The 113711-nt window shown below is 67.1% G+C and carries 105 protein-coding genes, 1 tRNA gene and 2 other RNA genes (1 of these 108 running past the window's edge); 70 read left to right on the top strand and 38 right to left on the bottom strand.

Translation table 11 applies throughout. From position 1 onward, the window contains the following. On the bottom strand, positions 1-475 hold the start of the coding sequence (locus F620_RS0107405; protein ID WP_019570048.1) for an HD-GYP domain-containing protein. The gene continues 800 nt to the left of window position 1, outside the view; 475 of the gene's 1275 nt are visible here — the first part of the coding sequence; its start codon is at positions 473-475; its stop codon lies off the left edge, out of view. Positions 476-497: 22 nt separating this feature from the next. Then, a complete protein-coding gene (locus F620_RS0107400) occupies positions 498-1226 on the bottom strand; it encodes an HAD family hydrolase (protein ID WP_019570047.1) in 729 nt (242 codons plus the stop codon). Between the two features lie 62 nt (positions 1227-1288). On the opposite strand from F620_RS0107400, the gene F620_RS0107395 reads away from it, so the two are divergent. After that, positions 1289-1804, top strand: coding sequence for a cytochrome c (locus F620_RS0107395; RefSeq protein ID WP_019022146.1), 516 nt, complete (start codon positions 1289-1291; stop codon positions 1802-1804). A 135-nt stretch (positions 1805-1939) separates the two neighbouring features. Here F620_RS0107395 and F620_RS0107390 read toward each other — a convergent pair whose 3' ends face one another. The 6 genes from F620_RS0107390 to F620_RS0107365 are packed head-to-tail and all read right to left on the bottom strand — an operon-like array spanning position 1940 to position 7105. Then, a complete protein-coding gene (locus F620_RS0107390) occupies positions 1940-2731 on the bottom strand; it encodes a secretin N-terminal domain-containing protein (RefSeq protein WP_019570046.1) in 792 nt (263 codons plus the stop codon). Further along, positions 2718-3191, bottom strand: coding sequence for a hypothetical protein (locus F620_RS0107385; RefSeq protein ID WP_019570045.1), 474 nt, complete (start codon positions 3189-3191; stop codon positions 2718-2720). The genes F620_RS0107390 and F620_RS0107385 overlap by 14 nt, the downstream gene beginning before the upstream one ends. Positions 3192-3218: 27 nt before the next feature. Further along, positions 3219-3671: a GNAT family N-acetyltransferase gene (locus F620_RS0107380; RefSeq protein WP_018945899.1), complete on the bottom strand. Its 453-nt coding sequence runs from the start codon at positions 3669-3671 to the stop codon at positions 3219-3221. Between the two features lie 58 nt (positions 3672-3729). Then, positions 3730-4986, bottom strand: coding sequence for a cyclopropane-fatty-acyl-phospholipid synthase family protein (locus tag F620_RS0107375; RefSeq protein WP_019570044.1), 1257 nt, complete (start codon positions 4984-4986; stop codon positions 3730-3732). Beyond that, positions 4986-5753, bottom strand: coding sequence for a DUF1365 domain-containing protein (locus F620_RS0107370; protein ID WP_019570043.1), 768 nt, complete (start codon positions 5751-5753; stop codon positions 4986-4988). Before F620_RS0107370 ends, F620_RS0107375 begins: the two co-directional genes overlap by 1 nt. Then, positions 5753-7105 carry an NAD(P)/FAD-dependent oxidoreductase gene (locus tag F620_RS0107365; protein ID WP_019570042.1) on the bottom strand — a complete coding sequence of 451 codons (1353 nt, stop codon included), beginning with the start codon at positions 7103-7105 and terminating at the stop codon, positions 5753-5755. The genes F620_RS0107370 and F620_RS0107365 overlap by 1 nt, the downstream gene beginning before the upstream one ends. Positions 7106-7190: 85 nt before the next feature. On the opposite strand from F620_RS0107365, the gene F620_RS0107360 reads away from it, so the two are divergent. After that, positions 7191-7946, top strand: a complete 756-nt coding sequence (locus tag F620_RS0107360; RefSeq protein WP_019570041.1) for a DUF3429 domain-containing protein — start codon at positions 7191-7193, stop codon at positions 7944-7946. A 30-nt stretch (positions 7947-7976) separates the two neighbouring features. Next, entirely contained in the window at positions 7977-8600 is a 624-nt protein-coding gene (gene folE / locus F620_RS0107355; protein ID WP_018869560.1) for a GTP cyclohydrolase I FolE, read from the top strand. 18 nt (positions 8601-8618) lie between these two features. Here folE and phoU read toward each other — a convergent pair whose 3' ends face one another. The 5 genes from phoU to F620_RS0107330 all read right to left on the bottom strand — a co-directional run bounded on the left by phoU (position 8619) and on the right by F620_RS0107330 (position 15335). Continuing rightward, positions 8619-9341: a phosphate signaling complex protein PhoU gene (gene phoU, locus F620_RS0107350; protein WP_019022135.1), complete on the bottom strand. Its 723-nt coding sequence runs from the start codon at positions 9339-9341 to the stop codon at positions 8619-8621. Positions 9342-9354: 13 nt separating this feature from the next. After that, entirely contained in the window at positions 9355-10182 is an 828-nt protein-coding gene (gene pstB / locus F620_RS0107345) for a phosphate ABC transporter ATP-binding protein PstB (protein ID WP_018869558.1), read from the bottom strand. Between the two features lie 43 nt (positions 10183-10225). After that, positions 10226-11893, bottom strand: coding sequence for a phosphate ABC transporter permease PstA (gene pstA / locus F620_RS0107340; RefSeq protein ID WP_019570040.1), 1668 nt, complete (start codon positions 11891-11893; stop codon positions 10226-10228). Positions 11894-11902: 9 nt separating this feature from the next. Then, entirely contained in the window at positions 11903-14173 is a 2271-nt protein-coding gene (locus F620_RS0107335) for an ABC transporter permease subunit (protein ID WP_018869556.1), read from the bottom strand. A 193-nt stretch (positions 14174-14366) separates the two neighbouring features. Beyond that, complete coding sequence (locus F620_RS0107330) at positions 14367-15335, bottom strand: PstS family phosphate ABC transporter substrate-binding protein (RefSeq protein WP_019570039.1); 969 nt, start codon at positions 15333-15335, stop codon at positions 14367-14369. A gap of 158 nt (positions 15336-15493) precedes the next feature. Here F620_RS0107330 and F620_RS0107325 point away from each other — a divergent pair, with 158 nt between their 5' ends. Further along, positions 15494-16120, top strand: a complete 627-nt coding sequence (locus F620_RS0107325) for a YIP1 family protein (RefSeq protein ID WP_018869554.1) — start codon at positions 15494-15496, stop codon at positions 16118-16120. Positions 16121-16122: 2 nt separating this feature from the next. Here F620_RS0107325 and phoR read toward each other — a convergent pair whose 3' ends face one another. From phoR to F620_RS0107290, 7 genes are all read right to left on the bottom strand, one after another. Then, positions 16123-17436, bottom strand: a complete 1314-nt coding sequence (gene phoR, locus F620_RS0107320; protein WP_019570038.1) for a phosphate regulon sensor histidine kinase PhoR — start codon at positions 17434-17436, stop codon at positions 16123-16125. 13 nt (positions 17437-17449) lie between these two features. Further along, on the bottom strand, positions 17450-18139 hold the full coding sequence (gene phoB, locus F620_RS0107315) for a phosphate regulon transcriptional regulator PhoB (protein ID WP_018869552.1): 690 nt from the start codon (positions 18137-18139) through the stop codon (positions 17450-17452). 92 nt (positions 18140-18231) lie between these two features. Further along, on the bottom strand, positions 18232-19563 hold the full coding sequence (locus F620_RS0107310) for a DUF3422 family protein (protein WP_019570037.1): 1332 nt from the start codon (positions 19561-19563) through the stop codon (positions 18232-18234). 50 nt (positions 19564-19613) lie between these two features. Then, positions 19614-20486 carry a squalene synthase HpnC gene (hpnC, locus tag F620_RS0107305; RefSeq protein ID WP_019570036.1) on the bottom strand — a complete coding sequence of 291 codons (873 nt, stop codon included), beginning with the start codon at positions 20484-20486 and terminating at the stop codon, positions 19614-19616. A 131-nt stretch (positions 20487-20617) separates the two neighbouring features. Continuing rightward, entirely contained in the window at positions 20618-21295 is a 678-nt protein-coding gene (gene gph, locus F620_RS0107300) for a phosphoglycolate phosphatase (RefSeq protein ID WP_019570035.1), read from the bottom strand. Then, positions 21292-21996 carry a bifunctional 2-polyprenyl-6-hydroxyphenol methylase/3-demethylubiquinol 3-O-methyltransferase UbiG gene (gene ubiG, locus F620_RS0107295; RefSeq protein ID WP_019570034.1) on the bottom strand — a complete coding sequence of 235 codons (705 nt, stop codon included), beginning with the start codon at positions 21994-21996 and terminating at the stop codon, positions 21292-21294. The genes gph and ubiG overlap by 4 nt, the downstream gene beginning before the upstream one ends. A gap of 7 nt (positions 21997-22003) precedes the next feature. Continuing rightward, positions 22004-23341, bottom strand: a complete 1338-nt coding sequence (locus F620_RS0107290) for a TRZ/ATZ family hydrolase (protein WP_019570033.1) — start codon at positions 23339-23341, stop codon at positions 22004-22006. Positions 23342-23523: 182 nt separating this feature from the next. Between F620_RS0107290 and F620_RS0107285 the strand changes: the two genes are divergently transcribed. The 7 genes from F620_RS0107285 (at position 23524) to F620_RS0107255 (ending at position 31019) form a co-directional block, all read left to right on the top strand. Then, on the top strand, positions 23524-25239 hold the full coding sequence (locus tag F620_RS0107285; RefSeq protein WP_019570032.1) for a bifunctional sulfate adenylyltransferase/adenylylsulfate kinase: 1716 nt from the start codon (positions 23524-23526) through the stop codon (positions 25237-25239). Further along, positions 25239-26198 (top strand): glycosyltransferase family 2 protein, encoded by a 960-nt coding sequence (locus F620_RS0107280; protein WP_019570031.1) that lies wholly within the window; start codon positions 25239-25241, stop codon positions 26196-26198. Before F620_RS0107285 ends, F620_RS0107280 begins: the two co-directional genes overlap by 1 nt. Before the next feature lie 101 nt (positions 26199-26299). Next, complete coding sequence (locus tag F620_RS0107275) at positions 26300-27268, top strand: glycosyltransferase family 4 protein (RefSeq protein WP_231373879.1); 969 nt, start codon at positions 26300-26302, stop codon at positions 27266-27268. Between the two features lie 96 nt (positions 27269-27364). After that, on the top strand, positions 27365-28492 hold the full coding sequence (locus F620_RS0107270) for a glycosyltransferase family 4 protein (protein ID WP_019570029.1): 1128 nt from the start codon (positions 27365-27367) through the stop codon (positions 28490-28492). Positions 28493-28506: 14 nt separating this feature from the next. Next, complete coding sequence (locus tag F620_RS0107265) at positions 28507-29145, top strand: hypothetical protein (protein ID WP_019570028.1); 639 nt, start codon at positions 28507-28509, stop codon at positions 29143-29145. Continuing rightward, positions 29145-29780: a sugar transferase gene (locus F620_RS0107260; RefSeq protein WP_019570027.1), complete on the top strand. Its 636-nt coding sequence runs from the start codon at positions 29145-29147 to the stop codon at positions 29778-29780. The genes F620_RS0107265 and F620_RS0107260 overlap by 1 nt, the downstream gene beginning before the upstream one ends. A gap of 69 nt (positions 29781-29849) precedes the next feature. Then, entirely contained in the window at positions 29850-31019 is a 1170-nt protein-coding gene (locus tag F620_RS0107255; protein WP_019570026.1) for a DegT/DnrJ/EryC1/StrS aminotransferase family protein, read from the top strand. 116 nt (positions 31020-31135) lie between these two features. On the opposite strand, the gene F620_RS0107250 is transcribed toward F620_RS0107255, so the two are convergent. The 3 genes from F620_RS0107250 to F620_RS0107245 all read right to left on the bottom strand — a co-directional run bounded on the left by F620_RS0107250 (position 31136) and on the right by F620_RS0107245 (position 33474). After that, on the bottom strand, positions 31136-33052 hold the full coding sequence (locus tag F620_RS0107250) for a nucleoside-diphosphate sugar epimerase/dehydratase (RefSeq protein WP_019570025.1): 1917 nt from the start codon (positions 33050-33052) through the stop codon (positions 31136-31138). Between the two features lie 144 nt (positions 33053-33196). Then, positions 33197-33343, bottom strand: a non-coding RNA gene (locus F620_RS14800) — RtT sRNA. Positions 33344-33383: 40 nt separating this feature from the next. Continuing rightward, a tRNA-Ser gene (locus tag F620_RS0107245) sits at positions 33384-33474 on the bottom strand. Between the two features lie 437 nt (positions 33475-33911). Between F620_RS0107245 and soxB the strand changes: the two genes are divergently transcribed. Beyond that, entirely contained in the window at positions 33912-35645 is a 1734-nt protein-coding gene (gene soxB, locus F620_RS0107240; protein ID WP_019570024.1) for a thiosulfohydrolase SoxB, read from the top strand. 261 nt (positions 35646-35906) lie between these two features. Then, positions 35907-36980: a 23S rRNA (cytidine(2498)-2'-O)-methyltransferase RlmM gene (gene rlmM, locus F620_RS0107235; protein WP_019570023.1), complete on the top strand. Its 1074-nt coding sequence runs from the start codon at positions 35907-35909 to the stop codon at positions 36978-36980. Between the two features lie 8 nt (positions 36981-36988). Here rlmM and F620_RS0107230 read toward each other — a convergent pair whose 3' ends face one another. Both F620_RS0107230 and ssrA read right to left on the bottom strand, forming a co-directional pair. Next, positions 36989-37408: a secondary thiamine-phosphate synthase enzyme YjbQ gene (locus tag F620_RS0107230; RefSeq protein WP_019570022.1), complete on the bottom strand. Its 420-nt coding sequence runs from the start codon at positions 37406-37408 to the stop codon at positions 36989-36991. Between the two features lie 47 nt (positions 37409-37455). Next, positions 37456-37817: a transfer-messenger RNA gene (ssrA, locus tag F620_RS14795) on the bottom strand. A gap of 131 nt (positions 37818-37948) precedes the next feature. Between ssrA and purL the strand changes: the two genes are divergently transcribed. From purL to F620_RS0107060, 34 genes are all read left to right on the top strand, one after another. Then, a complete protein-coding gene (purL, locus tag F620_RS0107225) occupies positions 37949-41821 on the top strand; it encodes a phosphoribosylformylglycinamidine synthase (protein WP_026331345.1) in 3873 nt (1290 codons plus the stop codon). 24 nt (positions 41822-41845) lie between these two features. After that, positions 41846-42385 (top strand): PilZ domain-containing protein, encoded by a 540-nt coding sequence (locus tag F620_RS0107220; protein ID WP_019570020.1) that lies wholly within the window; start codon positions 41846-41848, stop codon positions 42383-42385. Positions 42386-42451: 66 nt separating this feature from the next. Beyond that, positions 42452-43852: a sigma-54-dependent Fis family transcriptional regulator gene (locus tag F620_RS0107215; protein WP_019022117.1), complete on the top strand. Its 1401-nt coding sequence runs from the start codon at positions 42452-42454 to the stop codon at positions 43850-43852. Between the two features lie 144 nt (positions 43853-43996). Beyond that, positions 43997-45370 (top strand): sigma-54-dependent Fis family transcriptional regulator, encoded by a 1374-nt coding sequence (locus F620_RS0107210; RefSeq protein WP_019570019.1) that lies wholly within the window; start codon positions 43997-43999, stop codon positions 45368-45370. A gap of 80 nt (positions 45371-45450) precedes the next feature. Continuing rightward, a complete protein-coding gene (gene fliE / locus F620_RS0107205) occupies positions 45451-45780 on the top strand; it encodes a flagellar hook-basal body complex protein FliE (protein ID WP_018869492.1) in 330 nt (109 codons plus the stop codon). Between the two features lie 29 nt (positions 45781-45809). Continuing rightward, positions 45810-47504, top strand: coding sequence for a flagellar basal-body MS-ring/collar protein FliF (gene fliF, locus F620_RS0107200; protein WP_019570018.1), 1695 nt, complete (start codon positions 45810-45812; stop codon positions 47502-47504). Then, positions 47494-48507, top strand: a complete 1014-nt coding sequence (gene fliG / locus F620_RS0107195) for a flagellar motor switch protein FliG (RefSeq protein WP_019022113.1) — start codon at positions 47494-47496, stop codon at positions 48505-48507. Before fliF ends, fliG begins: the two co-directional genes overlap by 11 nt. Then, complete coding sequence (locus F620_RS0107190; RefSeq protein ID WP_019570017.1) at positions 48504-49268, top strand: FliH/SctL family protein; 765 nt, start codon at positions 48504-48506, stop codon at positions 49266-49268. The genes fliG and F620_RS0107190 overlap by 4 nt, the downstream gene beginning before the upstream one ends. Beyond that, entirely contained in the window at positions 49265-50644 is a 1380-nt protein-coding gene (fliI, locus tag F620_RS0107185; protein ID WP_019570016.1) for a flagellar protein export ATPase FliI, read from the top strand. The genes F620_RS0107190 and fliI overlap by 4 nt, the downstream gene beginning before the upstream one ends. Next, complete coding sequence (gene fliJ / locus F620_RS0107180) at positions 50641-51102, top strand: flagellar export protein FliJ (RefSeq protein ID WP_019570015.1); 462 nt, start codon at positions 50641-50643, stop codon at positions 51100-51102. The genes fliI and fliJ overlap by 4 nt, the downstream gene beginning before the upstream one ends. A 67-nt stretch (positions 51103-51169) precedes the next feature. Further along, entirely contained in the window at positions 51170-52255 is a 1086-nt protein-coding gene (locus F620_RS0107175) for a flagellar hook-length control protein FliK (RefSeq protein WP_019570014.1), read from the top strand. Positions 52256-52465: 210 nt separating this feature from the next. Next, positions 52466-52945, top strand: a complete 480-nt coding sequence (fliL, locus tag F620_RS0107170) for a flagellar basal body-associated protein FliL (protein WP_019570013.1) — start codon at positions 52466-52468, stop codon at positions 52943-52945. 10 nt (positions 52946-52955) lie between these two features. Then, entirely contained in the window at positions 52956-53933 is a 978-nt protein-coding gene (gene fliM / locus F620_RS0107165) for a flagellar motor switch protein FliM (RefSeq protein WP_019570012.1), read from the top strand. A gap of 16 nt (positions 53934-53949) precedes the next feature. Then, positions 53950-54543 (top strand): flagellar motor switch protein FliN, encoded by a 594-nt coding sequence (gene fliN, locus F620_RS0107160; protein WP_019570011.1) that lies wholly within the window; start codon positions 53950-53952, stop codon positions 54541-54543. Positions 54544-54545: 2 nt separating this feature from the next. Further along, entirely contained in the window at positions 54546-54980 is a 435-nt protein-coding gene (fliO, locus tag F620_RS0107155; protein WP_019570010.1) for a flagellar biosynthetic protein FliO, read from the top strand. Continuing rightward, positions 54977-55732 (top strand): flagellar type III secretion system pore protein FliP, encoded by a 756-nt coding sequence (fliP, locus tag F620_RS0107150; RefSeq protein ID WP_051081238.1) that lies wholly within the window; start codon positions 54977-54979, stop codon positions 55730-55732. Before fliO ends, fliP begins: the two co-directional genes overlap by 4 nt. A 9-nt stretch (positions 55733-55741) precedes the next feature. After that, positions 55742-56011 (top strand): flagellar biosynthesis protein FliQ, encoded by a 270-nt coding sequence (gene fliQ, locus F620_RS0107145; RefSeq protein WP_018869480.1) that lies wholly within the window; start codon positions 55742-55744, stop codon positions 56009-56011. Between the two features lie 29 nt (positions 56012-56040). Continuing rightward, positions 56041-56793, top strand: a complete 753-nt coding sequence (gene fliR / locus F620_RS0107140; protein ID WP_038081646.1) for a flagellar biosynthetic protein FliR — start codon at positions 56041-56043, stop codon at positions 56791-56793. A gap of 1 nt (position 56794) precedes the next feature. Next, positions 56795-57955 (top strand): flagellar biosynthesis protein FlhB, encoded by a 1161-nt coding sequence (gene flhB, locus F620_RS0107135; RefSeq protein WP_019570007.1) that lies wholly within the window; start codon positions 56795-56797, stop codon positions 57953-57955. Beyond that, entirely contained in the window at positions 57952-60051 is a 2100-nt protein-coding gene (gene flhA / locus F620_RS0107130) for a flagellar biosynthesis protein FlhA (RefSeq protein WP_019570006.1), read from the top strand. Before flhB ends, flhA begins: the two co-directional genes overlap by 4 nt. Positions 60052-60106: 55 nt before the next feature. Beyond that, complete coding sequence (gene flhF, locus F620_RS0107125; protein WP_081621747.1) at positions 60107-61513, top strand: flagellar biosynthesis protein FlhF; 1407 nt, start codon at positions 60107-60109, stop codon at positions 61511-61513. Next, the gene (locus tag F620_RS0107120; protein ID WP_019570004.1) at positions 61497-62321 is read left to right on the top strand and encodes a MinD/ParA family protein; all 825 of its coding nucleotides are present in this window, start codon (positions 61497-61499) and stop codon (positions 62319-62321) included. The genes flhF and F620_RS0107120 overlap by 17 nt, the downstream gene beginning before the upstream one ends. Then, the gene (locus F620_RS0107115; RefSeq protein WP_018945948.1) at positions 62318-63079 is read left to right on the top strand and encodes an RNA polymerase sigma factor FliA; all 762 of its coding nucleotides are present in this window, start codon (positions 62318-62320) and stop codon (positions 63077-63079) included. Before F620_RS0107120 ends, F620_RS0107115 begins: the two co-directional genes overlap by 4 nt. 39 nt (positions 63080-63118) lie before the next feature. Continuing rightward, the gene (locus tag F620_RS0107110; protein ID WP_018945949.1) at positions 63119-63499 is read left to right on the top strand and encodes a chemotaxis response regulator CheY; all 381 of its coding nucleotides are present in this window, start codon (positions 63119-63121) and stop codon (positions 63497-63499) included. A gap of 35 nt (positions 63500-63534) precedes the next feature. Continuing rightward, complete coding sequence (locus F620_RS0107105) at positions 63535-64317, top strand: protein phosphatase CheZ (protein ID WP_019570003.1); 783 nt, start codon at positions 63535-63537, stop codon at positions 64315-64317. A gap of 72 nt (positions 64318-64389) precedes the next feature. Continuing rightward, positions 64390-66648, top strand: a complete 2259-nt coding sequence (locus F620_RS0107100; protein ID WP_019570002.1) for a chemotaxis protein CheA — start codon at positions 64390-64392, stop codon at positions 66646-66648. Between the two features lie 2 nt (positions 66649-66650). Then, entirely contained in the window at positions 66651-67763 is a 1113-nt protein-coding gene (locus tag F620_RS0107095; protein WP_018869470.1) for a chemotaxis response regulator protein-glutamate methylesterase, read from the top strand. 1 nt (position 67764) lies between these two features. Next, positions 67765-68508: a flagellar motor protein gene (locus F620_RS0107090; protein WP_019570001.1), complete on the top strand. Its 744-nt coding sequence runs from the start codon at positions 67765-67767 to the stop codon at positions 68506-68508. A 7-nt stretch (positions 68509-68515) separates the two neighbouring features. Continuing rightward, positions 68516-69391, top strand: coding sequence for a flagellar motor protein MotD (gene motD / locus F620_RS0107085; protein WP_019022101.1), 876 nt, complete (start codon positions 68516-68518; stop codon positions 69389-69391). 17 nt (positions 69392-69408) lie between these two features. After that, positions 69409-70212: a ParA family protein gene (locus tag F620_RS0107080; RefSeq protein ID WP_018869467.1), complete on the top strand. Its 804-nt coding sequence runs from the start codon at positions 69409-69411 to the stop codon at positions 70210-70212. Then, complete coding sequence (locus F620_RS0107075; RefSeq protein WP_019570000.1) at positions 70209-70955, top strand: chemotaxis protein CheW; 747 nt, start codon at positions 70209-70211, stop codon at positions 70953-70955. The genes F620_RS0107080 and F620_RS0107075 overlap by 4 nt, the downstream gene beginning before the upstream one ends. A gap of 138 nt (positions 70956-71093) precedes the next feature. Further along, positions 71094-71552 (top strand): chemotaxis protein CheW, encoded by a 459-nt coding sequence (locus tag F620_RS0107070; RefSeq protein WP_018869465.1) that lies wholly within the window; start codon positions 71094-71096, stop codon positions 71550-71552. Positions 71553-71625: 73 nt separating this feature from the next. Beyond that, positions 71626-71853, top strand: coding sequence for a hypothetical protein (locus F620_RS0107065; protein WP_018869464.1), 228 nt, complete (start codon positions 71626-71628; stop codon positions 71851-71853). An 83-nt stretch (positions 71854-71936) separates the two neighbouring features. Then, positions 71937-72359: a DUF2802 domain-containing protein gene (locus F620_RS0107060; protein WP_018869463.1), complete on the top strand. Its 423-nt coding sequence runs from the start codon at positions 71937-71939 to the stop codon at positions 72357-72359. Between the two features lie 23 nt (positions 72360-72382). On the opposite strand, the gene F620_RS0107055 is transcribed toward F620_RS0107060, so the two are convergent. Both F620_RS0107055 and F620_RS0107050 read right to left on the bottom strand, forming a co-directional pair. Further along, positions 72383-72700 carry an EscU/YscU/HrcU family type III secretion system export apparatus switch protein gene (locus tag F620_RS0107055; protein WP_026300852.1) on the bottom strand — a complete coding sequence of 106 codons (318 nt, stop codon included), beginning with the start codon at positions 72698-72700 and terminating at the stop codon, positions 72383-72385. Further along, positions 72697-73890, bottom strand: coding sequence for a flagellar hook-length control protein FliK (locus tag F620_RS0107050; RefSeq protein WP_019569999.1), 1194 nt, complete (start codon positions 73888-73890; stop codon positions 72697-72699). The genes F620_RS0107055 and F620_RS0107050 overlap by 4 nt, the downstream gene beginning before the upstream one ends. A gap of 155 nt (positions 73891-74045) precedes the next feature. Between F620_RS0107050 and F620_RS0107045 the strand changes: the two genes are divergently transcribed. Further along, complete coding sequence (locus F620_RS0107045; RefSeq protein WP_019569998.1) at positions 74046-74552, top strand: low molecular weight protein-tyrosine-phosphatase; 507 nt, start codon at positions 74046-74048, stop codon at positions 74550-74552. A 59-nt stretch (positions 74553-74611) separates the two neighbouring features. On the opposite strand, the gene F620_RS0107040 is transcribed toward F620_RS0107045, so the two are convergent. Continuing rightward, positions 74612-77641 (bottom strand): Rne/Rng family ribonuclease, encoded by a 3030-nt coding sequence (locus tag F620_RS0107040; protein ID WP_019569997.1) that lies wholly within the window; start codon positions 77639-77641, stop codon positions 74612-74614. A gap of 478 nt (positions 77642-78119) precedes the next feature. Between F620_RS0107040 and F620_RS0107035 the strand changes: the two genes are divergently transcribed. Genes F620_RS0107035 through F620_RS0107025 form a run of 3 tightly spaced genes read left to right on the top strand, consistent with a single transcriptional unit; the run spans position 78120 to position 80793 of the window. Then, positions 78120-79103: an RluA family pseudouridine synthase gene (locus tag F620_RS0107035; RefSeq protein ID WP_019569996.1), complete on the top strand. Its 984-nt coding sequence runs from the start codon at positions 78120-78122 to the stop codon at positions 79101-79103. Beyond that, complete coding sequence (locus F620_RS0107030; protein ID WP_019022094.1) at positions 79100-79804, top strand: HAD family hydrolase; 705 nt, start codon at positions 79100-79102, stop codon at positions 79802-79804. The genes F620_RS0107035 and F620_RS0107030 overlap by 4 nt, the downstream gene beginning before the upstream one ends. Before the next feature lie 29 nt (positions 79805-79833). Then, a complete protein-coding gene (locus tag F620_RS0107025) occupies positions 79834-80793 on the top strand; it encodes a S49 family peptidase (RefSeq protein WP_019569995.1) in 960 nt (319 codons plus the stop codon). A gap of 68 nt (positions 80794-80861) precedes the next feature. Here the strand turns inward: F620_RS0107025 and F620_RS0107020 are convergent, their stop codons facing one another. The 5 genes from F620_RS0107020 to F620_RS0107000 are packed head-to-tail and all read right to left on the bottom strand — an operon-like array spanning position 80862 to position 87365. Further along, positions 80862-81557: a CsiV family protein gene (locus F620_RS0107020; RefSeq protein WP_019569994.1), complete on the bottom strand. Its 696-nt coding sequence runs from the start codon at positions 81555-81557 to the stop codon at positions 80862-80864. Next, positions 81558-85028, bottom strand: coding sequence for a transcription-repair coupling factor (gene mfd, locus F620_RS0107015; protein WP_019569993.1), 3471 nt, complete (start codon positions 85026-85028; stop codon positions 81558-81560). It abuts the gene before it with no gap. Between the two features lie 51 nt (positions 85029-85079). Next, on the bottom strand, positions 85080-86000 hold the full coding sequence (locus F620_RS0107010; RefSeq protein ID WP_019569992.1) for a carbon-nitrogen hydrolase: 921 nt from the start codon (positions 85998-86000) through the stop codon (positions 85080-85082). Next, positions 85997-87076 (bottom strand): agmatine/peptidylarginine deiminase, encoded by a 1080-nt coding sequence (locus F620_RS0107005; RefSeq protein WP_019569991.1) that lies wholly within the window; start codon positions 87074-87076, stop codon positions 85997-85999. Before F620_RS0107005 ends, F620_RS0107010 begins: the two co-directional genes overlap by 4 nt. A 7-nt stretch (positions 87077-87083) precedes the next feature. Next, complete coding sequence (locus F620_RS0107000; RefSeq protein WP_019569990.1) at positions 87084-87365, bottom strand: hypothetical protein; 282 nt, start codon at positions 87363-87365, stop codon at positions 87084-87086. Between the two features lie 243 nt (positions 87366-87608). On the opposite strand from F620_RS0107000, the gene F620_RS0106995 reads away from it, so the two are divergent. After that, positions 87609-88859 carry a lipoprotein-releasing ABC transporter permease subunit gene (locus F620_RS0106995; RefSeq protein ID WP_019022089.1) on the top strand — a complete coding sequence of 417 codons (1251 nt, stop codon included), beginning with the start codon at positions 87609-87611 and terminating at the stop codon, positions 88857-88859. After that, complete coding sequence (locus F620_RS0106990; RefSeq protein ID WP_019022088.1) at positions 88852-89553, top strand: ABC transporter ATP-binding protein; 702 nt, start codon at positions 88852-88854, stop codon at positions 89551-89553. Before F620_RS0106995 ends, F620_RS0106990 begins: the two co-directional genes overlap by 8 nt. Before the next feature lie 18 nt (positions 89554-89571). Here F620_RS0106990 and F620_RS0106985 read toward each other — a convergent pair whose 3' ends face one another. Continuing rightward, the gene (locus F620_RS0106985; RefSeq protein ID WP_018869448.1) at positions 89572-90249 is read right to left on the bottom strand and encodes a DUF2062 domain-containing protein; all 678 of its coding nucleotides are present in this window, start codon (positions 90247-90249) and stop codon (positions 89572-89574) included. 95 nt (positions 90250-90344) lie between these two features. Between F620_RS0106985 and F620_RS0106980 the strand changes: the two genes are divergently transcribed. The 17 genes from F620_RS0106980 to galU all read left to right on the top strand — a co-directional run bounded on the left by F620_RS0106980 (position 90345) and on the right by galU (position 109870). Beyond that, positions 90345-92603, top strand: a complete 2259-nt coding sequence (locus tag F620_RS0106980; RefSeq protein ID WP_019569989.1) for a ComEC/Rec2 family competence protein — start codon at positions 90345-90347, stop codon at positions 92601-92603. Positions 92604-92915: 312 nt separating this feature from the next. Further along, a complete protein-coding gene (mtnA, locus tag F620_RS0106975) occupies positions 92916-94004 on the top strand; it encodes an S-methyl-5-thioribose-1-phosphate isomerase (RefSeq protein ID WP_019569988.1) in 1089 nt (362 codons plus the stop codon). Positions 94005-94081: 77 nt separating this feature from the next. After that, positions 94082-96730 (top strand): DNA gyrase subunit A, encoded by a 2649-nt coding sequence (gene gyrA / locus F620_RS0106970; protein WP_019569987.1) that lies wholly within the window; start codon positions 94082-94084, stop codon positions 96728-96730. Beyond that, positions 96727-97809 carry a 3-phosphoserine/phosphohydroxythreonine transaminase gene (gene serC / locus F620_RS0106965; RefSeq protein ID WP_019569986.1) on the top strand — a complete coding sequence of 361 codons (1083 nt, stop codon included), beginning with the start codon at positions 96727-96729 and terminating at the stop codon, positions 97807-97809. The genes gyrA and serC overlap by 4 nt, the downstream gene beginning before the upstream one ends. Positions 97810-97822: 13 nt before the next feature. After that, positions 97823-98986 (top strand): phosphoglycerate dehydrogenase, encoded by a 1164-nt coding sequence (locus tag F620_RS0106960; RefSeq protein WP_018869443.1) that lies wholly within the window; start codon positions 97823-97825, stop codon positions 98984-98986. 3 nt (positions 98987-98989) lie between these two features. After that, positions 98990-100075 carry a prephenate dehydratase gene (pheA, locus tag F620_RS0106955; protein ID WP_019569985.1) on the top strand — a complete coding sequence of 362 codons (1086 nt, stop codon included), beginning with the start codon at positions 98990-98992 and terminating at the stop codon, positions 100073-100075. A 9-nt stretch (positions 100076-100084) separates the two neighbouring features. Continuing rightward, on the top strand, positions 100085-101236 hold the full coding sequence (hisC, locus tag F620_RS0106950) for a histidinol-phosphate transaminase (RefSeq protein ID WP_026331344.1): 1152 nt from the start codon (positions 100085-100087) through the stop codon (positions 101234-101236). After that, positions 101233-102114: a prephenate dehydrogenase/arogenate dehydrogenase family protein gene (locus F620_RS0106945; RefSeq protein WP_019022080.1), complete on the top strand. Its 882-nt coding sequence runs from the start codon at positions 101233-101235 to the stop codon at positions 102112-102114. The genes hisC and F620_RS0106945 overlap by 4 nt, the downstream gene beginning before the upstream one ends. Before the next feature lie 4 nt (positions 102115-102118). Next, on the top strand, positions 102119-103423 hold the full coding sequence (gene aroA / locus F620_RS0106940) for a 3-phosphoshikimate 1-carboxyvinyltransferase (protein WP_019569983.1): 1305 nt from the start codon (positions 102119-102121) through the stop codon (positions 103421-103423). Beyond that, positions 103420-104145 carry a (d)CMP kinase gene (cmk, locus tag F620_RS0106935; RefSeq protein ID WP_019022078.1) on the top strand — a complete coding sequence of 242 codons (726 nt, stop codon included), beginning with the start codon at positions 103420-103422 and terminating at the stop codon, positions 104143-104145. The genes aroA and cmk overlap by 4 nt, the downstream gene beginning before the upstream one ends. A 55-nt stretch (positions 104146-104200) precedes the next feature. After that, positions 104201-105871 (top strand): 30S ribosomal protein S1, encoded by a 1671-nt coding sequence (gene rpsA / locus F620_RS0106930; protein ID WP_018935518.1) that lies wholly within the window; start codon positions 104201-104203, stop codon positions 105869-105871. 85 nt (positions 105872-105956) lie between these two features. Continuing rightward, complete coding sequence (locus tag F620_RS0106925) at positions 105957-106253, top strand: integration host factor subunit beta (RefSeq protein ID WP_019022077.1); 297 nt, start codon at positions 105957-105959, stop codon at positions 106251-106253. Between the two features lie 13 nt (positions 106254-106266). Next, complete coding sequence (locus tag F620_RS0106920; protein ID WP_019569982.1) at positions 106267-106584, top strand: lipopolysaccharide assembly protein LapA domain-containing protein; 318 nt, start codon at positions 106267-106269, stop codon at positions 106582-106584. Between the two features lie 6 nt (positions 106585-106590). Then, positions 106591-107817 (top strand): tetratricopeptide repeat protein, encoded by a 1227-nt coding sequence (locus F620_RS0106915; RefSeq protein ID WP_019569981.1) that lies wholly within the window; start codon positions 106591-106593, stop codon positions 107815-107817. Next, positions 107818-108558, top strand: coding sequence for an orotidine-5'-phosphate decarboxylase (gene pyrF, locus F620_RS0106910; protein ID WP_019569980.1), 741 nt, complete (start codon positions 107818-107820; stop codon positions 108556-108558). Positions 108559-108680: 122 nt separating this feature from the next. Further along, a complete protein-coding gene (locus F620_RS0106905) occupies positions 108681-108923 on the top strand; it encodes a helix-hairpin-helix domain-containing protein (protein ID WP_051075378.1) in 243 nt (80 codons plus the stop codon). A 59-nt stretch (positions 108924-108982) separates the two neighbouring features. Further along, entirely contained in the window at positions 108983-109870 is an 888-nt protein-coding gene (galU, locus tag F620_RS0106900; RefSeq protein ID WP_019569979.1) for a UTP--glucose-1-phosphate uridylyltransferase GalU, read from the top strand. Positions 109871-109888: 18 nt separating this feature from the next. On the opposite strand, the gene F620_RS0106895 is transcribed toward galU, so the two are convergent. From F620_RS0106895 to F620_RS0106880, 4 genes are all read right to left on the bottom strand, one after another. Beyond that, positions 109889-110575, bottom strand: a complete 687-nt coding sequence (locus tag F620_RS0106895; protein ID WP_019569978.1) for a rhomboid family intramembrane serine protease — start codon at positions 110573-110575, stop codon at positions 109889-109891. 22 nt (positions 110576-110597) lie between these two features. Then, entirely contained in the window at positions 110598-112283 is a 1686-nt protein-coding gene (ilvD, locus tag F620_RS0106890) for a dihydroxy-acid dehydratase (protein WP_019569977.1), read from the bottom strand. 7 nt (positions 112284-112290) lie between these two features. Next, positions 112291-112611, bottom strand: coding sequence for a heat shock protein HspQ (hspQ, locus tag F620_RS0106885; RefSeq protein ID WP_018869428.1), 321 nt, complete (start codon positions 112609-112611; stop codon positions 112291-112293). Between the two features lie 73 nt (positions 112612-112684). Then, a complete protein-coding gene (locus F620_RS0106880) occupies positions 112685-113365 on the bottom strand; it encodes a class II aldolase/adducin family protein (RefSeq protein ID WP_026331343.1) in 681 nt (226 codons plus the stop codon). Positions 113366-113711 lie beyond the last annotated feature (346 nt).

The raw sequence follows: 113711 nt of genomic DNA, 5'->3' as shown, positions 1-113711 counted from the left end.
CCATTCCCAGCAGCGTGGCGCCCAGCGACACCTGGATGGCGTGTTCGAACGCCTCCGGCATGCGTTCCTGCAGAATGGACAGTTTGCCTGCCAGCGCCGGGTCCAGGGCCAGGGAGGAGGGCACCGCGACGGCTTCGCGGGGCCGCGAGGCCACGGCCATCAGGGCGCGGGTCAACGGGTCTTCTTCCGCGATACGTTCGCACGTGGCGCGCAGGGCCGCCCGGTCCACCGGTTCGGCGACGTCGATGCTGGCGTCCAGCGGGCGCAGCAGTTTGTGTGTGGTGAGGCGCTCGAACAGCCGCCGGTCCAGAGGCTGGCCGGCCTCGATGAGCTTCTGGCCGTGAGCGTTGTAGATGGCCTCGCTGGTACGCATGTCGCGCACTTCGCCGGCTTCGGTCACGTGGGTGACGAAATGGGCGGTGTCGGGCGGGCCGCCGTGTTCCTCCGTGCCGGCATGTTCGGGGCGCTGTGGCATGGGGGCCGATTCTAACAACAAGTCAGTCGTGCAAGCCGAGTATGCGCGGGAGCTGCCCGAGACGGCCCAGACGCGGCGGGGCGGGAACCGGGTGTTCCCAGGGCAGCGCGTCGGGGTTGTACCAGGCGGCGTTGAGACCCGCATCCAGCGCCCCGAGGATGTCCGCCACGGGGTCGTCGCCGACATGGAGGATGGCCGGTGCCGGTACGCCGGCACGCCGGCGCGCCTGTTCGAAGATTCGCGGATGGGGTTTGGCGGCGCCCGCTTCGGCTGCGGGAACGGCGAAATCGAAATAACGGCCCAGAGGCGTGCGGAACACGTCGGCGTTGCCGTTGCTGATGGCGCCGAGGGTGAATCGGCCATGCAGGCGGGCGAGCACCGCATCGGCCTCCGGGAACGGGGTCACCTCGTTGCGGGCATGCCAGAAGACCGCGAAGCCTTCCTCCTCGAGGGTGTCCGGACAGACCTGGCAGCGTTGTGCAAGACCGCGCAGCCATCGCTTGCGCAGGCGGGTCAGGTCGTGGCGTTCTTCCTCGGGTGCGGCACGCATGAAGCCCGCGCGGTCGGCCACCAGCTCTTCGGGTCCGAAGCGGGCGCAGACTGCGGGCGCGCGTTCGCGCAGCCAGGCGTAGAAACGGTCTTCGGCATGACGGATGACCGGCATCACCGGCCAGAGGGTGTCGTCCAGATCGAACGTGATGCATTCGATCGAATGATCGGGTGCCGCGGCGGGTCGAGATTTCGATTTCATCGAACGTTATTGTCGGAGTTTTGCGTCGAGCGTCGCTTTTCCGAACCTCAAGCAGGTGTAGAATGAAGGGGAATTTCAATCGTGCAGCTTTCATTCTGCCCGAAAAGGAGAATCACAACATGAAGAAGCTCTTTCTGCGCAGTCTTCCCGTGGCCCTGCTGGGTGCGATGATGATGACCGGTACCGCTCAGGCCGTCGATCCCGAGGACGCGATCGAGTATCGCCAGGGCGTGTTCAAGGCCTTCAGCTGGAATTTCGGCCCGATGGCGGGCATGGCCCAGGGCGAGATCCCGTTCAACGAGGAGATGTTCCTGGAGCGTGCCGATCAGCTGGCGCGCCTGGCCGACATGCCGTGGCAGGGCTTTACCGAGGGCTCCGATCTCGGTGAAACCGATGCCATGATGGAGGTCTGGGAAGATCAGGAGACCTGGGAACAGAAGATCGCGGACTTCGAAGAAGAGGTTTCGCGCATGACGGCCCTGATCGATGAAGGGGCCGATGAAATGCAGCTGCGCCGTCAGGCCGGCGAGATCGGCCAGTCCTGCAAGGCCTGCCACGACAGCTTCCGCGCTGACTGATCGGCAGGCGGGGCCACCCGGCGGTATACGCCGCCGGGTCGGCCCGTGCCGAACGGAGACATACCGGGGCCGGTCGCTGCAGCGGCGGGCCTTTCTGGTTGCGGGCCGCGCACCGTGCCCGGGCCGGGCACGACTTCAGCGTAACCCGGGGGCCGTGGCGTCCTCCGCCGGGTCTACCCGGATCTCCAGCGATACGTCATCCCGGGCGCGGGTGGTGCGGCGGCGAACGGGCGGGTGAACGTCGCGGGCGTCGCTTTCCAGCCGCGAACGGATGCCGGCAAAATCGTGCCAGCTCCCGGGCTCCAGGGTGATCTCCGTTGCGACCCGTTCGTGCTCGGCGCCGCGCTGCAGGGGCGTCTGATGGAGATGGGTGATCGCCACGCGCACGCGGCCATCGGGTTGCATGCGGGGTTCCACGGCGAAGCCGCGCGCCGTGTCGCGATAGATGGGGTCGATGGCCACGCCGGCACGGCCGGCAAACAGGCGGTAACCGGCGGGCAGCGTCTCCCCGACCATCAGAACGGCGCGCCCTCCGTCGCGCAGCCGCAGGAACTGCTCGCGGTCCTCGTCTCGCCGGGTGGTAAAGCGCCGGATACGGCCGGCGGTTTCGTCGTCGTGGTCGCGGCGGCGGCGCACGCGCAGGATCAGATCGGGGGACGCCCGGTCGAGCTCCGCCACCATCTGGCGGATCTCCTCGATCTCGTGCGCCGGCGCGCGCACCAGAAGGCGGAAGCCATCCGGCTGCAGGGTGGCGCCGGGGAACAGTTCGCGCAGGTCGTGCACCACGGCTTTGGCCCGGCGATTCTGCAAGTCGATGACCGTGACACGGTCGGCCGCGTCGCGAGCCGTGGAACGGAGAGGCAGGGCGAGGAGGCAGGCGGCCGCGCTCGCCCGCAGGAACCGTCGGCGTCGGTCAGAGATGGACACGTCGCAGTTCGTCCGAATCCCGGCCGGCTTCCCAGCTCGCTTCGAATTCCTCGGCGCGGCGCCGGGTCCGGCCTCGATGATCGGTTTCACCCCGCAGGATGCGCTGGCTGCCCGAACGCGTGAACTGCATCCAGCCGGACTGATCGGCGATGACCGTCATCACCAGCGGTGCGTTTTCGTCGGGTTCCAGCACCCGCACGGAGACCGCGGTGGTCAGGCGCTTGAGCGTGCCGACCAGTTCGGGCAGACGGTCCTTCAGTGCCAGGTCGTCGTCCACCAGCAGGCGAATGTCGGTGGAGCGGTGGCGCTGGGCCATGCGCGCGAGGGTGCCGGGGAGGTCGTCGTCCGCGACTTCTTCCAGCAGCGGTACCGGAGCGTGGATCCACAGGACCCGCCCGGCGTTTTCGCTCATCTCCCGCAGCATTTCGCGGGCCTGCTCGCGCGGGTCTTCCGTGTTCATGCCTTCTCCTTTGTCATCCGGCCCGCCTCATCCGGCGCGGGCCATGGAATTCCGGATGCGCCGCAGCATGCGCCGGTGGGGGATGCCGGCATCCTCGAACGTGTCACTGATGATAAAGAAATCGTGACGGGCATAGAATCCCAGGCGAGTCGCCTGGGCGTTCAGCCAGACCTCCCGCCAGCCGTGGCGGATCGCTGCACTCAGGGCGCACTCGAGCAGATGCGATCCGATGCCGTGACCGCGCCAGGGCTGGCGCACGGCCATGCGTCCGATCTGGCCGCTCGGCAGCAGGCGCAGGGTGCCGATGGGTTCGCCTCCCGGCTCCTCCGCCAGCCAGTGCAGGGCCCCGGCGTCGAGGCCGTCGAATTCAAGGTCTTCGGGCACCTGCTGCTCCTCCACGAAGACTTCGCGGCGGATCAGGGACAGTGCCTTCCGGTCGGCAGGCCAGCTGGCCTCCCGAAAGTTGATGCGCTGGGACATAACCACCTCCTCCTCGTGGCCGGTTACCCAAAGGCCACGCCGGACAGACGAGTCTAGTTCAGACTCGCGGTTCCTGCCCGTGAGGCAGTCCGCGTTCCGGGCGTTCCATGACGGTCTGCATCAGGTCGACCCGAGCGGAACTGAAACCGATTTCGCAGTACGCCAGGTAGTAACGCCACATGCGCAGAAACGCCGGTGAATAACCGAGCGCCTCGATCGCCCCCCGGGTGCGCATGACCTCGCGGTACCAGTGCACCAGGGTGCGGGCGTAGTCGGCACCGAAGAACGCACGCTCGGTGACCTGCAGGCCGGCCGCGGCCGCCGCGTCGCCGAAGCGCGCCGGGGTCGGGAGCATGCCGCCGGGAAACACGTACAGCTGGATGAAGTCCGCGTTGTGGCGGTAATAGTCGAACGCGGCTTCCTCGATGGTAATGACCTGAACCGCGGCTCGCCCGCCGGGCCGCAGGCAGCGGTGCACCTGCTCGAACCAGGTGGACCACCAGCGTTCGCCGACGGCCTCGAACATCTCGATGGACACGACGTGGTCGAAGGTCTCGTTCAGTTCGCGGTAGTCCTGCAGACGCAGGTCGACCCGGTCCGCCAGACCCGCCTGCCGGATTCGCTCGCGGGCGTACTCCAGCTGCTCGTCGGACAGGGTGACGCCGGTCACCCGGTAGCCGCGCCGGGCCGCGAACTCCGCAAAGCCGCCCCAGCCACAGCCGATCTCGAGGATGTGGGCGCCGGGTTCCGGAGCCAGGCGCGTCAGCAGACGTTCGTATTTCTGCTCCTGGGCGCGCTCCAGGGATTCGTCGCCGCGACAGAACAGCGCGGCGGAGTAGCCCATGCCGCGATCCAGCCACAGGCGGTAGAAGTCGTTGCCGAGATCGTAATGGAAACGGATATTGGCGCGGCTGCCCCGGCGCGAGTTGCGCCGCAGCCAGTGGCGCAGGGCATCCACTCCGCGTTGCCAGGCGGGGCGCTGGTAGACGCGGCCGAGCCGGTGCTCGTTCTCCATCGCCAGACGCAGCAGGGCATGCAGATCGGGCGTGGTCCATTCGCCGTTGATGAACCCCTCGGCGAAGCCGATGTCGCCGTGGCGGGCCAGTCGCACAAGCGTGGCCCACGGCCGCCGCAGGTGCCAGACCGCCTCGCTGCCCGGGCCCTGCCCGGCGATCTCGCGGCGTTCGCCATGCGGACCGATCAGGGTCAGGTGACCGTGGTCCAGTCCATGGATACGCCGCGCCAGCAGGTCCAGGGCCCGGCCCGCCGCGGACCGGGACATGGCCGGAAGCCGTTCGCTGCGTTGCAGTTCCATCAGCTCATCTCCTTTTCGGGCGGGTCGGGGCGCGGGTGGTAGCGCCCGCCGCGCCACCAGATCTTCAGGGCCTGCCAGTGGATCAGGAACAGGACCTGGAGGGTCATCCAGGGCATGCGGGCCCACTGGCGCAGCAGGGCCGCGTCGGTCATCGGCCGGACATGGCCGTGCTGGGTGGCGACCAGCAGCAGCCGGTCGTCCTGGTACTCGCGGATCGCCACGCGCATCGAGCTGCCTTCGCGCAGTTCGGGCGCGGTCACGGCGAACGCGTAGCGTGCGTCCATATCGATGAACGGCGAGACGTGAAACACCTTATCCTTCTCCGCGCGCAGCATGCCCCCCGCGCTGTCTCCGGCCGGCAGCAGATAATGGTGATGCTGGCCGAAGGTGTTGCGGACTTCCAGCAAAACGGCCTGCAGATGCCCGTCGATTTGATGGCAGTACCAGATGCTCAGGGGGTTGAAGGCATGGCCGAGGACCCGGGGCGTGGCCTGCAGAAGAATCGCGCCGCCATCAGGTTCCAGTCCGCCCTCGCGCAGCCGGGCCTCGACCCACGGCCGCCAGGGCGTGCCGTCGCGGCGGCCGTGGTCACGGGTGTGCAGGCTGAACAGGTTGAAGCGATCCAGCGAGAACCAGCGGCGGTTGCGCGCCAGATCCTCGACGCGGTCGATGTCGAACAGCGCGCTCACCAGCCGGTAGCGAAAACGATAGTCCGGCCCGTGCAGGCGACGGTGCATGACATGGCCGGGAAGCAGGGCGGCATCCATCAGGTTTGTCCCGTCACGGTGCGGACGGAGGTTCCCGCGGGTTGCCCGGTGTCCGCCCGGGGAGCAGCCAGGGGTTCGGAACCCGCCGTCCAGGGCATTTCCAGTCCCAGTGCGCGCCCCACGCTCCGTGCCGAACGCAGGCCATCCTCGTGAAAGCCGTCGCCCATCCACGCCCCGGCGAAATACAGGCCGTCCTCGCCCTGGTGTTCGGCCAGTGCGGCACGCGCCCGTTCGGCCGGTGCGTCCATCACCGGGTGTTCCCACAGGAACTCGCCCAGGGTCAGCGAAGGATGCGGGTCGTGCAGGGGGTTGAGGCTCACGATGTAGTTCTCGCGACGCTGCAGCCGGTGCAGGGCGTTCATCCAGTAGGATACGGAGACGCCGCGTTCGCCGGTTGCGCGTGCGCGAGAGAGGTAGTTCCACGAAGACCAGACGCGCCGGGAGCGCGGCATCAGCCGGGTGTCGGTATGCAGCAGCGCGCGGTTTTCCTGAAACTGGCAGGCGGCCAGGCGGGCGCGGGTGGCCGCGGGGCCGCCGTCCAGCAGCCGGCGGGCATCGCCCGCGTGGCAGGCGAACACCACGCGGTCGAACTCCTCGGGTTCGCCGGATCCGTGCACCCGCCACTGCGAGGCGCGGGCCTCCACGGCGGATACCGCGCCGTGCGACACCGAGCCGGGGGCCAGACGCTGCGCCAGACGCCGGACGTAGCTGCGCGAACCGCCGACCACCGTGCGCCACTGCGGGCGATCGCGCAGATCCAGCAGACCATGATTGAGGAAGAAGCGCAGGAAGCTGGCCGCCGGGAATTCGCGGATGCGCGCCGGCGGACACGACCAGATGGCCGCGCCCATCGGCAGCAGATAGTCTTCGGTGAAGCCGCGCCCCAGGCGATGACGGGCCAGGAACTCGCCCAGCGTGCCCTCCAGCATCTCCTGCCGCGCATTGAGTTCGTGGCCCAGGCGGTTGAAGCGCAGGATATCGGCGACCATGCGCAGGAACCGCGGACGCAACAGATTGGTGCGCTGGGCGAACAGGGTGTTCAGGTCGTTGCCGGCATATTCCAGCCCGGCGGGTTGTTGTGAACAGGCAAAGCTCATGTCCGTGGGACGGGTCTCGACGGCCAGCTCCGCGAACATGCGGGTGAGCAGGGGATAGTTGCGTTGGTTATAGACCACGAACCCGGTGTCGATGGCGGTCGGCCCCTCGGGGTCGGCCACATCCACGGTGTGCGCATGGCCCCCGAGCTGCGGCGCCTGTTCGAACAGCCGTACGTCGTGGCGCTGCTGCAGGATCCAGGCCGAGGCGAGTCCGGCGATACCGCCACCAATGACGGCGATGCGCTGTCTTTGCATGTCCGGGCTCTCCAGCGGCCGGGGTCGATATCTATCTTATACAATACCTGTACAATGGCTGTAAATGATGCCGAAGGAGACGAGCATGGCGGAGACCAACCCCGACTGGCCCGAACCGGTGCGCCGCGCACTCGACGAATACCCGATCGTACTGGTGACCTCCGGTCTCAGCGACACCCGCGAAGCGGAAGCCCTGCTGGACCAGCAGCGGCCCGGCGAGTGGACCCGCCTGGAATGGGGCATGGGGTCGGCCGGGAACCGCGCGGCGTTCCACCAGTTGCAGCAGGCCACCGGCATGCGCATGCTGCCCCTGGTGGTCACGCGGGAAGGCGCCCTGGGCGGGGTGCCCGAACTGCGCGCCTGGCTGGGCGAAGCCACGCCGGACACGCCGCGGACCGACGCGCGGGACCCGGTCCTGACCGTCCTGGGCGCCGGCGGCTTGATCCCGTTCGTGTTCTTCGGCGCAGGGGCATGGATCGCCCATCCGGAATGGCAGGCTTTCGCACTCAACGCGCTGGCGCTATATGGTGCGGTCATTCTGGCGTTTCTGGGGGCGGTTCACTGGGGCATCCACCTGGCGGACCGTTCCCATCGCGTGGGGCCGCTTTCGGGCCCTGCCTGGGCAGTCATCCCGCCCGTGCTGGCCTGGCTGGCGGTCCTGCAACCGTTGCCCGAGGCGATCATGACCCTGGCGGTCCTGTTCCTGGGCGTGTTGTGGGTGGACCGGCTGAGCCTGCGTGACCGGCGACTGCCGCCGGGCTATCTGACCCTGCGCATGGTGCTGACCACCGGCGCGATCCTCTCCCTGGCCGCGGGCCTGGGGGCGGTCACGGTCGGTTGATCCGATCCGCTCTGATCCAAGGAGAACATGATGGATGCCGCTTCGCACAGCGACTCGCACAGCGACGAGGAACCCGATAACCGCACGCCGGCCAGCGAACTGGCCGGGCACTACCGCGAGATCCTGGCCGGGCTCGGCGAGGACCCGGAACGCGAGGGCCTGAAGGACACCCCGCTGCGTGCCGCGAAGGCAATGCAGTACCTGACCCGCGGCTACGAACAGGACCTGGACACCATCGTGAACGGGGCACTGTTCACCTCCGACAACGACGAGATGGTCCTGCTGCGCGACATCGAGCTGTATTCGCTGTGCGAGCACCACGTGCTGCCGATCATCGGCAAGGTGCACGTGGCCTACCTGCCGGACGGCAAGGTGATCGGCCTGTCCAAGATCGCACGCATCGTCGACATGTTCGCCGCCCGCCTGCAGATCCAGGAAAACCTGACGCGTCAGATCGCCGAGGCCCTGCAGCAGGTGACCCAGGCCAAGGGGGTGGGCGTGGTGGTGGATGCCCGGCACATGTGCATGACCATGCGCGGCGTGGAAAAGCAGCACTCCTCCATGGCCACCTCGGTCATGCTCGGCGCCTTCCGCGAGGACTCGCGCACCCGGCGCGAATTCCTCAACCTCATCGGCCGAGGCGGGCGCGACTGAGCGTCGGCCCGGAATCGGTCAGCGCCGGTCGCCGGTGGCCTCGGCCGCCATCTGTTCGTAGCTGGTGTGGCGCACGTTCTTGCCCTTGACGAAGTAGACGACGTATTCGCAGATGTTGCGGGCGCGGTCGCCGATGCGTTCCAGGGAGCGGGTGGCCCAGACGATGTCCATCAGGCGGGGGACCGCGTCGGGGGCGGCGGTCATCTGTTTCATCAGTTTGTGGGTGACGGATTCGTACAGGCTGTCGATCTGGATGTCCTGCTGGGCGACCCGCACCGCCTGCTCGGTGTCCATGCGGGCGAAGGCGTCCAGCGCGCCACGGGTCATGTGGCGCACGTGTTCCCCCATTTCCGCGAGATCGCTCATCGGGGCGGTCTGGCGGTCGGCTTCGAGCAGATGCAGGCCCATGCGGCCGATGCGCTCGGCCTCGTCGCCCATGCGCTCGAGGTCGGTGATGGTCTTGATTACGGCGATCACCAGGCGCAGGTCGGAGGCAGTGGGCTGGCGTCGGGCGAGGATGTGCGTGCACTGCTCGTCGATTTCCACCTCCATCGCGTTGATGCGGTAGTCGGTGGTAATCACGGTCTCGGCCTGTTCGGTGTCACCCTCGACCATGGCGTTCACGGCATCGGCCAGCTGCTGTTCCACCAGTCCGCCCATTTCCATCACGCGCTTGATGATGTCTTCCAGCTCCTCGTTGAACTGCTGGGAGATGTGCTGCTTGAAGAAACTCTTGTCCATGGCGTGGGGCTCCTCAGCCGAAGCGGCCGGTGATGTAGTCCTCGGTCTGCTTATTCGCGGGCGAGGTGAACAGGGTGTCGGTGTCGGCGTATTCGATCAGTTCGCCCATGTACATGAAGGCGGTGTAGTCCGATACGCGCGCGGCCTGCTGCATGTTGTGGGTGACGATGACCAGCGTGTAGTCCTTCTTCAGCTCGATCATGAGCTCTTCGATCTTCAGCGTGGCCAGCGGGTCCAGCGCCGAGCAGGGCTCGTCCAGCAGCAGTACCTCGGGATCGATGGCGATGGCGCGGGCGATCACCAGGCGCTGCTGCTGGCCGCCGGACAGGCCGAAGGCGTTCTCGTGCAGGCGGTCCTTGACCTCGTCCCACAGGGCCGCGCGGCGCAGCGACTTTTCCACCACGTCGTCGAGCCGGCGCCGGTTCTTCACGCCCTGCAGGCGCAGGCCGTAGGCCACGTTCTCGTAGATCGACTTGGGGAAGGGGTTGGGTTTCTGGAACACCATGCCCACGCGGCGGCGCAGCTCGGGCACGTCGACATCGGCGCCGTAGATGTCCTCGCCGTCGAGGCGGATGGTGCCCTCGATGCGGGCGGCGTCGATCAGGTCGTTCATGCGATTGAAGCAGCGCAGGAAGGTGGATTTGCCACAGCCGGACGGGCCGATAAAGGCGGTGATCCGGTTCTTCGGGATGCGGATGTCGATCCCCTTGAGCGCCTGGTCGTCGCCGTAGTACAGCTTCAGGTCTTCTGCGGTCAGGCAGATGTCTTCGCGATCGATGTTCAGGTCGCGCGGGGCCTGCTCCTGGGGCAGGTTGACGGCGTGGGTCCGGGTGTCACTCATTTCGGGTACTCCGTGGCGAATGGGGTTCGACGCCGATCGCGTCTCAGTCGCTTTCCGCGCGGTATTTCTCGCGCAGATGGTTGCGGATGGAGATGGCGGTCAGGTTCAGGACGATGATCAGCAGCACCAGGACCAGCGCGGTCGCGTAGACCAGCGGCCGGCCGGCCTCGACGTTCGGACTTTTGAAGCCCACGTCGTAGATGTGGTAGCCGAGGTGCATGAAGGCACGGTCCAGGTGCAGATAGGGGAAGGTGCCGTCCACCGGCAGGTTGGGCGCGAGCTTCACCACGCCCACCAGCATCAGCGGTGCGACCTCGCCGGCGGCCCGCGCCACGGCAAGGATCAGGCCGGTCATCATGGCCGGCGCGGACAGCGGCACGATCAGCCGCCACAGGGTCTCGGCCTTGGTGGCGCCCAGCGACAGGGAACCGTGGCGTACGCTGCTGCCGATCCGCGTCAGGCCCTCCTCGGTAGAGACGATCACCACCGGCAGGGTCAGCAGGGCGAGCGTCAGCGATGCCCAGATGATCGCCGGCGAGCCGAAGGTGGGCGAGGGCAGGGCATCCTGGAAGAAGATCTGGTCGATGTTGCCGCCGATCAGGTACACGAAGAAGCCCAGGCCGAACACCCCGAACACGATCGACGGTACCCCCGCCAGGTTGTTCACCGAGATGCGGATGATGCGCACCAGCGGGCCCTGTTTCGCGTATTCGCGCAGGTAGATCGCGGCGAGCACGCCGAACGGGGTCACCACGATCGACATCAGGATCACCATCAGCACGGTGCCGAAGATCGCCGGGAGAATGCCGCCCTCGGTATTCGCTTCACGAGGGTAGCCGGTCATGAAGTCCCAGAAGCTGCCGACGTAGTGGCTCAGCTTCGCGGCCGTGCTCATGTCGTTCGGCCACCAGGCATTCACGATCTGCGACAGCGCGATGGTGGTGCGCTGGCCATCGGCAGTCTCCAGCACGATGGCGTAACGGGCGACTTCTTCGCGCAGGGCGTTGCGTTCGGATTCCAGCTCGGCGTATTCGGCGTCCAGGGCTGCCTGTTCCTCGTCGAGTTCCTGGTGGCGCTGCGCGCGCTGTTCCTCCGTCAGCGAGGTGTCCCGTTCGAGGCCGCGACGGTCGAGCCGCACCCGTTCCATCTGATGATTGACCTGACCGATCTCGACCCGCTCGATGCGTTCGAGCTGCTGCACCAGATCGCGGGTCTCCCGGATGCGTTGTTCGAAGGCGGAGCGCGCCGCTTCGCCTTCGGCCACGGTCTCGCCGTCCTCGCGGTATTCCCGGATGAAGCCGAAGAAGTCACCCCATTGCAGGCGTTCCAGCACCACGGCGTCGCGCGGGGTGCGGCGTTCGGACATCGCGTCTTCGAGATACCAGCGGAAGTCGCGTGAATCCAGGTCGCGGTTGCCGCGCTTGATCAGGTGGCGCACGACGATTTCCTGACCCTCCGGCACCTGAAAGCCGGCTTCCCGCGCGGCCTGGGCGGTCATGGTTTCCGAGCGTGCGAGTTCGCCCATCACCCCCCGGGGCTCGCTGTCATCCGCGGGCTGGTATTCGAACTCGATGACCTCGGACGGCCAGAAGAACGACAGGCCATTCACCGCGATCATGGTGATCAGCCCGAAGACCATCACCAGTGAGGCGGCGATTGCCCCGGCATTCAGCCAGATCCACGGAGTGCCGGACTGGAACCAGTGTTTCATCGTTGTTCCTTACAGGGTGCTGTATTTGTTCCGCAGGCGCTGGCGCACGATCTCGGCGATGGTGTTCACCGTGAAGGTGAGGGCGAACAGGACCAGCGCGGCCAGGAACAGGATGCGGTAATGGGTGCCGCCCACCGCGGTCTCGGGCATCTCCACCGCGATGTTCGCGGAGAGCGTGCGCATGCCCTCGAAGATGTTGAAGTTGACCACCGGGGAGTTGCCGGTCGCCATCAGCACGATCATGGTCTCGCCGACGGCGCGGCCGAAGCCGATCATCACCGCCGAGAAGATCCCCGGGCTGGCGGTCAGCAGCACCACGCGCACCACCGTCTGCCAGGGGGTGGCGCCCAGGGCGAGCGAGCCCTGGGTGAGGTGCTTGGGCACGTTGAAGACCGCATCCTCGGAGATCGAGTAGATGGTCGGGATTACCGCGAAACCCATCGCGATGCCGATCACCAGGGCGTTACGCTGGTCGTAGGTGTAGCCGGCGTCGGTCAGCCACTGGCGGGCATCCCCGTTGAACATCCAGATTTCCAGATGCGGGCTGATGAACACCGCGAACCAGCCCACCAGCAGGATCACCGGGATCAGAATCGCGGCTTCCCAGCCTGCGGGGATCGCACGGCGTACGCCCTCCGGCAGGACCCGCGTCCAGACGAAGGCCATCACCAGCATGGCCAGCGGGAGCAGGATCAGGATGCTGGCTACCGCGGGCAGGTTGGCCTCGATGAACGGGGCCAGCCACAGGCCCGCCAGAAAGCCCAGGATGACGGTTGGCAGGGCCTCCATCAGTTCGATACTGGGCTTGGTCAGGCTGCGCATGCGGCTCGACATGAAATATGCGCTGTAGATCGCCCCCATGATGGCCAGCGGGGTGGCGAACAGCATGGCGTAGAAGGCGGCCTTGACCGTGCCGAGGGTCAGCGGCACCAGCGAGAACTTGGGCTCGAATTCGTCGGTGGCGGACGACGACTGCCACACGTAGTCGCCGCCGGAACGGCCCTCGTACCAGACCTTTTGCCACAGCACGTGGAAGGAGACTTCCGGGTGCGGGTTGGACAGGTCGTTCACGAACCAGGTCTCGGCATCGTCGATCGCAATCAGCATCCGATTGCGCGGGTCGATGTACGCGCGGTAAAGGGGACGGTCGCTGATCGTTTGCTGGAGCAGGGTGCGCTGCGAGGTCGGGTAATGGACCGCCAGGGCGCCCGAGGCATCGGTGGTGGCGAACCCCTTGCGGATGTATTCCGGCTGGGTGTTGGTGACCGCATCGGCATGTTGCGGGAAGTCGCGGACGCGGGTGATGCGGTTGACGTTGTCCTCGTCGCGCACCAGCATGTACTGGGCGACCGAGCCATCCGAGCCCCCGACCACGACGGAGACCGTCCCCAGGATGTATTCCAGCGAGGTCACCTCGGCATCGTCCCCGCGCACCACGCGCTTGCTGTCGATGAGCCGGGCGTTGCGCGGGGTGCTGATGTCAAAGAAATGCAGCCGGCCCCGGTCGTCACCTACCATCAGGTTGCGCCCGGTGATGTCGACCAGGATGCGGGTCGGCGTCGCGCCCTCGGGCAGGGAGGGCAGGTCGTGGGCTGAACGGGTGACCTCGGTCTCGCCGGTCATCATCGAGGTGCGTTCCTCGAAGTTGACCAGCCGCAGGTCGCCGTCCTCGGTGGCTGCGGCCACCCGCACGCCGCTGGAGCCTCGCTGGATGCCGACCACGTCGATGGCCCGGCCCTCGGAGTCCACGTCCAGCAGCGCCGAATCCTCGTCCCCCAGGGGGTACACCAGGCCCGGATCGTATTCGCGACCCTGCGGCGTAAAGCGTTCGTTGTATTCGTATTCGATGGCCAGCACCTGGCCGTTGTCCAGGCCGGCCGCGACCAGGCGCGTGCGCGGTTCGGCCATGCTGAAACTGGTGACCCGTACGTCATCCGGGATCGGCAGCGGCTGTTCGCTTACCACCTCGCCGCTGTACGGGCGGAAGAAGACCGCCCGACGGTCTTCGGTCAGACGCACGGCCATTTCGCGATGCCGATTGACCGCCAGGTGGATGGTCCCCGTGTCGGCCCCGCCGGGCGCATCGTAGGCCGCGCGTTCCTCCAGCGAGGCGCCCTGGAACATCGGGAGGGTTTCGCTCAGGAGGTAGACGAACATCAGGGTCAGGGCGCCGATCACGGCCAGACCGAAGAATCCGATCAGGTAGCGGGCCGAGGTGTCCTTGGCGCGGCGCCAGCGCTGGAAGCGGTCGAGAGTGGTGTTCGCGATGGTGCCGGGCATTCGGTTCCCCTGAAATATCGACGGGCGCGTGACGGTCGTTGGCAGGGATCCTAAGGGCGGGTTGTGACATTCCGATGACACTGCGGTGACAGGCAATTGAACGCGCAGCGGCTCGTGCTCAGGGGCATAATCGAAAAAAAGGCCCGGACATTGTCCGGGCCCTGATGCCTCCCCATTGCGGGAGGTGCACCGGTTATTCGAGGCCGAGGGCCTCGCGCTGGCGCTTGGCGACCGTCTCGGGCAGCGGGACGAAGCCGTCACGCACGACCACCTCCTGGCCTTCCTGCGACAGCACCATCTTCAGGAACTCCGCCTGGCGCGGGGCGAGGCCGTCTTCCGGGTGGTTGTTGACCGCGACGTAGAGGAAGCGCGACAGCGGGTAGTCGCCGGAAGCGGCGTTCTCGGCAGTCGGCTCGTACAGGGCATCCTCGCTCTCGCCGAGGGCGATGGCGCGGACACCGGAGGTGTTGTACCCGATACCGGAGTAGCCGATGCCGTTGAGGGACTCGGCGACACCCTGGACGACCGAGGCGGAACCCGGCTGTTCGTTCATGGCATTCTTGAAGTCACCGTCGCACAGGGTGTGCTGGCGGAAGTACCCGTAGGTGCCGGAGACCGCGTTACGCCCGTAGATGGTGATGTCGCGGTTGGCCCAGGAGCCTTCCAGGCCGAGCTGGCCCCAGCGGTTGATGTCCTCGGCACCGCCGCAGCGGCGGGTGGACGAGAACACCGCGTCCACCTGTTCTATCGACATCCCCTCGATCGGATTGTCGCGGTTCACGAACACGGCGATGGAGTCGATGGCCACCGGCACCAGGGTCATCTCGTAGCCTTGGCGCTCCTCGAACGCGGCCTGCTCGCTGTCGCGCGGCTGGCGGGACATCGGGCCGAAGTCGGCGGTGCCCTCGGTCAGGGCGGGCGGGGCGGTGGAGGTGCCGGCACCCTGGATCTGGATGTTCACGTTGGGGTAGAAGTCCTGGAACTCCTCGGCCCACAGCGCCATCAGGTTGTTCAGGGTGTCCGAGCCTTCGCTGGACAGATTGCCGGAGATGCCGCTGACGGTCTGGTAGGCCGGCAGGTCCGGGTCAACATCGGCCATCGCCGGTGTGACGGCAAAGGCGGCGGCCGCGGCGGCGGCCAGAACGTTACGCTTGAACAGCATGGGTCACTCCCTCGTGCTTGCTTGACGGTGCGTCGGACCGGTGGGTCCTTGATGCCGAATTATCGGGAGCCATGCTTGCAGTTTGGTGACGGCGACGTGACAGAAGCATGACAGGGCGCTGTAACGGGATTGTCATCGACGCTTCATACAGTGCATCCATGAAAGCTGATCGTCCCCTTCGCGTCTGGCCCCTGGCCGCCCGTGTCCTGGTGCGTCCGGGACCGGTGCTGCGCTCGCTCGCCGCTCACGGTCCGCTGCCTTCGTGGCAGGCCGTGTTCCTGCGTTTCTCGCTGCCCCTGGTGCTGACCAGCGTCATCCTCAGTCAATGGCTTTACGGGCTGATGCCACCCGCGCTGCCCCCGGAGTCCGTTCCGGATCCGGTGGGCTTCGGCGTCTACAGCGTGCTGGCCATGACGGTGGGGGTCGCGGGGCTGACCCTGTCGGCTCACTATCTGGTGGAGCTGTTCCAGGGGCCGGCGGGTCCCGAGCGGGCCGCCATGGCCGTGACCCTGGGGCTGGTCCCGGCATGGCTGGGCAACGTGGTCGCGGCGTTCCCCTGGCCCTGGGGCAACGGCCTCGCGCTGGCCCTGATCCTGTACAGCCTTGCGCTGCTGTATGTGGCTCTGCGTGAACTGCTGGGACTGAAACGCGGCAACCGGATCGGCCTGTGGGCGGCCACGCTGTTCTCCGGTGCGTTCATCACGCTGGTCTTTGGCTGGGCGTTGATGGACCTGATCCCCGGGGCTGCCCCGGAGCTGCGTCTCGGCACGACCTGGTTGATCTGAGTTCAGTTTTCGCAGCGCCGCACCGCCGGCGGCGGGAAATGGCAACTGAATCGGCTGCCGACGCCGAGTTCGCTGTCGATCTGCAGCTGTCCCTGGTGGCGCAGCAGCACATGCTTGACGATGGCCAGACCCAGGCCGGTGCCGCCGCGATCCTGGCTGCGGGCGTCATCCACGCGGTAGAAGCGCTCGGTCAGCCTCTCCAGATGGTGGCTGGCGATGCCGGGACCGTTGTCGTCCACGGCGAGGGTGGCGCCGCCGTCGTCGGTTGCGGACCAGCTCAGGGTGACCCGGGTGCCTGCCGGAGTGTACTTGATCGCATTGAACAGCAGGTTGGCAAAGGCCGATCGCAACTCGGTCTCGGTGCCGAGGATCTCCAGATCGGGCGCGGCATCCAGTGCCAGGTGGTGGCCGCGGTCGCCGGACAGCAGTTCGGCCTCGTCAATCAGGCTGCGCAGCATCTTGGTCGGGTTGAACCAGGTCTGCTCGCCCTGTTCCGATCCGGTCTCCAGGCGCGAGAGCATCAGCAGGTCGTCCACCAGCAGTTTCATGCGCTCGGACTGTTCGCGCAGCAGGCGTACCGAATCCATCAGTTCCGGCTGGTCGACCAGTTCGTCCTCGAGGGTTTCGGCCACGCCGTAGAGTACGGTCAGCGGGGTGCGCAGTTCATGGGACACGTTGGCGATGAAATCCCGGCGCATCACTTCCAGACGGTGCAGGTGCGTGGTGTCGCGCGCCAGCAGCAGGTACTGGTGCTCGCCGTAGGGCACCAGACGGATCTCCAGCCGCCGGTTCGCATCCAGCGGCGACGGCATGTTGAGGCTCTCCTGCGGCGGTGTGGCGGGGTCCATGAAACGCAGGAAATCCGGATGGCGCACCAGGTGGGTAATGCGGCGACCCTCGTCGGCCGGCCATTCCAGGTCCAGCAGGCGCGCGGCGGTGGGGTTCGCCCATTCGATCCGGTGCTCGGGGTTGAGTACCACCACCGCGTCGGGAAGGGCGCTGGCCGAGTCGCGGTAGCGTTCCAGCGTGCGCCGCAGACCGGCCACCCGGCGCAGTCGCCGCTGGCGGCGCTGGTGCAGGTTGGTGAAGATCTCGCCCCATATGCCGCGGGCATCCGGGGGCTCGCTGCGGCCGCCGCGACGGGCCCAGTTTTCCAGGCGGTAGAGCTGCAGGAGGTTCCAGCCCAGCGCGGCGGTCAGCAGGCCCGTCGCGGTGATCCACGGGTAGCCGAGGGCCCATCCGGTGCCGAGAATGATCAGGCCGGCGAGCAGGTTGCGGGCAATAACCCGTGGCCAGGGATTGAAGGGGGGCTGCAAGGGGCGGATCCGGTCAGGGCTGGTCGGAGAAACGGTAACCGGAGCCCCGCACCGTCTGCACCAGGTCGTCGTGTCCGGTTTCGGCCAGGGCCTTGCGCAGGCGACGGATGTGGACATCCACGGTGCGTTCCTCCACGTAGACGTTGGTGCCCCAGACCTTGTCCAGCAGCTGCTCGCGGGTGAACACCCGGTCGGGGTGGGTCATGAAGAAATGCAGCAGGTTGTATTCGGTGGGGCCAAGGCTGACCGGTTGCCCGTTGCCGCTGACCCGGTGCGAGACCGGATCGAGCGCCAGACCGCGGACCTCCACCGGCTCCTCCGAGCTGGTGGGCGTGGTGCGCCGGAGCACGGCCTTGATCCGCGCCACCAGCTCGCGCGGCGAAAACGGTTTGACGATGTAGTCATCGGCGCCGACGTCCAGCCCGCGGACGCGGTCTTCCTCCTCGCCGCGCGCGGTCAGCATGATCACCGGAATGTCCTTGGTGACGGGGCTGGCCTTGAGTTCCCGGGCCCAGTCGAGCCCGCTGATGTCCGGCAGCATCCAGTCCAGCAGGACCAGATCGGGCGGGTCCTGGAGCAGGTCGGTGCGCGCGCTGCGGACGTCGCCTGCCTCGCGCAGATCGTAGCCGGCCCGGTTGAGGGGCAGGCGGAGCATCTCGCGAATGGCGAGGTCATCCTCCACAAGCAGGATCGAAACAGCCATGTCGGCCTCCGGTTGCGTGATGACCGCATTGCATAACAGGCGTGTTACAGACGTGTGAACACGGCATCATGCGACGGGAATCCTGCTCGCCGTCATTGGCGCCCGTCCTCGCCGTGAGTGGCGGTGATGCGCGCGCGCATGCGGCGCAGGGCATACCACACCCCGCCGACCACCACCGGGACGGTGGCACCGATGGCGATGTTGACCGGGATCGGGAGCGTGCCGGCTTCGTCCATCCCGCGCAGGAAATAGGCCAGCAGGCTGGTCAGATAATAGGAGATCACCACCACCGACAGTCCTTCGACGGTCTCCTGCAGGCGCAGCTGCAGATGGGCGCGCCGGTTCATGGAGCGCAGCAGGTCGCGGTTCTGGTTTTCCACGGCGACGTCCACCCGGGTGCGCAGCATGGAGGTGGTCCGGTGAATCCGGGTCGCGAGGTTGTTGAGCCGTTCGTCCTGCGAGCGGCAGGTGCGCATGGCCGGGTCCAGACGGCGGCCGAGGTATTCGCACAGGGTCTGCAGACCCGGGATACGCACGGGGCGCAGTTCCTCGGCGCGCTTGTCCACCATGGAGGCATAGGCGCGTGCGGCGTGGAAGCGGGTCGCCGTGTGGCTGCCCATGCGCTCGACATCGGCGGCCAGATCGGACAGCGCGGCCAGCAGCCGCTGTTCGCGGTCGGTGCCGCCGAAGCGATCGGAGATGCCGGCCATCTCGTCGTTGATGTCGTTGAGGCGGCCCTCCAGTTCGTTGAGCTCGGGCATCAGCTCGCGGGCCAGCGGCAGGGCGAGCAGGGCCATGAGGCGATAGGTCTCCAGCTCGAGTACGCGCTGCACCAGGCGCCCGGCCTGACGGGGTGACAGATCCACGTCGCGGACCAGGAAACGCTCGAAGCCGTCCTCGCGTACCCGGAAATCGGTGAACACCCGGCCATCGCCTCCGGAGACCCCGTTGCCGGCGAACGAATAGGGCGCGAACAGCTCCCCCAGATCCCGCATGCTGCGCACCGGGGCCTCGCGCGGTTCCAGCTCCAGGTGGATGGCGGCAATGGTCTCCCCCGGCAGGCCGGTCAGCCAGTCGATGGGCACCCGATGAATGGCGGGATGGGTAAACGGTTCCTGCCGGGGTTCGTTCACAACGAAGAACGCCCAGGTGGAGAATTCGTTGTGGCGTTCCCAGCGCAGGCGGAACTCGCCCAGGTCCACGGCCACGAAGTTCTCGCCGTTCAGCGGGGGCTCGATTCCGTACCGCCGGCACAGGTCGGCCACACATTCGCGTTCCCGGTCGATGGCTTCGCGCGGGCTCAGCAGGGTCAGCCAGGAGACTCGTCCCGGCGGATCCAGGGGCTCGTAGAAACGGGTATGGACCTCTTCCTGGATGGACTCGCGCAGGGGGTGGTTGCCGGGCAGCAGCGGGTTGGTTTGCATGTCAGTAGCCGGGTGATGGTTCGGAGTCGGGATCGGGTCGGGGGGGACGTTCAGCTACCGCGTCCCCGTCGGCGCGGCCGCAGACTGTGCCACAGGACCACCGCCATATCGCGCGCGCCCAGGCGGGGGCGGGCGAAGGCATCGTTCTCCTGGCGCAGGCGCCAGAGCACGCGCGCGCCGCCATTGACGATGGCACGGATCTCGAGACCGAGCCGCCCGCGCAGGGTTCCGCCCAGCGGGGCGCCGGCACGCAGCAGGCGGTCGGCGCGGGCGTACTGGAACTGCATCAGGTTCTGCAGGGGCAGGGTGTTGAGCCGCTCGCGCAGCATCACCTCGGTCACCCCGTAACGGGCCATCTCGTCCTGCGGGAGATAGATGCGATCGTTCTCGCGGATGTCCTGGTGCAGGTCCTGGTAGAAGTTGATCAGCTGGAGCGCGGTGCAGATGGCATCCGACTGGCCCAGCATGGCGTCGTCGGGATCGCCCTGCAGGTGCAGGATCAGGCGGCCAACGGGATTGGCCGAACGTCGGCAGTATTCCATCACCTCGCCGATGTCCGCATAGCGGGTCTTTTCCAGGTCCTGGATGAACGCGTCCGCGAGGTCGACGAAGGGTTCAACGGGCAGGTCGAAGCGCTTCTTCGCATCCGCGAGCGCGATCCATTCGGGGGCGGTCTCCGCGGCCGGGTCGTCCAGCGCGCGGACGTGCTCCTGCATCGCCTGCAGCTCGGTCCGGCGGGCCTCGACCGGGCGCGAATCCTCGTCGGCGAGGTCGTCGGCGTCGCGCGCATAGCAGTAGATCGCGGCCACCGGGTCGCGCAGCTTGCGTGGCAGCAGGCGCGAGGCGACGGGGAAGTTCTCGTAGTGCGACCGGGCACGCTGGCGGCAATGCCGATAGGCAGCGGCGATGTCGGGGCGGGCCATGTCAGCTCCAGTCGGGGATCTTGGTGCACCCATTATGCCGGTTTTGTCCCTGTGGGAGGCCGGCCCTCCGGCCGATCGGACGGGCGGCGGGCGATCGCCGAGGGGCTCGGCTCCTGCAAGGGGGCTGTTGCTCAGCCGGCAGCGCGGGTGAACGTCTCGCGCCAGCCCCAGAAGTCGTCGGGCTGGTGCAGGACACCGTCGGCGCCCCAGCCATCGGGATCCTGACCGGCATCGATATAGCCCCAGGCGGCGATGAGAGTGCTCATGCCGGCGGCACGGCCGGCGGCGATGTCGCGCTCGGCATCGCCCCAGTAGCAGTGGCGCGCGGGCTCGAGCCCGGTCTGGCGGGCGGCCAGCCACATGGGATCGGGGTCCGGCTTGCGCCGATTGAGGCTGTCGCCGGAGACGATCGCGCTCATGCGCGGGGCGAGGCCCAGGGCCTCCAGCAGCGGTTCGGTCAGCCACGCGGGCTTGTTGGTGACCACGCCCCAGTGCCAGCCGCGCGCCTCGATCTCGTTCAGCAGGACATCCATGCCGGGGAACAGCCCGGTCGCGATGCACAGGTCGCGCGCATAGATCTCCAGATAGCGCTTCTTCAGGGCCTCGGTCCGGTCTTCCGGCGCGTCGGGGAAGGCCAGGGTGACCAGGGCATGCGAGCCGTGTGATACATGGTTGCGCACGGCATCGAAGGGCAGGGGCGCGCGGTCGTTCTCGGCCAGCAGCCGGTTGAGCGCGGCGTGCATGTCGGGTGCGGTGTCGAGGAGGGTCCCGTCCAGATCGAACAGGACCGCGCCCGGTTCGTGGCTCATGCGCGTGCGGCCATCAGGTAGTTGACGTCGGTGTTCGGGGTCAGGCGGTAGCGTCCGGACAGCGGCGACCACGTGAGCCCGGTCAGGTGGGCCACCTCCACGTGATGCCGGCGCAGTTGCGCGGCCAGTTCCGACGGACGAATGAAACGGCCGTACTCGTGGGTGCCGGCCGGCAGCAGGCGCATCAGGTATTCGGCGCCCACGATGGCCTCGGCAAACGCGCGCGGCGTGCGGTTGATGGTGGAGAGGAAGATCCAGCCGCCGGGCCGGACCAGCCGGCACAGGGCGTCGATCACGTTCTCCGGGTCCGGCACATGTTCCAGCATTTCCATGCAGGTCACCACGTCGTATTCGCCCGGGTGTTTTTCCGCGTGCTCCTCGGCCGTTACGTGCAGGTAGCGCACGGAAACACCGCTGTCGTGGGCGTGCTCGCGAGCGACTTCCAGGTGTTCGGCACCGGCGTCCAGCCCGGTGACCTCGGCCCCGCGCACGGCCATTGCCTCGGACAGGATCCCGGCGCCGCAGCCGACATCCAGCACCTTCTTGCCGGCCAGGTCGGCGTGTCCGTCGATCCATTCCAGGCGCAGCGGGTTGATCGCGTGCAGGGTGGCGAAGGCCCCGTTGGGGTCCCACCATTCGTGCGCGCGATCCGTGAATTTGTGGATCTCGGCCGGATCGACGTTGGAGTGCGTCTGGGTCATGGGCAGTTCAGCTCTCGCAGGCTTGCAGGGTCTCGGCCACGCGGCCCTGCCACCGAACGGCGCTGGCGTGGATGGCCTCAAGGTCCAGCGTAAGCAGTTCGCGGTCGGCGAGCAACGCCCGGCCGTCGACCCACACGTCGCGCACGGCCTCGCGGGTGGCGGCATAGACGATGCGTGCGTGCGGTTCGTGTTCGGGTTGCAGCTCCGGGCCGGTCAGGTCGAGGCTGATCAGGTCGGCGCGCTTGCCCGCTTCCAGCGAGCCGATCTCGTGGTCCAGCCCCAGGGCGCGAGCGCTGCCCAGGGTCGCCATCTCCAGCACGCGCTCGGCCGGCAGCGCGGCCGCATCGCCGCTCACGCCCTTGGCCAGCAGGGCCGCGGTGCGCATCTCGCCGATCATGTCGAGGTCGTTGTTGGAGGCGGTCCCGTCGGTGCCCAGCGCGAGGTTGATCCCGGCCTCATCCAGGCGCGCCACCGGGCAGAAGCCGGACGCCAGCTTGAGGTTGGATTCCGGACAGTGCGTGATCGACACCGGCCGGTTCTCCAGCAGGGCCAGGTCTTCGTCGCTGACCTGGGTCATGTGCACCGCCATGAACGGCTGGTCCAGCAGACCGAGGCGGGCGAGGCGGGCCAGCGGGCGTTCACCGCCGTTGCTCACCGCCTCTTCCACCTCGCCGGCGGTCTCGTGCACGTGGGTGTGCACCGGCACGCCCAGCTCCCGGGCACGCTCGCCCACCCGCTGCATGCTTTCGTCACCCACGGTGTAGGGCGCGTGGGGGGCGACGGTGAAGCGGATGCGGGAGTGATCGCCCCAGGTGTCCACGACCTCGCGCCCGCGCTGGAAGTATTCGTCCGGGGTCTGCGCCCAGGGGGTGGGGAAATCGAACACCGTCAGGCCCATCACCCCGCGGATCCCGCTGGCATCCACCGCGGCGGCCGCGTCCCCCACGAACAGATACATGTCGGAGAAGCAGGTGGTGCCGCCGCGCAGCATCTCCGCGGCAGCCAGACGGGTGCCGTCGTAGACGAACTCCGGCGAAAGCAGCCGGCCTTCCACCGGCCATACGTAGCGCTTCAGCCACTCCATCAGCGGCTGGTCGCTGCCGATGCCGCGCAACAGGGTCATCCCGGCGTGGGTGTGGGCGTTCACCAGCCCCGGCATCAGGGCGTGCCCGTCGCGATGTTCGTGGCGGGCCTCGGGATGCTCGGCGAGGGCCTGCTCGCGTGGCTTGACGGCCAGGATCGCACCGTCGCGAACGACTACCGCATGGTCTTCCAGGACGGCCCCCCGTGGAACCACGGGCAGCACCCAGGAGGCGCTCAGGATCAGCGTCGGTTGATCGGTCATTTGCCACTCCCTAAGCCGTTTCTGCTGGCAGCGCATGGTAAACTAAAACCTTTATACGTTGACCCTCGAGCGCTTTGTATTGCGGCGTTTTTGGGCGCGTGGTCCAATGCGTGCCCTTATGCGCTCGCCGGCCCGCCGATTGCCTCGATGAACCCAGAATCCCGTTTTACGGAGCCCGAACAATGGAACTGATCGCCCCCTATGGCGGGACGCTTTGCGACCGCTACGTTGACGAATCCACCGCGCGCGAGCTCAAGGAGCAGGCGCAGGAGATGCCGAGCTGGGATCTGACCGAGCGTCAGATCTGCGATGCCGAGCTGCTGCTGAACGGCGGTTTTTCGCCGCTGACGGGCTTTATGCGGCAGGCCGACTACGACGGCGTGCTGGACAACATGCGCCTGGCGGACGGCCAGCTCTGGCCGATGCCCATCACCCTCGACGTCAGCGAGGCGTTCGCCGAGCAGGCGTCGCCGGGTACGCGCATTGCGCTGCGCGATGCCGAGGGCGTGCTGATCGCCGTGATGGACGTGGAGGACCGCTGGACGCCGGACAAGGCGCGCGAGGCGCAGCAGGTGTTCGCCACCACCGACGTCGCGCATCCGGCGGTCAACTACCTGATGAACCGCGCCGGGGCGGTGTACCTGGGGGGCACGCTGCACGGGGTCGAGTCCCCGGTGCACTACGACTTCCGCAACTATCGTTACAGCCCGGCGGAGCTGCGCGAGTACTTCCGCAAGCTGGGCTGGAACCGCATCGTCGCGTTCCAGACCCGCAACCCCATGCACCGCGCCCACGTGGAGCTGACCCGGCTGGCCGCCCGCCAGACCGAGGCCAACCTGCTGATCCACCCGGTGGTCGGCATGACCCGGCCCGGCGACGTCGACCACTACGCGCGCGTGCGCTGCTACGAGCACGTGCTGCGTCAGGCGCCGGAGCAGACCACCCAGCTCAGCCTGCTGCCGCTGGCGATGCGCATGGGCGGCCCGCGCGAGGCGCTGTGGCACGCCATCATCCGCCGCAACTACGGCTGCACTCACTTCATCGTCGGTCGCGACCACGCCGGCCCCGGCCCGGGCTCCGACGGCGAGGACTTCTACGGCCCGTACGACGCCCAGGAACTGATCCAGAAGCACGCCGACGAGATCGGCATCGAGATGGTGCCGTTCCAGGCCATGAGCTTCGTCGAGGACCGCGCCGAGTACGTGCCGGCCGACGAGGTGCGCGAGGACGAGGAGGTGCTCAACCTCTCCGGCACCGAGTTCCGCCGCCGCCTGCGCGAGGGGCTCGACATCCCCGAGTGGTTCTCCTATCCGGAGGTGGTGGCCGAGCTGCGCCGCAGCTTCCCGCCGCGCCATCAGCAGGGCTTCACGGTGTTCTTCACCGGGCTGTCGGGTTCGGGCAAGTCGACCATCGCCAACGCCCTGCGGGTCAAGCTGATGGAGCTGGGCGGGCGCGCCGTCACGCTGCTGGACGGCGATATCGTGCGCAAGGAGCTCTCCAGCGAGCTGGGCTTCTCGCGCGAGCACCGCGACATCAACGTGCAGCGCATCGGCTTTGTGGCCAGCGAGATCACCAAGAACGGCGGCGTGGCCATCTGCGCGCCTATCGCCCCGTACACCGACATGCGCCGGCGCGTGCGCGAGCGCGTGGAGGACGCGGGCGGGTTCCTGGAGATCCACGTGGCCACCCCGCTGGAGACCTGCGAGCAGCGCGACCGCAAGGGCCTGTACGCCAGGGCGCGCGCCGGCCTGATCAAGGAATTCACCGGCATCGACGACCCGTACGAAGAGCCGGAACACCCGGAGCTGCGCATCGACACCCGCGAGATGAGCCCGGACGAGGCGGCCCACCGGATCCTCCTCAAGCTGGAAGGCATGGGGTTCATCCGCAACCCGTGATGTTGTCTGCGGAAGGGCATCGGTCGCTGGATGTGGTGGTGGTTAACTGGAATGCGGGCGACCAGCTGTCCCGGTGCGTCAACTCGGTGCTGGAGAATGCCCCTGAGGAGCTATCGCGGCTCATCGTTGTGGATAATGGGTCGCTGGACGGATCAGTGGAGGGCGTCGCCACAGATGACAGGGTCCGGGTACTCCGGGCGGGGAGCAACCTGGGATTTGCTGCAGCTTGCAACCTCGGTGCCCGGCACGCATCGGCTGCCTACATTCTGTTTCTGAATCCCGATACGATCATCGGCTCTCGATCCTTAAGGGAACCCATCGCATTTATGGAATCGCCGGCCGGTGCGGACGCAGCGATCTGCGGAATTCAATTGATCGATCAGGACGGAGAAATTGCTCGCAGTTGTGCTCGGTTTCCGCGCCCTGGGATGTTGATCGCTCGGATGCTGGGTGTGGACAGACTTCCCGGCTTGAAGGCGCGGGGGATGCGCATGGGCGACTGGGATCACCGTGAAACCCGAACGGTGGATCAGGTGATGGGGGCGTTCTTTTTCGTCCGTCGATCCGTTTTTGACCAGCTGGGCGGTTTTGATGAACGCTTTTTTATGTACTTTGAAGAGGTAGATTTTTCGTATCGCGCTCGCAACGCGGGATGGCGAAGCGTGTATCTGGCCGGCGCGCGGGCGTTTCATTTCGGAGGTGGAACCTCGCAGCAGGTCAAGGCATGTCGACTGTTCTACTCGTTGCGCAGCCGACTGTTGTACGGTTTCAAGCATTTCCCCCGGTGGCAGGCGTGGAGCGTGGCAGCGGTGACAGTGGTGGTGGAGCCCGTCACGCGGATCGCCTGGCATCTGTCGCGGGGCGATATCGGCGGTGTCTGCGAGACCCGGGATGCCTTCCGCTGGCTATGGGGAGGGCTGAGACGGATCGCTCGCGGCGACGGGCGTTTCGTAACGTGAGGGTCCTGTTACTGTCCCGCCATTCGAGTCGTGGGGCCAGTTCCCGGTTGCGCCATCTTCAGTATCTGGATGATTTCAGGGCCAACGGCTGGACAGTGGAGGTGAGTCCGCTTTTCCCCGCTCTGTATCTGGACGCGCTTTATTCGGGGCGCGGTTGGAAAAGACACCTGGTGCGTGGGTATCTGCGACGCTTTCTGACCCTGTTGCGAATACGACAGTTCGACCTCCTGATCATCGAGAAAGAGCTGTTTCCGTTCCTGCCGGCCTGGGCCGAACGCGCGATCCGAGGTCTCGGTATACCGTGCATGGTGGATTATGATGATGCCCAGTTTCATCGCTATGAACTCCATCGCTCGGGCCTGATCAGGCGCCTCCTGGGCCGGAAGATCGACGCGGTCATGCATAATGCCTCACTGGTGACCGTGGGGAATCAATACTTGGCGGATCGCGCCCGGCAGGCCGGGGCTCGACGGGTGGAGGTCATCCCGACGGTTGTGGATGCCGCCCGTTATCAGCCGGCGATGACAAGGCGGGAGGGCCCGCCAGTAGTTGGATGGATCGGTACCCCGAAGACCAGCCATTATCTGCAGCCTTTATTGCCAGCGTTCGCGGCGTTGCAGCAGGAGATGTCCATTCGTTTCATGGCGATCGGGGCACATCCGTCCGACTTCGCGGACTCAGTGGTGGAGGTCCGGCCCTGGACGGAGGAAACCGAGGTCCGCTCGCTGCAACAATGCGATATCGGGATTATGCCCTTGCCTGATTCACCCTGGGAAAGAGGCAAATGCGGGTACAAGCTGATCCAGTACATGGCCTGTGGTCTGCCTGTAGTAGCTTCCCCCGTCGGGATCAATAACGAAATCGTGAAGGACGGCCTTGAAGGCTGGCTGGCTTCCACGAAGGACGAATGGATAGCAGCACTTCGATCACTGGCGACCAACCGGGAACAGGGGCGGCAGATGGGCCTGCGAGGGCGTGAAAAGGTAGAATCCTGGTACTGCAGGCAAGTGCAGGCCCCGCGGTTGTTGGCAGCCGCCCGGCAGGCAGTGGACGGCAGAGATACAGGCTGATCCTTCGGGTTCGGGATCATCTTGTGCCCGGGAGACTCGCGTGGGGTACGGCAGGATGCCCACGGCCTCGCAGAATTCCGAAACGGGACAGATTCAATGGGTGAACGGGTACTGGTGGTCGGCGGCGTGGCACGTTCACTGGTCAATTTTCGCGGGGCCCTTCTCGACGATCTGCAGACCCGGGGTCATACGGTACAGGTGGCTGCCGGCGAGGATCACAAGGCGGCGTTGGTGCGAGAGACGCTGGCCGGGAAGGGGGTGGAGTTTCACCCGATTCCCGTAGCGCGTGGAAGTATCAACCCTCTGGCCGATCTGGCCACCCTGTGGAAGCTGTGGCGTCTGTTTCGGGACCAGCGACCGACAGTGGTGATCGCCTATACCGCGAAACCGGTCATCTATGCAGGGATAGCGACTCGCGCGCTCGGCGGGATCCGGTTCTGCCCGATGATCACTGGGCTTGGATACGCCTTTGTCGAAGGTGGGGGGCTGCGGCGGCGGATGCTGCGTCTCCTCGTCGGCGGGCTCTACCGGCGCGGGCTGGCCCGGGCGGACACGGTGATTTTTCAGAACCCCGACGATCAGAGTCGATTCCACCAGCTGGGTCTGGTACCCCCGCGGGCGCGCTCACTACGGGTCGGCGGTTCGGGTGTGGATACGGAGCGGTTTTCCCGCCAGCCGCTGCCGGATGCTCCGGTCTTTTTGATGTTGGCACGCCTGCTGGCGGACAAGGGCGTGCGGGAATATGTGGAAGCCGCACGCCGGGTCCGCACCGAGTTTCCCCAAGCCCGCTTCCTCCTGGCCGGGGCGGTGGAACCAAATCCGGCGGGCATTCGTCGGGATGAACTCGATCGCTGGCAAGCGGAGGGAGCGGTCGAGTATCTGGGGCTGCTGGATGACGTTCGGCCGGCTCTCGCAGGGTGCCGGTATTATGTCCTGCCTTCTTATCATGAGGGCACGCCACGGTCGGTGCTGGAGGCGATGGCGACGGGGCGGCCGATCATCACGACCGACGCGCCGGGCTGCCGTGAGACCGTCGTTCATGAGTGCAACGGGTTGCTGGTTGCGCCGGGAGATGCTCGCTCACTGGCGGAGGCCATGCGACAGATGCTGCGGATGCCGGAGAGGGCTGTACAACGCATGGCGGAGGAGAGCGAGAGGCTGGTCCATGAGCGTTTCGAAGTGCATCGCGTGAACGCCAGTATCCTGGCCGCAACCGGACTTTGAAGGGCCGGATCCTGATGGAGCAATGGGCCTACTGGTTGAAGCAGCGCTTCCCGGGCTGGTTTCCTGCATTGGAAGGGATGGTCCGTCCAGTGACACTGATTCGCTTCGGAGCCCGCATTCGGTACGCACGGAATCGGGCGACCCTGGAGGGCGGGATCGATGGCCAGGCCGCATTAATCCGGCCACTGTGCCCGGCGGATCTGGATCGGCTCCATGCGTTCCTCGCGGAACAACCAGATGGGAGGCTGCAGTACTTTCGACCCCACGGTTTCAGTCGGCGATCCCTGCGTCGGGTTCTGGCTTCCGGCGTTTTCCTGAAATATGGACTGTTCATCGGCGACCGACTGGTGGCCTATGCGCTCCTCAAGGTTGCCCCCACCGGATCGGCATTCATAGGCCGCCTGGTGTGCGCGGATTATACGGACAGGGGGCTGGGGCGGTTTTTGTCCCGCTACCTTTACTGGCAGGCTTCTCTGGCCGGGCTGCGGGCCCGCGCCACCATCCATCGCTGCAATCTGGCTTCCTGGCGCTCCCATGCGGCAGTGGCGAAATTCGAGATCGTGACCAAGCTGGCGAACGACTACCTGCTCATCGAGTTTCTTCCGGGGCATCCGGAAGCGCCGTTTCTGAAGCTTTCAGATGATTCGGACTGATGGCGGCACCTGATCCTTCGATTCTTTATGGCAGCGGGCTTTCGCCGCGACAGGCGGCAATCAAGCGTGCCTTCGACATTGCGGGCGCGCTGGTCGGGCTGGTGCTGACTTCCTGGCTCATTGTGGTTGCCTGGTTCCTGGCGACGCTGGATACTCGCCGGAACGGTTTTTTCACACAGCAACGGGTCGGCCGACATGGTCGGCATTTCCGGATCGTGAAGATACGGACCATGCGCCACTCGCCGACCCATTTGACCAGCGTGACCACGGCCAGTGATCCACGCGTCACCACGCTGGGGCGATTCTTTCGCCGGAGCCGTATTGATGAACTGCCGCAGCTGTGGAACGTGCTGCTCGGACAGATGAGCTTTGTCGGTCCGCGGCCGGATGTGCCGGGGTTTGCCGACGTCCTTACGGGCGAAGACGCACAGATCCTGGCCCTTCGTCCGGGGATTACGGGGCCGGCCACTCTGAAATATCGCGATGAAGAATCCCTTCTCGCGGCGGTAGAAGACCCGGAGGCCTACAATTATTACGTCATTTTTCCGGACAAGGTACGGCTCAATCGCGATTATGTGCGGAACTGGTCACTGCGCCAGGATCTCGTATATCTCTGGCGCACGCTGTTCGAATAAAGAGGACGTGGGACGGCCAGTGTGCCGCTGGCCGACGGTCGATTGCGTTGCCATGCAAAGGAGTTTTTCATGGTCGAGAGTGTCTGGCCGGAATATGACGACGAAGAAATAGCCGCGGTCGAAAGGGTACTGCGTTCGGGCCGGGTGAATTACTGGAACGGCGAGGAAGGGCGAGCGTTCGAGCGCGAGTTCGCCGCGTTTCACCGGGCCCCCTACGGAGTGGCTGTAGCCAACGGCTCCGTGGCCCTGGAACTGGGCCTGCAGGCCCTTGGGGTAGGGCCGGGCGACGAGGTGATCGTGCCCCCGCGGACCTTTGTGGCATCCGCGTCAAGCATCGTGATGCGCGGGGCAACCCCCGTATTCGCTGATGTCGACCGTGAGACCGGCAATATCACGGCTGCGACCGCGGAAGAGGTGCTCAGTGAGCGCACACGCGCGATTATCGCGGTGCATCTGGCCGGTTGGCCGTGTGATATGACAGGTTTGCGAATGTTGGCGGACAAACACGGGCTTTATCTCATCGAAGACTGTGCGCAGGCTCATGGCGCCCGGCGGGACGGGCAGCCAGTGGGAAGCAGGGGGGATGTGGCCACCTTCTCTTTCTGTACCGACAAGATCATGTCGACCGGGGGTGAAGGCGGCATGCTTTTGCTCCATGATGAGCAAGCCTGGCGACGGGCCTGGAGTTACAAGGATCATGGAAAAGACTGGGAAGCGGTATATCAGAGGGCCCATCCTCCGGGCTTCCGCTGGGTTCATGAATCGTTCGGAACGAACTGGCGTCTGACCGAAATGCAGTCGGCCATCGGCCGTGTGCAGCTGCGCAAGCTGGACGGATGGATCGCCCGGCGGCGGACTAACGCGGCCTTGTTGCAGAAACGGTTGGCGGGGTTGCCATGGTTGCGGCTACCGAGAGTTCCGAAGGCGGCCGAGCCTGCCTGGTATCAGTTCTATGCCTTCGTGGTTCCCGAGCAACTGCCGAATGGCATTGAACGGGATGACGTTGCGGCAGCACTGCAGGCCAGGGGGGTCCCGGTACGTCAGGGTATCTGTAGCGAGGTCTATCGCGAACGAGCTTTCACCGACCGCGGTTTGGGGCCGGTCTCGCGACTACCGGTCGCCCATGAGCTTGGTATGACCAGCCTGATGATTCCCGTGGACCCAACCCTCTCGGAAGCCGATATGCATCTCGTCGCTGAGATCTTTTGCGCAAATATATTCCCTGTTCATCGCCGTTAAGAGAATGCTGATCAATGTGCACGTTTGCGTCGCTTTTGCGTGCGCACAAGGCGCGGTGACCACCATGCAGTCATTCTGCTACAGATGAGACAAAGGAATCGATCGTTCTGGCGGTCTCATTGTGAAGAAACGGGGCGATATTCCGGTACAATTCGCTGAAGGCTGGATCGAGTGGCGTCGGCATCCATGGCCTCGTCCGCGTCTTCAAGGGAGCTCAGAATCTCCTGCAGCTCATTGGAACAGGGGGGCGCCTCGCGTGCCTGCATGATGCGCGGGTGTCGAGTTGCTGCCACACGATCTCCGATCACCAGTTCTTCGTACAGCTTTTCGCCGGGACGCAGCCCTGTGAAGACAATCTCGATTCCATTGGGCGGGTTGCCGTACTCATCTTTAACCCGCCGCCCATGAAGCCGAATCAAGCGTCGGGCAAGATCCTGAATCCGGACTGGCTCGCCCATGTCCAGAACAAACATTTCGCCACCGTGGGCCATTGTGCCGGCCTGAATCACCAACTCTGCGGCTTCCGGAATCGACATGAAATAGCGAGTGATCTCGGGATGTGTGACGGTGACCGGCCCGCCCTCTCGGATCTGCTGATGGAACAGAGGGATGACCGATCCGGAAGAACCGAGGACGTTGCCAAATCTCACCATCGTAAAAATGGTGCCATGTGCCTTGGCAGCACGCTCTTGCAAAATCATCTCAGCAAGACGTTTACTCGCTCCCATCACGCTGGTGGGACGCACGGCCTTGTCGGTGGTGATAAAGATGAATCGCTCGACACCTTCGGCAATGGCAGCATCCGCGACGATTCGTGTTCCAAATACATTGTTGCGTACGCCCTCGACCGGGTTTTCCTCGACGATGGGAACGTGTTTGTATGCAGCGGCATGATAAAGGGTCTGAACCTTGTGATTTTGGAGGATCCATCGGATGCGCCGCGGCAAAGTAACGGAAACAAGAAAGGCGTGGATCTCGCAATCCAGACTGAGCTCGTCGCGCAGGGCCAGCATTTCCCGTTCGATCTGGTAAAGCGCGTATTCATTCCGTTCAACAAGGAGTAGCGCGGCAGGTCGCTGAGGCAGGATCCGGCGGCAAAGTTCCGAGCCTATGGATCCTCCGGCGCCGGTAACCATCACGCGCCGATGCGCAACACTCTGTTCCAGCAGATCGGGTTGGGGAGGGACCGGATCCCGACCGAGAAGGTCGACTACATCGACGTCTTCGAGCTGGTCGGGCAGGGCCTGGCCCGACACGACACCTTCCATTGAGGGCACCGACTGGACTTGCAGTGAGTAGGGCTCGAGCCTCTCAAGGATACGGTTTCGTGCAGCTCTAGTTGCTGAAGGAATGGCCAGCAGGATCCGTTGAATCCCGTACTGGGCGACAAGCGCATCGATTGCTTCGGGCGGATGCACCCGGATCCCGTTGATCACATGGTTCTGGAGCCCCGGGTTGTCGTCAATGTAAGCGACAATTCGGAAACGTCCGGCCGCTCCCAGGCCAGCAGCGAGTTGCATACCGGCCGCTCCGGCGCCATAAATCAGGACCGGTTCGGCATAACGGCGCCATTCATTCAGGCTCTGGTACCAGCTGCGCACCAGGAAACGCCCACCACCTACGTAGATGAATGCCAGCATGGCAAAGTGGACTGGAACCAGAAGGGGAAAGTCGTCGAGTCTGCCGACAATCGCAGCGACCCATAACAGCAATGCCAGCAAGGATACGCCAGCGACTACGGCCCATACGGCGCGTGTGCCCATGAACCGGATGATCGCTCGGTACAGGCCCAGACGCGCAAAGATGAAGACTCCGGTGACGGTCAGCAGTGGAAACAGCCACCAGGCGTTAAGCAAGGGGGCGGGAAGGGGCTCCGCCAGGCGGACGGCAAACGCCGTCCACAACGCAAGCGGGAGTACGATCACATCCGCGGCAACCATCAACCAGCGTTTTGTGCGGCGAGGAAGGCCGATGAGATAGCCTAGCCACCGACGCTGGTGAACGCACGAGTGATCCTTGTTAGGGTTGCCCATTCTTTCTCGGTCCAGGCGCGGGGTGTGCGCCATAGGAGGAGCCAATGCGAAAAAGGGCCGCGAGGGCCCTTTTTGCCGAGTTCCGGTGTTGCCCGCTGCGGGCGCCGGAATCCGGTCGGATGGACCGGAATTCCCCCTGAAATCTGGCGGAGAGGGAGGGATTACTCGCCACGCTGTGGCTCGCCCTCCGGGCCATCGCCTGCGGCGATGTTCGGGTGCCGCGGTGCGGCACCCGTCGAACCCGGTTTGCTCGATTCCTCGGGTTCGAATCCCTCGTCCGACCGGGATTTACATGGAACCAGGGGCCCGGTTGCCCCCTGGTTCAAGAATCTGGCGGAGAGGGAGGGATTCGAACCCTCGATACGGGGTTACCGTATACACACTTTCCAGGCGTGCGCCTTCGACCGCTCGGCCACCTCTCCGTAAGCTGCGAAAGGTTAAACGACATCGGCGCCGTGTGCAATGGACGAGACCGCGCGGTCCCGAGGGGCAGGCCTCCGGGGTGTGCCGGCATTACTCGTTGATCTGCATCACGAACTCGCTTTGTGCCGACGCTACACTCGAACTGTCCGCTTTCTGCGGTGGTGGTCGCCGGCAGGGTCTCTGTCCCGGGCCGGGCACCGTCAAGTGGTGTATGTCGCGTGTTGGCCCCTTCAGGACGAAGGGGCCTTTTTTGTGTCCCCTTGGTATGTGGGCGTTTTGCGACGCAGGCGGCGTTACGCGTCACGCTGTAGCTATGGTCCGTGTCCGGACGGAATAACCGATGTCGGGCCGACGTCTTTTGGTTCACCAGGGCGTCTGTCGGCGCGATCCGGCAGACGGCTTTCTTCATTCAGGTCCTAACACTCAGGAGTGGTATATGAACCTCACGCGGAGGGAATTCCTCGAAGTCATGGTGGCCGCCAGCGCGGCCGGCCTCGCCACCAATGCCTGGGCGGGCGAGAGCATCGACTGGCAGCGCGCGCCGTCGGATTTCTACGACATTTCTCCGTTCGGGAACGTGTCTCTGCTGCACTACACCGACTGCCACGCGCAGCTGCGCCCGGTCTATTTCCGTGAGCCGGACGTGAACATCGGCGTGGGGGACATGCAGGGCAAGCCGCCGGTGCTGGCCGGCGAGGCGCTGCTCGACCATTTCGGGGTGGAAAAGGGCACGCCCGAGGCGCATGCGCTGACCTTCCTCGATTTCGCCGAGGCGGCCGAGAAATACGGTCGGGTCGGCGGCTTCTCGCATCTGTCGACGCTGGTGAAGCGCCTGCGTGCGGACCGGCCGAACTCCCTGCTGCTGGACGGTGGCGACACCTGGCAGGGTTCGGCGACCTCGCTGTGGACCGGCGGGCAGGACATGGTCGACGCGCAGAAGCTGCTGGGCGTGGACGTGATGACCGGTCACTGGGAATTCACCTTCGGTGACGAGCGCGTCAAGGAAGTCATCGAGAACGACTTCAAGCCCAACGGCATCGACTTCGTCGCGCAGAACGTCGAGGATCGCGACTGGGGTGACCGGATCTTCGAGCCCTACACCATCCGCGAGATGAACGGCGTCCCGGTGGCCGTGATCGGGCAGGCCTTCCCGTACACCTCGGTGGCCAATCCGGATTACATGTTCCCGGAATGGTCGTTCGGCATCCGTGACGACAAGATGCAGCAGATGATCGACGAGGTGCGTCAGAAGGGCGCGAAGGTCGTGGCGATCCTGTCGCACAACGGCATGGTGACGGACATCGAAATGGCCCGCCGGCTGCGTGACGTCGACGTGATCATGGGCGGCCACACTCACGACGCGATCCCGGGTGCGCTGGAGATCGTGAACGCCGCGGGCGAGCGCACGCTGGTGACCAACGCCGGTTCCAACGGCAAGTTCCTGGGTGTGCTGGACCTGGATGTGAACGACAGCGGCATCAAGGACTACCGCTTCAAGATGCTGCCGGTGTTCGCCAACATGCTGGACGCGGATCCGGAGATGGAGGCGCACATCGAAGAGGTGCGCAAGCCGTTCGAGGACCAGCTGCGGGAAGAACTGGCGGTGACCGACGACGTCCTCTACCGCCGCGGCAACTTCAACGGTACCTTCGACGAGGTCATCGTCCAGGCGATGATGGAAGAGATGGACGCCGAAGTCGCGCTGTCGCCGGGTTTCCGCTGGGGCGTGAGCGTGTTGCCGGGCCAGCCGATCACTTTCGAAGAGCTGATGACCCAGACCGCAACGACGTACTCCGAGACCACGCGCAACGAGATGACCGGCGCGGATCTCAAGCACGCGATGGAAGACGTGGCCAACTCGATCTTCAACGAAGATCCGTATCGTCATCGAGGCGGCGACATGGTGCGCACCGGCGGTATCCGCTACACCATTGACCCGCACAAGCCGATGGGCGAGCGCATCACCGACATGGAGATCAATGGCGAACCCATGGATCCGGAGCGGCGCTATGTGGTGGCAGGCTGGGCCGACGTGCATCAGCCGCATGACACGCCCCCGGTCTGGGAAGTGGTGGGTAACTGGCTGCGCAACCAGGATACGGTCAACGTGGGCGAGCCCTACCTGCCGAAGCTGAAGAACGTGGAGGGTGATCCCGGCCTGGCTCGCTAAGGCCGCCAGTTGCTCCGGATCCTTGTGATCCCGAGCCGGATTGTGAAGGGCCGTCCCGTGAGGGGCGGCCCTTTTTGTTGCCCCCGAGAGGCCGCGAGTGAAGGAGGGATCCCGGAAAGGTTCCCGGGGTGGCTTCTCGGGGTACCCTTGAAGGGAGCGTGCTTGCACGCGAACAACGCGGGGTGTTGATTGGCGCCGCGATTCGCGGCCGGGGCCGCTCTACAGGGCCCCGCAGGGGCGCGGAATTACTTGGGGAGGATCATGGAAGAACTGCTTTTTTATTGCCGGGCGGGGTTCGAGAAGGACCTGGCCGGCGAGCTGGCCGCGGAAGCCGCGCGGGCAGGTCTGGCCGTCTATCCACGGTTCGTTGAAGGGACGGCCTGCGTCCGCTTGTTATCGGCCGATGGCGATTCGGCACCGCTGCGCGACGCCTTTCCCCTGGATGAGCGGATCTTCGCACGCCAGCGCCTCCCGGCGCTGCATCCGCTGGAGGGCCTGTCACGCAAAGACCGGGTGAGCCCGGTGGTGGAACGGATTCGCGCGAGTGGCTGGTCGTTCGAGGCCATCTGGCACGAGACACCGGATACCAACGAGGGCAAGGAGCTTCGACGCCTGGGAAAGGCACTGGAGCGCCCGCTGGAGTCGGCACTGCGCAAGGCTGGCGCGCTGCGCGAAGAGCGTGAGGCGCAGGGTCGTCGTCTGCATTGTTTCTGGACGGCCGGCGACCGTGTGCAGCTGGGTCTGGCCGCGCCGGAGAGCAGCAGCGACCGACCGGGGGGCATCCTGCGGCTGAAGGCCCCGCGCGCAGCGCCCAGCCGTTCCGCACTGAAACTCGAGGAAGCCTGGTTCCACTTCCTGACTCCCGAGGAGCGCGAACAGCGACTGGCGGAGGGCATGACGGCGGTGGATCTGGGGGCGGCGCCGGGGGGCTGGACCTGGCAGCTGGTGCGCCATGGCCTGCATGTCCAGGCCGTGGACAACGGGCCGATGGATGCCGACCTGATGGCCGGGGGCCAGGTGGAGCATGTGCGCGAGGATGCGTTTACCTGGATGCCGTCGCGTCCGGTGCACTGGCTGGTGTGCGACATCGTGGACCGGCCGGGACGGGTGAGCGAGCGAATCGGGGACTGGCTGGAGGCGGGCTGGGCCGAAGAGGCGATCTTCAACCTCAAGCTGCCGATGAAAAAGCGCTACGAGACCGTGCGCGAATGTCTTGATCGACTGGAGGGCCGGCTGGTCGGGTACGGATTTCGCCTGCGCGCGCGCCAGCTGTATCACGATCGCGAGGAAATCACCGTGCACGCCCGTCCGGCGCGCGGCGCGGCCGGCTGGTGAAAAACGGGCTATTCGCCCTGCACGGTCACCGTGAGCCGCCGGTCATGGCCGGCATAACGGTGTTCCCACAGGAAAATGCCCTGCCAGGTGCCCAGCGCGGGCCGCCCGCCGGTCACGGGTACGGTCAGGTCATTGTGGGTCAGCATGGCCCGGGCATGGGCGGCCATGTCGTCGTCGCCTTCCATGTCGTGGCGGTAGGCGGGGTCGCCGTCCGGGGCCAGCCGGGCCAGGATCGTCTCCAGATCGCGGCGGACGTCCGGGTCGGCGTTCTCGGTGATCAGCAGCGAGGCACTGGTGTGGTGCTGGAAGACGTGGCAGGTGCCGGTGGTGATGCCCGAACGACGGATGATGTCGCGCACGGCATCGGTGACGGCGATGCTGCCGCGGCCCCGCGTGGTGATCGTCAGATCTTCCTGGTAAACGCTCATAAGCAACAAAAAAAGGCGCCCTCAGGCGCCTGATTGTCTTCAGAATGTGGTGGAGGCGGCGGGAATCGAACCCGCGTCCGCAGGCCCTCCGCCCTCGGCTCTACATGCTTATCCTGTCTTTGCGTTTAACCAGCCGCTACCCGACAGGCAGGGAAGACGTCTGGCGATCCCGGTTGAGTTTTAACGGATCCGCGCCGGGCACGCTTCACCGCGAGCTTGTGAGAGTCGACGCCCGATACTGGACGCACAAGCACGGCTCCAGTCGGACGGCACCCTACCGGGTTTTAAGCGGCGAGTGCGTAGTTGTCGTCGTTGGCAACTATTTTTTTGCAGTGATTTTTACGAGGCTCACTACATCCTCGGCATGCACCTCAGGTTTCGCGACCCGCGTCGAATCCAGGTCGCCCCCTTTGCAACTACTGGGACAGGGTACCGCAGTCGGAGTTCCCGTGCACCTCCAACATTCTCCCGGAGGTGGCGGTGCTCCGGTACAATGCGCGGCTCGAAACAGGTCCAACCACGGCACACCGGGTGAAGATGATGCGGGTTTTTGAAGGCGGCACGGCGGTTTCCTCCTTTCGACTGCGGACGCTGGAAACGGCGCTGGAGGAGCGCACCGGGGTGCCGGTTCGTCTGGCGGCGCGTCATCTGTATTTCGTCCAGCTGCACCGCCGGCTCCATGCGGACGAGGAGAAGCGTCTGGCTGCGCTGCTGGACGAAGGCGAGGCCTGGTCCGCTCCTGCATTCGAGGCGGTGCGCGAACCCGTGGTGATCCCGCGCCCGGGCACGATCAGCGCCTGGTCATCCAAGGCCACCGAGATTGCCCATCATGCGGGACTGGAATCCGCCGTCGAGCGGATCGAACGGGGTACCCACTGGTACGTGGGTGGTGAGCTGCCGCAGGGGCTGGATCTTGTGGACATGGCTGCGCCGCTGTTCGACCGCATGACCGAGGCGGTCATCGAGGATCCCGCGGACGCGGGCGCCCTGTTCCGCGCGGAGACGCCGCGTTCGCTGCAACGGGTGAGGCTGGAGCCGGATGCCCGGAGCGCGCTGGCGCGCGCCAACGGGGAGCTGGGGCTGGCGCTGTCGGAAGAGGAGATCGATTACCTGGCCGAAGGCTATCGAGCGCTGGGGCGGCCCCCGACCGACGCCGAGCTGATGATGTTCGCGCAGGCGAACTCCGAACACTGCCGGCACAAGATCTTCAACGCCCGCTGGGTAGTGGATGGCGAGGAGCAGGACCGCACGCTTTTCGGAATGATCCGCGAGACCCATCGGCTCCATCCGGACGGGGTGCTGTCCGCCTACAGCGACAATGCCTCGGTGATCGAAGGCCACCGGGGGGTGCGGCTGATGCCCGGGCCCGATGGCGAATACCGTCGCGAGGACCTGGATCTTCCGGTGCTGATGAAGGTGGAAACTCACAACCATCCGACCGCGATCTCGCCGTGGCCGGGGGCGGCCACGGGCTCCGGTGGCGAGATCCGGGACGAGGGCGCCACCGGGCGCGGGTCGAAACCCAAGGCCGGGCTGACCGGTTTTACCGTGTCCAACCTGCGCATCCCGGCGCATCTACAGCCCTGGGAGCGGGATTTCGGACGGCCCAATCGGATCGAGAGCGCGCTGAACATCATGCTGGAGGGGCCGATCGGCGCCGCGGCCTTCAACAACGAATTCGGACGACCGGCGCTGTGCGGGTATTTCCGCACACTGGAGTCCGCGTTGCCGCAGCCGGACGGTGGAGAGGTCCTGTACGGTTACCACAAGCCCGTGATGCTGGCCGGCGGGGTGGGGTCGATGCGCGCCGAGCACGTGCACAAGGGCGAGGTGCCCGCACAGACGCCCATCGTGGTGCTGGGCGGTCCCGCCATGCTGATCGGACTGGGGGGCGGGGCCGCGTCGTCGATGGCCAGCGGCTCGAGCAGCGAGGCCCTGGATTATGCCTCGGTGCAGCGTGGCAACCCCGAGATCCAGCGGCGCTGCCAGGAGGTGATCGATCGCTGCACCGCGCTGGGCCAGGGCAACCCCATCCGTTCCATCCACGACGTCGGGGCCGGCGGACTGTCCAACGCGATCCCGGAGATCCTGGATGATGCCGGTCGCGGCGGGCGCATGGAACTGCGTGAAGTGCCCACCGCCGAACCGGGCCTGTCGCCGATGGAGCTGTGGTGCAACGAGGCGCAGGAGCGCTATGTGCTGGCGGTGGACGCCGCGGCCCTCGAGACCTTCCGCGCGATCTGCGAGCGCGAGCGCGCGCCGTTCGCGGTGGTGGGGCAGGCGACCGATGACGGCCACCTGCGAGTGGATGACCGGCTGTTCAACGAGCCGGCGGTGGACATGCCGATGGGCATGCTGCTGGGCGCCACACCAAAGATGACGCGCGAGGACGCGCGCCGGGCCGCGCCGGTCACGACGCTGGAAACGGCCGGTACGGATCTGGCCGAGGCGCTGGAGCGAGTCCTCAATCTGCCGGCGGTGGCCGCCAAGCACTTCCTGATCAGCATCGGTGACCGCTCGGTGGGCGGCCTGGTGGCGCGGGATCCCATGGTCGGTCCCTGGCAGGTGCCGGTGGCCGACTGCGCCGTGACGCTGACCGACTTCGACGGATATACCGGCGAGGCCATGGCCATGGGTGAACGTTCGCCGGTGGCGATCCTCTCGGGGCCGGCCTCCGGACGCATGGCGATCGGCGAGGTGGTGACCAACCTGGCCGCCGCGGACATCGATGGCACCCGGGCGATTCGCCTGTCGGCGAACTGGATGGCCGCTGCGGGGGTGCCGGGCGAGGAGGCCGGCCTGTTCGATACCGTCCGGGCGGTCGCCGAGGATCTGTGCCCGCAGCTCGGCATCAGCATCCCGGTAGGCAAGGACTCGCTGTCGATGCGCACGGTCTGGCAGGACGCCGACGGTCACGAGCGCCACATGCATGCGCCGGTAACCCTGGTGGTATCGGGTTTCGCGCCGGTGACGGACGCGCGCCGGACCCTGACCCCGGAGCCGGATGCCCGCGAGGGGGGCAGCCTGTGGTTCGTGGATCTGGCGGCCGGCCGGATGCGGCTGGGCGGCTCGGCCCTGGCGCAGACGGCGGGCGGCATCGGTGAAGTGCCCCCGGATGTGGAAGATCCGGCGGCGCTGCGCGCATTCGTGGACGCGGTCGGCCACCTGCGCCGCGAGGGGCTGCTGTGTGCCTACCACGACCGCTCGGACGGAGGCCTGATCACGACCCTGCTGGAGATGGGTTTCGCTGGCCGTCTCGGCCTGGACATCGACGTGCCGGCGGGGATGGACCCGGCTGCCTGGCTGTTCAACGAGGAACTGGGGGCGGTCCTGCAGGTGCGGGCCGGAGCGGAGGAGGCCCTGCGCGAGGCGATGCAACAGGCCGGTCTCGGCGCGCATCTGCACGAGGTGGCCCGTCTGCGCAGAGACGAGACGGTCACGGTCGCGCAGGCCGGACAGAACCTGCTGGAGTCGACGCGCGCAGGGCTCCAGCGCCAGTGGCAGGCGACCACCCGACACATGCAGCGGTTGCGCGACAATCCCGAATGCGCCGACGAGGAATACGCACGCATCGACGCCGATGACGGACTTACCGAACGCCTGCATTTCGATCCGTCGGAAGATATCGCGGCGCCGTTCATCGCCAGCGGGGCGCGGCCACGCGTGGCGATCCTGCGCGAGCAGGGGGTCAACGGTCAGCTCGAGATGGCGGCGGCCTTCGAGCGCGCCGGTTTCCAGCCGGTGGACGTGCACATGACGGACCTGCTCGAGGGCCGGCGGGATCTGGCCGACATGCAGGGCCTGGCGGCCTGCGGCGGGTTTTCCTACGGTGACGTGCTGGGCGCCGGCGGGGGCTGGGCCCGCACGATTCTCAATCACGAAGGGCTGCGCACGCAGTTTGCGTCCTTTTTCGAGCGCAACGATACCTTCAGTCTCGGCGTGTGCAATGGCTGCCAGATGCTGTCGCGGCTGGCGCCGCTGATCCCGGGGGCCGGGCACTGGCCCCGCTTCGTGCGCAATCGTTCGGAACAGTTCGAGGCGCGCCTGTCGCTGGTACGGGTGGAGCCGGGGCCGTCGGTGCTGCTGGACGGGATGGGGGGCTCGGTGCTGCCGGTGGTGGTGTCGCACGGAGAAGGGCGCGTGGAATATCCCGGCGAGGCCCCGGTGTACGATCAGGCGGCGCTGCGCTACGTGGAGGCCGACGACTCCCCGGCCGAGGCCTACCCGGCCAACCCCAACGGTTCGCCGCGCGGGGCGACCGCCTTTACCAGCGAGGATGGCCGCGCGACCATCATGATGCCGCATCCCGAACGGGTGTTCCGCACCGTGCAGCACAGCTGGCACCCCGCGGAGTGGGGCGAGGACGGTCCGTGGATGCGTCTGTTCCGCAACGCCCGGGCATTCGTTGGCTGACCGACGGCCGCACAGGGGGAAATAATGAGCGAACAGGACTGGAGCGACTGGCTGGGGGAGACCCTGACAGTGAACACATCGCTGGCGGTGGGCCCGACCAGCCGTCCGCTCACCCACGGCGAACTGGCCGAGCGTCTGGTGGACGGTATCGAACTGTTCGAGGCCGGCGGTGGACGCAACCACGCCGCCCACGGGGTGGCGGACGAGACCGCCCAGGAACTGCAGCGGCTGGAACGCAAGCTGGACCTGCTGGTGCATCTGCTGGCCGAATCGCTGGAGCCCGAACGCCCGTCGGTCCGGCCGGTCGTCATCAGCCGTGGCGGGATCGTGCTGCCGGAGGGCACGCTGCCCGAAGATGCCGATCGTCTGGCGTTGTATTTGAGCGACTTTCTGCCTCAGCCCCTGGTGCTGGGTGTCGAACCCCCGACACGTCGTAACGAGGCCCAGTTGATCCGCTGGACCACGCATGATGACCGCATGCACGACGCCCTGGGGCGGTGGATTTTCCGTCTGCATCGACGCGACGTCGCGGAGAAACGACAGAAAGTTGACGGGGGCGGGTGATCGCTATAATACTGTGATCGGCTTCAGGTATGAGGCCACTCATACCCTGACCGGAGCCCTCACGGCATGGCGACACCCGAGGAAGACGACACCGGCCTTCACATCGCCCTGGGTGGCGAGCCCGATGCCGCCCGCGACACACGGGCCGTTCTGGCCTCCATGGGGTGCGAGGCCGAGACGCGCATCGACGCGAACGGACTCACCGATGGCCCTCGCGAACCTGCCGCCATCTGGTTGTGCGGCCCGGCATCCACGGTCGCGGCCCAGGCGGATGCCGCACCCGACAGCCTGCCAGTGGTGGCCCAGCCGACCGACGGCGGCAAGGTTGAGCACCAGGCCGTGGACTGGGTGGTGGAACACCCGGTGTCGGTTTCCCGGGTGACCCAGATCCTGCAGTGGTTGCGGTTCGGCGGTCAGCGCGTGCATGACGACGTGCCCGGACTGGTCGGTCACCATCCGACCATGGTCGGGGTCAAGCGGCTGGTGGCGCAGGTTGCGCGAACCGATGCCACCGCGCTGATCCTGGGCGAGACCGGTTCCGGCAAGGAGGTGGTCGCTCGGGCGATCCATGATGCCTCGGATCGCGCCGACAAGCCGTTCGTCGCGGTCAACTGCGGCGCGATTCCCCCGGATCTGCTGGAAAGCGAGCTTTTCGGTCACGAGAAGGGTGCGTTCACCGGGGCCTTCACCGCGCGCACCGGACGCTTCGAGCTGGCGCAGGACGGCACGCTGTTCCTCGACGAAATCGGGGACATGCCCCTGCCCATGCAGGTCAAGCTGCTGCGGGTGCTGCAGGAACGGGTGTTCGAACGCGTGGGCTCGAACAAGTCGATCACCACCCACGCGCGCATCATTGCGGCGACCCATCGCAACCTCGACGAAGCCGTGGCGGAGGGGAATTTCCGTCAGGACCTGTTCTTCCGCCTCAACGTCTTCCCCATTGAACTGCCGCCGTTGCGCGAACGCGCCAGTGACATTCCGCAGCTGATCACGGCGCTGGAGGAGCGGCTGCGCGAACAGGGGGGCAGCCCCGCGCACCTGACGCCGGCGGTGGTGGCTCACCTGGAACGTCTGGACTGGACCGGCAACATCCGCGAACTGGGCAATCTGCTGGAACAGCTGTCCATCATGTACCCCGATCTGCCGGTGGACCTGGGGCAGCTGCCGCCGCGCGTGCGTCCGGAAGGGGTGGAGGATCGCAGCGGTGCGGCGCCCGAACCGGGCGGGACATCGGCCGGGTCGTTGGCCTCGGCCACCGGCCCGAACATGCCGGGACCGGATGGCCTGCCACCGGAAGGCGTCGATCTGCGTGATTATCTCAACGACCTGGAACGCTCGATGATCGAAGCGGCGCTGGCCGATACCGGTCATGTGGTGGCGCGGGCCGCGCGGCGGCTCGGCATGCGGCGGACGACGCTGGTTGAGCGCATGCGCAAGTTCGGATTGGGACGGGATTCTGACGGCTGAGCCTCCGTGGCAAGGCGTTGCCGCTGTCGAGATCCCGACGAAAACCGGCAACCTTGTTTGCAGGTCCCTGAATAACCGGGGTTTATTCATGGTGGCACACTAACTGCTTGAGGCAGTCCGAATCCCATCGACAGGACTGCACCGATGCCTCGAGCGACCCTTCTTCTGGTCAATGCCGACGCCGCCCTGCGTGAACGCGTGGTGCAGGTGCTGGCCACCATCCCGCGGGTTCGCCTCCAGGACTGCAACGACGGGGAGCTCGAACGTTCCCTGGAAGCGCAGCGCCCCGAGGTCGTCCTGATCGCGCATCCCGCGACCGCCGCGCTGCGTGAACGGATCCCGGCACGGTTGCCGGTCGCGGTGATCAGTCCGGATGCGACCCATGAAAACGAGATCGCCGCCATGCGCGCCGGCGTGGATGCCCATTTCGGCCTCCCGGACATGGCCGCGCCGCTGGCGCAGTGGCTGCGCGATCAGCTCCCCGGCCCCGGCACCCGGGCCCGGATCCCGGAAATGGTGGCGCACAGCGAGCGCATGCGTTCGCTGGATGCCTTTGCCGAACGGATCGCGCAAACCGCTGCGACGGTCTTTATTACTGGCGAGTCGGGGGTCGGCAAGGAGGTGCTGGCGCGGCAGATCCATGCGCGCTCGGCCCGGGCTCAGGGGCCGTTCGAGGCGATCAACTGCGCCGCTCTGCCCGAGGCCATGCTGGAGGCCCTGCTGTTCGGGCACGCGAAGGGGGCCTTTACCGGCGCGATCGAGGCGCGGCCCGGCAAGTTCGTACAGGCGGACGGGGGCACGCTGCTGCTGGATGAGGTGACGGAAATCCCCGTGCATCTGCAGCCCAAGCTGCTGCGTGTGCTGCAGGAACGGGAAGTGGAACCGCTGGGCGGGCGGCGCACCCGTCCGGTCGACGTGCGGGTGATCGCAACCTCCAATCGTGATTTGCGCAAGGCGGTGGCGGAGGGGGTGCTCCGCGAGGACCTGTATTACCGCCTGAGCGTGTTCCCGGTGCGGATCCCGCCGCTGCGCGAGCGGCCGGAGGACATTCCGTCGCTGGCGCGGGCGCTGCTGACCCGCGCAAGCCAGGGCCGGCTGGTGGAACTGGCACCGGAGGCCGAATCGCGGTTGATGGGGCATGACTGGCCCGGGAATGCCCGCGAGCTGGCCAACGTGATGGAACGGGCGGCCACCCTGGCCGGCGAGCGCAGCGACGGGCGGGTCACCGCCGAGTCCATCTGGCTGGATGCCGACATGCTGGAGCATGGCGAAGGTGTCAGTGCGGCTGGCGCTCCTTCCGTTCCGGCGGCTTCGGATGACGACATCCCGTCGGCCCCTCTGCTGGAACAGACCCTGCAGACCCAGGAAAGCCGGGTGATCCTCAACGTGTTGCGAGAAGCGGGAGGGCGACGCAAGGAGGCCGCGGAACGGCTGGGAATCAGCCCGCGCACCCTGCGCTACAAGCTCGCCCGACTGCGCGAATCGGGCATCCATGTCCCCCGCACCGGAGTGGTCTGAGAACTGGCCCGGCATTTGCTTGGGATTGGGTTGAGCGGGGGCGAGGCACCGTCGTCCCGTGTGGAAGCCGGAGGTAACGCATGAGTGAAATGCAGATCCAGAACGTGTTGCAGCAGATGCGGCAGCTCTCGGAAAGCGGGAGCGTCGAGGCTCCTGCGTCCGGAGGTGGAACCGGTCAGGCCGGCGGCGCCGACTTCCAGAACGTCCTGCGTGACTCGCTGCGCAACGTGAACGAGGTGCAGCAGGAGGCGACCGATCTGCAGACCCGTTTTGAACTGGGTGATGAAAACGTGTCCCTGCCGCAGGTGATGGTGGCGATGAACAAATCCAGCCTGGCATTCGAGGCCACCAATCAGGTGCGCAACCGCCTGCTGGATGCCTATCAGGAAATCATGCGGATGCAGGTGTAGGCCTGTAATCCCTCCGGAGAGACGTGATCATGGCCGCAGCACAGCAGACTCTGCCCGCCGTCGTCAGCGGCGGCATCAAGGATTTCGGCACCATGCCGGCCGGCCGGCAGCTGGCCCTGATCGGCATGCTGGCCGGTGCGCTGGCCGTGATCGCGGGGATCGTGTTCTGGGCGACGAGTCCCACCTTCGTCCCGCTGTATTCGTCGCTCGAGCAGGACGAGGCCGCGGAGGTGGTGACCGCGCTGGACGGGGCCGGCATCCGCTACCGCATTGATACGGATACCGGTCAGATCAAGGTACCGCGCGGCGATGTGGGTGAAGCCCGCCTGCATCTGGCCGGTGAAGGGCTGCCGCGCTCCGGGGATGTGGGCTTCGAACTGCTGCAGGAGGACACCGGCATCGGCACCAGCCGGATGATGGAAAGCGCGCGCCATCGCCGGGCGATGGAAGGCGAGCTGGGCCGTACCGTCTCCTCGCTGGACGCGGTCGAGCGTGCCCGCGTGCACATCGCCGAAGGACAGGATTCGGTCTTCGTGCGTGAACGCACGCCGGCGACCGCCTCGGTCACCGTGCACCTGCACGGGGGCCGCTCCCTCAGCGAATCCCAGGTCCGGGCCATCGTCCACATGGTGGCCTCCAGTACCTCGGACCTGTCGCCCGAAAACGTGACCGTGGTCGACCAGCAGGGCCGGCTGCTGACCGAGGACGGGCTGGAAGAGGGCGGCATGCGCAGCAGCGGCGACCGTCTGTCGTTCCAGGGTCAGGTGGAGCGCCGTTATGCCGAGGCGATCCGGGACCTGCTGTCGCCGCTCGTGGGCGGCGACCGCGTGCGGGTCCAGGTATCGGCGGACATCGATTTTTCCGAAATCGAACGCACCGAAGAACTCTACGATCCCGACACCATCGCGCTGCGCTCGGAGCAGATCTCCGAGGATATCCGCGGGGACGCGGGCGAAGGACCGATGGGCGTGCCGGGCGCGCTGACCAATCAGCCGCCTGCCGGGGGTGCCGTGGGCGAAGAAGAAGGCGAAGGTGCCGAGAACGCGGAGAACGGGGCGACCGGTGAACGTTCGGGCTCGGCGACGCGCAATTACGAAGTCGACCGGCGCATCGCTCACATCCGCGAAATGCCCGGCGGCGTCGAGCGTTTGTCGACCGCCGTGGTGGTCGATTTCCGCGAGGAAGTGGGCGAGGATGGAGAGGTCCAGCGCGTCGCACGAGACGCCGAGGAGATCGAGCGTCTGGAGAACCTGGTCCGCCAGGCAGTGGGCTTCAGCGAGCAGCGCGGGGATTCGATCAACGTGGTCAGTGCTCCGTTCGAGGCGCCGGTGGAAGAAGAAATCGTCGAGGAAGAACGCCCGTTCTGGACGCAGGCCTGGTTCATGGAGCTGGCCAGGCTCATCGGGGCGCTGCTGCTGGCCCTGATCATCCTGCTGACCGTGATCCGTCCGGCCCTGAAACATCTGATGAGCGGTGCAACCGCGCGCCCGGCACAGCAGCCGCAGGCGGAATCGGACGAGAATCTGGCTCTGACCGACCAGAGCGGGGAATCCGCGGCCGGTGGTGGCGGTCCCAGCGGTGAGGGCTCCGCGGTGGCTTCGCTGACCGGGCCAGAAGAGGATCAGCAGGAGATGGACCTCGAGGCCGTGCGGGGGATGGTGAAGGAAGATCCCAAACGCGTGGCGCAGGTAATGAAGACCTGGTTGAACGAAGATGGCCGATAGCAAGAAGTCCAAACTGGATGGCGCGGAACGGGCGGCCGTGTTCATGATGAGCCTCGGTGAGGATTCCGCCGCCGAGGTCATGCGCCACATGGGGCCCAAGGAGGTCCAGAAGATCGGCGCGGCCATGGCCAACATGGAGCGCATCTCGCGCACCGACGTGAACGCGGTGCTGGAGGACTTCTCCGGGCACGTGCGCGAGCAGACCGCGCTGGGTATTGGCGCCGATGATTATGTACGCAGCGTGCTGCAGAACGCGCTGGGCGAGGACAAGGCCGAGGGCCTGATCGATCGCATCCTGCTGGGGCGCAATTCCAAGGGCATCGACGCGCTGAAGTGGCTGGACCCGCGCGCGATCGCCGACATGCTGCGCAACGAGCACCCGCAGATCGTGGCGATCGTGATGTCGCATCTGGATGCCGACCAGGCCGCCGAGACCCTGAGCTACCTGCCCAAGCGGGTGCAGTCCGACGTGGTGATGCGCATCGCGACCCTGGACGGGGTGCAGCCATCCGCGCTGCAGGAGCTGGATGACATCCTCGACCGTCAGCTTTCCGGCAACAACACGGCCAAGACCTCGATGGTCGGCGGGGTCAAGACCGCCGCGGACATCATGAACCTGATGGACGGGTCGCGCGAGGCGGAGATCATGGATACGGTCAGCGAGATGGACCAGGACCTGGCCGGGCGTATCGAAGAGCTGATGTTCGTCTTCGACAATCTGATCGACGTCGACGACCGCGGGATCCAGACCCTGCTGCGGGAGGTGTCCACCGAATCCCTGGTGCTGGCGATGAAGGGTGCCGACGACGACCTGAAGGACAAGATCTTCAGCAACATGTCCAAGCGCGCCGCCGAAATGCTGCGCGAGGACCTGGAGGCCAAGGGTCCGGTGCGGGTCTCCGAGGTCGAAGGGGCGCAGAAGGAGATCCTGCAGGTCGCTCGCCGCCTGGCGGAGAACGGTGAGATCGTGCTCGGCGGCAAGGGCGGGGAGCAGATGCTGTGAGCGTGCACGACGCCGGGTCCGCCAGTGCGGCCTCCCTGTGGGAGCCGCCGGAGTTCGACGAGAACGGCAACGAGCCGGAACAGCGGCGCCTGCCCACCGCCGCCGAGATCGAGGCGATCGAGGAAGAGGCGCGCCAGAACGGTTTCGAGCGGGGCTACGCCGAGGGCCATGAACTGGGCAAGCAGGAGGCCGAAAAGGCGGCGCGGGCGCGCGAGGAAAAGAAGCTGCGCGAGGCCGTGGCGGCCCTGGAGTCGGTGGGTCAGGGCCTCAGTGATCCACTCGCCGAGGCTGCCGATGCACTGGAACCGGAACTGCTGTCGCTGGTGACCGCGCTGGCGCGCCAGGTGATCCGGGTGGAGCTGCAGACCCGACCGGAGATCATCCGTGAGGTGCTGGACGAGGCGATGCGGCAGTTGCCGGGACGCAACCGCAGCGTGCGGGTGCATCTGCATCCCGAGGATCAGGCCCTGGTGGAGCAATGGGGGTCCGCGCAGGCGGGCGAGATCACCTGGATCCCGGACCCGGAACTGGCGCGCGGTGGCTGTCGGGTCGAGGCGGGTGCGTCCGAAGTGGATGCCAGTCTGGAGCGTCGCCTGCGGCAGGCCGTGGAGGCCATCTGGGACGGCCACGCGAGCGTGCCGGACACGGATCCGGAGCCGCGCGAGCCGGTCACGGAGTCGGCACATGACGGGGCGGGTACGGAGAAGCGAAAGGAACCCGGGGACGATGCGTCGACCCGTGATGAGGAGGATCCGGCATGACCGCCAGTATTCGCGATGCCCATACACGTCAGCGAGACGGGCTCACCGCGGGCCTGCGCGAACGCCTGGAGCAGTCGCGCGGGCGGGTCGAACGGGTGGCGGCCCCGCAGTCGCAGGGGATCCTGTCGCGCGTGACCGGTCTGACCCTGGAGGCCGAGGGCCTGCGCCTGCCGCTGGGCGGCCGCGCCCTGATCCATGGCGAACGCGGCGAAACCGTGCCCGCCGAGGTTGTGGGATTCCAGAACGACCGGACGTTCCTGATGCCGGAGGAGGCGGTCGCCGGGCTGGTGCCCGGGGCCCGCATCGAGCCGGTGGACACCCAGCGTTCGATCCCGGTGGGCAATGGCCTGCTGGGGCGGGTGATCGACGCCCGTGGCGAGCCACTGGACGGCCTCGGGCCGATCCGGACGCATGATCGTGCCACGCTCAACGGACAGCCGATCAACCCGCTGTCGCGCGCCCCGGTGCGCGAGCCTCTGGATACCGGCGTACGCGCGATCAACGCCCTGCTGTCGGTCGGGCGCGGCCAGCGGCTCGGGCTGTTCGCCGGTTCCGGCGTGGGCAAGAGCGTGCTGCTGGGGATGATGACCCGCCACACCAGCGCCGACGTGATCGTGGTCGGGCTGATCGGGGAACGCGGGCGCGAGGTCAACGACTTCATCCACGAGATCCTCGACGAGGAATCCCGCCGGCGTACGGTGGTCGTGGCGGTGCCGGCGGATCAGTCGCCGCTGCTGCGCCAGCACGGGGCCTGGGTGGCGACCACGGTGGCGGAACAGTTCCGCGATCAGGGGCTGAACGTGCTGCTGCTGATGGACTCGCTGACCCGCTTCGCCCAGGGCGCGCGCGAGATCGCGATGGCCATCGGCGAGCCGCCGGCTTCCAAGGGCTATGCGGCCTCGGTGTTCGCGCGCCTGCCGCAGCTGGTGGAGCGTGCCGGCAATGGCGACGTGGGCGGGGGCTCGATCACCGGATTCTATACGGTGCTGGCCGAGGGAGATGACCCGAACGATCCGATCGTGGACGCCGCGCGGGCGATCCTTGACGGGCATGTGGTGCTCTCGCGCGAGATCGCCGAGACCGGTCGCTACCCGGCCATCGACGTCGGTGCATCGATCTCGCGCGTGATGAGTGCGCTGACGACGCCCGAACACGAGAAAGCGGCACGGCGGTTCCGTGATCTGGCCGCCACCTATCAGCGCAACCGCGACCTGATCTCGGTGGGGGCTTACCGCAAGGGTGCCGATCCGCACCTCGACCAGGCCGTGGCGATGCATGACCGGCTGGAGCAGTTCCTGGCGCAGGGCACGACCGAGGCGGTGGATTTTGCCACCGCGCGGGATCAGCTGGTCGCACTCACCGGGGGCGGGGCATGAATCCGCAGCGCATCGAACGGCTGTTGCGCATCCGCCAGATCGGCGAGACCGAGGCGACTCGCGAACTGGGCGAACGCATCGCTCAGCTGAACGCCGCCGAGGCCCAGCGCGAGCAGCTGGAAACCTTCCAGCAGGAATACCTGGCGGCCTCCATGCCGCAGGACCCCAACACGCTCAAGTGGCTGGCCGGCATGCGGCAGAAGCTGCGCGAGGCGCTGGAACAGCAGGCCCTGCGCATCCAGGCGGCCGAAAGCCAGGTGGAGACGGCGCGCGAGCAATGGCTGGAACACCATCGCGACTGCATGTCGCTGGAAAAGCTGCTGGAACGCACGCGAGCCGAAGAACAGCGTCATCAGGCCCGGCGGCAGCAGGTGGAACAGGACATGTGGGCGACCCGCCAGGCCTTCGCACGGGAACCGGAATCCGGCGAACGCACGGTGAACTGGCAGGAATCTTGAAAGGTATGGATACGCAGACCCCGCAGGGGCGGACGCGCGCGGTGCGCGCAACAGGCGAGGACGGGACATGATCGCAGCACAGGCATCGGGACAGGGGCTGGGAGCGCTGGCACAGCTGCTCGACGGCGGCGAGGGCATGGATCGGCTCAAGGAATTGAAAGACAAGGGAAAAGGCGGGGAAGACGGTTTCCTGAAGGCACTCCGCCCGCAGCTGGAAGCGATGCTGGGCGCGCTCGGGGTGGATGATTCCGAGCTGGCCGAGCTGGATCTGGAAGGACTGATCCAGCGCTTCCAGGATCTCCTGCAAGGGCAGGATCTGACCGCTGTGGACGGCATGCAATTGCCGCCCGGCTGGCTGACCGGCGAGGAAGGTGACGGAGAGATCGACGGCCGCGAGCTGCGCAGTCTGCTGGAAGACGGGCCCGGGTCCGGAGCGGCGGGCGACGGCATCCCGGTTTCTCTGATGCGCCTGTTCCTGCAGGCCGGTCCGGAAGGGCAGAACCAGGGGTCGCGGCTGCAGGAACTGGCTCCGGGGACGCTGACCGGCGGTGGTTCGCGTGAGGGGACCACCGAGGTCCTGGCCCAGTGGCTGACACAGGCCTCGGAATCGGCGCGCAGCGGCCGTGAGAATGCCCAGGCACTGGCCCAACCGGCAGCCCAGGCCTCCGATGCCGAGGGTGCGCGGGGCGGCGGGATGCGGCTGGATCTGACCCGGCTGCTGCAGACTTCGGGCGATCGCCAGCTCGCGGAGCAGATCCAGATGATGGCGCAGGCCCGTGGCGGGCGCACCGAGATGAAACTGCATCCGCCTCAGCTGGGGGTCCTGGATGTGCGGGTCAGCATGGAGGGGGACCGTGCCAGTGTACAGTTCTTCAGTACCAACCCCGTGACCCGTGAGGTGCTGGAAGCGGCAATGCCGCGCCTGCGTGACAGTCTCGCCGACAGCGGGCTCGAGCTCGCCGATGCCTCGGTGTCGGATGAACCGCCGGACGATTCCGCGGATACCGAGATGGCCGGCGACGGTTACGGAAGCGGGGATGAACCCGGCGTCGCCACGGGTGCGGAGGGCGAAGAGAGCGACGACGAAGAAGGTCCCGTCGCTCCCGGCAGCACCCTTTCCTTCCTCAACCGTCGGGTGGACCTGTTTGCCTGAGGTCCGTTCCGGCAGGCCGGCCGCCAGAATCTCGACTTCTCCATCGATGGAGCGTCCGGTTCGTTGACGCATACGCCGGACGCTCGATCCTCCGGATAACGCACCACACCCCCTCAGATGGATTCAACTCCCTGTTTATAAAACAGTAATGATTCATGGCACCGCGCTTGCTTGGGTTCCGGCAGCGAATCCACGCAATGCGGGTGTGTCATGGCGGAGAAGGAAGTCGAACTCGAGAACAAGGGGGGCGGCGGCAGGAAATGGATGATCATCATCCTCCTGGTCGTTGCGGTTCTGCTCGCCGGCGGCGGGGGCGCGGCCGCCTGGTTCCTGCTGTCGCAGGACGCCGACGAAACGGCGGAAGATCAGCCGCCCGAGCGCCACTATTCGTCGCTCGATCCCATGACGGTGAACATCGATGCCCCGGGAAGCGTGCAGTTCCTGCGCGTGCAGATCGGTCTGGTGTCCACCGACCCGGCGGTCCTGGAAGCCGTGGAAGATCACCTGCCCGTAGTCCGCAACGACATCCTCGGCGTCCTCTCGGATCAGGAATATACCGAGCTGAACACGCGGGAAGGCAAGGAAGCGCTGGCGGAGGATCTGACGGCCACTGTCCGTGCGATCCTGGAGTCGCGCGAAGCGCCCTCCGATCTGGAGCGCGTGGTGTTCACCGAACTGGTCATGCAGTAAGGCGCGCGTCATGGCACAGCAAACCGACATCCTGAGCCAGGACGAGATCGACGCGCTGCTGCACGGCGTCGATTCCGGCGACGTCGAGACCGAGGAGGAAGAGTTTCCCCACGACGGTCAGGCGCGCGAGTTCAATTTCGCCACCCAGGACCGGATCGTGCGCGGGCGCATGCCCACGCTCGAGATGATCAACGAGCGATTTGCGCGGCACCTGCGCGTGCGACTGTTCAACATGCTGCGGCGTTCGGCCGAGATCTCGGTCAGCGGCACCCGGCTGACCAAGTTTTCCGAGTACATGCACTCGCTGTTCGTGCCCACCAGCCTGAACCTGGTGCGTGCGCATCCGCTGCACGGCACCGGCCTGTTCGTGTTCGACCCCAAGCTGGTGTTCATCCTGGTGGACAACTTCTTCGGCGGCGACGGGCGCTTCTATACCCGCATCGAGGGCCGTGACTTCACCCCGATGGAGATGCGGGTGGTGCACAGCATCCTCGAGGGCGCGTTCGAGGACATGACCAAGGCCTGGGAGCCGGTCATGGACATCGACTTCGAGTTTCTCAACTCCGAGGTCAACCCCCAGTTCGCGAACATCGTGAGCCCCACCGAGATCGTTGTGATCAACGAATTCCACATCGAGCTGGATGGGGGCGGCGGCAATCTCCACGTGACCCTGCCCTATTCGATGATCGAACCGATCCGCGAGCAGCTGGATACCGGTATCCAGTCGGATCGCTCCGATGTCGATCAGCGCTGGATGAACGCCCTGCGGGAAGAGGTTCAGGACGCGGACGTGGAGATCGCCTCGGTGCTCACCGAGGCGGAGGTCACCGTGCAGGAGCTGCTGGACATCAAGCCGGGCGACATCATTCCGGTGGACATCCCCGAAGAAGTCACTCTGAAGGTCGAGGACATCCCGCTACTGCGCGGCAAGTTCGGGGTTTCGAATGGCCAGAACGCGATCAAGATCACCGGTCGCGTACAACGATAGGCAAGAGGACAGGACGATGGCAGACGACGACAAGCGTCCGGATCAGGAAACCGAACAGGGCGACGGCGAGGAGTCGGTGGATCAGGATGCCCTGGCCGATGAATGGGCTGCGGCCCTGGCGGAGCAGGATGACAGCTCCGGGGGCGAGGCGGAGGACCCCGACGCGCTGCTGGCCCAGGCGCAGTCCAATTCGCACGAGAGCGATGCGGCCAACGCCGCCTCCACTGGCACCGGCGGCCGCAGCAAGGCGGCCGCCGGGGGCGAGCGGGAACGCAAGCACAAGCCGGATCCGAATGCGCAGCCGCTGGAACCGGATGAACTGACCGATTCCGGGGGCGGCGAAGAAGAAGACGTGAATCTGGACATGGTGCTGGACGTGCCGGTGACCATCTCCATGGAGATCGGCCGCACCCGCATCCCGATTCGTAATCTGCTCCAGCTCAACCAGGGTTCGGTGGTGGAACTGGAACGCCTGGCCGGGGAGCCGCTGGACGTGCTGGTCAACGGGACCTTGATCGCGCACGGCGAGGTCGTGGTGGTGAACGAGAAATTCGGGATCCGCCTGACCGACGTGATCAGCCCCAGCGAACGCATCCGGAAGCTGAAATAGTCATGTGCTCGCGTGTTCTTTCCGGATCGCTCTGGCTGCTGGCGTGGCTGCCGGCCGGCGCCCTGGCCGACGAGGACGGCGGCGCAATGAACGCCGCAGCCTACCTGACGCAGCTGATTGGCGGGCTGATGATCGTGATCGTGGCGATCGTGGTGCTGGCCTGGGTGCTCCGGCGCACCCAGGGGAGCGTGGGCCACGGTCGGCAGATGATCGATGTCCAGTCGGTCCGCTCGGTGGGTGCGCGTGAACGGCTGATGCTGGTTCGCGTGGGTGATGAACAGGTGCTGATCGGCGTGGCGCCCTCGGGGATCCGCACGCTGCACACCATGGAGACGCCGGTCGAGGTGCCCGCCGGCGGCGAAGGCCCCGACTTTTCCGGCGTGCTGAAGCGCGCGGTACGTTCGCGCCGCGCCAGCGGGGGAGGACAGGAGTCGTGAGTCTGCGGAGCTGTTTGCCCTGGCTGCTGCCGGGGTTGTGGCTACTGCCCGGCCTGGCGGGCGCTCAGGTGGGGCAGGGCATCGAGGCGGTGACCATCACCACGGACGAGGACGGCGGGGAGACCTGGTCGGTGACCCTGCAGATCCTCGTGCTGATGACGCTGCTGACCCTGCTGCCGGCGGCCCTGATCATGATGACCGCCTTCACCCGGATCCTGATCGTGCTGGCTATCCTGCGCCAGGGCCTGGGCACGTCCCAGACACCGTCCAACCAGATCCTGATCGGGCTGGCGTTCTTTCTCACGCTGTTCGTGATGGCGCCGGTGTTCGAAGAGATCCACGAGGTGGCGGTGGAGCCCTACCTGGCCGAGGAGATCGGCACCGAAGAGGCCCTGGAAACGGGTATCCAGCCGCTGCGGGGTTTCATGCTGGAGCAGACCCGCGAAAGCGATCTGCGCATGTTCGCGGAGATCAACGGCATCGACGGCTTCGAGGATCCGGACGACATCCCGCTGTCGCTGCTGGTGCCGTCGTTCGTGACCAGTGAGCTGAAGACGGCGTTCCAGATCGGCTTCCTGATCCTGATCCCGTTCCTGATCATCGATCTGGTGGTGGCCTCGGTGCTGATGTCGATGGGCATGGTGATGCTGTCGCCGCTGATCATCTCGCTGCCGTTCAAGGTGATGCTGTTCGTGCTGGTGGACGGCTGGGCCCTGCTGATGAACACGCTGGCAACCAGCTTTTTTGTTTAGGAGAGGCGGATGACACCCGAAACGGTCGTGGATATCGGGCGCGAGACGCTGATGGTGGTGGTCCTGCTGGCGGCGCCGCCGCTGCTGACGGCGCTGGCCGTGGGCCTGGCGATCGGCATGCTGCAGGCGGCGACCCAGATCCAGGAAATGACCCTGTCGTTCATTCCCAAGCTGCTGGCCATGTTCGCCGCGCTGCTGATCAGCGGACACTGGATGCTGTCACTGGTGATCGAGTTCACCGAGCGCCTGTACGAGAACGCGCCGGGGATGGTGGGCTAGGGGGCCTCGTGGAGATCACCACCGACCAGATGCTGGTGTGGGTGGCCGCCGTGATGTGGCCGCTGGCCCGGATTGGCGCGATGCTGGTGGTCATGCCGATCTTCGGCGGCGACCAGCTGAACGCGCGCATGCGCATGGGCCTGGCGCTGGTGCTGGCGGTGGTGGTGGCGATGCAGGAGCCCGCCCTGCCCGAGGTGGACCCGATCAGCCTCGAAGGGGCGATCGTGACCCTGCATCAGGTCCTGATCGGCCTGACCATGGGTTTCATCCTGCAGCTGGTGTTCTCCGCACTGACGCAGGCGGGGGAGGTGGTGGCCCTGTCGATGGGGCTGGGCTTCGCCTCGGTCATGGATCCGGCGCAGGGTATTCAGGTACCGGTGATCTCCACGGTGTTCGTGACCATGGCGACGCTGATCTTTCTCGCCCTGAACGGCCATCTGATCCTGTTCGAGCTGCTGCTGGCGAGCTTCGAGACCATGCCGGTCGCGCCGTCCGGACTGGATGCGGAGGCCTTCATGCAGGTGGCGCTGTTCGGCCAGACGATGTTTGCCGGGGCGGTGCTGGTGGCGCTGCCCGCAGTCGCCTCGCTGCTGGTGGTGAACATCTCCATGGGGGTCATCACGCGGGCCTCCCCTCAGCTCAACATCTTCGCCGTCGGGTTCCCGATGATGATCCTGATGGGCTTCGTCCTCCTGCTGCTGATCCTGCCCGGGCTGCCCGAGCGCGTGGGCGAGCTGGCCATGGAAGGTTTCGGACTGATGCAGGTCCTGCTGGGGTTCTGACATGGCCGAGAACGAGAACGGACAGGAAAAAACCGAAGAGCCGACCCAGAAACGGCTCCGCGAGGCGCGCGAGAAGGGTCAGGTCCCGCGCTCGCGGGAGTTGTCGACCTTTCTGGTGCTGATCACCGCCGGGATCTTCATGCTGTTCTTCGGCCCGACTCTGGGCGGACAGCTGGCCAACCAGACCCGCGCGCGCCTGGATTTCGAGCCGGAGCTGGCCCATGACCCGGATCTGCTGCTGCCGTACCTGGCCGATCAGATCTTTCAGACGCTGATGGCTCTGCTGCCATTGTTCGGGATCCTGATGGTGGCGGCGGTGATGGCGCCCATCCTGATCGGCGGCGCCAATTTCTCCTGGCAGGCGGCGGCGCCCAAGGCATCGAAGCTGAACCCCATCAAGGGCCTGCAGCGGATCTTTTCCTGGCAGGGGCTGATGGAGTTCGGCAAGACCCTCGCCAAGTTCACGCTGGTCGGCTCGGTCGCGATGCTGACCCTGTGGACGTTCTCCGACCGTCTCCTGGGACTGGGCTACGAGCCACTGCACCAGGGCGTGTCGCATGCGGCCCAGATCGCGCTCGGCACCTTCATCGCGGTGTCGGCGGCGCTGATCATCGTCGCGGCGATCGACGCGCCGTTCCAGATGTGGAATCACCAGAAGCAGCTGCGGATGACGCGGCAGGAGCTCAAGGACGAGTACAAGGAGACCGACGGCAAGCCCGAGGTCAAGCAGAAGATTCGCCAGCAACAGCAGGAAATGGCCCAGCGCCGGATGATGGAAGAGGTGCCGAAGGCCGACGTGGTGATCACCAACCCCACGCACTATGCCGTGGCGATCGTCTACGAGGCCTCGAAGATGTCGGCGCCGAAGGTGGTGGCCAAGGGCGTCGACGAGGTCGCGGCGAATATCCGCGAGATCGCCGACGAGCACGAGATCATCCGGGTCGAGGCGCCGAAGGTGGCGCGCGCGCTCTATTTCACCACCGACCTCGACCGCGAGATTCCCGACGGGCTGTTCGTGGCCGTGGCGCGCATCCTCGCCTACGTTTACCAGCTCAAGCGGGCCGACCAGGGCGTGGACATGCCGGACGACCTGCCGGTGCCGGACGAATATCTCGATCCCCACCAGGGACGTTACGGCCGGCGCCGGGAGGGTGACGCATGAACCTCTTCGATCGCCTGAGCGGCATGGGCCGCTGGGGGCTGGGGGCCCCTCTGCTGCTGATCGCGATGCTGTCGATGATGGTGCTGCCGCTGCCGCCGGTGGCGCTGGACGTGCTGTTCACCTTCAACATCGCGCTGTCGCTGGTGGTGATCATGGTCGCGGTGTACACCCCGCGGCCGCTGGAATTCGCGGTGTTCCCGACGGTGCTGCTGGTGGCAACCCTGCTGCGTCTGGCACTGAACATCGCCTCCACCCGGGTGATCCTGCTGGAAGGGCACACCGGGACGGACGCGGCCGGGCAGGTCATCCAGGCCTTCGGCGACTTCGTGGTCGGCGGCAACTACGCGGTCGGCCTGGTGGTGTTCGCGATCCTGATCATCATCAACTTCGTGGTGGTGACCAAGGGCGCGGGGCGCGTGTCCGAGGTCAGCGCCCGCTTCACCCTGGACTCCATGCCGGGCAAGCAGATGGCGATCGACGCCGACCTCAATGCGGGACTTCTGACGCAGGAGGAGGCGCGCCGGCGGCGCGACGAGATCGCCCAGGAGGCCGACTTCTACGGTTCCATGGACGGGGCCTCGAAGTTCGTGCGCGGTGACGCCATCGCCGGCATCCTGATCCTGTTCGTGAACATCATCGGCGGACTGACCATCGGCGCCCTGCAGCACGGGATGTCGATCGGCGATGCCGCCACCAACTATGTGCTGCTGACCATCGGCGACGGGCTGGTCGCGCAGATCCCGTCACTGGTGCTGTCCTCGGCCACCGCCATCATCGTGACGCGCGTGTCCACCACCCAGGACATGGGCCAGCAGGTGGTCGGGCAGATGTTCTCCAACCCGCGCGTGATGTACGTGGTCGGCGGGGTGATCGCGTCGCTGGGCATGGTGCCGGGGATGCCCAATGCGGTGTTCCTCGGACTGGCCTCGCTGGCCGCCGGAGGTGGCTATCTGATGTCGCGCCAGCGTCGTGAGGAGGCGGCCGAGGTGGAGCGTCTGCCGGAGGCCGAGCAGGAACCCTCGCCGGAAAACCGCGAGCTGTCGTGGGACGACGTGCCGCCGGTGGATCTGGTGTCGCTGGAGGTCGGCTACCGCCTGATCCCGCTGGTCGACCGGACCCAGGACGGGCAGCTGATGGGGCGGATCAAGGGCGTGCGCCGCAAGCTGTCGCAGGAGCTGGGCTTCCTGCTGCAGCCGGTGCATATCCGCGACAACCTCGAACTGAGTCCGAACACCTACCGCATCTCTCTGCTGGGCGTCACCGTCGCCGAGGCGGAGGTGTTCCCGGACAAGGAGCTGGCGATCAATCCGGGCGAGGTCTTCGGCGAGGTGCCGGGCACGCCGACCAAGGATCCGACGTTCAACCTGGATGCCCTGTGGATCGACCCCGAGAACCGCGAACAGGCGCAGGGGGCCGGCTACACCGTGGTGGACGTATCCACGGTGATCGCCACTCATCTGTCGCAGGTGTTCCGCGAGAACGCCCACCGGCTGATCGGCCACGAGGAGGCCCAGCACCTGCTGGACCAGCTGGCGCAGCGTTCGCCCAAGCTGGTGGAAAACCTGGTGCCGAAGACGCTGTCGCTGAGCGTGATCCTGAAGGTGCTGCAGAACCTGCTGGCCGAACAGGTCTCCATCCGCGATCTGCGCACGATCGCCGAAACCCTGGCAGAGGAGGGTGCCAAGAGTCAGGATCCCGGCACTTTGACTGCCGCAGTCCGGGTCGCGCTGTCGCGCTCCATCGTCCAGGACCTGGTGGGACCGGAGGAGGAGCTGCCCCTGATCGCCCTCGACCCCTCGTTGGAACAGCTTTTGCATAAGTCTCTGCAGGGCAGCAATGGCGACACCGTCGGACTGGAGCCGGGCCTGGCCGAGCGCCTGCAGCGATCGGTGGGCGAGGCCGCCCAGCGTCAGGAGGCGGCGGGACAGCCGACGGTGCTGGTGGTGGCCCCGGAAATCCGCTCCTGGATCGCCGGATGGCTGCGGGGCGCGGTGCGCAACCTGACCGTGCTCGCATTCACCGAGATCCCGGACAACCGGCGGATCCGGGTGGTGGCCACGGTGGGACAGGATGAAGCAGACAAGAAGTCGGCGTGATGTGCGAACGGGCATGGCCTGAAGCACCAGTCAACGATCGGCGGGAGAGCGAACGATGAATGTCAGACGATACCGGGCACGGGACATGCGCGACGCGATGCGCCAGGTCCGCGAGGAGCAGGGCGAGGACGCCGTGATCCTGTCCAGCCGCCGGGTCGACGGCTGGCTGGAGGTGGTCGCCGCCCTCGATGGCGGCGAGGCGCCCGCCGGAACGGCGGAGGGTGACGGCCGGGGTGCCCCGCGGCAGGACGACGCCGGCAGCGGGGCACGCCCCGCCCGGGGATCGATGCGCCAGGGCGTGCGCGATGAACCGGCGCCACGTGCTGAGCAGCCCCGCGCACCGGAGCCCGCGGCGGCTTCCACCGGCGGGGGGGCGGGTGCCGCGTCCCGGCAGCGGCCGGCCCCGCAATGGCCCACCGACCCCGAGGTGTCCGCGATGCGTCAGGAACTGCGGGATCTGCGCAGCCTGCTGACGCGGCAGTACGAAGAGAACGAGCAGGCCCGCTGGGCGGCGCGGCATCCACTGGCGGCCGAATGCAAGGCGCGGCTGATGGATCTGGGCTTCCGCGAGCCGCTGGCGCGCAGCCTGGCCGGCAGCATCCTCGACGATCATACCTCGGAGGAGGCATGGGAGCGCCTGCGGGCGCGCCTGTCGGGCGCCATCGTGACCGCGCGCGCCTCGATCCTCGACGAGGGCGGGGTACTCGCGCTGGAGGGACCGACCGGGGTCGGCAAGACCACCACCATTGCGCGGATTGCACTGCGCCAGATCCGCCGCATGGGGCCGGATTCGGTCACCCTGGTCACCATGGACGCCCAGCGCATCGGCGCGACGCGGCAGTTGCAGGCCTTCGGCCAGATGGCGGGCACCGCGGTGCGTGTGGTGGAGACGGAGGCCGAGCTGCGCGAGATGGCGCGGCGCTCGGCGGGCAGCGGGCACCTGATCCTGGTGGATACCGCCGGACAGTCGCCGCGTACCGCCCCGCGCGAACCCCTGCTGACGGACATGCCTGCCGACGTGCGCGCGGAGACCTGGCTGGTGATCGCGGCCACCACCCAGGGCATGGCCCTGCGGCGGGTGCTGGAGGCATTCGCCCCCACGGAACCCTCGGCCCTGGTGCTGACCAAGCTGGACGAGGCGGAACAGCTGGGGGAGGTGCTTTCGGTGCTGCTGGACCAGCCGCTGGGTGTCGCATTCATGAGCGACGGCCAGCGCATCGCCGAGGATTTCCATCGCGTGGATACCGGACATCTGACCCGCCTGGCGCTGCAGGAGGAACCCGAACACGGGGCGGCCGATGCCTGGGTCGACGAGGCGATGCAGGCCTGGCGGCGGCGCCAGGCGACGGAACGCGAGGCCCGGCGGCCGCGATCCGCGGACGAGCCGGCCGCGGGCGAGGAACCCGCCCCGCTGGAAATGATTCAACCGGTGCTGAAGGGACGTCATGTCACACAACACTAAGCCCCTGAAGGTGGTCGCGGTGGCCTCGGGCAAGGGCGGGGTCGGCAAGACCAATGTCTCGGTCAACCTGTCGGTCGGACTGGCCCGTCTGGGACGCGAGGTCATGCTGTTCGATGCGGACCTGGGGCTCGCGAACGTCGATGTGCTGCTGGGCCTGCGTCCGCAGCGGACGCTGCACGACCTGGTGACCGGGGACGTCGAGGATCTGGAGGACGTGATCATCGAGGGCCCGGAGGGAATCCGTGTGGTGCCTTCCGCGTCCGGGATCGCGACCATGGCCAACCTGAGCCGGCCGGAACATCACGGCCTGATCCAGGCCTTCAGCATGTATACACGACCGCTGGACGTGCTGGTGGTGGATACCGCCGCCGGGTTGCAGGAGTCGGTGACCAGTTTCTGTCAGGCCGTGCAGGAGACCCTGGTGGTGGTCACCGACGAGCCGGCATCGATGACCGACGCCTATGCGCTGATCAAGGTCCTGCATCGGGATCATGGCGTGAACCGGTTCCGCGTGGTCGCGAACATGGTGCAGGGCCGTGCCGGCGCGGAACGGGTGATGCAGAAGCTGCAGGCGGTTTGTTCCACCTATCTGCCGGAGGTCATACTGGATCTGGTGGGCGTGATTCCGCTGGATGATGCCCTGCGCCAGGCGGTGCAGAAACGGGCGCCGGTGGTGCAGCAGTCTCCGGGCAGCCCGGCGGGACGGGCGTTCCTCGAGCTCGCGCGCAAGGTCGACGGCTGGCCGGTGGCCCGCGGCGCCAGCGGGGGGGTTGGATTCTTCGTCGAGAGGATGCTGCAAAGCGCATGAACACGCCAAAGAACAGACTTTCGGGATACGCCCGGGCGGGGACCGGAGGACCGGATCAGCTGGTCGCGGACCACGTCGAGCTGGTGAATCGGATCGCCCATCACCTGATGGCCCGGCTGCCGGCCTCGGTGCAGGTGGATGACCTGGTGCAGGCGGGCATGGTGGGGCTGATCGAGGCCGCGCGGCAGTTCGAAGGCGGCCAGGGGGCGACCTTCGCCACCTACGCCGGGATCCGCATCCGCGGGGCGATGATCGACGAGCTGCGTCGCAGCGACTGGACGCCGCGCTCGGTGCACCGCAACAGCCGGCGGATCTCCGAGGCGATGCAGACGGTGGAGGCCCGCGAGGGCCGCGCCGCCCGCGCCCCGGAGATCGCCGAGGAGCTGGGCGTCCCGGTGGAAACCTACTACCAGATGCTGGATGATCACGCCGGTGCCCATCTGTTCGCGCTGGACGAGGTGGGCGGCCCGGAGGGCGAGGCGGATCGCGTGCTGGAAGGGCAGGAGCAGTCCCCGTCGCGGCGCATCGAGGCCGGGGAGTTCCGCGAGGAACTGGCCGGCGCACTGGGCGATCTGCCCGAGCGTGAACGACTGGTGCTCAACCTGTACTACACCGAAGAACTCAACCTGCGCGAGATCGGTGCCGTGCTGGACGTGACCGAATCGCGCGTCAGCCAGATCCGCAGCCAGGCGGTGCACCGTCTGCGGGCGCGTCTGGGCTCGTGGCTCGAAGACGTCGAGTCCCTGCAGATATTCTAAGGTTCAAACACATTCCCGGAGCGAACTGTGGACAAGGGTATGAAAATCCTGATCGTGGACGACTTCTCCACGATGCGGCGCATCATCAAGAATCTCCTGCGGGATCTTGGCTTCAACAACACCATGGAGGCCGACGACGGGAGCACCGCCCTGCCGATGCTGCAGAACGGCGACTTCGATTTTCTGATCACCGACTGGAACATGCCCAACATGCCGGGCATCGACCTCCTGCGCGAGGTGCGCAAGGACGAGCGGCTGAAATCGTTGCCGGTGCTGATGGTCACGGCCGAAGCCAAGCGCGATCAGATCGTGGAGGCGGCAGAGGCCGGCGTGAACGGTTACATTGTGAAGCCCTTCACGGCCGAGACGCTCAAGGAGAAGATCGAAAAGATCTTCGAACGTATTGAAGCTCAAGGCTGAATACCGCGACCGGCTGACACGGCAAGAGAGACCCGATGACCGAACAAGAGAATGCCTCCGGGGAAGACCGGCTCGCACTGGCGCGGGAGCTGGTGGGCGCTCTGGAAGGCGGTGACGAGGAGGCTTCGCGCCGCCTGATCCAGGAGCTCGCGCGGCCTTACGAGCGCGAACTGTTCGACGAACTGGGCAAGCTGACCCGCGAACTGCACGAGGCCCTGGAGAGCTTCCGGGGCGATTCGCGTCTGGTCGAGCTGGCACAGGACGAGATTCCGGATGCGCGCGAGCGTCTGAGTTACGTGGTGACCCAGACCGAACAGGCCACGCACGAAACCCTGAATGCGGTGGAATCGTCCCTGCCGATTGCCGAGGCGTTCGCCGGGCGCGCCGCGGAACTCACCGAGAAATGGACCCGGTTCCGCAACCGCGAACTGTCGGTGGAGGAATTCCGCGAGTTCGCGCGCGAACTCGATGCGTTTTTCGAGCAGACCGGCAAGGACACCGAAGAACTGCGCCGGTTGCTGTCGCAGGTCCTGATGGCACAGAGCTACCAGGATCTCACCGGGCAGGTGATCCGGCGGGTCATCCGTCTGGTCACGGACCTGGAGGAAAGCCTGGTCTCGCTGATCCGCCTGTCTTCCGGGCGCCTGGAGAAGGATGCCCGGGCGGCGGCCGAACAGGCCCCGGAGGCGGAACAAACCGCGCGCGAGGAGGACCGCCGCGGGCATGGACCCGCGGTGCCCCACACTCAAGATTCCGGCACGGATGTCGTTCAAGGACAGGACGAGGTGGACGATCTGCTGTCGAGCCTGGGGTTCTAGGGTCCGTCCCGGGATCCCCTTGCACCGGCAGCCATCTGCCGACGATTCGAGTCACCGGAACGGAGAGACCGCATGGCCATCGACCCCAACGACGAAATCCTCCAGGACTTCCTGATCGAGGCGGGGGAGCTGCTGGAAGGCCTGAACGAACAGCTGATCGACCTGGAACAGCATCCGGACGATACCGATCTGCTGAACGCGGTCTTCCGCAGTTTCCATACCATCAAGGGCGGGGCCGGTTTTCTCGGGCTGGACCCGCTGGTGACGGTCTGCCACAACGCCGAAGACGTCTTCAACCTGTTGCGCAATCACGAGCGCCAGGTGGACGGCCAGCTCATGGACACCATGCTGCGGGTGCTGGACACCCTCAACGTGATGTTCGGCGAGCTGCGCGACGGCCAGGAGCCGACGCCGGCGCCCGAAGATCTGGTCGACACCCTGCGACGCATGGCCCGCAACGAAACGGTCCCCGTCGGCGGCGGGGACGAAGCCGCCCCGGTCGCGGAAGAAACGCCGGACGCGGCACCGGCCGGGGAGGCAGCGCCGGCGACGGCCGACGACTGGCCGTCGGAGGCGCTGGAGGAAGCGGCCGAGTCGCCGTCCGCGCCGGAGCCGGCAGCCGATGACGCGCCGGGCGATGACGAAGTCCGCGTGGGTGCCGGGGACGAGATCACCGACGACGAGTTCGAAGCCCTGCTGGACAGCCTGCACGGAGACCAGCCACCGAAGCCGGTGGATCCGGGCACGGCAGCGGAGTCGGCCCCGGAGGTCGCGGCCGCGGATGGCGGTGACGCGGGTGGTGGCGACGACGAGATCACCGACGATGAGTTCGAGAGCCTGCTCGACGAACTGCAGGCGAAAGGAGCCGGCCCACCGACCGCGCCGGCCGAGCCGGGCCCGTCCGCCGCCGCGGCGGGCGGGACCGGAGATGCGGACACCGGGCCCGCCGCAGAACCGGCGGCAGCCTCGCCCGGGGACACGGCCGGGAAGGAAAAGGAACAGAAAGCGGAAAGTTCCGGTCCTGCGCCCGCCTCCGGCGGTGCGCGCGGCGGCGCTTCCGGCGGTGGCGGCGCCGGCGGGAGTACCGGGGGCGGCGGCCAGGGCGGCGGTGGACACCAGGGCGAAACCTCGGTGCGCGTGGATACCGAGCGCCTCGACGAGATCATGAACCTGGTGGGCGAACTCGTGCTGGTGCGTAACCGGCTCAGCATGCTGCGCTCGGAGCACGTGGACGACGAGCTGGGCAAGGCGATCAGTTCGCTGGCGCTGGTGACCTCGGATCTCCAGGCCTCGGTGATGAAGACCCGCATGCAGCCGGTGAAGAAGGTCTTCAATCGCTTTCCGCGGGTGATCCGCGACCTGTCCCGCAACCTGGGCAAGGAAATCGATCTGGAGATTTTCGGCGAGGAGACCGACCTCGACAAGAACCTGGTCGAGGCCCTGGCGGATCCGATGGTCCATCTGGTACGCAACGCGGTGGACCACGGGATCGAGATGCCCGAGGAACGCGAGGCGGCCGGCAAGCCTCGCCGGGGTACGGTAGTGCTGGGCGCGGCGCAGGAAGGCGACCATATCGCCCTGATCATCAAGGATGACGGGCGCGGCATGGACCCGGATGCGCTGCGCCGCAAGGCAGTGGAAAAGGAGCTGATGGAGCCCGCGATGGCCGAGCGCATGACCGACCGCGAGGCCTTCAACGTGATCTTCATGGCCGGTTTCTCGACCAAGGCCGAGATCTCGGATGTCTCCGGGCGCGGCGTGGGCATGGACGTGGTCAAGACCAGCCTGAACCAGCTCAACGGCACCGTGGAGATCGAATCGGAGGTCGGCGTCGGCACGACGTTGCGGGTGAAGCTGCCGCTGACCCTGGCGATCCTGCCGGCGCTGATGGTGATTCTGGGCGAACGCCGTTTCGCGATCCCGCTGGCGGCGGTCTCCGAGATCCTTGATCTGGATCTCACCCAGACCCATTACGTGGACGAGCAGGAAGTCATTGTGGTGCGCAACCAGACCCTGCCGATCCATTATCTGTCGCGCTGGGCGAAGCCCGGCGTGGAGCCCGAACCCCGCGAGAACGCCCATGTGGTCGTGGTCCACGCGGCCGATCGCAAGGTCGGCCTGGTGGTCGACGGTCTGGTGGGGCAGGAAGAAGTTGTCATCAAGCCTCTGGGCCAGAATCTTCAGGGGGTCAAGGGCCTGGCGGGGGCGACCATTACCGGCGATGGTGGCATTGCACTCATTCTGGATGTCTCGGACCTGGTCACCCTGCTGGTGAATCAGGTACCGGGCAGCGGGCGCGCGCGCCGGGCCGCCCGACGAGCTGAGGGCTGAGGATGCCGGTCAAGGTTCTGGTGGTGGATGATTCCGGGTTTTTCCGACGCCGGATTGCGGAGATCCTGAACGCGGATATCGGGATCGAGGTCGTGGGTACGGCCGAGGATGGCCAGAAGGCGGTCGACGCCGTGAAGGAACTGGACCCGGATGTCGTGACCATGGACATCGAGATGCCGGTGATGGACGGCATCACGGCGGTCCGCAAGATCATGGCGGACCATCCGCGACCGATCCTGATGTTCTCCAGCCTGACCACCGAGGGTGCCCAGGCGACCCTGGACGCGCTGGAGGCCGGGGCGGTTGACTTTCTGCCCAAACGCTTCTCCGACATGGCCGGGGACGAAGACAGTGCGCGTGCCCTGCTGCGCCGGCGGGTCCGCAGTCTGGCGCGCAGCCGCGCCCGTTCCTCCAGTGCGCCGGGAGGGGACCGGCCGAAAACCGAGGCACCCGTGTCGGAACGCCGGCAGGCGGCGGACCGCAAGGCGAGCGAAACCGCGCGCGAGACGCCCAAGCCGCCGGTGGCCCGTCCGCCGGCACCGCTCAGTTCCCTGCGCGCGGTACTGATCGGGACCTCCACCGGCGGCCCGGTGGCGTTGCAGGAGGTGCTCAAGCACCTGCCGGCGAACTTTCCGCTCCCGGTGGTGCTGGTCCAGCACATGCCGGCAAGCTTCACCCCGGCGTTCGCCGAACGACTGGACGCGATCTGCCCGATCCGCATCAAGCAGGCGGTGGACGGCGATTTCCTGCGTCCGGGCACGGCTCTGCTGGCCCCCGGTGGCCAGCAGCTGACGCTGGAACGCGGTTCCCAGACCCGCGTGCGGGTGACCGAGAGTCCGGCGGGCACCATCTACAAGCCGAGCGTGGACGCGGCCTTCGAATCGGCCGTCGATGCGCTGCGCGGCCAGGTCCTGGCCATCATCCTGACCGGCATGGGGGCGGACGGCCGCGAGGGCGTGCGCGCGCTGAAGGGTTGCGGGGCCCAGGTCTGGTCGCAGGATGCGGCGACCTCGGTGGTGTACGGCATGCCGGCGGCGGTCGCCGAGGCCGGATTGACGGACCACGTGTATCCGTTGCCGGAGATTGGACCGGCCCTGGTCAAGGGGTTCTGCTGACATGGATATCCTGAGCCTCATCGGGATTCTCCTGGGGCTCGTTGCGGTGCTGGGCGGAAGCATCGCCAAGGGAAGCGGGATCGGCGCGCTGTGGAATGCCGCGGCGTTCATCATCGTGGTGCTGGGCACCCTCGGCGCGACCCTGGTGCAGGCGCGTCTGGGGGTCTTCATGCACGGCATGAAGATGCTGCCGTGGGTCTTTCGTCCGCCGGCGATCGACAACGCCGCGATGATTCGCCGCGTGGTGGAATGGTCGAACATCGCGCGCAAGGAAGGACTTCTCGGACTGGAGAGCGTAGCCGAAGAGGAACGCGACCCGTTCGCCCGCAAGGGGCTGCAGCTGCTGGTGGACGGAACCGAGCCGCAGGTGATCCGGCAGATCCTGGAATCCGACGTGGACAACCGCGAGGCCTTCGATCTGCAGGGCGCCAGGGTCTTCGAGAGCATGGGGGTGTATGCGCCCACGCTCGGCATCGTGGGCGCGGTCATGGGGCTGATGGCGGTGATGCAGAACCTGACCGATCCGGATCGTCTGGGCGCCGGGATCGCGGCCGCGTTCGTGGCCACGGTCTACGGGATCGCTTCGGCGAATCTGCTGTTCCTGCCGGTGGCCAACAAGCTGAAGGCACTGGTGCAGGAGCGCTCCCGTCACCAGGAGATGCTGATGGAGGGTCTGATCGCGATCGCGGAGGGGGAGAACCCCCGCAATATCGAGAGCAAGCTCGGCGGCTACGTGCACGGGTAGGACGAACATGGCCCGGCGCAAACGTCAGGAGGAGGAAGCCAACCACGAAGCCTGGGCGATCCCCTACGGCGACCTCGTGACGCTGCTGCTCGCGTTTTTCGTGGTGATGTATGCGATCTCCTCGGTCGACGAGGGCAAGTACCGGGTGCTGTCCGATTCGCTGGTGGAAGCCTTCGGGACCCCGGGGCAGCTGGAGCCGATCCAGGTCGGCGATCCCGGCGTGGTCGCGCCACCGTCGGACGCGGACGTACCGCGTACGCTGGCACCCATCGACATCCGGCCGGGGTTGCTGGACGACGGCCCGCAAGCGCTGGACCGGGCGGCCTCGGGTCTGTTCGAGGAGCGCGGTGACGAAGACCTGCAGGGCCTGCTGGACGAGATCGCCGAGGTGGCCGCCGAGATCGAATCGGCGATGGCACCGATGATCGAGGACGGGCAGGTGGACGTGACGCGGGACACCTACTGGCTGGAGATCGAGATCACCAGCCAGTTGCTGTTCCCCAGCGGCGAGGCCACCCTGAACCCGGATGCGGAGCCCGTGCTGGAAGATATCGCGGGGGTGCTGGCGCCGCGCGCGGCGCGCATTCACGTCGAGGGGCATACCGATAATGTCCCGATCACCACGGAGGTCTATCCTTCCAACTGGGAACTGTCCGCCGCGCGGGCGGCCACAGTAGTCAGGATGTTCGAACAGCAGGGCATGGACCCGGCCGACATGGTGGCGCTGGGGCACGGGGAACACCGACCCGTGGCCGACAACGAGACCGCGGCCGGGCGGGCGGAAAACCGCCGGGTGGCGATCGTGGTGCTGCCCGGGGCCCCCCCGCGCGAGGACGGACAACGGGAACCGGAACAGCTGCGTGACGAATTGCCGTCGCCTTAGCCACGAGAGGACGTCGCATGAAGATCTGGGCAGTAGCCAACCAGAAGGGCGGGGTGGGCAAGACCACAACGACGGTGACCCTGGGCGGACTGCTGTCCGGTCCGGACCAGCGGGTGCTGCTGGTGGACATGGACCCGCACGGCTCGCTCACCGCGTACTTCGGACACGACCCCGAGACCGCGACGCGTGGCGTGTACGAACTGTTCAATCAGGCGGTGGAAGGCGAGCGTCCGGACCCGGCCGGGCTGATACGCGAGACACCGTTCCCGGGACTGGATCTGCTGACCGCGAGTACCGCGCTGGCGACGCTCGACCGTCAGCTCGGTACGCGGGGCGGCATGGGGCTGGTGCTGCGCCATGCCCTGGAGGGCGTGCAGGACGACTACGACTATGTCCTGATGGATTGCCCGCCGATGCTGGGCGTGCTGATGGTGAACGCCCTGGCGGCCTGCGACGAACTGCTGGTCCCGGTACAGACGGAATTCCTCGCCCTGAAGGGGCTGGAGCGCATGATCAACACCCTGACGATGGTCCAGAAATCGCGCAAGGCACAACTCAACTACCGCATCATCCCGACCCTGTTCGACCGGAGAACCCGCGCGGCACACGAAGCGCTGGCCGAGTTGCGGCGGCAGTACGGCGACGAGGTCTGGTCCGGGGTGATTCCGGTGGATACCAAGTTCCGTGATGCCTCCAGCGCAGGACAGCCGCTTTGCTTCATGATCCCGGATGCCCGCGGCGTGCTGGCCTATGCCGACCTGCTGGAAACCATCGGCGGACGGCTGCCACGGACCCACGGGGAGAGGAGACAGGCGAAATGAGCCGTCACCGGCAACAGAACGGGCCGCTGCTCGCCGAGCCACAGGCCCTCGAGGACTACTTCGGCGACCTGCTGGACGCGCCGGAGCCGGCCCCCGCCGAGCAGAAGGAGGAACGGTCCGCGCAGGATTCGCGTACACCGGTGGCCGAGGCACCGGCCGGCCCGCGCAGCCTGATGCGCGACGACATCCTGGAGCCGGTGGACAGCCCGGTGGAGGTTCCGGCGAGCGAACCGGCGCCGGTTTCCGGCCCCGCCGCGCCGCCGGAATCTCCCGCGGGTCCGACGTATCCCCGGCCGGAAAAGCCGTTTTCGGCCCTGGTCATCGAAGCCGGGCCTCTGACCCTGCTGGCCCCCCTGGTGGACCTCGGAGGCGTGACGCCGCTGGATCAGCTGAACATCCGCCCGACGCCGGCGCATTCTCCGTGGTATCTGGGCATCGCGGACAGCAAGCAGGGCCGGGTGCAGTTGATCGACCTCGCCGCCATCGTGACGCCATCGGACCGGGAGTACGAACCGGACACCGCGCGTCAGGTGGTCTTCCTCGCGAACTCGCGCTTTGCGCTGGCCTGCCGGGCGATCCACGGGACCCGCACGATCGATCCCGAACAGCTTCGCTGGCGCAGCGAACGGCGCCGGCTGCCGTGGCTCGCGGGCGTGGATCGCGAGAAGATGGCGACCCTGCTGGACCTGACGGCATTGCACGGCAGTCTCGAGGCCGGGGACTGGGAGTCCGGCCAGGGGTGAACCACCGGCCGGACCAGGTGGCCTTCAAGCCGCCCGCACGTCGGCCGTTACATTGAAAAAGAATCCATGTTGCGTGTCCGTCCCGCCGGACACGACCGCTCCAAGAGGATGAGCATGAGCGCACAAGACGTTGAATCCATGGCCAAGGCCGATACCGCTCCGTACGTGACCTTCAGCCTGGCCGACGAGACCTACGCCATCGACGTGCTCCAGGTCCAGGAGGTGCTGAAGGTGTCGGATATCGCGCCGGTGCCCGGCGTACCGGATTACATCCTCGGCATCATCAACCTGCGCGGCAACGTGGTTACGGTAATTGATGCGCGTCGGCGCATGGGGCTGGAAGACCGCGAGCCGGACGATGCCTCGCGCATCGTGATCATCGACGTGGACGACCAGAACGTGGGCATCCTCGTGGATTCGGTGTCCGAAGTGGTGCGGATTTCGCCCGACAGCGTGGAGGCGGCGCCGGAGGTCGGCAACGACGAAAGCAGCCGTTTCATCCAGGGCGTCACCAGTACCGAAGCGGGTCTGACCATCCTGGTCGACCTGAACAAGCTCCTCTCCGACGAGGAGTGGGCGCAGCTGCGGGAGCTGTAGCCCGGCGCCGGATTCACCCGGTCGGGCGGGACGGCGCACCGATGCACGGACCGCCCGTGCGGGAGGTGAAAAAATGGTGGACGAGCTCCAGCACGACCGTTCCGTACGGCCGCTTTACCCGGTCCTGAGACCACCTCGCGACGTGCGTCCGGTTCACACCAGTGTGGCCGGCCACGCCCTGAGCGACGACCATGATCGCGACCCGATCCTGCGCCCCGGGATCCCCCCGGCCCAGCAGAAACCGCCACGCCTGGCCGAACGCGAACGGCGCCGGGGCGGGCGGATCGACGAATACGCCTGATTGCCGTCGCATCGCATCTCCGGACTGGCCTCGGACCGTGACTTCACGCGACAATCGGGCCAGCCAACGGGGAGCACGGGTTGATGGGAGAGAATCTACTGGTCTGGCTTGCGGCGGGGATCGCGCTGCTGGCCACCATCGTGGCGGGATTCGCCGTTGCGCTGGTGCTGCTGCTGCGGCGGCAGCTCACGGCTCTGCGGCAGGACTACCAGCGCCAGGCGACCTCCCTGATGGCCCTGCAGGGGGCGATGAAGGTCCTGTCCGAAGGGGTGATCAATCACGGTCAGGCGCAGGCTTCGGTACAGCGGGCGCTGGAACGCCTGCACGACCAGCACACCGAGCTGCGCGCGCGTGACCCTGATCAGGGCTCGTACGAGAAGGCCATTCAGCTGGTCCGCGAGGGTTATCCGCGCGAGGAAGTCCGCCGGCTCTGCAGCCTGACCGCTGCGGAACTGGACCTGATCTACAGCCTGCACGGTGCCGGGAGTGCGCGTGACGACGACTGACGGGGGCTGATGACGGGGGCTGATCAGGATCGTCCGAGGTCCTCCGGGGTGATCCCCGCCAGCAGGAACACGAAGGCCAGTACCTCCGCCACGGCCACATAAAGCTCCTCGGGGATCTCCTCGCCCAGCGGGACCTGGGCCAGGGCCTCGGTCAGGGCGGCGTCCTGATGCAGCGGGATATCGTTTTCCTCGGCGATCCGGAGGATCTCCTCCGCGGTCACTCCGGCGCCCGAAGCTGTGATGCGCGGTGCCTGCCGGCGATCCCACTCCAGGGCGACCGCCCGGTCATGCCCCGGCGCCCCCGTGGCCCCGCCCGTTCGCCTGTCGCGGCCACGAGTCATGCGCGTTCGTCCAGCATGCCGTGCACCCGGTCCGGCCGGGCCTGCGGATCGGTATCCACGTCGCCCTGACGCACCGCAAGACTCGCCGGTTCCAGGTCGCGCGCGGCGAGGTTGTCGCGCAGGGACCCCTGGCCGGCCTGCAGGCGTTCCACGGTCTCCGCATGTTCGGCGGTAAAATGTATGTGCAGTTGTCCGGCCCGTGAATGCAGCACGATGAGGGTCGGGCCCAGGGCCGGCAGATCGAGGGTCAGGCGACAGCGCCAGTCCCCTTCGGTGGCCCCGTCGTGTTCGCCGGCGTGTTTTTCGATCTCGCCATGCAGGCCCTGTATACCCTGCGGGGTCCGAAATGGCAGTTCGAACAACCAGCGCTGAGGATCCGCTCCGTCGCTGGCGGCCTGCAGCTGGAGACTGGCGAGGCGGGCCAGCATGCCCTCCAGCAGCGGGCCCGTCCCGCCCGCGGGGGCCGACCCGGCACTGACGCCCGGGCCGGTGCCGGGCATCTGCCGCAGGGCGTCGGCCGCCCGCAGCAGCCGGGCCTTGAGGTCGCCCGACACGTTCGGGCCCGCGCTGCCCGGTGTACCGGACTGGGCCAGCATGGACTCCAGCCACACCCCGGAGGCACGCGTCGCCTGCTGCAGGCCTTCGGGGCGGGTCAGGCCGGAGACGTCGGGGAGACCGCGCACCAGGGCGTCGATGCGCATCGAGGCCGTGTCGGAGCGGGCGTCCGCGGGCGTTGCGGCGGCGGAGAGGGCCTGCAGCGTTGGTGCCAGGGCGCGCGCCGCGGGCAGGGTCCGGCGCAGCAAGGCCGCCAGGCGATCCATCTCCGCCGGCGACCCGGTCCCGACGCCCGGTGAACCCGCGGACGGCAGGAGCCGCACTTCCAGCGAGGGCGAGCTGCGCGTGACCTCGGCCATCAGGCGCTGGCCGCTTTCGGCGCGGGCAGCCAGCGCCTCGGACATCGCGCCGGCCAGCCGAGCGACCATCACGCCGGGGCGATCGCCGCTGCCACCGCTACCACCCCCGGTTGCGGGCAGCTGCAGCCGGACGTTGCCGTCCGCCAGGCGCTCGATCATGCGGACCTCCATCCGCTGTCCAACGGCGGCCAGCGGATCGCGGACCCCGCCGGCACGCGCACCGTCCGCGGGGGCGGGGAGGGGTAGCAGAGGACGCGAGCCGGTGAAATCGCCCATGGGGAACGCTCTTCTCGCTGGAATGCCGGATCAGCATGGCACAAAGCCCGGCTCGGGCGGAATCTCGGGTGCGAGCATGCCTGCTTGTCACAACGGCCGCGGCAGGGCAGGCTCCCGCCGCGTCGAGTCATTTATTCATCAACAGAGGAAACAACATGTCCAAGCTGCGTGTACTCATGGTCTGCATGGGTAACATCTGTCGTTCGCCGATGGCACATGGCGTACTCGAACAGCGCCTGCGCGAGCGCGGGCTGGAGAACGCGATCGAAGTCGATTCGGCCGGGACCCATGGCTATCACATCGGCTCCGGGCCGGATCCCCGGGCGCGCGATGAAGCCCGGGGCCGCGGCTACGACATCAGCCACCTGCGCGCGCGCCAGCTGGAACGCGAAGACTTCGATGAATTCGACTACATCCTGGTAATGGACGAGGCGAACGAGCGGATTGCTCGCCAATTGCAGGGCAAGGATACGCGCGCCCGCCTGCAACGCTTCCCCGAGTACGCCGTGAACCGGCCCGAAACCGAGGTCCCGGACCCGTATTACGGTGGAGGGGAGGGTTTCGTCCATGTGATGGACCTGGTCGAGGCGGCCGCGGACGGCCTGCTCGAGCACTTCGAACGCGAGCACGGCATCCGGCCGGGGAAGGGATCCACCGGCTGACCGGGAATCCCGCCGCCACAGGGGCGGGCCTGCGGGGGCGGGATTCATGGAACCGGGCCTCAGTCCTTCTTGGATCCGGAACCGTCTGCGTCCGTCTCGCCACCGGTGTCCGCGGGCTCACTGTCCGCGGGCTTGCTGTCCCCGGCGTCCGCCGCCGGGCTGGCGTCGGAGGCCTCGCTCGCGGGTGCGCTCTTGCGGGACCGGGTCGAACTCGTGCGGCGACGGCGGCTGGACGGGGCCGTGCTGGACTCCGGGGATCCGTCGGATGATCCGGTTTCGGGCGCGGATGCAGTAGCCGCTTCGCTGGCGGGCTCCGTCACCGGCTCCGCGCTGCCCTCGTCACTCGTATTGCCCTCCGCCTTTTGCGCGGCCCGCGAACGTCCGCGGCTCCCGGAGGAACGCCGCCGACGGCTGCTGCTTCCACTCGCGTCTTCGCCGGTGTCATCGCTGGCCGCCTCCGGAGCCTGTTCCGCCTGTACCTCGGCCGTGGCCTGGTTGTCCGCGTCCCCTTCGCTGGCGGCGGGTTCCTTCTTTTTCGCCGGTTTGCGGGTGCGGGGCTTGCGACCGCCGGATGCCGGTGCCGCCTCGCTGTCTTCCTGCGAGGGGCTCGCCTCCGGTGCTTCGGCGTCGGAGCGGACCGGGGTCGGGGCCCGCGATCCGGATTCGCTGTTGTCGGTCGTGGGCTCGCCGGAGTCGGTGCCGCCGGAATCGGTGGCGCTGGCGTCCTGGTCGTCACGGGTCTCCTGGCTGTCAGCTGCCGCGTCGGCGCTGCGGGAACGGCCACCACGACGCCGGCCACCACGGCGGGAACGCCGGCTGCGCGTCCGCCCCTTGCCGTCATCCCCGCTGTCCACGCCGCTACCGGAGGTCTCCGGCGCACGATCCGCGGCTTCCTGTGTGGTGGCCTCCACGGGCGTTTCGGTGCTGGTTTCGGCCGTTTTCGCGCCTTCAGGGGCGGTCCTGGCTTCGCTCTTGTCTTCACCCTTGCGGGACTTGTCGGCGCCGCCGCTCTTCCCGGAACGCCCGCCGCCGGGGGACTGGTCCTTGACTTCGCCGGGGTCGCCGGTCTTCTCCTTGCGCGGCTTGTCATCACCTTCGGGCTTGCCGCCGCTCCGGCCGCCACCCTTGCCGGTGCGCGTTTCCTCCCCGGACTTGTCGGGTTTGTCGGACTTGCGGGACTTGTCACCCTTGCCGCCGCGGGAACGGCGGCTGCCATTGCCACCGCTGTCGCCGCTCCTGTCGCCGGACTTGCGGTTGCGATCCGGCCCGCGCTCGCCACCCTTGCCACGGCGCCGGCCACGCCCTTCGCCCTCTGGCGCCGTGTCCGATTCGGCCGGCGTGCCGGCAGTGCTGGCCGGGGGACGGCTGTTGGGGAACAGCGCGGACCAGATGCGTCCGAAGAATCCGGGCTGGGCCACCGGTTCCGGCGGCGGCCCGGCCGGAGCGGAGGAACCCGCACCGGTCGGCGGCGCGGCCGGGGACTCCGGCGGTGGTGCGGATACCCTGACGCCCTGAACCAGCGGTTTTTCCGGCTTCTGCCGGCGCTCCTGGTGCGGGTCCGGGTCTTCCTCCACGATCTCCACCAGCTGGTGGCTGCTGCGATCGCTGACCACGTCCTCGCGTTCGTCGCCGCGCACGCGCTGCACGGTGAAATGCGGGGTAAAGAACTGCGGGTTGGGGATGATGCTGATCTCGACCCCGTGACGCTCTTCGATCTCGCCGATGGCCTGGCGCTTCTCGTTGAGCAGGAAGGTGCCCACATCCACCGGGACCTGGGCCAGGACCAGGCCCGTACGGTCCTTCATGCCTTCTTCCTCCATCAGGCGGAGGATGGACAGCGCCATGGATTCCACGCTGCGGATCTGGCCGTGGCCGTGGCAGCGCGGGCAGGTGATCTGGCTGGATTCGCCCAGCGAGGAGCGCAGCCGCTGGCGCGACATTTCCAGCAGCCCGAAGCGGCTGATGCGGCCGACCTGAACGCGCGCGCGATCCATTTCCAGCGCCTCGCGCAGGCGGTTCTCGACCTCGCGCTGATGCTTGTTGGCGCTCATGTCGATGAAGTCGATGACGATCAGGCCGCCAAGGTCGCGGATCCGCAGCTGCCGCGCGACTTCCTCTGCCGCTTCCAGGTTGGTATGGAAGGCCGTCTCCTCGATGTCGCCGCCCTTGGTCGAGCGCGCCGAGTTGACGTCGATGGAGATCAGCGCCTCGGTGTGGTCGATCACCAGGGCGCCGCCGGAGGGCAGCTGCACCTCGCGGTCAAACGCACTCTCGATCTGGCTTTCGATCTGGTAGCGGTTGAACAGCGGGACCGGGTCGGTGTAGTGCTTCAGCTTGCGCAGGCTGTTGGGCATGACCATGCGCACGAACTCGTCGGCCTGTTCGTAGATGGTGTCATCGTCGATGATCACCTCGCCGACATCGGTGCGCATGTGATCGCGCAGGGCACGGATGATGACGTTGCTTTCCTGGTGGATCAGGGCAGGGGCCCGGGCCTTTTTCGAGGCCTCGGTCACCGCCGACCACAGCGCGGTCATGTAATCGAGGTCCCACTGGAGCTCTTCGGTGCTGCGGCCGACACCGGCGGTGCGGGCAATCAGGCCCATCTCTTCGGGGATGTTCAGGCCCGACAGGGCCTCGCGCAGTTCGGCCCGGTCCTCGCCCTCGATCCGGCGCGACACGCCGCCGGCCTTCGGGTTGTTGGGCATCAGGACCAGGTAGCGCCCGGCCAGGCTGATGAAGGTCGTGAGCGCTGCACCCTTGGTGCCACGCTCTTCCTTTTCGACCTGGACCAGGATTTCCAGGCCTTCCTTCAGGAACTCGCGGACGGGCTTGTCGCTGTCGGCTGGTGCTCCCACCGCCGAGTGGGCGATTTCCTTGAACGGCAGGAAGCCGTGGCGGTCAGCCCCGAAGTTGACGAAGGCTGCTTCGAGGCTGGGCTCGACGCGGGTGATCTTCGCCTTGTAGATGTTGGCTTTCTTGCGCTCGCGCGAGGGAAGTTCGATGTCGAGGTCGTACAGCCGCTGGCCGTCGACCATGGCGACGCGCAGCTCTTCCGGCTGCGTTGCGTTGATCAGGATGCGTTTCATGCGATGGACTCGTTGGGGCGTCCCGCTGCTCCCCGACAGGGCCGGTCGGGCGGGCGGTGACCGTGCGGCACGGATGCTGTGCTGAAAGAGTGCGCGCAGGGGCGGCGCGTAGCGTGAGCCAGCGCGCCAGCCAGGTATTCACCAGCAGCCACGGGATCAGCCGTCCTTCTGGACAGCGACCGGGGAAGCAGGACTGGGTTAAAAGAAATAGTGTCACGCGTTCGCTCTTGGCGAGGGCCGTCCGGCCCCGGCGCCTGAGGCGCGGGCCGGAGCGGTGGATGATTCGTGGCGGCGTACGCCCGAAACGGGGTACCGCCAGCGGGCAATGTAGGATACAAGGCCCTGCCGCGGCAAGTTTTTTGCTACTTTATGACGACGCACGGCAGGACCCGTTCTGTGCCCCGGGTGACGATCGCCGCGGCGTCGGCAGGCGCGGCGCGCATGGCCGCGGGGAGGGGACTGCGGTAGCATTCCGCGCATGAAATCCCGATCTTCCGACGCCGGCGCTTCCGGCCCCCGCGAGCTGGTGGTGGGCGAGCGCGCCGACGGCCAGCGTCTCGACAATTTCCTGTTGCGCGAACTCAGGGGAGTGCCGCGGAGTCTGCTCTACCGGCTGATCCGCAAGGGGGCCATCCGCGTGGACGGCCGGCGGGCCAGCGCGCGCCAGCGCCTCGCCACGGGCTCGAAGGTCCGCGTGCCGGACCTCGAGCGTCCGCAGGAGACCGGCACCCCGGATGTTCCTCCGAAGGTGCTGGAACGCCTGCGCGGGGCGATCCTGTTCGAGGACGACGACTACCTGGTGCTGGACAAGCCCTCGGGTCTGGCGGTGCACGGGGGCAGCGGTCTGCCCTTCGGGATCATCGAGGCGATGCGGGTGTTGCGGCCGGATGCGTCGCTGGAACTGGGTCACCGCCTGGACCGCGAGACCTCCGGGTGTCTGGTGCTTGCCAAGGGGCGCGAGCCGCTGCAGGCCCTGCACGAAGCCCTGCGTGACGGGCGCGTGGACAAGCGTTACCTGGCGTTGCTGGTCGGCCGCTGGAAAGATGACCAGCCCATCCATTGTGATGCCCCGCTGAGCGCGGATCGCGGCGACGACGGGCGCCGACGCATGTCCGCGGCGGGCGACACCGGCGGACGCCAGCGCGCAGCGAACAGCGTGTTCATGCCGCTGGAAGCCCATGGCGCCTTTCAGCTGGCCGAGGTCCGCATCGGCACCGGACGGACTCACCAGATCCGGGTGCATGGCCGCGAGATCGGTCATCCGGTCGCGGGCGATCATGAATACGGCCTGCCGGATGCCAATCGCAGGCTGCGTCAGCTGGGCCTCGGACGCCTGTTCCTGCATGCCCAGGCGTTGCGCTTCGAGGACGGAAGGGGCGAGGAGCGGATCTTTTCCGCTCCCTTACCGGACGAACTGCAGCAGGTGCTGGAAAATCTGGACACGGCGGACACGACGACATGACGGCAACGGGCACGGATACGCAGGTGGCATTGCTTCCGCCCGACACCGGGGAACTCCGCCTGGTGGTCTTCGACTGGGACGGGACGCTGATGGACTCGCCGCGGCGCATCATCCATTGCCTGCGCCGTGCGGCCCGCGAGCACGGCCTTCCCGAGCGCGAGGAAAGCGCGCTGCGTGGCATCATCGGGCTGGGGGTGCAGGCGGCGGTACGTCAGCTCCATCCCGAACTGGACGACGCCGGGATACAGGCGTTCGCCGCGAGCTACCGCCAGTGTTACCTGGAGGCCACGGATGCCCCGGACGAGCCGCTTTACCCCGGCGTGGAGGCGCTGCTGGAGGACCTGGACCGGCGCGAGATCCTGCTGGCGGTAGCCACGAGCAAATCCCGCGCCGGGCTCGACCGGACGCTGGCGGCCAGTGGACTGGGCCCCCGCTTCGTGGCCACCGTGACCAGTGACGAGCAGCCGTCCAAGCCCGCCCCCGCGATGCTGGAGGACCTGTTGCGGCGTACGGGGGTCGCCCGCGAGCGGGCGCTGATGGTGGGCGACAGCATCTACGATCTGCAGATGGCGCGGGCGGCCGGGGTACGGGCGGTGGGGATCACCCACGGGGCCCATTCGGATGCGCGCCTCGCTGCCGAGGAACCGGCGGCGCTGGTACCGGACATTCCCGCGCTGCACCGCCGACTGATGGAACCGTGACGGAGCGCGGCTAGAAGAGGACGAACGAGATGGGATGGTCGAAAGACGACAAGCCGGGCTGGGAACGTGAAACCCTGGAGAATCTGGTCCAGGCGCAGGTCATCGAACAGCGCCGCGCGCGCCGTTGGGGCATCTTTTTCAAGATCCTGCTGTTCGCCTATCTGTTCGCCCTGCTGATCCTGGTGCGGGGCGACGGCTTCGACAGCTGGTTCGAAACCGACAGAAAACCCGGGGAACACGTGGCCGTGGTGGACGTGGACGGCATGATCGCGGCCTCGGCCCGCGCCAATGCGGAGGACCTTACCCGGACGCTCAAGCGGGCGTTCGAGGATGACGGCACGCAGGCGGTGATGCTGCGCATCAACTCCGGTGGCGGCAGTCCGGTCCAGGCCGGAATCATCCATGACGAACTGCTGCGCCTGAAGGAGGAACACGAAGACATCCCCCTGTACGCGGTGATCGGCGACATCGGGGCCTCGGGCGCGTATTACATTGCGGTAGCGGCCGACGAGATCTACGCCGACCGCGCCAGCCTGGTGGGCTCCATCGGCGTGCGTCTGGACAGCTTTGGCGTGGTGGACCTGATCGACAACATCGGTGTCGAGCGCCGGCTGTTCACCGCGGGCGAAAACAAGGCCTTCCTCGACCCGTTCCTGCCCCTGGAGCCGGACCATGTGGATCACATGGAAGGCCTGATCACGGACGTCCATCATCAGTTCATCGATGTGGTCCGTGCCGGACGCGGCGAACGTCTGGACGAAGACGCCGATATTTTCAACGGGCTCACCTGGACCGGCGAACGGTCCGTGGAGCTCGGGCTGACCGACGGTCTCGGCAATCCGCGCAGCGTGGCTCGCGACGTGATCGGAATCGAGGAAATGGTGGAATTCCGTCCGCGCCGCACGCCCATCCAGCTGTTCCTGGAGGACCTGGGCACGGTGGTGATGCAGCAGATGCTGAACCTGGAATCCACGCCTCAGTGGCGATGAGCCGGTAAACCGGAACCGGCCGGGGGCGGCCCCCGCCCCGCGGACTCCATGTCCGGCGGGCGCGCGCGTCAGTCGCTGGTGTCGATGCGCGTGACGCGCGCGATCATGCCGACCACCGGGTGGTCGAGGTAGAACAGATCGTCGCCCGAATTCATCCGCTGATGGCCCCGGACGGCAATGGCGCCATTGCCGGCGGTCGCGTCATGGAAGATCAGGTCGGTCTCCAGATGCAGGAAACGACCGACCCAGACCCGCAAACGGCCTTCGAGTTCGTGACGTTCCTCTGCCGGTTCCTGCAGGATCGGCGAGGCCGGACCGCGATCGTCGTACAGCGGCGTGCGGCGGTCGAGCGGGCGCCCCTCACGTACCGTCAGCCACGGCGTGGAGGCATGGTCCCGGCCGCGCTGGTCCCAGGCGAGGGTGGCTATCAGGCGGCTGTCGCGATCGTCCTCGATGCGCCGGACCACATGGCCAAGGTCGAAGCCCCGGCGCGAATGCCGGTAGGTCCCTTCGCCGATCGGGCCGGATCCCGGCGATGGCTGCAACGCGGCCTCCGTGGTTTCCAGTAACCGGCGGCCTTCTTCGGTCAGGTGCTGGAAGATCACCAGCTCGATGCGGTACTCACGCCCGACCTGGGCCAGCGCCGGGCCGGCGGGCGCCAGCCAGGGCAGGGCCACCAGCGTGCCCAGCAGCCGGCGCCGACCGGGGCTGTGCGGACCGGACCGGACGTCGGTCGTCGGGGACTCGCGATGTTTGCGTGACATTCAGGCCGCCTCCTGATTGCGGCTGATGGTGTTCAACAGGCGGTGAACCGCCTCGGTTCGGGCTTCCAGCGTCTCCATGCTGCCATGGAAGTGGAAGGCCTTCTGTCCGTCCAGACGATACCCCTGCGGGTCCGACTGCACCAGTTCCACCAGGGCCCCGATGTCCAGATCGGGATCCGTTCCAAAGACCAGGCGACCGCCGGCCGGCCCCATCTCCAGCTTGCGGATGCCCAGCGGCGTCAGGCGCAAACGCAGGCGTGCCGCCGCGAACAGGGCGCGCGCCGGATCCGGCAGCAGGCCGAAGCGGTCGACCAGCTCCACTTCCAGATCACGCAGGGCGTCCTCGGAATCGGCGTTGCTGATCCGCTTGTACAGGATCAGCCGGGTATGCACGTCGGGGACGTATTCGTCCGGGAGCAGCGCCGGCATTCCCAGCTCGACCTCGGTCCCGGTTGGCTCGGGGGCCTCCAGCTCGGGCATCTTGCCGGAGCGCAGCGCGCTCACCGCGCGGTTGAGCAGGTCGTTGTACATGTTGAAGCCGACCTCGGTGATCTGCCCGCTCTGCTCGTCACCCAGCAGCTCGCCGGCACCGCGGATCTCCAGGTCGTGTGAAGCGAGGGTAAAGCCGACTCCCAGGTCTTCCAGCGAGGCGATCGCCTCGAGGCGCTTCTTCGCGTCCGCGCTGAGGCTCTTCCACGGCGGGGTCAGGAGATAGGCGTAGGCGCGGTGATGCGAGCGGCCGACGCGCCCGCGCAGCTGGTGCATCTGCGCCAGACCCAGCTTGTCGGCGCGGTTCATCACGATGGTGTTGGCAGTGGGCACGTCGATCCCGGTCTCGATGATGGTGGAGCAGACCAGGATGTTGTAGCGACGGTGATAGAAATCGAGCATCACCTGTTCCAGCTCGCTCTCGCGCATCTGGCCATGCGCCACCCCAACCCGCGCGCCGGGCAGCAGTTCGCGCACCTGCGCGGCGGTCTTGTCGATGGTGTTGACCTCGTTGTGAACGAAGTACACCTGTCCGCCGCGCCGGATCTCGCGCAGGCAGGCCTCCTGGATGACCGCGTCGTTCCATTCGTTGACGAAGGTCTTCACCGCCAGACGCTCGCGCGGCGGGGTGGTGATGACCGACAGGTCACGCAGCCCCGCCAGTGCCATGTTGAGCGTGCGCGGTATCGGCGTGGCGGTCATGGTCAGCATGTCCACCTGCGCGCGCAGCTTCTTCAGGGCCTCCTTGTGGCGTACGCCGAAGCGTTGCTCCTCGTCGACGATCACCAGCCCGAGGTTGTCGATCTTCAGATCCTTCTGCAGCAGCTTGTGGGTGCCGATGACGATGTCGACCTTCCCTTCGCGCAGGCCCTCGAGCACGGCTTCCTGCTGTTTGGCCGAGCGGAACCGCGACAGCGATTCGATCTGCACCGGCCAGTCGGCGAAGCGGTCGATGAAATTCTGATGATGCTGCTGCGCGAGCAGGGTAGTGGGCACCAGAACCACCACCTGCTTGTGGTTCTGCACCGCGACGAAGGCGGCGCGCATCGCCACTTCGGTCTTGCCGAAGCCCACGTCGCCGCAGATCACCCGGTCCATCGGCTGATCCGCAGCCATGTCGGACAGCACCGCATCGATCGCCTGCTGCTGGTCGAGGGTCTCCTCGAACGGGAAGCCGGCGGCGAAGGCGTGATATTCGGGGGTCTCGGTCTCGAACACCGTGCCCTGCGTCGCGGCCCGGCGGGCATGGATATCCAGCAGCTCCGCGGCCACGTCACGCGCCTTCTCCGCGGCCTTGCGCCGGGCCTTGCTCCACTGCTCGCTGCCGAGCCGGTGCAGCGGGGCGTGTTCAGCATCGGCCCCGGCGTAACGGCTGATCAGATGCAGCGAGGAAACCGGCACGTACAGCCGCGCCCCATCGGCATACTCGAGGGTGAGGAATTCGGAGGGCTGGCCGTTGATCTCCATGGTCTGCAGGCCCAGATAACGGCCCACGCCCTGTTCCTCGTGCACCACCGGGGCGCCAATGGTCAGATCGGAGAGGTTCTGGATCACCGCCTCCGCGTCGCGGGTCGGGCGCGCCCGCCGCCGGGTCTGTCGTGCGCGCTCGCCCATCAGGGCGGATTCGGGGACGACGATGCGGTCATCCGGCAACCGGAATCCTGCCGCCAGTGTACCGACGGTCACGTGCAGCCCCGGTTCGCTCGCGAGGAAGTCCTCCCAGCCAGCCACCGCATGATGGTCCAGGCCGTGATCCCGCAGCAGGGTCAGCAGGGCCTCGCGGCGTCCGGCGGACTCGGCGGTCACCAGCACACGCGGGCCTCCGGAGAGCACGTCCTGCAGCCGCCGCGCCGGGTCGTCGCGGGCCGGTTCCAGGGCCATGTCGGGGGGATCCTCGCACTGGAATCTCACCTCGCGCCCGCGCCCGGCGGGCAGGGGAGCGGGGTTGGCTCCCAGGGCGAGCCCGGACGTGTCCCCCAGTGCTCCGGCCAGCGCCTCGGGGTTGAGATACAGCTCGTCCGGAGGGAGCAGGGGCCGGTCCACCTGATGACGCAGCTGGTCATAGCGCTGGAAGACCTCGTCGGCGAACTGCGCGGCTGCGGTGGCGATGTCGCCCACCTGCACCACGCGGGCCTGCGGGCAGTAGTCGAATACCGTGTCCAGGGTCTCGAAGAACAGCGGCAGGTAGGACTCGATGCCCGGCGGCACCAGACCCTCGGAGATGTCGCGGTAGATCGGGTGCTTGCCGGGGTCGCCTTCGAAGCGCGTGCGATAGCGGCTGCGGAACTCGCGGATCGCCTCTTCGTGCAGCGGAAATTCGTGGCTGGGCAGGATCTCGAGGCGCTCGGTGGTCTCGGTGGAGCGCTGGGATTCCGGGTCGAAATGACGCAGCGAGTCGATCTCGTCGTCGAGGAACTCGATGCGCACGGGCTGTTCCGCGCCCATCGGGAACAGATCCAGGATCTCCCCGCGCACCGCGAATTCGCCGTGGCTGATCACCTGCTGTACCGGGTTGTAGCCCGCCTGAACCAGGTCCTCGCGCAGCTGCATGCGGTCAAGACACTGACCCTTGTGCAGCGCGATGCCCTGTTCCGCCAGCCACTGGCGCGGGGGCAGGCGCTGCATCAGGGTGGCGACCGGCATCAGGATGATCCCGCGTTCGAGTCCGGGCAGGCGGTACAGGGTGCGCAGCCGCTCGGAGATGATGTCCTCGTGGGGCGAGAACACGTCGAACGGCAGGGTCTCCCAGTCGGGCAGGCGCAGCAGGGGGATGTCCTGCCCGGCGGTGAAGAACGACCACTCTTCCTCCCACTGGTCCGCGGCCTCGTTGGATTCCGTGATCACCAGCAGCGGGTGCGGGAAATCCGCGGCGGCCCGCGCCAGTGCCAGCGTGCTGGCGCTCGGTCCCAGGCCGGCCCAGGTCTCGAACCCGGAGCGGGGAAGGCGGGCTGGATTCAGGGGGTTGCGCAGTTCTTCGGACATGCGGTGTGAAGCTTCCGGAATGGCGGACGCGGCATTATACGGATTCCGCGCTTACGATTCCGGGTCGATGTAGCGCTTCAGGATGGGATCGTAGGCGTCGATGCGCCGGTCCCGCAGGAACGGCCACATGCGCCGGACAGTGTCCACACGGGCGATGTCCAGGGTAAACGCCAGGACCTCGGGCGCCTGCTCGCCGGCGCGGGCGAGAAATTCGCCCTGCGGGCCGGCCACAAAGCTGCTGCCCCAGAAATGGGCGCCGGCAGACGCGCCCGAAGGGTCGCGTTCGTGCCCGGTGCGATTGCACGCGACGAGCGGCAGACCGTTGGCCACCGCGTGCCCGCGCTGAACCGTGATCCAGGCCTCGCGCTGGCGTTCGCGTTCGTCCGGAGTATCCTCCGGATCCCAGCCAATGGCCGTGGGGTAGATCAGTACCTCGGCCCCGGACAGGGCCATGATCCGGGCCGCTTCGGGGTACCACTGGTCCCAGCAGACGAGCACGCCCAGCCGGCCGACGGAAGTATCGATCGGCCTGAAGCCGGTATCGCCGGGGGTAAAGTAGAACTTCTCGTAATAGCCCGGATCGTCGGGGATGTGCATCTTGCGGTACGTGCCCACCAGGCGCCCGTCGCTTTCCAGCACCACCGCGGTGTTGTGGTAGAGGCCGGGTGCGCGGCGCTCGAACAGCGACCCCACCAGCACCACGCCGTGGCGCCGGGCGATGTCGCCGAGGCGGCGGCTGGAGGGGCCGGGGATCGGCTCGGCGCGATCAAAGGTCGCGGCGTCCTCGGTCTGGCAGAAGTAGGGGCCGGTGTGCAGCTCGGCCAGGACGACCAGCCGTGCGCCACCGGCCGCGGCCTCGGCCACCGCGTCCTCGGTGGCCTGCAGGTTGGCGTCGACGCTGCCGGCATCGCGATGCTGGACCAGTGCGGCCGGCAGGGGCGCCCGGCGATCGGGACGGGGTGTGGCGGTCATGCGCTGGCGGCTTCGTTTTCCTCCGGGATGCCGAGGGCGCCCCGCGGATAATGCATGGTCAGACAGTGCAGACTGCCACCCTGACGCAGTACCGCACGGGCGTCCAGCAGCAGGATGTCCCGTCCGGGAAAGGCCTCGGCCAGACGTTCGCGGGCCACGGCATCGGCCGGATCATCGTGCGCCGGCACCAGCACCGCACCGTTGAGCAGGACGAAATTGGCGTAGGTGGCCGGCAGGCGCCGGCCGGCATGCTCCAGAGGCCGCGGCCAGGGCAGGGGGATCAGGTGGTAGGGCTCACCCGAGGCCTGATGCAGTGCCTCGAGTTGTCGCTCCATCGCCGCCAGTTCCGCGTAGTGCGGGTCTTCGGGGTCGTCGCAGTGCTGGTAAGCGATGGTGTCCGGGGCGCAGAAGCGCGCCAGGGTGTCGATGTGGCCATCGGTGTCATCGCCTTCCAGATGGCCGTGCTCCAGCCAGAGGATCCGCCGCGCGCCCAGGTGCTGGCGCAACGCGGCCTCGATCGTTGCATCGTCGAGCTCCGGATTGCGACCGGCGTGGCGCAGGCAGGAACGGGTCACCAGGAGGGTGCCCTGACCGTCACTCTCGATGCTGCCCCCCTCCAGCACCAGGGGGACATCTTCCACCGGGCTGGTGCCGAAGACCCCCTGCGCGGCGAGGGCGGCGGTGATCGCATCGTCCCGGTCGGCGGGGTATTTGCCGCCCCAGCCATTAAAGGTGAAGTCCAGCAGATGTGGCCGACCCTGGTGATACACCGTGATCGGGCCGTGATCGCGCGCCCAGGTGTCGTTGGAGTCGGCGAGCGCGAACCACAGACGGTCGCTGCGGATGCCGGCTTCCACCAGCCGCCCGGAAAACGACTCGATATGTTCGGGATCGCGGGCCACGATCAGGACCGGTTCGTACTGGCTGATGGTGGCCGCAAGTCGGGCGAACACCGGCTCGACCTCATCCAGGCTGTCGGCCCAGTCGCTGTCCGCATGCGGCCAGGTCAGCTGAATACCCGCATGCGGCTCCCATTCCGCCGGCAGCCGGCGGATATTTTCGTGTCCGGTTTCCAAGGCGGCGTCAGTCGTCGTTGCCGTGGACGATGGTGTGGATCACCCAGCGGTCCTCGAACACCACCGAAAAACTGTCGTAGTCCCAGCGGGTGATCGGTGGCTCGCCCACGGTCGGATGCCGGGTTGCCGGCTCGCCGTAACGGCCGCGTACCGTTTCCTTGGTCTGCCCGCGAGTTGGCACGCTCTCGCGTTCCTTGATGGTGAACGAACCGTCCTCGAGCCGCAGGATATCGGCCTGGGCGGTTCCGGCAAGCCCCGCGCCGCCGGCGAGAAGGAGGGCGGCAAGCACTCCGGTCGCACGGTGGATCGGGGATCGGGAGGCAACGCGTTTCCCTGGCATGGCCATGTCTCCGTCTGGATGTGGGTCCCGGGGTCGGACCGGGCTGGCTCGCACTTATAGTAGGGGAATACGGCATTTTGTGCATCCGCGCCTTGTCCCGGAAAACCCGGGGGTGCCCGGCGCGAGCGTGTACATCAATCAGTGTTTCTCCGGGGTATGGGCGGACGTTCGCAGTTCTGGCATTCTTGCCGAATGTTCCGACCCCTGTCCGTTGCGATCGGCCTGCGCTACACGCGCGCCAAACGTCGCAATCACTTTATTTCGTTCATCTCCGTGGTCTCGATCCTTGGCCTGATCCTGGGCGTGATGGCGCTGATCACGGTGCTGTCGGTGATGAACGGCTTCGAGAAGGAGCTGCGCGAGCGGATCCTCGGCATGGCGTCGCACGCCACACTGGAGGAGAGCCGACGGGCCCTGGCGGACTGGGAAAGCGTGAAGGAGCGCGTACTCGCCGCCGACGAACGCGTGCAGGCCGCGGCCCCCTACGTCCAGCGCGAGGCCATGCTGAGTGCACGCAACCGGATTTCCGGCGGCATGATCCGGGGTGTGGATCCGGCACTGGAGCTGGAAGTGGCGCCGATCGGCGAGCACATGGAGGAGGGGGCGCTGGAACAGCTCGAAGGCGGCGCCTACCGCATCATCCTGGGCCGCGAGCTGGCCGCGGAACTGCAGGTGCGGGTGGGTGAATCGCTGATTCTGATGGCCCCGCAGGCGAGCGTGTCTCCCGCCGGGGTGATGCCGCGCATGCGGCGCTTCGAGGTGGTCGGGCTGTTCGAGGTCGGCATGTATGAATACGACCGGGGTACGGCCTTCATCCATCTGGACGACGCCCGCGCGGTGTTCCGCACCGGCGAGGATGTCTCCGGGCTGCGCCTGCGCGTGGACGACATGATGCAGGCGGGCCGGATCGCTCAGGACCTGACGCGCGAACTCAACGGCGCCTATTTCATCTCCGACTGGACCCGGCAGCATGCGAATCTGTTCCGGGCGATCCAGATCGAGAAGATGGTGATGTTCATCATCCTGTCGCTGATCGTCGCCGTGGCGGCCTTCAACATCGTTTCCACGCTGATCATGCTGGTCACCGACAAACAGGGCGATATCGCGATCCTGCGCACCCTCGGGATGCCACCCTCCGGCATCATGGCGGTATTCGTGGTTCAGGGGATGGTGATCGGTCTGTTCGGGATCCTTCTGGGGACGGCGGCGGGTGTTGCGCTGGCGCTCAACATCGACGTGGTCGTGCCGTTCATCGAACAGGTGACCGGGGTCGAATTCCTGTCCGCCGATGTCTATTACATCAGCGATCTGCCATCGGAACTGGATCCCGCGGATGTGCTGCGCGTGGGCGGGGTGGCGTTCCTGCTGACCGTGCTGGCGACCCTGTTCCCGGCCTGGCGCGCGGCTCGGACTCAGCCGGCGGAGGCGCTGCGCCATGACTGATCACGACGTGCATGCAACGGTGCTGGAGGCGCGGGGTCTGGAACGCCGCTTTCGCGACGGCAAGCTGGACGTGACCGTGCTCGGCGGGGTGGATTTTACCCTGGAGCCCGGTGCGCTGGTGGCAATCATCGGCGCCTCCGGCAGCGGCAAGAGCACGCTCCTGCATCTGCTCGGCGGCCTGGACCGTCCGACCGCCGGCGAAGTCCGGCTGCTGGGCACGCCCTGGTCCGGGATGAGCGAGGCCCGTCGCGGGCGCCTGCGCAACCGCCATCTGGGCTTCGTGTACCAGTTCCACCATCTCCTGCCCGAGCTGACGGCGGCGGAAAATGTCGCCATGCCGCTGCTGATCCGCCGGACTTCGGGGCCACAGGCTCGGCGCGAGGCGCTGCACTGGCTGGAGCAGGTGGATCTGGGTGATCGTGCGGAGCACAAGCCCGCGGAGCTTTCCGGTGGCGAGCGGCAGCGCGTCGCCATTGCCCGGGCGCTGGTGACACGACCCTCGGCGATCCTCGCGGACGAGCCCACCGGCAATCTCGACCAGGAACGGGCACAGCACGTGTTCGCACTGCTGCGGGAAATGAACCGCGCCACGGGCACGGCGCTGGCCCTGGTGACCCACGACACCACGCTGGCCGCGCAGATGGACCGTTCGGTTCACCTGGTCAAGGGACACCTGCAGGGCAACGGCGACTGAGCACGGCGGTACGCCGGGTCAATGCGGGCGCGAATGGTCGTCGCCGTCGGAACGAGTGCCGGAAGCCCGGGAGTCCGCTTCCGGTTCGGCGGCCTTCGTCTCGCGTGATTCCCGCGGGGCTTCCGGATCCACCGGGGTGCGGGAGAAGACCTCGCGCAGCTCGGCCTCGCGCTCGCGCCGCTGGCGTGCGAGGTAGCGCCGATGGCGCACGCGCTGGATCACGTTCAGGCGCCAGAGACCTCGCACCAGCAGATAGCCGGCCAGGCCTGCCACCGCGCCCAGTACCAGTGAACCGGTCGTCAACGGCTTCCATACCGTCAGCATCTCGGTGGCGAACCATTCCCAGGTGATCTCGGTGCTGAATTCGCGCCGTTCTTCGCCCAGGAGCTTGCGGCCCACGGTATAGGCCGTATACAACATTGGGGGCATGGTCACCGGGTTGGAAATCCACACCAGGATGACCGAGATGGGCAGGTTGACCCGGGCCAGAATGGCGATCGCCCCCGCGATCAGCATCTGCATCGGTAGTGGCAGGAAGGCCACGAACAGCCCCACGGCAAAAGCACCGGCCACGGAGCGGCGGTTGAGATGCCACAGATCCGGCGAGCGCAGGCGTGGCCCCAGCGGGGCCAGCGCACGGTGTCCCCGCAGGCGATCCATGCCGGGGAACAGCTTCTTGATGATGTGTCGGGCCATGGTCTCGGGTTCGACTCCTGCCGGCCTTGCGCGTCACCGCCTGGGGCAGGTGGACCCTACCCCGTGGATGCCCCGCGGACAATGCCGGGGCGGACATGATTCCCTTCGCCGCGGGTTTTGTGGCCGTTCTGTGGCTGGTGCACCAGCTGCCGGCCCTGCCGCCACCGTGGATCTTCGTGGCGCTCGCCACCACTCTGGTCGCTTCCATGATAACGCGCCGTCCGGTGGCACTGTCCGCGGTCCTGGCGGGGAGCCTCGCGGGGCTGCTGCTGGGAACCGTTCATGCCACGACCTGGCTGGACCGGGTGGTGACGCAGGTCGAACCGGAGTCCACGCTGAGTGGCCGGGTCGTGGACCTGCCGCGCCACGGCGAACGGAGCTCGCGATTCCATCTGGCGACGCATGGCGACCCACCGCGCCGGCTGGAGGTCTCGGTCTACCCCCCGCGGGCGGATGTCGGGGCCGGGGACGTGCTGCGCCTGAAGGGGCGCCTCTATCCACCGCAGGGCCGTGCCAATCGTGCCGGCTTCGACCGTGAGGCGTGGTTCTATCGCTCAGGCCTCCATGGTCGCCTGAACGTCTCGGCCGCTGACCTGCGTCACGCGGTCGATGACACGGCCCCGGGGGGCCTGCGCGGAGCCCTGCACCGACAGCGCGCCACGCTCCGGGACCGCCTGCAGGCCGCCGCTCCGGAACTGCGCCACCCGGGACTGGTGCAGGCGCTGGTGATCGGCGAGCGCAGCGGCATGACGGATGCCGAATGGACCGCCTTCCTGCAGACCGGCACCAATCACCTGATGGCGATCTCGGGGTTGCACGTGGGCCTGGTGGCGGGGTTCTCAGCCCTGCTGGCCACGCTGCTCTGGCGTCATGTGGCCGGCGTACGGGAACGCTGGCCCCGCCGCGTGCTGGCGGCCACCGCGGCGGCCCTGGCCGCGCTGGGATATGCGGCGCTGGCGGGTTTCAGCATCCCCACCCAGCGCGCTCTGCTGATGCTGCTGGCGGTGCTGGCTGCGTTGCTGCTGGGGCGGGGCGGAGCCCCGTGGCGGGCGCTGGTGCTGGCAGCGCTCATCATCCTGATCCGTGACCCGCCCGGCGTACTGGCGCCGGGCTTCTGGTTCTCGTTTGGTGCCGTGGCGGTGATCCTCGGCCTGCTTCAGGGGCGCCGCGCTCGCCCCGGGCTGCGCGAAGCCATGGCGATCCAGGTGCTGCTGGCGCTCGCCATGCTGCCGCTGGCGCTGGCATGGTTCCAGCTGGGATCGTGGATCGCGCCGCTGGCCAACATCGTTGCCGTCCCGTTGATCTCCTTTGTGGTGCTCCCGGCACTGCTGACAGGGGCCGGACTGGCCATGCTGTGGCCGCCCCTGGGCGGCCCGCCGTTGTGGCTCGGCGATGCGGTGCTGGGGCTGCTGGTCACGCTGCTGCAGGCCCTGGCCGACCTGCCGGCCGCGGTGGCCGAACGGGGCGTTCCGCTGGCGGCGGCCCTGCTCGCCGGCCTGGCGGTAATTCTTCTGCTCCTGCCCGGACGTCGCCGGATGGCCCCCTGGGTGCTGCTGGCGGCCCTGCCGCTGGGCTTGCCCCTGCGCCCGGACCTGTCCCACGGCGAGCTGCGGGCGGAATTGCTGGATACCGGGCACGAGGCGGTGGTGTTGCTGGAGACCCGCAACCACGTGGTGGTCTACGGGCCGGGGCGTGCCCGCGACGTGGAATCGGCCTTGCTGCCTGCGCTGCGGGCACGCCAGCGAAACCGGGTCGACCGGGTCATCGTGGCCGACGGGCTGCTTGACGACAGCGGGTCGCGCGCCGCCGCACTGCAGGCCCTGACCGCGGCCGTGGAGGTCGAGCGGGTGCTGCACCGTGACGAGCGACACCCCCGACGGATCGGCGAGTCCGGTCCGGTCTATCGGGCCTGCCGGGCCGGGCAGCAGTGGCAACGGGACGGGGTAGTGTTTCGCGTCCTGCATCCACCACGCGGCTGGGATGCCTCGCGCGCCGCCAGTTGCGTGCTGCGCATCGAGAGCGCCGGTGGCGCATTGCTGCTGACCGGCGGGCTGCGCGGACTCGGTGCGGCGGTGCTGGGCCACGAAACGCCCGACGAGGACCTGCAGGCACGCCTGCTGGTGACCGCCGAACCCGCGATGGCCGTCGACGGTGAAGAGGGGCTGGCCGGGGTGCGGGCACCCACCCGCTGGCTGGCGGGCACGATGCCCGACGGTCCCGACAGGCCGGGCCCCGTCGACCTGCGTGCCACGGCCACGGACGGGGCCCTGCGCCTGCGGGCCGGAACCGCCTGGGAGGCGGGCGCGGGCTGGCGGAACGAACGTCGCCGGTTCTGGCAACGGCCGCACCCCTGAACGACCGAGGCAATCCATGTCACTCCAAGCCAGGGAAACCCTGATCAATGAACACGCTCGCGTTGGCACCCCGGGTTTTCCGAGACAAGGCGTGGCGCGCAGCCGGTAGTGGTTCTACCGGCAAGTGCCGCAACGCAGGATCGGGGAACCCGGGGTGCCAACCCCGAAGGGGCTCGGCCGCTTTTGAGCGCGCACGGCGTTGCGGCTCCCTTGTGCAGAATGACTGCACGGCGGTCACCGCGCCTTGTTCGCACGCAAAAGCGACTCGAGCGCGAACGTGGACATTGATCAGAGTTTCCCTAGACTGGGCGGATGAATGATTTTGCTTCCGATACGATTCGCCCCGTCCGCTTTGCCGACGACCGTCTTTGGCTGCTGGATCAGCGCCGTCTGCCCGCGGAGGAAACCTTCCTGGCTCTGGATGATGCCCCGGCGGTGGCGGACGCGATCCGCGAGATGGTGGTGCGCGGGGCACCGGCGATCGGCATCACCGCGGCGTTCGGGGTGGTGCTGGCCTGTCATCGGGCGCTGCAGGCCTCGGACTGGCGCGAGCGCGTGGGCGCCGACATCGCGACCCTGCGGGGGGCACGACCCACCGCCGTGAACCTGTTCTGGGCGCTGGACCGGATGCAGGCGGTGGTCGCGGCCGCCGGAAGCGCCCGGGCCGCGCTGACCGCGACGCGCGAGGAAGCCATGGCGATGCTGGAAGCCGACATCGCCGGCAATCGCGAGCTCGGCGCCCATGGCGCCGCGCTGATCGAACCGGGCCGCGCCGTGCTGACCCATTGCAACACCGGCTCCCTGGCGACCGGGGGCTACGGGACCGCGCTGGGAGTGATTCGCGCCGCCTGGGACCAGGGGCGCATCACCGGGGTCTACGCCGACGAGACCCGTCCCTGGATGCAGGGCAGCCGACTGACGGCCTGGGAGCTGGTGCATGACGGGATTCCGGTGACCCTGCTGTGCGAAGGCGCCGCGGCGCGGCTGCTGCAGAGCGGCGAGGTCGGCTGCGTGGTGGTGGGCGCGGATCGCATTGCGGCCAATGGCGACACCGCCAACAAGATCGGTACGTACGGGCTGGCATTGCTGGCGCGAGCGCACGGCGTGCGTTTCATGGTCGCCGCTCCGGTCGCCACCATCGATTATGCAACCCCCGCCGGCGATGCCATCCCGATCGAACAGCGCGATGCCGGTGAAGTACTGACGCTCGCGGGCCAGCCCCTGGCAGCCGCCGGGGCCGCCGCCTACAACCCGGCATTCGATGTCACTCCCGCCGGGCTGATCGACGCCATCGTGACCGAGCGGGGAGTGGTCGAGAACCCCGACGCCGAACGCCTGGCGGCCTGGCGGCCGGACCCCGGAGATACCCCCGAACCGCGAGGCGTTCACGAGGGAACCTGACCGCCCCGGCAGGGCGCCTCCGGCGGGGGAATATGGTATGATCGCGGGCTTGTTCTAACGGACGGCGTGACCCATCGATGGCTGAATTCGCCAAGGAAATCTTCCCGGTCAATCTCGAAGACGAGATGCAGCAGTCCTACCTCGATTACGCGATGAGCGTGATCGTGGGACGCGCACTCCCCGACGTGCGCGACGGCCTCAAGCCCGTCCATCGTCGTGTGCTCTACGCCATGCGCGAACTGGGCAACGACTGGAACAAGCCGTACAAGAAATCGGCCCGCGTGGTCGGTGACGTGATCGGTAAATACCACCCGCACGGCGACTCGGCCGTATACGACGCCATCGTCCGCATGGCGCAGTCGTTCTCGATGCGCTACATGCTGGCCGACGGACAGGGCAACTTCGGCTCGATCGACGGCGATTCGCCGGCTGCGATGCGCTATACCGAAGTGCGCATGGCGCGCATCGCCACCGAGCTGCTGGCCGACATCGACAAGGAAACGGTCGATTTCGTCGACAACTACGACGGCTCCGAACAGGAGCCCTCGGTCCTGCCCGCGAAGTTCCCCAACCTGCTGGTGAACGGCTCCTCCGGGATCGCCGTGGGCATGGCGACCAACATCCCGCCGCACAACCTGCGCGAGGTCATCCATGCCTGCGTGGCGCTGATCGACCACCCCGAGATCGATGTCGACGGCCTGATGGAATACCTGCCGGGCCCGGATTTCCCCACCGCCGGGATCATCAACGGCGTCGAGGGGATCCGCGAGGCCTACCGCACCGGGCGCGGTCGGGCGGTGATCCGTGCGCGTTCGCACGTGGAGCCGCTGGAAGGCGGGCAGCGCGAGGCCATCGTGGTCACCGAGCTGCCGTACCAGGTGAACAAGGCGCGCCTGACCGAGAAGATCGCCGAGCTGGTCAAGGAAAAGCGCATCGAGGGCATCTCCGAGCTGCGCGACGAGTCCGACAAGGACGGCATGCGCCTGGTCATCGAGCTCAAGCGCGGCGAGATGAGCGAGGTGGTGCTCAACCACCTGTACATGCACACCCAGATGCAGAACGTGTTCGGCATCAACCTGGTGGCGCTGGTCGACGGCCAGCCGAAGGTCCTGGACCTGCGCCAGATCCTCGAGGCGTTCCTGCGCCACCGCCGCGAGGTGGTGACCCGCCGCACCATCTACGACCTGCGCAAGGCACGGGAACGGGCCCATGTACTGGAAGGGCTGGCGATCGCGCTGGCCAACATCGATCCGGTGATCGAACTGATCCGCAACGCACCCAATCCGGCCGAGGCGAAGGCCGGACTGCTGGCGCGCAGCTGGCCGCCGGGCATGGTGGAAGGGATGCTCGACCGCGCCGGGGCCGCGGCCTCGCGCCCGGAAGACCTGGAAGCCGAATTCGGCATGGGCGAGGACGGTTACCGCCTGTCCGAGACCCAGGCCCAGGCGATCCTCGACCTGCGCCTGCACCGCCTGACCGGTCTGGAACAGGACAAGATCGTCGACGAATATCGCCAGCTGCTGGATACCATCGAGGACCTGCTGGACATTCTCGGCTCGCCCGAACGCCTGCAGCAGGAGATCCGGGGCGAGCTTCTGGGCGTGGCCGAGCGCTTCGGCGACGACCGCATGAGCGAGATCCGCGAGCAGCAGGCCAACCTGACGCTGGAGGATCTGATCGGCGAGGAGGACGTGGTCGTCACGCTGTCGCACGCCGGTTACGTGAAGTACCAGCCGGTGGCGGACTACCGCGCGCAGCGCCGCGGCGGCCGCGGCAAGGCGGCGGCCAGCTTCAAGGAAGAGGACTTCATCGACCGCCTGCTGGTGGCCAACACCCACGATACGGTGCTGTGTTTCTCCAGCCGCGGCCGGGTGTACTGGCTGAAAGTCTACGAGCTGCCACAGGGCTCGCGCGCATCCAGGGGCAAGCCCATCGTCAATCTGTTGCCTCTCGAATCCGACGAACGCATCAATGCGATCCTCCCGGTGCGGAGCTACGATCCGGATCATTACGTGTTCATGGTCACCGCCCAGGGCACGGTCAAGAAGACCCCGCTGACGGACTTCTCGCGACGGCGCGCCAGCGGCATCATCGCCGTGGATCTGCGCGAGGGCGACCACCTGGTGGACGTATCGCTGACCGACGGCAGCCAGGACGTGATGCTGGTGACCACCGCGGGCAAGGCGGTGCGCTTCTCCGAGACCGACGTGCGCGCCATGGGTCGCACGGCCTGCGGGGTGCGTGGCGTGCGCATGGACGACGACCAGCGGGTGATCGCGCTGCTGAACGTGGACGAAGGAGCGGCGCTGTTTGCCACCGAGAACGGCTACGGGAAGCGCACCCGCTTCGACGAGTTCCCGGTCCACCGGCGCGGCGGCCAGGGCGTGATCGCGATCCAGACCGAAGGGCGCAACGGCGCCCTGGTGGGAGCCGCCCGGGTGCAGGAAGACGACGAGGCGATGCTGATCACCAATGGCGGAACGCTGGTGCGCATGCCGGTGGAAGAGATTCCGCTGATCGGCCGAAACACCCAGGGCGTACGCCTGATCCGTCTGGATTCCGGCGAACAGCTGGTGGAACTGGCACGGGTGGCGCGCTTCGCCGGCGACGAAGACGATACTGACGCGGAAGCCGACGCGGAGAATCAACAGTCGGCCGCCCCGGAAACGCACGAGGACGAGCCGCAGGGCGGCCGCGAACCCAGCGAAAAGGGAGATGAAGAATGAGCCGAATCTGGAACTTCAGCGCCGGTCCCGCGGCCCTGCCGCAGGCGGTGCTGGAACGGGCACGCGACGAGATGCTGGACTTCCACGGTGCCGGGATGTCCGTGATGGAGATGAGTCATCGCGGCAAACCCTTCATGGAAGTCGCTGAAAAGGCGGAAGCCGATCTGCGCAAGCTGATGGGCATCCCCGACGACTACGCGGTGCTGTTCCTGCAGGGCGGGGCCACCGGCCAGTTCTCCGCGATCCCGATGAACCTGCAGACCGGCGGCCAGCCGACGGACTACATCGACACCGGGGCCTGGTCCGGAAAGGCCATCAAGGAAGCGCAGAAGGTCGGCCCGGTGAACATCGTCGCCAGTTCCCAGGCCGAGGGCTATGCGTCCATCCCCGAGCGTTCGACCTGGAAACTCGATCCGAACGCCGCCTACGTGCACTACACGCCGAACGAGACCATCGGCGGCGTGGAATTCCACGAGGTCCCCGATGTGGGCGACAAGCCGCTGGTCGCGGACATGTCCTCCACCATCCTGTCGCGTCCGATCGATGTCTCGAAGTTCGGCGTGATCTACGCCGGCGCCCAGAAGAACATCGGTCCGGCCGGCGTGACCGTGGTGATCGTGCGCAAGGACCTGCTGGAACGCGAGAAGGGCCAGGTACCCGCCGTCCTGGACTGGAAGCTGCAGGCCGACAACGACTCGATGTACAACACCCCGCCGACCTTCGGCTGGTACTTCGCCGGCCTGGTCTTCGAATGGCTGCTGGAGCAGGGCGGTCTGGAGAAGATGGCCGAGATCAACCAGCGCAAGGCAGAGAAGCTCTATCGTTTCATCGACAACTCGGCGTTCTATCGCAACCCGGTGGAACCGAGTGCGCGTTCGTGGATGAACGTCCCGTTCATCCTCGCGGATGACAGCCTGGATGGTCCGTTCCTGAAGGAGGCCGATGCGGCCGGTCTGTCCTCGCTGAAGGGCCACCGCTCGGTGGGCGGCATGCGCGCGAGCATCTACAACGCGGTGCCGGAAGAGGCCGTCGACGCCCTGATCGAATTCATGGCGGATTTCGAGGAACGCCACGCCTGAAAAGGAGGTCGTGATGTACCGCGTCAAGACCTACAACAACATTGCGCTGCGGGGGCTGGAACGCTTCCCGCGCGAAACCTACGAAGTCGCCTCCGGTCTGGAAGACCCGGATGCGATCATGCTGCGTTCGCATGACCTGCACGGGGAGACCATCCCGGATTCGGTGCTGGCCGTGGGGCGCGCCGGCAGCGGGGTGAACAACATCCCCGTGCAGGATCTCACCGAGCGCGGGGTTGCGGTGTTCAACGCCCCGGGGGCCAACGCCAACGCGGTCAAGGAGCTGGTAATCGCGGGGCTGCTGCTCGGGGCTCGCAATCTGGTCCCCGCGGCGGGTTATGTGCAGTCCCTGGATCCCGATGACTCGAGCTTCACCGAGGCGGTGGAACACGGGAAGAAGCGCTTCAGCGGCTTCGAACTGCCGGGACGGCGGCTGGCCGTGCTCGGCCTGGGAGCGATCGGGGTCAAGGTGGCGAACGCCGCCCGCTCCATGGGGATGGAGGTCGTCGGCTTCGACCCCAAGATCACCGTGGAGAGCGCCTGGCAGATGGCCTCGGACATCGAACGTGCGCGGTCGGTGGATGCGGCACTGGAAGGGGCGGATGCGGTCACGGTGCACGTGCCCCTGACCGAAAACACGCAGAACCTGGTCAACGCCGAGCGCATCCGTTCGATGAACCCCGGTGCGATGGTGCTGAACATGGCCCGCGACGGGATTGTGGATGATGCCGCGGCCGGCGAGGCCCTCAACGAGGGCCACCTGCACGCCTACGTGACCGACTTCCCGGTCCCCGGGCTGCTGGATCACCCGCGGGTGATCACGCTGCCGCACCTGGGCGCGTCGACCACCGAGTCGGAAGAGAACTGCGCGGTGATGATCGCCGATCAGCTGCGTGACTATCTCGAAAACGGTAACGTCGTCAATTCGGTGAACCTGCCGACCCTGGTGCTGGAGCGCAAGGGGCAGGCGCGCATCGCGGTGGTCAACCGCAACCTGCCGGACCGTGTGGCGCAGATCTCGCATGTCATCGGTGAATCCGACATCAACATCCTCCATCTGATGAATGACTCCCGCGGGGACATCGCCTACACCATGCTGGACGTGGACGGACATCCCAGTCCGACCACGCTGGATGCGCTGTATGGCATCGACGGTGTACTGCGGGCGCGGGTGCTCTAGGTCGTGAGCGAAGGGGAGTCCCTCGCGTCGCTGCGCGCGCGGATCGATGCGATCGACGGCGAGCTGCTGGCCCTGCTCAGCGAGCGGGCCCGCTGCGCGGAATCGGTCGCGCGGGTCAAGCGCGACAACGGCGAGGAGCCGGTGTTCTACCGACCGGAACGCGAAGCCGAAATCCTGCGTCGGGTGCGGGAGGAAAATCCGGGGCCGCTGGCGGATGACGTGATCGTCCGGCTGTTCCGGGAGATCATGTCCGAATGTCTGGCCCTGGAGCATCCGCTCACGGTGGCTTATCTGGGGCCGGAGGGGACCTTCACCCACCTGGCCGCGCGCAAGCATTTCGGCCATGCGGTCACGACCACGCCGCTGGCGTCCATCGACGCCGTGTTCGGCGCGGTGGAAACCGGGCGGGCGCAGTTCGGCGTGGTTCCGATCGAGAACAGTTCCGAGGGCGTGGTCACGCATACGGTGGACTGCTTCATGGACTCGTCGCTGCAGATCTGCGGCGAGGTCGTGACGCCGATCCACCATCACCTGCTGTCGCAAAGTTCCGATCTCGGCGAGGTCCGCCGGGTACTGGCCCACGCTCAGGCGCTGGCGCAGTGCCGTGAGTGGCTGGATACATGGTTGCCCCACGCCGAGCGCCATGCGGTGGCCAGCAACGCCCGCGCGGCGGAACTGGCGGCCGGAGATGGGTCCGCGGCGGCGATTGCATCGCGCGTGGCGGCGGAGCACTACGGGGTTCCGGTACAGGTGGAGCACGTGGAGGACCGCGCCGACAACACCACCCGGTTCCTCATCATCGGGACGGCCACCACCCGTCCCAGCGGCGCCGACCGTACGTCAATCATGCTGAGCACGGCCAACCGGCCGGGCTCGCTGTATGCGTTGCTGAAGCCGATCGCCGAGGCCGGCATCAGCCTCACGCGCATCGAATCCCGTCCCTCGCGCTGTGCGCAGTGGACCTACGTGTTCTTCCTCGACCTGCTGGGACACCAGGAGGACCCGGAAATCGCCGGGTGCCTGGAACAGCTGAGGGAGACCGCCGACACGGTGAAGATCCTGGGCAGCTACCCCCGGGCCGCAACCTGAGAGGCATCCATGGCAACGAATCCTTCCGAATCCGCAGCCCCCGGGCCGGGTCCGGCCGCCCGGGCCGTGTCCGGCGTGCAGGGACTGCAGCCGTATCAGCCGGGCAAGCCGGTGTCCGAGCTGGAACGCGAGCTGGGCATCAGCGAGGCGGTCAAGCTCGCCTCCAACGAAAACCCGCTGGGCCCGTCGCCGCGCGCCGTGGAGGCGGCCCGGGGCGTGCTGGGCGAGGCCCATGTCTACCCCGACGGCAATGCGTTCGAGCTGAAGGCGGCGCTGGCCGCGCGTCATGGAGTGGATCCGGCGCAGATCACCCTGGGCAACGGCTCCAACGAAGTGCTGGAGCTGATCGCGCGGACCTGGCTGGCGCCGGGGCGGGCGTCGGTGTTTTCCGCCCACGCCTTCGCGGTGTACCCGCTGGTGACGCAGGCCACCGGGGCCGAGGCGCGCGTGGTCCCGGCCGTGTCGGCGGACGATGCCCGCCAGCCGTTCGGGCACGATCTGGATGCGATGCGCGCCCGGGTGGATGACGACGCCGCGGTGGTGTTCGTGGCGAACCCGAACAACCCGACCGGTACCTGGGTGGATGCGCAGGCGCTGGAGGCCTTCGTGGCGGCGATGCCGCCGCAGACGGTGGTCGTGATCGACGAGGCGTATGCCGAATACGTGGAAGAAGACGGTTATCCGGATGCCACGCGCTGGCTGGACCGCTATCCCAACGTGGTCGTCACCCGGACCTTTTCCAAGATCCAGGGGCTGGCGGGGCTGCGCCTGGGCTATGCCGTGAGTTCGGCGCCGGTGGCCGACATGCTCAACCGGGTGCGTCAGCCGTTCAACGTGAACGCGGTCGCTCAGGCGGCCGGTCTGGCCGCGCTCGAGGACAGCGACCACATCCGGCACTCGGTGGCGGTCAACCGGGAAGGCCTGGTGCAGCTGGATCGCGAACTCCGGGCCATGGGCCTGCGGGTCATCCCTTCGGTCGGCAATTTCATTACCTTCGACACCGGCACCGACGTCAACGCGGTACATGACCGCCTGCAGCGGCGTGGGGTCATTGCCCGGCCGGTGGAAAACTACGGGCTGCCCGGGCATCTGCGCGTCACGGTCTCGACCGCGGAGGATAACGAACGATTCCTGGCTGCCCTGCGCGAGGCCCTTGCATGATCGACCGGCTGGTCATTTTCGGAGTCGGCCTGATCGGCGGTTCGCTGGCGCTGGCGCTGCGCGTGGCCGGGGAGGTGGGGACGGTCGTGGGCTGTTCGCGCAATCCGGACAATCTGCGCGAGGCCGAACGCCTGGGTGTGATCGACGAATGGACCACCGATCCCGCCGAGGCCGCCCGGGGGGCCGACATGGGTGTGCTGGCCGTACCGCTGGGGGCCATGGAAGGGCTGGCGGCATCGCTCGCCGGGATCTGGCCGGAGGATGCGCCGCTGACCGACGTGGGCAGCAGCAAACAGGCGGTGCTGGAGGCCCTGGCGCGGGGGTTCGGCGAGGTTCCGCGGCAGTTCGTCCCCGGGCATCCGATCGCGGGCACCGAGCAGAGCGGGGTGGCGGCCGCCTTTCCCGAACTGTTCCGCGAACGGCTGGTGATCCTGACGCCGGCCGACGCCACCAGCGTAATGGCGACCAACCGCGTGACCGCGATGTGGCAGACCGCCGGCGCGCGGGTCGAATTCATGACGCCGGCGCATCACGATCACGTGCTGGCAGCCACCAGCCACCTCCCGCACGTGCTGGCCTTTACCCTGGTGGCGTCCCTGTCGAAGATGAGCGACCGCGACGAGATCTTCCATTATGCTGCGGGCGGTTTTCGTGACTTCACCCGCATTGCCTCCAGCGACCCGGTCGTCTGGCGCGACATCTGTCTTGCCAACGGGCCCTCCATCCTGGAGGTGATCGAACGTTACCAGGCCGATCTCGAATCCCTGCGGCAGGCGATCGAGCAGGGCGACGGGCAGCGCCTGGAGCAGGAATTCACCCACGCCAAGACCACGCGGGATCGTTTCTGTGATCCCGCCCGAGCTCAACTGGATACCTGAACCGATGGATACCCTGACCGTTCAACCCGGCGGCGTCCTCAGCGGGACCCTGCGGGTCGCCGGCGACAAGTCGATTTCGCATCGGGCCATCATGCTGGGGGCGCTGGCCGAAGGCACCACCCACGTGACCGGCTTCCTCGAAGGGGAGGACTGCCTCGCTACCCTGGAAGCGTTTCGCGCGATGGGTGTCCCCATCCGCCGCGAAGGGCCGGGCGAGGTCGTCATCGAGGGGGTCGGGATGCACGGCCTGCGTGCGCCCGATGGTCCGCTGGACATGGGCAATTCGGGTACCGCCATGCGACTTTTGTGCGGTGTGCTCGCCGGGCAGGCGTTCGACAGCGAGCTCACCGGAGACACCTCCCTGTCGCGTCGGCCCATGCGCCGGGTCACCGAGCCACTGGCACGCATGGGCGCGCAGATCGACACCGCCGAAGGCGGCACCCCGCCGTTGCGGGTGCGGGGCGGAAAGCCGCTGCAGGGCACGCAATACGCCCTCGAGGTCGCCTCGGCCCAGGTCAAGTCCGCACTGCTCCTCGCCGGCCTGTGGGCCGAGGGCCGCACCTGCGTGACCGAGCCCGCGCCAACCCGCGATCATACCGAACGCATGCTGGAAGGCTTCGGCGTCGAAGTGGAACGCGACGGGGCCACGGCCTGTGTGGCCGGTGGCGGGCGCCTGCGCGGTGGCGACGTGGACGTACCCGCGGACATCTCGTCGGCCGCCTTCTTCATGGTCGGGGCGTCGATCGCGCCGGGTTCCCACGTGATCCTCCGCCACGTCGGGGTCAATCCGACCCGTACCGGCGTGATCGAGATCCTCCGCCGCATGGGCGCCGATATTCGGCTGCTGGATCTGCGCGAGGTCAGCGGCGAGCCTGTGGCCGACATCGAGGTGCTGTCGCACGAGCTGCGCGGGATCGAGATCCCGGAGGATCAGGTGCCGCTGGCCATCGATGAATTCCCGGCCATCTTCATCGCCGCCGCCTGTGCGCACGGCGAGACCGTGCTGACCGGCGCCGAAGAATTGCGCGTCAAGGAAAGCGACCGCATCCAGGTGATGGCCGACGGCCTCGCGGCCCTCGGCGTCGACTGCGACGTTCGGCCGGACGGCATCCGCATTCAGGGGGGCGACGGCTTCCACGGTGGCAAGATCCAGAGCCACGGAGATCACCGCATCGCCATGGCCTTCGCCATGGCCGCACTGCGCGCCGACGCGCCCGTCACCATTCACGATTGCCGCAACGTCGCGACGTCGTTCCCCGACTTCGCCGACCTGGCGCGGCAGACCGGACTGCATCTGGAGGCCCGATGACACCGGTACTGACCATCGACGGTCCCGGCGGCGCAGGCAAGGGTACCGTCTGCATGCGCATCGCGGCGGCCATGGGCTGGCACCTGCTCGACAGCGGCGCCCTGTACCGCCTGGTGGGCCTGGCCGCACGCCGGCAGGGTGTGGAGCCGGACGACGCGGCGGCCGTCCCGGCTCTGGCTCAGGCGCTGGACGTGCGCTTTGAAATCGACCGCGATGCCACACGGGTCACGACCCTGCTGGAAGGCGACCCCGTGGACGAGGAGCTGCGCACCGAGCAGGCAGGCAACGACGCCTCGCGTGCAGCAGCCATTCCCGCCGTCCGCGAGGCACTGCTGCAGCGCCAGCGCGATTTCGCGGTGCCGCCGGGCCTGGTCGCCGACGGGCGCGACATGGGGACCATCGTGTTCCCGGACGCGGATCTGAAGATCTTTCTCGATGCGAGTGCCGAGGAACGTGCGCGGCGTCGCCAACTGCAGTTGCTGGAACAAGGACTTAGTGCTAGCCTTGAAGACCTTCGGGAAGAGATGGAAGAACGCGACCGTCGCGACCGCGAACGCAGCGTGGCGCCGCTCAAGCCGGCCGAGGATGCCTGGGTCCTGGATACCACGGATCTGGACATCGTCGCCGTGGTCGATCTCATCCTGGAGCGCCTGCGGGACGTACTCCCGGAAGACCGCCCCCCTGCCGACGAAACCCCGGGCAGCGGGATCGAAAACACTTGAAACCGGTTTCAGGAAGTTTCTGTAACCGCATTTAATTTAACAGGTTTTTAAATCCATGAGTGAAAGTTTCGCGCAACTGCTCGAAGAGAGCATGGCCTACACCCAGATGCAGCCGGGTGCCATCCTCAGTGCCACCGTCATTGAGGTGAATCCGGAAGTCGTCGTGGTGAACGCGGGCCTGAAGTCCGAGGGGGTCATCCCCACCGAGCAGTTCATGAACGACGAAGGGGAACTCGAAGTCGCCGTGGGCGATGTCGTGGAAGTTGCCCTGGAAACCCCGGAAGACGGCTTCGGCGAGACCCGCATGTCTCGCGAGAAGGCCAAGCGTGCCAAGGCCTGGGATCGCCTCGAACGGGCGATGGAAGACGAGGAATATGTCACCGGCAAGATCTCCGGCAAGGTCAAGGGCGGCTACACCGTCGAACTGGGCGACATCCGTGCGTTCCTGCCGGGTTCACTCGTGGATGTCCGTCCGGTGCGCGATACCGCGTATCTGGAAGGCAAGGAGCTCGAGTTCAAGCTCATCAAGCTGGACCGCCGTCGCAACAACGTGGTCGTCTCGCGCCGCGCCGTGGTCGAGCAGGAATACAGCGCCGAGCGCGAAGAACTGCTGAAGAACCTGCAGGAAGGCGCGGTCGTGAAGGGTATCGTCAAGAACCTGACCGACTACGGTGCGTTCCTGGATCTGGGCGGCATCGACGGCCTGCTGCACATCACCGACATGGCGTGGAAGCGCGTGAAGCATCCGTCCGACGTCGTTGAAATCGGCCAGGAAGTCGAAGTCAAGGTGCTCAAGTTCGACCGCGAGCGCATGCGTGTTTCGCTGGGCCTGAAGCAGCTGGGCGAGGACCCGTGGGAGAACATCACCCGGCGTTACCCGACCGGCACCCGCATCTTCGGCAAGGTCACCAACATCACCGACTACGGCTGCTTCGTCGAAATCGAAGACGGCGTGGAAGGCCTGGTGCACGTCTCCGAGATGGACTGGACCAACAAGAACGTGAACCCGGGCAAGGTCGTGGCCATCGGCGACGAGGTCGAGGTGATGATCCTGGACCTGGACGAAGAGCGCCGCCGTATCTCGCTGGGCATGAAGCAGTGCCAGTCCAACCCGTGGGACGACTTCGCCGCCAACCACAACCGGGGCGAGAAGGTCCGTGGCCAGATCAAGTCGATCACCGATTTCGGCGTGTTCGTTGGCCTGGAAGGCGGCATCGACGGCCTGATCCACCTGTCGGATCTGTCCTGGAGCGAGTCGGGCGAAGAGGCCATCCGCAACTTCAAGAAGGGTGACGAGGTCGAGGCCGTGGTCCTGTCCGTGGATCCGGAACGCGAGCGCATCTCCCTGGGCCTGAAGCAGCTGGACCGCGACCCGTTCGCCAACTTCGTGGCGGAACACAGCAAGGGCAGCATCGTGAAGGGTACGGTCAAGGAAGTGGACGCCAAGGCCGCGGTGATCGAGCTGGCCGACGGCATCGACGGGATCCTGCGCGCTGCCGACATCTCGCAGGACCGTGTGGAAGACGCGCGCACCGTGCTCAACGTCGGCGACGAGGTCGAGGCCAAGTTCATGGGTGTGGACAAGAAGACCCGTGCGATCAGCCTGTCCATCAAGGCGAAGGATCGTGCCGAGGAGGCCGAAGCCGTGTCCGAATACGGGCAGGGCGGCGGCGCCACCACCTCGCTGGGCGACCTGCTGAAGGAACAGATGGGCAAGAACGACTAAGCCCCGTTCCACCGCCCGCATCCGCGTCGTAACCGCGGGTGCGGGCCTTTTTTTGTCTTTCCTCCCCCTTTGCTGCGAGTGCCCGATGACCAAATCGGAATTGATCGACAATCTTGCCCGCAAGTCGCCCCACCTGCCGCCGCGTGACGTGGAACTGAGCGTCAAGGCGCTGCTGGAGCGGATGAGCCAGGCCCTGGCGAGCGGGGAACGGGTGGAGATTCGGGGTTTCGGCAGTTTTGCGCTGCATTTTCGTCCGCCGCGCATGGGCCGCAACCCGAAGACCGGCGAGGGCGTGGCCCTGCCCGGCAAATATGTCCCTCACTTCAAGCCCGGCAAGGAATTGCGGGAACGCGTCAATGCCGGCGCACAAAAGGACCAGTAGGCGGATACGACGAATGGCCGAGCACGGAAAGTCCCGGCTGCGGCACTGGGTCGCATTCGTGGTCCTGATCCTGATCTCCTCGGGCACCGGGATCCTGGTGGTGTTCAACGAGGGCTTCGCCACCCTTTATCTCCCCGGTCTCACCCTCGAAGCCCCCTTGATCGTGCTCCTGGGCCTGAGCGCCCTGGCGGGTGTACTGATTGCATCCCTGATCCTCTGGCTCAGGCTGCGGCGTCTGCAACGCAAGATCGACCGGCTACGGGATGAGAACCGTGCGCTGCGGGTCGAGGTAGAACAGCTGCGGACCGCGCCGATGCGGGATTTCTACTGAACCGGAATGATTGAGGACTGGTTCTGGCTGCTGTTGCCGGTTGCCGCCGCCAGTGGCTGGTGGGCCGCGCGCCGAGGTGTTCCCGAGGAGGAAGAAACTCGCGATCCCGCGCTGGACCGCTATCTCCAGGGCGTACGGTACCTCCTGGACGATCGTACCGACGATGCCCTGCAGACCTTCATCGAGATGGTCGAGGTCGACCATGAAACCTTTGAAACGCACGTGATCCTGGGGCGCCTGTTTCGGCGGCGGGGCGAGGTGGACCGCGCGATTCGAATCCACCAGAACCTGGTGGCGCGCCCGGCACTGAGCGACGCCCAGCGGGCACAGGCGCTGTGCGAACTGGGCCAGGACTTCCTGCTCGCGGGGGTGCTCGATCGGGCCGAGGGGGTGTTCCGCGAATTGATGAATTCGCCGAACCAGGCCTCCGAAGCACTGGAGGGCCTGCGGCACGTCTACGAGACCCAGCGCGAGTGGGCCAAGGCGATCGAGGTCGGCAACCGGCTGCGCGCCGAGGGCTCGCCACAGGAACCCCTGCGGGTTGCGCATTATCATTGCGAGCTGGCGAGCGAGGCGCTGGAACGCAATGACCTGGCCGAGGCCTCCGAGCGGGCAGGCCAGGCCGAAGCCCTGGTACCGGGCCTCTCGCGGGCCCTGCTGCTGAAATCGGAAATCGCCGAACGCGAGGGTCGCATTCGCGAGGCCATCGATTACGGCAGCGACGCAGTGGCCCGCACGCCGCGGCTGGCACCGTTGCTGGTGCCGCGGCTGGAACAGCTGCATCAGGCCCTGCCGGGCGAGCACCGTCTGGCGGCGCTGGAACAAGTACTGACCGACCTCGCCGAGACCCGCGGCGTGACCATGGCGCGGATCGCGCTGATGCGGCTGTATCGACGGACCGGACGCATGGACCGGGCGCTGCACGAGCTGGGGGTCATCCTGGCCCAGCGCCCGGTACCCACCTCGGGGCTACTGGAGGCGGTGCGCTGGATGAAGGTGCTGCCCGCGGTGCAGAGCTACGTAAGCGAGTTTACGGCCTTCGAGAAGGCGTTGTCGGACCAGCTGCGCAGTCAGCACCTGTATCAATGCACCAACTGCGGCTACCAGGGCCGCGGCCATGTCTGGCAATGCCCCAGCTGCCGGCGCTGGGACACCCTGCGGGGGCTGGATTTCGATATCGATCAGAATACTGAAGACGCCGAAGCGGCGCTGATTCGCGAGGAGAACCACTGAATGGACCCGGTAACGGAAAACCCGAACCTCCAGGAGCCGCGGCTGATCGTCGCCCTGGACTTCGCCTCCGGCGACGAGGCGCTGGGCTTTGCCCGCGGCCTGGACCCGCACCAGTGTGCGCTGAAGGTGGGTTTCGAGCTGTTCGTGGTCGCCGGACCGGACCTGGTCGAACGCCTGCACGCGCTCGGCTTCCGGGTGTTCCTGGACCTCAAGTTTCACGACATCCCCAACACGGTTGCCGCCGCCTGTCGCGCGGCGGCCCGCATGGATGTGTGGCTGGTGAACCTGCACGCTTCCGGCGGCCTGGCGATGATGCGGGCGGCCCGTGACGCGGTCCGCGAGGTCAATGAACGGACGGCCCTGCTGGCCGTAACGGTGCTGACCTCCAGTGACCGGGCGACCCTGGAGGAGACCGGCGTGCACGACACCCCGGATGGCCAGGTCATGCGCCTGGGGCGCCTGGCGGTGGAGCAGGCGGGGCTGGACGGGCTGGTCTGTTCAGCACGCGAAGCGGCGATGCTGCGCGAGGAGCTGGGGGCGGCACCCAGGCTGGTGACGCCCGGGATTCGCCTGGAAACGGCCGGGGTCGACGACCAGAAACGGGTAATGACGCCGGAACGGGCCCTGGAGGCCGGCGCCAGTGCCATTGTGGTGGGCCGGCCGATCACCCGTGCGCAGGATCCCGCCGCGGCGATGCGGACGATCGCGGGACGCATGCAGGGGGTTTCCCCGACGCAGTGATCGGGCTAGGATCCATGGTGAGCGCACGGGAGATGGCGCTCGCCACCATTGAAAAAACAAGGAGGTTCACCATGATCCGTACTGTATCCATGTTCCGTTCCGCCCGGGTGTTGCTGCCCGCCATGGCGCTGGGGCTGAGCCTCGGCTCGGCGGTCACTGCCGGCGAACAGGTGCCCGTCAACGTCAATTCGGCACCGCTGGAGGAGCTGGTCACCCTGAGCAATGTCGGTGAGGTCACGGCGCGTGCCATCCTCGAACATCGGGAAGAACACGGGGATTTCGAATCCGTGCAGGCCCTGACCGAGGTGTCCGGCATTGGCGAACGGACGGTGGAAATGAATCTGGATCGGATTGAACTGGAATAGGGAGAGCGGCCGGGGCATGACCGCCATTGTGCGGCCATGCCCCGCAGCCCGGAGGGCACATGACCGAAAAGAGCAAACGAATCCGTACCGCTGTCTTTCCCGTGGCCGGCATGGGGACGCGCTTTCTGCCGGCGACCAAGGCCAACCCCAAGGAAATGCTCCCGGTAGTGGACAAGCCACTGATCCAGTATGCCGCCGAAGAGGCCGTCGCGGCGGGGATCGACACCCTGGTGTTCGTCACCGGACGCAACAAGCGCGCCATCCCCGATCATTTCGACAAGGCCTACGAGCTGGAGAACGAGCTGGAGGAGCGGGGCAAGACCGAGCTCCTCGAACGCATCCGCAACATCGTCCCATCGAACGTCACCTGCGTGTACCTGCGCCAGGCCGAAGCCCTGGGGCTGGGGCATGCGGTCGCCTGTGCGCGCCCCGTGGTGCGCGAGGAACCGTTCGCCGTGATCCTCGCGGATGACCTGATCGAGGCCGTGGATGGCGGGGCCACCGCACAGATGGTGGAGCAGTACAACGGCCATGGCTGCAGCGTGCTGGGGGTGGAAGAGGTGCCCGAAGACCGAACCCATCAGTACGGCATCATCGATCCGGAACGCACCGGCCCCCGCAGCTGGGACGTGAAGGGCATCGTGGAAAAGCCCGATCCGGCCGATGCGCCGTCGAACGTCGCCGTGGTCGGGCGCTATGTGCTGACGCCGCGGATCTTCGATCTGCTGGAGCGGCAGGAGCCGGGAGCCGGCGGCGAGATCCAGCTGACCGACGCCATCGACCGCCTGCGGCAGGAAGAGCGGGTCACGGCCTGGGAATTCTCCGGGCGGCGTTTCGACTGTGGCAGCAAACTGGGTTATCTCGAGGCGACCGTCGAGTTCGCCCTCAATCACCCCGAACTGAAGGACGATTTCCGCGAATATCTGCGCACGCGGAAGGACGCCTGACGCGCCCGTACCCGGGGCTTACCACCACAGCCGGCGGTGGCGGGGGCGGATCGGCAAGCGCCCGCGCCAGTACTGGATCATCAGCAGTCCCACCACCATGCCACCCAGGTGGGCGAAATGGGCGATCCCCGACATGGTCCCGGACACCCCGAGATACAGCTCCAGGATGCCGTACCCGATCACGAAGTACTTGGCCTTGATCGGGATGGGCAGGAAAATCAGGAACAGGCGCTGGTTGGGGAACATCATCCCGAACGCCAGCAGCACCCCGAAGACCCCGCCTGAGGCGCCCACCGTCGGGTAGATGGCATCCCCGTTGCCGCCCGCGGTGACCACCAGCTGCACCAGCCCGGCACCGATCACGCAGATCAGGAAATAGGTCGCGAACATGCGCGAACCCCATGAATTCTCGACCTGAACGCCCAGCATCCACACCACGAACATGTTGACGAACAGGTGCAGCGGGCCACCGTGCAGGAAACCGTAGGTCACCAGCTGCCATACCTGGAAATCCGGCACGCGCATCATCGACCCGTCCTGCATGATCGTGGACGGGGTGCCGATCGGCCACAGGGCGAAATGGGCCATCAGCCAGTTGCCCAGCGCGGGCATGGCCAGGAACAGCAGGACGTTGGTGACCAGCAGAAAGCCGATCACCGGAGGCATCATGCTGAAGCGCGGCGAGCGCGGGTCAGGATGGGTCATGCGGAGGGTGCGCCGGTGCGGCTCAGAAGTCGTCGGTCACGGCGCCGCGGCTGGCCGAGCCCACCGTGCGCGCGTATTTGGCAAGTACGCCGCGGGCCACCGGGGGCTCCGGGGCCTTCCAGGCGGACCGGCGGCGCTCCAGTTCCTCGGGGTCGATGTCCAGATCCAGCTGGTTCCGGTCGGCGTCGATCACGATCGGGTCGCCTTCCTGCACCAGCGCGATGGGACCACCCGCGGCCGCCTCGGGCGCGACATGACCCACGACCATGCCGTAGGTGCCACCGGAGAATCGCCCGTCGGTGACGAGACCCACTGCATCTCCCAGACCGGCACCGATCAGCGCCGCGGTGGGGGCCAGCATCTCGCGCATCCCGGGCCCGCCGCGCGGCCCTTCATAACGAATGACGATCACGTCCCCTTCGCGGATCGAGCCGGCGAGAATCGCGTCCAGGCAGTCCTCCTCGGAGTCGAAGACCCGGGCGGGTCCGCGAATGCTGCGCCGCTTGAGGCCGGTCACCTTGGCCACGCCCCCCTCGGGGGCCAGACTGCCCTTGAGGATCGCCAGGTGGCCCTGCGGATAGAGCGGGTCGGCGGGTGTGCGGACCATGTCGGTGGCCTCCGCCGGCGGGGCGGCGGGCGCATCGCGAAGGGTTTCCGCCAGGGTCTCGCCGGTGATCGTCAGGCACTCCCCGTGCAGAAGCCCGGCGTCCAGCAGCAGGCGCATCACCAGCGGGGTGCCGCCGGCCTGATGGAAGGCGGTGGTGACGTAACGCCCGGAGGGCTTGAGATCGCACAGGACCGGGGTGCGGCGGCGAATCCGTTCGACATCGTCCAGATCCAGGGGCACCTCGGCGGCGTGCGCGATCGCCAGCAGGTGCAGCACCGCGTTGGTGGAGCCGCCCAGCGCCATGACCACCGCGAGGGCATTCTCGAAGGCCGGGCGGGTGAGGATGTCGCGCGGCTTGCGATCGGCATGGATCGCCTCCAGCAGGACCTCGCCGGAGCGTGCCGCGGATTCGCCCTTTTCCGGATCCTCGGCGGCCTGGGTCGAGGATCCGGGCAGGCTCATCCCCAGCGCCTCGAACGCCGAGGACATGGTATTGGCGGTATACATGCCCCCGCAGGAGCCGGCGCCGGGACAGGCGTTGCGCTCCACGCCCTGCAGGTCCTCGTCGGACAGCCGACCCGCGCCGTGCTGCCCCACGGCCTCGAAGGCACTGACAATGGTCAGCTCCTGTCCCTTGTAATGGCCGGGCTTGATGGTGCCGCCATAGACGAAGACGGCCGGCACGTTGAGGCGGGCAAGGGCGATCATCGCCCCGGGCATGTTCTTGTCGCAGCCCCCGGTGGCCAGTACCCCGTCCATGCTCTGCCCGTTGACCACGGTTTCGATCGCGTCGGCGATCACCTCGCGCGAGACCAGCGAGTATTTCATCCCCGGCGTGCCCATGGAGATGCCGTCGGAGATGGTGATGGTGCCGAAGGTCTGGGGCATGCCGCCGGCCTCACGCACCGCCCGTTCCGCGCGTTCGGCAAGCGCGCCGATCCCCGTGTTGCAGGGGGTGATCGTACTGTGCGCGTTGGCGATCCCGACGATGGGACGCTGGAAGTCGTCGTCCCCGAACCCGACGGCACGCAGCATGGCGCGATTGGGTGTGCGGCGTGGCCCTTCGGTGACCACGCGCGAGCGGCGGTTGTCCTGACTCATGGTGTCCTCAGTGTGTCCGGGTCTGGTTTTCGCGACTGTAACGCCCGTTCATGAAACGGTCGAAGAACTTGCCCAGGTCCGGGTGATCGATCTGTTCGCCCGAGGTGTCGCTTTCCAGATGACGCTCGGCCACATAGGTGCTGTGGGTGTAGCCATCCACCAGCACGTGGTACCACGGCTGGTCCTTGGGCGGCCGGCTCTTCGCGACCGTCTCGTACCATTCGTCCGAGCCGTTGTAGACCGGGTCGACATCCACGATGACGCCGCGGTAATCATACTTGAGGTGATGGACGATCTCGCCCACCGAAAAACGGGTGCCACTGGCCATGGTGCAATCTCTCTGCTCGCAGGGGTGAAAACGAAAGAATAGACCGGGCGAGCCCGGGGCGCGTCACGCCGTCTCAGGGTTCGTCCGGTTCCTGTTCGGATCCGTTCGGGGCCGCCTCCCGCCGCGGGCCGTACTGCCTGAACGCCTCCCGTACGCGCTGCATCTCCGCAGCATCCAGCAGGGCGGGGCCGCCGATGGACAGGCTCAGCACGTACTGCTGCGCCAGCAGTTCGACCTCCTCGGTGAGCCACAGCGCGCGTGCGAGGTCCGGCCCGGTGGCGATCATCCCGTGGTTCGCCAGCAGACAGGCGTAGCGGTCATCCAGTGCGGCAAGCGCATGTCGCGAGAGTTCCGGTGTCCCGAAGGTGGCATACGGGGCACAGCGGATGGAGTCGCCGCCGGCGGCCGCGATCATGTAATGCAGCGGCGGGATGTCGCGCTGCTGGATCGCGACCACGCTGGCGTACACCGAATGCACGTGCACCACCGCATGGATATCTTCGCGTTCCCGCAGGATCGCGCGGTGGAAATGCCATTCGCTGGAAGGCTTCTGGTGCGCGGACCAGCGTCCGTCGGCATCCATGTACACCAGGTCCTTCGGCGCCAGGTCCTCGTACGCCACGCCGGAGGGGGTGATCAGCAGGCCGTCACCGCAGCGTACACTGACGTTACCGGATGTACCCTGGTTGAGGCCGCGCCGGTTGGTTTCCAGCGCCGTGTCGATCACCGCCTCGCGCAACTGTTGCTCGTTCATGCGCCTGCCTTCGTCCGGAACCGTCTTGCGCATTCTGCCTGACGGCAGCGCTCGGGGCATCCGGCCGCAAGGGTTCCGGGGAGTTCGCCCCGGACAAGCACCCGTCCGTTCGCGGCCAAGGCCGCTCCCACACCTGCTCCCACACCTGCTCCCGCATCTGCAGGAGCCCTGCCGGCGAACAGAGTGTCTGTAGACATGATGGATTGACCTGCCCGACCTCGAGAGCGTGGGTTATGTTCTCGGGGTTGGGACAACCACCTTCAACACAGAGCCAATATCGAGGGGGCAGGTCATGAACCAGTTTAGCGCGGAAGGGATGAAGGATGCAGGGCCGGCGTCGGGTCTG

Origin of the sequence: Thioalkalivibrio sp. ALE11, assembly GCF_000381205.1 — a bacterium.
Taxonomy (GTDB): domain Bacteria; phylum Pseudomonadota; class Gammaproteobacteria; order Ectothiorhodospirales; family Ectothiorhodospiraceae; genus Thioalkalivibrio.
This window is presented reverse-complemented; position numbering and strand designations above follow the sequence as displayed.

What these genes read in the sequence shown, in the direction of transcription:
- F620_RS0106980 (WP_019569989.1), top strand. Translation starts at nt 90,345, where the DNA reads ATGATTCCCTTCGCCGCGGGTTTTGTGGCCGTTCTGTGGCTGGTGCAC.
- hisC (WP_026331344.1), top strand. Translation starts at nt 100,085, where the DNA reads ATGGCAACGAATCCTTCCGAATCCGCAGCCCCCGGGCCGGGTCCGGCC.
- F620_RS0107255 (WP_019570026.1), top strand. Translation starts at nt 29,850, where the DNA reads ATGGTCGAGAGTGTCTGGCCGGAATATGACGACGAAGAAATAGCCGCG.
- F620_RS0106915 (WP_019569981.1), top strand. Translation starts at nt 106,591, where the DNA reads ATGATTGAGGACTGGTTCTGGCTGCTGTTGCCGGTTGCCGCCGCCAGT.
- mfd (WP_019569993.1), bottom strand. Translation starts at nt 85,028, where the DNA reads ATGTCCGAAGAACTGCGCAACCCCCTGAATCCAGCCCGCCTTCCCCGC.
- F620_RS0107365 (WP_019570042.1), bottom strand. Translation starts at nt 7,105, where the DNA reads ATGCAAAGACAGCGCATCGCCGTCATTGGTGGCGGTATCGCCGGACTC.
- F620_RS0107230 (WP_019570022.1), bottom strand. Translation starts at nt 37,408, where the DNA reads ATGAGCGTTTACCAGGAAGATCTGACGATCACCACGCGGGGCCGCGGC.
- F620_RS0107220 (WP_019570020.1), top strand. Translation starts at nt 41,846, where the DNA reads ATGAGCGAACAGGACTGGAGCGACTGGCTGGGGGAGACCCTGACAGTG.
- F620_RS0107095 (WP_018869470.1), top strand. Translation starts at nt 66,651, where the DNA reads ATGCCGGTCAAGGTTCTGGTGGTGGATGATTCCGGGTTTTTCCGACGC.
- fliL (WP_019570013.1), top strand. Translation starts at nt 52,466, where the DNA reads ATGGCGGAGAAGGAAGTCGAACTCGAGAACAAGGGGGGCGGCGGCAGG.
- F620_RS0107075 (WP_019570000.1), top strand. Translation starts at nt 70,209, where the DNA reads ATGAGCCGTCACCGGCAACAGAACGGGCCGCTGCTCGCCGAGCCACAG.
- phoU (WP_019022135.1), bottom strand. Translation starts at nt 9,341, where the DNA reads ATGGACAAGAGTTTCTTCAAGCAGCACATCTCCCAGCAGTTCAACGAG.
- serC (WP_019569986.1), top strand. Translation starts at nt 96,727, where the DNA reads ATGAGCCGAATCTGGAACTTCAGCGCCGGTCCCGCGGCCCTGCCGCAG.
- F620_RS0107045 (WP_019569998.1), top strand. Translation starts at nt 74,046, where the DNA reads ATGTCCAAGCTGCGTGTACTCATGGTCTGCATGGGTAACATCTGTCGT.
- F620_RS0107215 (WP_019022117.1), top strand. Translation starts at nt 42,452, where the DNA reads ATGGCGACACCCGAGGAAGACGACACCGGCCTTCACATCGCCCTGGGT.
- ubiG (WP_019570034.1), bottom strand. Translation starts at nt 21,996, where the DNA reads ATGACCCAGACGCACTCCAACGTCGATCCGGCCGAGATCCACAAATTC.
- F620_RS0107090 (WP_019570001.1), top strand. Translation starts at nt 67,765, where the DNA reads ATGGATATCCTGAGCCTCATCGGGATTCTCCTGGGGCTCGTTGCGGTG.
- cmk (WP_019022078.1), top strand. Translation starts at nt 103,420, where the DNA reads ATGACACCGGTACTGACCATCGACGGTCCCGGCGGCGCAGGCAAGGGT.
- fliM (WP_019570012.1), top strand. Translation starts at nt 52,956, where the DNA reads ATGGCACAGCAAACCGACATCCTGAGCCAGGACGAGATCGACGCGCTG.
- fliI (WP_019570016.1), top strand. Translation starts at nt 49,265, where the DNA reads ATGACCGCCAGTATTCGCGATGCCCATACACGTCAGCGAGACGGGCTC.
- F620_RS0107020 (WP_019569994.1), bottom strand. Translation starts at nt 81,557, where the DNA reads ATGTCACGCAAACATCGCGAGTCCCCGACGACCGACGTCCGGTCCGGT.
- F620_RS0107250 (WP_019570025.1), bottom strand. Translation starts at nt 33,052, where the DNA reads ATGGGCAACCCTAACAAGGATCACTCGTGCGTTCACCAGCGTCGGTGG.
- F620_RS0107335 (WP_018869556.1), bottom strand. Translation starts at nt 14,173, where the DNA reads ATGCCCGGCACCATCGCGAACACCACTCTCGACCGCTTCCAGCGCTGG.
- flhF (WP_081621747.1), top strand. Translation starts at nt 60,107, where the DNA reads ATGAATGTCAGACGATACCGGGCACGGGACATGCGCGACGCGATGCGC.
- flhB (WP_019570007.1), top strand. Translation starts at nt 56,795, where the DNA reads ATGGCCGAGAACGAGAACGGACAGGAAAAAACCGAAGAGCCGACCCAG.
- pstA (WP_019570040.1), bottom strand. Translation starts at nt 11,893, where the DNA reads ATGAAACACTGGTTCCAGTCCGGCACTCCGTGGATCTGGCTGAATGCC.
- purL (WP_026331345.1), top strand. Translation starts at nt 37,949, where the DNA reads ATGCGGGTTTTTGAAGGCGGCACGGCGGTTTCCTCCTTTCGACTGCGG.
- F620_RS0107395 (WP_019022146.1), top strand. Translation starts at nt 1,289, where the DNA reads ATGAAGGGGAATTTCAATCGTGCAGCTTTCATTCTGCCCGAAAAGGAG.
- flhA (WP_019570006.1), top strand. Translation starts at nt 57,952, where the DNA reads ATGAACCTCTTCGATCGCCTGAGCGGCATGGGCCGCTGGGGGCTGGGG.
- F620_RS0107040 (WP_019569997.1), bottom strand. Translation starts at nt 77,641, where the DNA reads ATGAAACGCATCCTGATCAACGCAACGCAGCCGGAAGAGCTGCGCGTC.
- F620_RS0107110 (WP_018945949.1), top strand. Translation starts at nt 63,119, where the DNA reads ATGAAAATCCTGATCGTGGACGACTTCTCCACGATGCGGCGCATCATC.
- F620_RS0107265 (WP_019570028.1), top strand. Translation starts at nt 28,507, where the DNA reads ATGGAGCAATGGGCCTACTGGTTGAAGCAGCGCTTCCCGGGCTGGTTT.
- soxB (WP_019570024.1), top strand. Translation starts at nt 33,912, where the DNA reads ATGAACCTCACGCGGAGGGAATTCCTCGAAGTCATGGTGGCCGCCAGC.
- F620_RS0107025 (WP_019569995.1), top strand. Translation starts at nt 79,834, where the DNA reads ATGGGATGGTCGAAAGACGACAAGCCGGGCTGGGAACGTGAAACCCTG.
- gph (WP_019570035.1), bottom strand. Translation starts at nt 21,295, where the DNA reads ATGAGCCACGAACCGGGCGCGGTCCTGTTCGATCTGGACGGGACCCTC.
- ilvD (WP_019569977.1), bottom strand. Translation starts at nt 112,283, where the DNA reads ATGAGTCAGGACAACCGCCGCTCGCGCGTGGTCACCGAAGGGCCACGC.
- F620_RS0107360 (WP_019570041.1), top strand. Translation starts at nt 7,191, where the DNA reads ATGGCGGAGACCAACCCCGACTGGCCCGAACCGGTGCGCCGCGCACTC.
- rpsA (WP_018935518.1), top strand. Translation starts at nt 104,201, where the DNA reads ATGAGTGAAAGTTTCGCGCAACTGCTCGAAGAGAGCATGGCCTACACC.
- F620_RS0107280 (WP_019570031.1), top strand. Translation starts at nt 25,239, where the DNA reads ATGTTGTCTGCGGAAGGGCATCGGTCGCTGGATGTGGTGGTGGTTAAC.
- mtnA (WP_019569988.1), top strand. Translation starts at nt 92,916, where the DNA reads ATGAATGATTTTGCTTCCGATACGATTCGCCCCGTCCGCTTTGCCGAC.
- F620_RS0107035 (WP_019569996.1), top strand. Translation starts at nt 78,120, where the DNA reads ATGAAATCCCGATCTTCCGACGCCGGCGCTTCCGGCCCCCGCGAGCTG.
- F620_RS0107310 (WP_019570037.1), bottom strand. Translation starts at nt 19,563, where the DNA reads ATGCAAACCAACCCGCTGCTGCCCGGCAACCACCCCCTGCGCGAGTCC.
- F620_RS0106920 (WP_019569982.1), top strand. Translation starts at nt 106,267, where the DNA reads ATGGCCGAGCACGGAAAGTCCCGGCTGCGGCACTGGGTCGCATTCGTG.
- galU (WP_019569979.1), top strand. Translation starts at nt 108,983, where the DNA reads ATGACCGAAAAGAGCAAACGAATCCGTACCGCTGTCTTTCCCGTGGCC.
- F620_RS0107055 (WP_026300852.1), bottom strand. Translation starts at nt 72,700, where the DNA reads ATGACTCGTGGCCGCGACAGGCGAACGGGCGGGGCCACGGGGGCGCCG.
- aroA (WP_019569983.1), top strand. Translation starts at nt 102,119, where the DNA reads ATGGATACCCTGACCGTTCAACCCGGCGGCGTCCTCAGCGGGACCCTG.
- F620_RS0107080 (WP_018869467.1), top strand. Translation starts at nt 69,409, where the DNA reads ATGAAGATCTGGGCAGTAGCCAACCAGAAGGGCGGGGTGGGCAAGACC.
- F620_RS0106905 (WP_051075378.1), top strand. Translation starts at nt 108,681, where the DNA reads ATGGCGCTGGGGCTGAGCCTCGGCTCGGCGGTCACTGCCGGCGAACAG.
- motD (WP_019022101.1), top strand. Translation starts at nt 68,516, where the DNA reads ATGGCCCGGCGCAAACGTCAGGAGGAGGAAGCCAACCACGAAGCCTGG.
- fliG (WP_019022113.1), top strand. Translation starts at nt 47,494, where the DNA reads ATGGCCGATAGCAAGAAGTCCAAACTGGATGGCGCGGAACGGGCGGCC.
- F620_RS0106990 (WP_019022088.1), top strand. Translation starts at nt 88,852, where the DNA reads ATGACTGATCACGACGTGCATGCAACGGTGCTGGAGGCGCGGGGTCTG.
- fliN (WP_019570011.1), top strand. Translation starts at nt 53,950, where the DNA reads ATGGCAGACGACGACAAGCGTCCGGATCAGGAAACCGAACAGGGCGAC.
- fliF (WP_019570018.1), top strand. Translation starts at nt 45,810, where the DNA reads ATGGCCGCAGCACAGCAGACTCTGCCCGCCGTCGTCAGCGGCGGCATC.
- F620_RS0106925 (WP_019022077.1), top strand. Translation starts at nt 105,957, where the DNA reads ATGACCAAATCGGAATTGATCGACAATCTTGCCCGCAAGTCGCCCCAC.
- F620_RS0107285 (WP_019570032.1), top strand. Translation starts at nt 23,524, where the DNA reads ATGGAACTGATCGCCCCCTATGGCGGGACGCTTTGCGACCGCTACGTT.
- pstB (WP_018869558.1), bottom strand. Translation starts at nt 10,182, where the DNA reads ATGAGTGACACCCGGACCCACGCCGTCAACCTGCCCCAGGAGCAGGCC.
- F620_RS0107070 (WP_018869465.1), top strand. Translation starts at nt 71,094, where the DNA reads ATGGCCAAGGCCGATACCGCTCCGTACGTGACCTTCAGCCTGGCCGAC.
- F620_RS0107325 (WP_018869554.1), top strand. Translation starts at nt 15,494, where the DNA reads ATGAAAGCTGATCGTCCCCTTCGCGTCTGGCCCCTGGCCGCCCGTGTC.
- F620_RS0107330 (WP_019570039.1), bottom strand. Translation starts at nt 15,335, where the DNA reads ATGCTGTTCAAGCGTAACGTTCTGGCCGCCGCCGCGGCCGCCGCCTTT.
- fliJ (WP_019570015.1), top strand. Translation starts at nt 50,641, where the DNA reads ATGAATCCGCAGCGCATCGAACGGCTGTTGCGCATCCGCCAGATCGGC.
- folE (WP_018869560.1), top strand. Translation starts at nt 7,977, where the DNA reads ATGGATGCCGCTTCGCACAGCGACTCGCACAGCGACGAGGAACCCGAT.
- fliQ (WP_018869480.1), top strand. Translation starts at nt 55,742, where the DNA reads ATGACACCCGAAACGGTCGTGGATATCGGGCGCGAGACGCTGATGGTG.
- hpnC (WP_019570036.1), bottom strand. Translation starts at nt 20,486, where the DNA reads ATGGCCCGCCCCGACATCGCCGCTGCCTATCGGCATTGCCGCCAGCGT.
- F620_RS0106995 (WP_019022089.1), top strand. Translation starts at nt 87,609, where the DNA reads ATGTTCCGACCCCTGTCCGTTGCGATCGGCCTGCGCTACACGCGCGCC.
- F620_RS0107210 (WP_019570019.1), top strand. Translation starts at nt 43,997, where the DNA reads ATGCCTCGAGCGACCCTTCTTCTGGTCAATGCCGACGCCGCCCTGCGT.
- gyrA (WP_019569987.1), top strand. Translation starts at nt 94,082, where the DNA reads ATGGCTGAATTCGCCAAGGAAATCTTCCCGGTCAATCTCGAAGACGAG.
- F620_RS0106895 (WP_019569978.1), bottom strand. Translation starts at nt 110,575, where the DNA reads ATGACCCATCCTGACCCGCGCTCGCCGCGCTTCAGCATGATGCCTCCG.
- F620_RS0107175 (WP_019570014.1), top strand. Translation starts at nt 51,170, where the DNA reads ATGATCGCAGCACAGGCATCGGGACAGGGGCTGGGAGCGCTGGCACAG.
- F620_RS0106960 (WP_018869443.1), top strand. Translation starts at nt 97,823, where the DNA reads ATGTACCGCGTCAAGACCTACAACAACATTGCGCTGCGGGGGCTGGAA.
- F620_RS0107105 (WP_019570003.1), top strand. Translation starts at nt 63,535, where the DNA reads ATGACCGAACAAGAGAATGCCTCCGGGGAAGACCGGCTCGCACTGGCG.
- fliR (WP_038081646.1), top strand. Translation starts at nt 56,041, where the DNA reads ATGCTGGTGTGGGTGGCCGCCGTGATGTGGCCGCTGGCCCGGATTGGC.
- F620_RS0106880 (WP_026331343.1), bottom strand. Translation starts at nt 113,365, where the DNA reads ATGAACGAGCAACAGTTGCGCGAGGCGGTGATCGACACGGCGCTGGAA.
- fliO (WP_019570010.1), top strand. Translation starts at nt 54,546, where the DNA reads ATGTGCTCGCGTGTTCTTTCCGGATCGCTCTGGCTGCTGGCGTGGCTG.
- F620_RS0106945 (WP_019022080.1), top strand. Translation starts at nt 101,233, where the DNA reads ATGATCGACCGGCTGGTCATTTTCGGAGTCGGCCTGATCGGCGGTTCG.
- pyrF (WP_019569980.1), top strand. Translation starts at nt 107,818, where the DNA reads ATGGACCCGGTAACGGAAAACCCGAACCTCCAGGAGCCGCGGCTGATC.
- fliE (WP_018869492.1), top strand. Translation starts at nt 45,451, where the DNA reads ATGAGTGAAATGCAGATCCAGAACGTGTTGCAGCAGATGCGGCAGCTC.
- F620_RS0107115 (WP_018945948.1), top strand. Translation starts at nt 62,318, where the DNA reads ATGAACACGCCAAAGAACAGACTTTCGGGATACGCCCGGGCGGGGACC.
- F620_RS0107385 (WP_019570045.1), bottom strand. Translation starts at nt 3,191, where the DNA reads ATGAACACGGAAGACCCGCGCGAGCAGGCCCGCGAAATGCTGCGGGAG.
- F620_RS0107375 (WP_019570044.1), bottom strand. Translation starts at nt 4,986, where the DNA reads ATGGAACTGCAACGCAGCGAACGGCTTCCGGCCATGTCCCGGTCCGCG.
- F620_RS0107400 (WP_019570047.1), bottom strand. Translation starts at nt 1,226, where the DNA reads ATGAAATCGAAATCTCGACCCGCCGCGGCACCCGATCATTCGATCGAA.
- F620_RS0107290 (WP_019570033.1), bottom strand. Translation starts at nt 23,341, where the DNA reads ATGACCGATCAACCGACGCTGATCCTGAGCGCCTCCTGGGTGCTGCCC.
- F620_RS0107380 (WP_018945899.1), bottom strand. Translation starts at nt 3,671, where the DNA reads ATGTCCCAGCGCATCAACTTTCGGGAGGCCAGCTGGCCTGCCGACCGG.
- F620_RS0107050 (WP_019569999.1), bottom strand. Translation starts at nt 73,890, where the DNA reads ATGGGCGATTTCACCGGCTCGCGTCCTCTGCTACCCCTCCCCGCCCCC.
- F620_RS0107010 (WP_019569992.1), bottom strand. Translation starts at nt 86,000, where the DNA reads ATGACCGCCACACCCCGTCCCGATCGCCGGGCGCCCCTGCCGGCCGCA.
- F620_RS0107065 (WP_018869464.1), top strand. Translation starts at nt 71,626, where the DNA reads ATGGTGGACGAGCTCCAGCACGACCGTTCCGTACGGCCGCTTTACCCG.
- F620_RS0107060 (WP_018869463.1), top strand. Translation starts at nt 71,937, where the DNA reads ATGGGAGAGAATCTACTGGTCTGGCTTGCGGCGGGGATCGCGCTGCTG.
- F620_RS0106985 (WP_018869448.1), bottom strand. Translation starts at nt 90,249, where the DNA reads ATGGCCCGACACATCATCAAGAAGCTGTTCCCCGGCATGGATCGCCTG.
- F620_RS0107120 (WP_019570004.1), top strand. Translation starts at nt 61,497, where the DNA reads ATGTCACACAACACTAAGCCCCTGAAGGTGGTCGCGGTGGCCTCGGGC.
- F620_RS0107270 (WP_019570029.1), top strand. Translation starts at nt 27,365, where the DNA reads ATGGGTGAACGGGTACTGGTGGTCGGCGGCGTGGCACGTTCACTGGTC.
- F620_RS0107370 (WP_019570043.1), bottom strand. Translation starts at nt 5,753, where the DNA reads ATGGATGCCGCCCTGCTTCCCGGCCATGTCATGCACCGTCGCCTGCAC.
- phoB (WP_018869552.1), bottom strand. Translation starts at nt 18,139, where the DNA reads ATGGCTGTTTCGATCCTGCTTGTGGAGGATGACCTCGCCATTCGCGAG.
- F620_RS0107260 (WP_019570027.1), top strand. Translation starts at nt 29,145, where the DNA reads ATGGCGGCACCTGATCCTTCGATTCTTTATGGCAGCGGGCTTTCGCCG.
- rlmM (WP_019570023.1), top strand. Translation starts at nt 35,907, where the DNA reads ATGGAAGAACTGCTTTTTTATTGCCGGGCGGGGTTCGAGAAGGACCTG.
- F620_RS0107100 (WP_019570002.1), top strand. Translation starts at nt 64,390, where the DNA reads ATGGCCATCGACCCCAACGACGAAATCCTCCAGGACTTCCTGATCGAG.
- F620_RS0107030 (WP_019022094.1), top strand. Translation starts at nt 79,100, where the DNA reads ATGACGGCAACGGGCACGGATACGCAGGTGGCATTGCTTCCGCCCGAC.
- hspQ (WP_018869428.1), bottom strand. Translation starts at nt 112,611, where the DNA reads ATGGCCAGTGGCACCCGTTTTTCGGTGGGCGAGATCGTCCATCACCTC.